The 110,552-nt window shown below is 71.1% G+C and carries 108 protein-coding genes and 1 riboswitch (1 of these 109 running past the window's edge); of the genes, 41 read left to right on the forward strand and 67 right to left on the reverse strand.

Annotation, left to right across the window (positions count from 1 at the left end; translation table 11 throughout):
• The 5 genes from ACFSCV_RS15005 to ACFSCV_RS15025 all read left to right on the forward strand — a co-directional run.
• A partial coding sequence (locus ACFSCV_RS15005) for a PD-(D/E)XK nuclease family protein (RefSeq protein ID WP_378800377.1) occupies positions 1-1,546 on the forward strand: 1,546 nt, incomplete at its 5' end.
• Positions 1,543-4,929 carry a double-strand break repair helicase AddA gene (addA, locus tag ACFSCV_RS15010; RefSeq protein WP_378800378.1) on the forward strand — a complete coding sequence of 1,129 codons (3,387 nt, stop codon included), beginning with the start codon at positions 1,543-1,545 and terminating at the stop codon, positions 4,927-4,929. The genes ACFSCV_RS15005 and addA, both read left to right, overlap by 4 nt.
• A 140-nt stretch (positions 4,930-5,069) precedes the next feature.
• Positions 5,070-5,390: a thioredoxin gene (gene trxA / locus ACFSCV_RS15015; protein ID WP_271199186.1), complete on the forward strand. Its 321-nt coding sequence runs from the start codon at positions 5,070-5,072 to the stop codon at positions 5,388-5,390.
• 182 nt (positions 5,391-5,572) lie between these two features.
• A complete protein-coding gene (locus ACFSCV_RS15020; protein WP_378800379.1) occupies positions 5,573-7,255 on the forward strand; it encodes a methyl-accepting chemotaxis protein in 1,683 nt (560 codons plus the stop codon).
• Positions 7,256-7,471: 216 nt separating this feature from the next.
• Positions 7,472-8,452 carry a Bug family tripartite tricarboxylate transporter substrate binding protein gene (locus ACFSCV_RS15025; protein ID WP_378800380.1) on the forward strand — a complete coding sequence of 327 codons (981 nt, stop codon included), beginning with the start codon at positions 7,472-7,474 and terminating at the stop codon, positions 8,450-8,452.
• Between the two features lie 12 nt (positions 8,453-8,464).
• Here ACFSCV_RS15025 and ACFSCV_RS15030 read toward each other — a convergent pair whose 3' ends face one another.
• The 7 genes from ACFSCV_RS15030 to ACFSCV_RS15060 form a co-directional block, all read right to left on the reverse strand.
• Positions 8,465-9,784, reverse strand: coding sequence for a bifunctional folylpolyglutamate synthase/dihydrofolate synthase (locus tag ACFSCV_RS15030; protein ID WP_378800752.1), 1,320 nt, complete (start codon positions 9,782-9,784; stop codon positions 8,465-8,467).
• Between the two features lie 29 nt (positions 9,785-9,813).
• Positions 9,814-10,734 carry an acetyl-CoA carboxylase, carboxyltransferase subunit beta gene (gene accD, locus ACFSCV_RS15035; protein WP_378800381.1) on the reverse strand — a complete coding sequence of 307 codons (921 nt, stop codon included), beginning with the start codon at positions 10,732-10,734 and terminating at the stop codon, positions 9,814-9,816.
• Positions 10,735-10,763: 29 nt separating this feature from the next.
• Positions 10,764-11,597, reverse strand: a complete 834-nt coding sequence (gene trpA / locus ACFSCV_RS15040) for a tryptophan synthase subunit alpha (protein ID WP_378800382.1) — start codon at positions 11,595-11,597, stop codon at positions 10,764-10,766.
• Between the two features lie 70 nt (positions 11,598-11,667).
• The gene (locus tag ACFSCV_RS15045; protein WP_378800383.1) at positions 11,668-11,949 is read right to left on the reverse strand and encodes a type II toxin-antitoxin system RelE/ParE family toxin; all 282 of its coding nucleotides are present in this window, start codon (positions 11,947-11,949) and stop codon (positions 11,668-11,670) included.
• Positions 11,946-12,173 carry a hypothetical protein gene (locus tag ACFSCV_RS15050; RefSeq protein ID WP_378800384.1) on the reverse strand — a complete coding sequence of 76 codons (228 nt, stop codon included), beginning with the start codon at positions 12,171-12,173 and terminating at the stop codon, positions 11,946-11,948. The genes ACFSCV_RS15045 and ACFSCV_RS15050 overlap by 4 nt, the downstream gene beginning before the upstream one ends.
• Positions 12,174-12,251: 78 nt before the next feature.
• Positions 12,252-13,469 carry a tryptophan synthase subunit beta gene (trpB, locus tag ACFSCV_RS15055; RefSeq protein WP_378800385.1) on the reverse strand — a complete coding sequence of 406 codons (1,218 nt, stop codon included), beginning with the start codon at positions 13,467-13,469 and terminating at the stop codon, positions 12,252-12,254.
• Between the two features lie 43 nt (positions 13,470-13,512).
• On the reverse strand, positions 13,513-14,154 hold the full coding sequence (locus ACFSCV_RS15060) for a phosphoribosylanthranilate isomerase (protein WP_378800386.1): 642 nt from the start codon (positions 14,152-14,154) through the stop codon (positions 13,513-13,515).
• A 391-nt stretch (positions 14,155-14,545) separates the two neighbouring features.
• Here ACFSCV_RS15060 and ACFSCV_RS15065 point away from each other — a divergent pair, with 391 nt between their 5' ends.
• The 3 genes from ACFSCV_RS15065 (at position 14,546) to cysW (ending at position 17,380) form a co-directional block, all read left to right on the forward strand.
• Positions 14,546-15,559: a sulfate ABC transporter substrate-binding protein gene (locus ACFSCV_RS15065; protein ID WP_378800387.1), complete on the forward strand. Its 1,014-nt coding sequence runs from the start codon at positions 14,546-14,548 to the stop codon at positions 15,557-15,559.
• Positions 15,560-15,725: 166 nt separating this feature from the next.
• On the forward strand, positions 15,726-16,550 hold the full coding sequence (gene cysT / locus ACFSCV_RS15070; RefSeq protein ID WP_378800388.1) for a sulfate ABC transporter permease subunit CysT: 825 nt from the start codon (positions 15,726-15,728) through the stop codon (positions 16,548-16,550).
• Positions 16,547-17,380, forward strand: coding sequence for a sulfate ABC transporter permease subunit CysW (gene cysW / locus ACFSCV_RS15075; RefSeq protein WP_378800389.1), 834 nt, complete (start codon positions 16,547-16,549; stop codon positions 17,378-17,380). The genes cysT and cysW overlap by 4 nt, the downstream gene beginning before the upstream one ends.
• Before the next feature lie 6 nt (positions 17,381-17,386).
• Here the strand turns inward: cysW and ACFSCV_RS15080 are convergent, their stop codons facing one another.
• From ACFSCV_RS15080 to ACFSCV_RS15185, 22 genes are all read right to left on the reverse strand, one after another.
• A complete protein-coding gene (locus ACFSCV_RS15080) occupies positions 17,387-18,082 on the reverse strand; it encodes an alpha/beta hydrolase (protein WP_378800390.1) in 696 nt (231 codons plus the stop codon).
• Between the two features lie 161 nt (positions 18,083-18,243).
• Positions 18,244-19,494: a formyl-CoA transferase gene (gene frc, locus ACFSCV_RS15085; RefSeq protein WP_378800391.1), complete on the reverse strand. Its 1,251-nt coding sequence runs from the start codon at positions 19,492-19,494 to the stop codon at positions 18,244-18,246.
• An 87-nt stretch (positions 19,495-19,581) separates the two neighbouring features.
• The gene (locus ACFSCV_RS15090) at positions 19,582-20,025 is read right to left on the reverse strand and encodes a PAS domain-containing protein (protein WP_378800392.1); all 444 of its coding nucleotides are present in this window, start codon (positions 20,023-20,025) and stop codon (positions 19,582-19,584) included.
• 356 nt (positions 20,026-20,381) lie between these two features.
• Positions 20,382-21,287, reverse strand: coding sequence for a DUF6925 family protein (locus tag ACFSCV_RS15095; RefSeq protein ID WP_378800393.1), 906 nt, complete (start codon positions 21,285-21,287; stop codon positions 20,382-20,384).
• 11 nt (positions 21,288-21,298) lie between these two features.
• Positions 21,299-22,084 carry an ABC transporter ATP-binding protein gene (locus ACFSCV_RS15100; protein WP_378800394.1) on the reverse strand — a complete coding sequence of 262 codons (786 nt, stop codon included), beginning with the start codon at positions 22,082-22,084 and terminating at the stop codon, positions 21,299-21,301.
• A complete protein-coding gene (locus ACFSCV_RS15105; protein WP_378800395.1) occupies positions 22,084-23,109 on the reverse strand; it encodes a FecCD family ABC transporter permease in 1,026 nt (341 codons plus the stop codon). Before ACFSCV_RS15105 ends, ACFSCV_RS15100 begins: the two co-directional genes overlap by 1 nt.
• Positions 23,106-23,948: an ABC transporter substrate-binding protein gene (locus tag ACFSCV_RS15110; RefSeq protein WP_378800396.1), complete on the reverse strand. Its 843-nt coding sequence runs from the start codon at positions 23,946-23,948 to the stop codon at positions 23,106-23,108. Before ACFSCV_RS15110 ends, ACFSCV_RS15105 begins: the two co-directional genes overlap by 4 nt.
• The gene (locus ACFSCV_RS15115) at positions 23,941-24,540 is read right to left on the reverse strand and encodes a DUF7676 family protein (protein WP_378800397.1); all 600 of its coding nucleotides are present in this window, start codon (positions 24,538-24,540) and stop codon (positions 23,941-23,943) included. Before ACFSCV_RS15115 ends, ACFSCV_RS15110 begins: the two co-directional genes overlap by 8 nt.
• Before the next feature lie 62 nt (positions 24,541-24,602).
• Positions 24,603-26,603, reverse strand: a complete 2,001-nt coding sequence (locus tag ACFSCV_RS15120) for a TonB-dependent receptor plug domain-containing protein (protein WP_378800398.1) — start codon at positions 26,601-26,603, stop codon at positions 24,603-24,605.
• Between the two features lie 122 nt (positions 26,604-26,725).
• Positions 26,726-26,924: riboswitch (cobalamin riboswitch) on the reverse strand.
• A gap of 104 nt (positions 26,925-27,028) precedes the next feature.
• Positions 27,029-29,185, reverse strand: a complete 2,157-nt coding sequence (locus tag ACFSCV_RS15125; RefSeq protein WP_378800399.1) for a TonB-dependent receptor family protein — start codon at positions 29,183-29,185, stop codon at positions 27,029-27,031.
• A gap of 49 nt (positions 29,186-29,234) precedes the next feature.
• Positions 29,235-29,597: a hypothetical protein gene (locus tag ACFSCV_RS15130; RefSeq protein WP_378800400.1), complete on the reverse strand. Its 363-nt coding sequence runs from the start codon at positions 29,595-29,597 to the stop codon at positions 29,235-29,237.
• The gene (locus ACFSCV_RS15135) at positions 29,594-31,180 is read right to left on the reverse strand and encodes a copper resistance CopC/CopD family protein (RefSeq protein ID WP_378800401.1); all 1,587 of its coding nucleotides are present in this window, start codon (positions 31,178-31,180) and stop codon (positions 29,594-29,596) included. The genes ACFSCV_RS15130 and ACFSCV_RS15135 overlap by 4 nt, the downstream gene beginning before the upstream one ends.
• A 52-nt stretch (positions 31,181-31,232) precedes the next feature.
• A complete protein-coding gene (locus ACFSCV_RS15140) occupies positions 31,233-31,751 on the reverse strand; it encodes a YcnI family protein (protein WP_378800402.1) in 519 nt (172 codons plus the stop codon).
• Positions 31,752-31,940: 189 nt separating this feature from the next.
• Positions 31,941-32,342, reverse strand: a complete 402-nt coding sequence (locus tag ACFSCV_RS15145) for a hypothetical protein (protein ID WP_378800403.1) — start codon at positions 32,340-32,342, stop codon at positions 31,941-31,943.
• Positions 32,343-32,422: 80 nt separating this feature from the next.
• Positions 32,423-33,823: an LLM class flavin-dependent oxidoreductase gene (locus ACFSCV_RS15150; RefSeq protein WP_378800404.1), complete on the reverse strand. Its 1,401-nt coding sequence runs from the start codon at positions 33,821-33,823 to the stop codon at positions 32,423-32,425.
• Complete coding sequence (locus ACFSCV_RS15155; RefSeq protein ID WP_378800405.1) at positions 33,820-34,476, reverse strand: methionine ABC transporter permease; 657 nt, start codon at positions 34,474-34,476, stop codon at positions 33,820-33,822. Before ACFSCV_RS15155 ends, ACFSCV_RS15150 begins: the two co-directional genes overlap by 4 nt.
• On the reverse strand, positions 34,457-35,554 hold the full coding sequence (locus ACFSCV_RS15160) for a methionine ABC transporter ATP-binding protein (RefSeq protein WP_378800406.1): 1,098 nt from the start codon (positions 35,552-35,554) through the stop codon (positions 34,457-34,459). The genes ACFSCV_RS15155 and ACFSCV_RS15160 overlap by 20 nt, the downstream gene beginning before the upstream one ends.
• The gene (locus ACFSCV_RS15165; protein ID WP_378800407.1) at positions 35,547-36,353 is read right to left on the reverse strand and encodes a MetQ/NlpA family ABC transporter substrate-binding protein; all 807 of its coding nucleotides are present in this window, start codon (positions 36,351-36,353) and stop codon (positions 35,547-35,549) included. Before ACFSCV_RS15165 ends, ACFSCV_RS15160 begins: the two co-directional genes overlap by 8 nt.
• Before the next feature lie 87 nt (positions 36,354-36,440).
• A complete protein-coding gene (locus tag ACFSCV_RS15170; RefSeq protein ID WP_378800408.1) occupies positions 36,441-37,436 on the reverse strand; it encodes an NrtA/SsuA/CpmA family ABC transporter substrate-binding protein in 996 nt (331 codons plus the stop codon).
• A gap of 9 nt (positions 37,437-37,445) precedes the next feature.
• Positions 37,446-38,204, reverse strand: coding sequence for an ABC transporter ATP-binding protein (locus tag ACFSCV_RS15175; RefSeq protein ID WP_378800409.1), 759 nt, complete (start codon positions 38,202-38,204; stop codon positions 37,446-37,448).
• A complete protein-coding gene (locus ACFSCV_RS15180) occupies positions 38,201-39,076 on the reverse strand; it encodes an ABC transporter permease subunit (RefSeq protein WP_378800410.1) in 876 nt (291 codons plus the stop codon). Before ACFSCV_RS15180 ends, ACFSCV_RS15175 begins: the two co-directional genes overlap by 4 nt.
• Positions 39,073-40,155 carry an LLM class flavin-dependent oxidoreductase gene (locus ACFSCV_RS15185; protein WP_378800411.1) on the reverse strand — a complete coding sequence of 361 codons (1,083 nt, stop codon included), beginning with the start codon at positions 40,153-40,155 and terminating at the stop codon, positions 39,073-39,075. The genes ACFSCV_RS15180 and ACFSCV_RS15185 overlap by 4 nt, the downstream gene beginning before the upstream one ends.
• A 351-nt stretch (positions 40,156-40,506) precedes the next feature.
• On the opposite strand from ACFSCV_RS15185, the gene ACFSCV_RS15190 reads away from it, so the two are divergent.
• The 3 genes from ACFSCV_RS15190 to arfB all read left to right on the forward strand — a co-directional run bounded on the left by ACFSCV_RS15190 (position 40,507) and on the right by arfB (position 43,752).
• Entirely contained in the window at positions 40,507-41,433 is a 927-nt protein-coding gene (locus ACFSCV_RS15190; protein ID WP_378800412.1) for a sulfite exporter TauE/SafE family protein, read from the forward strand.
• Positions 41,434-41,628: 195 nt separating this feature from the next.
• On the forward strand, positions 41,629-43,275 hold the full coding sequence (locus ACFSCV_RS15195; protein WP_378800413.1) for a calcium-binding protein: 1,647 nt from the start codon (positions 41,629-41,631) through the stop codon (positions 43,273-43,275).
• A 57-nt stretch (positions 43,276-43,332) separates the two neighbouring features.
• Entirely contained in the window at positions 43,333-43,752 is a 420-nt protein-coding gene (gene arfB, locus ACFSCV_RS15200) for an alternative ribosome rescue aminoacyl-tRNA hydrolase ArfB (protein WP_378800414.1), read from the forward strand.
• Positions 43,753-43,759: 7 nt separating this feature from the next.
• Here arfB and ACFSCV_RS15205 read toward each other — a convergent pair whose 3' ends face one another.
• The 4 genes from ACFSCV_RS15205 to ACFSCV_RS15220 all read right to left on the reverse strand — a co-directional run bounded on the left by ACFSCV_RS15205 (position 43,760) and on the right by ACFSCV_RS15220 (position 48,186).
• Positions 43,760-45,460: a hypothetical protein gene (locus ACFSCV_RS15205; RefSeq protein WP_378800415.1), complete on the reverse strand. Its 1,701-nt coding sequence runs from the start codon at positions 45,458-45,460 to the stop codon at positions 43,760-43,762.
• Between the two features lie 120 nt (positions 45,461-45,580).
• Positions 45,581-46,918 (reverse strand): ATP-binding protein, encoded by a 1,338-nt coding sequence (locus tag ACFSCV_RS15210; RefSeq protein ID WP_378800416.1) that lies wholly within the window; start codon positions 46,916-46,918, stop codon positions 45,581-45,583.
• Positions 46,915-47,634 carry a response regulator gene (locus ACFSCV_RS15215; RefSeq protein ID WP_378800417.1) on the reverse strand — a complete coding sequence of 240 codons (720 nt, stop codon included), beginning with the start codon at positions 47,632-47,634 and terminating at the stop codon, positions 46,915-46,917. The genes ACFSCV_RS15210 and ACFSCV_RS15215 overlap by 4 nt, the downstream gene beginning before the upstream one ends.
• A gap of 6 nt (positions 47,635-47,640) precedes the next feature.
• On the reverse strand, positions 47,641-48,186 hold the full coding sequence (locus ACFSCV_RS15220) for a MarR family winged helix-turn-helix transcriptional regulator (protein ID WP_378800418.1): 546 nt from the start codon (positions 48,184-48,186) through the stop codon (positions 47,641-47,643).
• A gap of 288 nt (positions 48,187-48,474) precedes the next feature.
• Between ACFSCV_RS15220 and ACFSCV_RS15225 the strand changes: the two genes are divergently transcribed.
• Positions 48,475-49,374 carry a branched-chain amino acid aminotransferase gene (locus ACFSCV_RS15225; protein ID WP_378800419.1) on the forward strand — a complete coding sequence of 300 codons (900 nt, stop codon included), beginning with the start codon at positions 48,475-48,477 and terminating at the stop codon, positions 49,372-49,374.
• A 66-nt stretch (positions 49,375-49,440) separates the two neighbouring features.
• Here ACFSCV_RS15225 and ACFSCV_RS15230 read toward each other — a convergent pair whose 3' ends face one another.
• From ACFSCV_RS15230 to ACFSCV_RS15255, 6 genes are all read right to left on the reverse strand, one after another.
• Entirely contained in the window at positions 49,441-50,040 is a 600-nt protein-coding gene (locus ACFSCV_RS15230) for a glutathione S-transferase family protein (protein ID WP_378800420.1), read from the reverse strand.
• A 172-nt stretch (positions 50,041-50,212) separates the two neighbouring features.
• A complete protein-coding gene (locus ACFSCV_RS15235; protein WP_271199212.1) occupies positions 50,213-50,425 on the reverse strand; it encodes a cold-shock protein in 213 nt (70 codons plus the stop codon).
• 190 nt (positions 50,426-50,615) lie between these two features.
• Entirely contained in the window at positions 50,616-51,464 is an 849-nt protein-coding gene (locus ACFSCV_RS15240) for a 23S rRNA (adenine(2030)-N(6))-methyltransferase RlmJ (protein WP_378800421.1), read from the reverse strand.
• Positions 51,461-51,856 (reverse strand): cupin domain-containing protein, encoded by a 396-nt coding sequence (locus tag ACFSCV_RS15245; protein ID WP_378800422.1) that lies wholly within the window; start codon positions 51,854-51,856, stop codon positions 51,461-51,463. Before ACFSCV_RS15245 ends, ACFSCV_RS15240 begins: the two co-directional genes overlap by 4 nt.
• Complete coding sequence (locus tag ACFSCV_RS15250) at positions 51,853-52,515, reverse strand: ribonuclease T2 family protein (protein ID WP_378800423.1); 663 nt, start codon at positions 52,513-52,515, stop codon at positions 51,853-51,855. Before ACFSCV_RS15250 ends, ACFSCV_RS15245 begins: the two co-directional genes overlap by 4 nt.
• A complete protein-coding gene (locus tag ACFSCV_RS15255) occupies positions 52,512-52,961 on the reverse strand; it encodes a hypothetical protein (RefSeq protein ID WP_378800424.1) in 450 nt (149 codons plus the stop codon). Before ACFSCV_RS15255 ends, ACFSCV_RS15250 begins: the two co-directional genes overlap by 4 nt.
• A gap of 178 nt (positions 52,962-53,139) precedes the next feature.
• Between ACFSCV_RS15255 and ACFSCV_RS15260 the strand changes: the two genes are divergently transcribed.
• The gene (locus tag ACFSCV_RS15260) at positions 53,140-54,366 is read left to right on the forward strand and encodes a type III PLP-dependent enzyme domain-containing protein (protein WP_378800425.1); all 1,227 of its coding nucleotides are present in this window, start codon (positions 53,140-53,142) and stop codon (positions 54,364-54,366) included.
• Positions 54,367-54,375: 9 nt separating this feature from the next.
• Here the strand turns inward: ACFSCV_RS15260 and ACFSCV_RS15265 are convergent, their stop codons facing one another.
• The gene (locus ACFSCV_RS15265; protein WP_378800426.1) at positions 54,376-55,443 is read right to left on the reverse strand and encodes a DUF1176 domain-containing protein; all 1,068 of its coding nucleotides are present in this window, start codon (positions 55,441-55,443) and stop codon (positions 54,376-54,378) included.
• A 187-nt stretch (positions 55,444-55,630) separates the two neighbouring features.
• Between ACFSCV_RS15265 and ACFSCV_RS15270 the strand changes: the two genes are divergently transcribed.
• Complete coding sequence (locus ACFSCV_RS15270; RefSeq protein WP_378800427.1) at positions 55,631-56,149, forward strand: BA14K family protein; 519 nt, start codon at positions 55,631-55,633, stop codon at positions 56,147-56,149.
• A gap of 124 nt (positions 56,150-56,273) precedes the next feature.
• Entirely contained in the window at positions 56,274-56,576 is a 303-nt protein-coding gene (locus ACFSCV_RS15275; RefSeq protein ID WP_378800428.1) for a DUF3072 domain-containing protein, read from the forward strand.
• Between the two features lie 19 nt (positions 56,577-56,595).
• Here ACFSCV_RS15275 and ACFSCV_RS15280 read toward each other — a convergent pair whose 3' ends face one another.
• From ACFSCV_RS15280 to ACFSCV_RS15295, 4 genes are all read right to left on the reverse strand, one after another.
• Positions 56,596-57,171: an outer membrane protein gene (locus ACFSCV_RS15280; protein ID WP_378800429.1), complete on the reverse strand. Its 576-nt coding sequence runs from the start codon at positions 57,169-57,171 to the stop codon at positions 56,596-56,598.
• Positions 57,172-57,405: 234 nt separating this feature from the next.
• Positions 57,406-58,080: an outer membrane protein gene (locus tag ACFSCV_RS15285; protein ID WP_378800430.1), complete on the reverse strand. Its 675-nt coding sequence runs from the start codon at positions 58,078-58,080 to the stop codon at positions 57,406-57,408.
• A gap of 329 nt (positions 58,081-58,409) precedes the next feature.
• The gene (locus ACFSCV_RS15290) at positions 58,410-59,054 is read right to left on the reverse strand and encodes an outer membrane protein (protein ID WP_378800431.1); all 645 of its coding nucleotides are present in this window, start codon (positions 59,052-59,054) and stop codon (positions 58,410-58,412) included.
• 216 nt (positions 59,055-59,270) lie between these two features.
• Positions 59,271-59,984: an outer membrane protein gene (locus ACFSCV_RS15295; RefSeq protein ID WP_378800432.1), complete on the reverse strand. Its 714-nt coding sequence runs from the start codon at positions 59,982-59,984 to the stop codon at positions 59,271-59,273.
• A 264-nt stretch (positions 59,985-60,248) separates the two neighbouring features.
• Here ACFSCV_RS15295 and ACFSCV_RS15300 point away from each other — a divergent pair, with 264 nt between their 5' ends.
• From ACFSCV_RS15300 to ACFSCV_RS15330, 7 genes are all read left to right on the forward strand, one after another.
• Entirely contained in the window at positions 60,249-61,040 is a 792-nt protein-coding gene (locus ACFSCV_RS15300; protein WP_378800433.1) for an SDR family oxidoreductase, read from the forward strand.
• Positions 61,041-61,052: 12 nt separating this feature from the next.
• The gene (gene uvrC / locus ACFSCV_RS15305; protein WP_378800434.1) at positions 61,053-63,029 is read left to right on the forward strand and encodes an excinuclease ABC subunit UvrC; all 1,977 of its coding nucleotides are present in this window, start codon (positions 61,053-61,055) and stop codon (positions 63,027-63,029) included.
• A 115-nt stretch (positions 63,030-63,144) separates the two neighbouring features.
• Complete coding sequence (pgsA, locus tag ACFSCV_RS15310; RefSeq protein ID WP_378800435.1) at positions 63,145-63,786, forward strand: CDP-diacylglycerol--glycerol-3-phosphate 3-phosphatidyltransferase; 642 nt, start codon at positions 63,145-63,147, stop codon at positions 63,784-63,786.
• Positions 63,783-64,031 carry a molybdopterin converting factor subunit 1 gene (gene moaD, locus ACFSCV_RS15315; protein ID WP_378800436.1) on the forward strand — a complete coding sequence of 83 codons (249 nt, stop codon included), beginning with the start codon at positions 63,783-63,785 and terminating at the stop codon, positions 64,029-64,031. The genes pgsA and moaD overlap by 4 nt, the downstream gene beginning before the upstream one ends.
• A gap of 8 nt (positions 64,032-64,039) precedes the next feature.
• Positions 64,040-64,498, forward strand: a complete 459-nt coding sequence (locus ACFSCV_RS15320; RefSeq protein ID WP_378800437.1) for a molybdenum cofactor biosynthesis protein MoaE — start codon at positions 64,040-64,042, stop codon at positions 64,496-64,498.
• A 158-nt stretch (positions 64,499-64,656) separates the two neighbouring features.
• Positions 64,657-65,304, forward strand: a complete 648-nt coding sequence (locus ACFSCV_RS15325) for a hypothetical protein (protein WP_378800438.1) — start codon at positions 64,657-64,659, stop codon at positions 65,302-65,304.
• 270 nt (positions 65,305-65,574) lie between these two features.
• A complete protein-coding gene (locus tag ACFSCV_RS15330) occupies positions 65,575-67,062 on the forward strand; it encodes a hypothetical protein (protein WP_378800439.1) in 1,488 nt (495 codons plus the stop codon).
• 11 nt (positions 67,063-67,073) lie between these two features.
• Here the strand turns inward: ACFSCV_RS15330 and ACFSCV_RS15335 are convergent, their stop codons facing one another.
• The 5 genes from ACFSCV_RS15335 to ACFSCV_RS15355 form a co-directional block, all read right to left on the reverse strand.
• Positions 67,074-67,439 carry a tRNA-binding protein gene (locus ACFSCV_RS15335; RefSeq protein WP_378800440.1) on the reverse strand — a complete coding sequence of 122 codons (366 nt, stop codon included), beginning with the start codon at positions 67,437-67,439 and terminating at the stop codon, positions 67,074-67,076.
• Positions 67,439-68,206, reverse strand: a complete 768-nt coding sequence (locus ACFSCV_RS15340; RefSeq protein WP_378800441.1) for a TetR/AcrR family transcriptional regulator — start codon at positions 68,204-68,206, stop codon at positions 67,439-67,441. Before ACFSCV_RS15340 ends, ACFSCV_RS15335 begins: the two co-directional genes overlap by 1 nt.
• A gap of 126 nt (positions 68,207-68,332) precedes the next feature.
• A complete protein-coding gene (gene mqo / locus ACFSCV_RS15345) occupies positions 68,333-70,042 on the reverse strand; it encodes a malate dehydrogenase (quinone) (RefSeq protein ID WP_378800442.1) in 1,710 nt (569 codons plus the stop codon).
• Between the two features lie 625 nt (positions 70,043-70,667).
• Positions 70,668-71,651, reverse strand: a complete 984-nt coding sequence (locus ACFSCV_RS15350) for a zinc-dependent alcohol dehydrogenase family protein (protein WP_378800443.1) — start codon at positions 71,649-71,651, stop codon at positions 70,668-70,670.
• A 14-nt stretch (positions 71,652-71,665) separates the two neighbouring features.
• A complete protein-coding gene (locus tag ACFSCV_RS15355) occupies positions 71,666-71,932 on the reverse strand; it encodes a hypothetical protein (protein WP_378800444.1) in 267 nt (88 codons plus the stop codon).
• A gap of 171 nt (positions 71,933-72,103) precedes the next feature.
• Between ACFSCV_RS15355 and ACFSCV_RS15360 the strand changes: the two genes are divergently transcribed.
• On the forward strand, positions 72,104-73,042 hold the full coding sequence (locus tag ACFSCV_RS15360; RefSeq protein ID WP_378800445.1) for a LysR family transcriptional regulator: 939 nt from the start codon (positions 72,104-72,106) through the stop codon (positions 73,040-73,042).
• 277 nt (positions 73,043-73,319) lie between these two features.
• Here ACFSCV_RS15360 and ACFSCV_RS15365 read toward each other — a convergent pair whose 3' ends face one another.
• From ACFSCV_RS15365 to ACFSCV_RS15380, 4 genes are all read right to left on the reverse strand, one after another.
• Positions 73,320-75,536: a TonB-dependent receptor family protein gene (locus ACFSCV_RS15365; protein ID WP_378800446.1), complete on the reverse strand. Its 2,217-nt coding sequence runs from the start codon at positions 75,534-75,536 to the stop codon at positions 73,320-73,322.
• Between the two features lie 387 nt (positions 75,537-75,923).
• A complete protein-coding gene (gene proC, locus ACFSCV_RS15370) occupies positions 75,924-76,766 on the reverse strand; it encodes a pyrroline-5-carboxylate reductase (RefSeq protein WP_378800447.1) in 843 nt (280 codons plus the stop codon).
• A 16-nt stretch (positions 76,767-76,782) separates the two neighbouring features.
• A complete protein-coding gene (locus ACFSCV_RS15375) occupies positions 76,783-77,283 on the reverse strand; it encodes a type III secretion system chaperone family protein (RefSeq protein WP_378800448.1) in 501 nt (166 codons plus the stop codon).
• Positions 77,284-77,485: 202 nt separating this feature from the next.
• Entirely contained in the window at positions 77,486-77,785 is a 300-nt protein-coding gene (locus tag ACFSCV_RS15380; RefSeq protein ID WP_378800449.1) for an accessory factor UbiK family protein, read from the reverse strand.
• Between the two features lie 339 nt (positions 77,786-78,124).
• Here ACFSCV_RS15380 and ACFSCV_RS15385 point away from each other — a divergent pair, with 339 nt between their 5' ends.
• From ACFSCV_RS15385 to ACFSCV_RS15395, 3 genes are all read left to right on the forward strand, one after another.
• On the forward strand, positions 78,125-78,712 hold the full coding sequence (locus ACFSCV_RS15385) for a cytochrome b (protein ID WP_378800450.1): 588 nt from the start codon (positions 78,125-78,127) through the stop codon (positions 78,710-78,712).
• Positions 78,713-78,796: 84 nt separating this feature from the next.
• Complete coding sequence (locus ACFSCV_RS15390; protein WP_271199238.1) at positions 78,797-79,009, forward strand: DUF2093 domain-containing protein; 213 nt, start codon at positions 78,797-78,799, stop codon at positions 79,007-79,009.
• Positions 79,010-79,013: 4 nt separating this feature from the next.
• Positions 79,014-79,646 carry a LysE family translocator gene (locus ACFSCV_RS15395; RefSeq protein ID WP_378800451.1) on the forward strand — a complete coding sequence of 211 codons (633 nt, stop codon included), beginning with the start codon at positions 79,014-79,016 and terminating at the stop codon, positions 79,644-79,646.
• Here the strand turns inward: ACFSCV_RS15395 and lpxK are convergent.
• From lpxK to ACFSCV_RS15420, 5 genes are read right to left on the reverse strand one after another with little or no spacing between them, the layout of a single operon-like run.
• A complete protein-coding gene (gene lpxK / locus ACFSCV_RS15400; protein ID WP_378800452.1) occupies positions 79,621-80,643 on the reverse strand; it encodes a tetraacyldisaccharide 4'-kinase in 1,023 nt (340 codons plus the stop codon). The two genes, ACFSCV_RS15395 and lpxK, sit on opposite strands and share 26 nt — an antisense overlap.
• Positions 80,643-81,953, reverse strand: coding sequence for a 3-deoxy-D-manno-octulosonic acid transferase (locus tag ACFSCV_RS15405; RefSeq protein WP_378800453.1), 1,311 nt, complete (start codon positions 81,951-81,953; stop codon positions 80,643-80,645). The genes lpxK and ACFSCV_RS15405 overlap by 1 nt, the downstream gene beginning before the upstream one ends.
• The gene (locus ACFSCV_RS15410) at positions 81,946-82,683 is read right to left on the reverse strand and encodes a lysophospholipid acyltransferase family protein (protein WP_378800454.1); all 738 of its coding nucleotides are present in this window, start codon (positions 82,681-82,683) and stop codon (positions 81,946-81,948) included. Before ACFSCV_RS15410 ends, ACFSCV_RS15405 begins: the two co-directional genes overlap by 8 nt.
• A gap of 20 nt (positions 82,684-82,703) precedes the next feature.
• Positions 82,704-82,946, reverse strand: a complete 243-nt coding sequence (locus tag ACFSCV_RS15415; RefSeq protein ID WP_378800455.1) for a DUF4170 domain-containing protein — start codon at positions 82,944-82,946, stop codon at positions 82,704-82,706.
• Positions 82,943-83,773 (reverse strand): inositol monophosphatase family protein, encoded by an 831-nt coding sequence (locus tag ACFSCV_RS15420; protein WP_378800456.1) that lies wholly within the window; start codon positions 83,771-83,773, stop codon positions 82,943-82,945. The genes ACFSCV_RS15415 and ACFSCV_RS15420 overlap by 4 nt, the downstream gene beginning before the upstream one ends.
• 322 nt (positions 83,774-84,095) lie before the next feature.
• On the opposite strand from ACFSCV_RS15420, the gene ACFSCV_RS15425 reads away from it, so the two are divergent.
• Positions 84,096-84,680: a DUF6101 family protein gene (locus ACFSCV_RS15425; RefSeq protein ID WP_378800457.1), complete on the forward strand. Its 585-nt coding sequence runs from the start codon at positions 84,096-84,098 to the stop codon at positions 84,678-84,680.
• A gap of 87 nt (positions 84,681-84,767) precedes the next feature.
• Here ACFSCV_RS15425 and ACFSCV_RS15430 read toward each other — a convergent pair whose 3' ends face one another.
• The 4 genes from ACFSCV_RS15430 to ubiA form a co-directional block, all read right to left on the reverse strand.
• Entirely contained in the window at positions 84,768-84,944 is a 177-nt protein-coding gene (locus ACFSCV_RS15430) for a hypothetical protein (RefSeq protein ID WP_378800458.1), read from the reverse strand.
• Between the two features lie 76 nt (positions 84,945-85,020).
• Positions 85,021-86,355: an ammonium transporter gene (locus tag ACFSCV_RS15435; RefSeq protein WP_378800459.1), complete on the reverse strand. Its 1,335-nt coding sequence runs from the start codon at positions 86,353-86,355 to the stop codon at positions 85,021-85,023.
• A 132-nt stretch (positions 86,356-86,487) separates the two neighbouring features.
• Complete coding sequence (locus tag ACFSCV_RS15440; RefSeq protein ID WP_378800460.1) at positions 86,488-86,616, reverse strand: hypothetical protein; 129 nt, start codon at positions 86,614-86,616, stop codon at positions 86,488-86,490.
• A gap of 13 nt (positions 86,617-86,629) precedes the next feature.
• Positions 86,630-87,568: a 4-hydroxybenzoate octaprenyltransferase gene (gene ubiA / locus ACFSCV_RS15445; RefSeq protein ID WP_378800461.1), complete on the reverse strand. Its 939-nt coding sequence runs from the start codon at positions 87,566-87,568 to the stop codon at positions 86,630-86,632.
• A 147-nt stretch (positions 87,569-87,715) separates the two neighbouring features.
• Between ubiA and ACFSCV_RS15450 the strand changes: the two genes are divergently transcribed.
• The 6 genes from ACFSCV_RS15450 to ACFSCV_RS15475 all read left to right on the forward strand — a co-directional run bounded on the left by ACFSCV_RS15450 (position 87,716) and on the right by ACFSCV_RS15475 (position 96,552).
• Positions 87,716-88,687, forward strand: coding sequence for a bifunctional riboflavin kinase/FAD synthetase (locus ACFSCV_RS15450; protein WP_378800462.1), 972 nt, complete (start codon positions 87,716-87,718; stop codon positions 88,685-88,687).
• Positions 88,688-89,087: 400 nt separating this feature from the next.
• Positions 89,088-92,123 (forward strand): isoleucine--tRNA ligase, encoded by a 3,036-nt coding sequence (gene ileS, locus ACFSCV_RS15455; RefSeq protein ID WP_378800463.1) that lies wholly within the window; start codon positions 89,088-89,090, stop codon positions 92,121-92,123.
• A 4-nt stretch (positions 92,124-92,127) separates the two neighbouring features.
• Complete coding sequence (gene lspA, locus ACFSCV_RS15460) at positions 92,128-92,625, forward strand: signal peptidase II (RefSeq protein WP_378800464.1); 498 nt, start codon at positions 92,128-92,130, stop codon at positions 92,623-92,625.
• Positions 92,626-92,683: 58 nt separating this feature from the next.
• Entirely contained in the window at positions 92,684-93,436 is a 753-nt protein-coding gene (locus ACFSCV_RS15465) for a hypothetical protein (protein WP_378800465.1), read from the forward strand.
• 303 nt (positions 93,437-93,739) lie between these two features.
• A complete protein-coding gene (locus ACFSCV_RS15470) occupies positions 93,740-95,116 on the forward strand; it encodes a M16 family metallopeptidase (RefSeq protein ID WP_378800466.1) in 1,377 nt (458 codons plus the stop codon).
• Complete coding sequence (locus ACFSCV_RS15475) at positions 95,113-96,552, forward strand: M16 family metallopeptidase (RefSeq protein ID WP_378800467.1); 1,440 nt, start codon at positions 95,113-95,115, stop codon at positions 96,550-96,552. The genes ACFSCV_RS15470 and ACFSCV_RS15475 overlap by 4 nt, the downstream gene beginning before the upstream one ends.
• 234 nt (positions 96,553-96,786) lie before the next feature.
• Here the strand turns inward: ACFSCV_RS15475 and ACFSCV_RS15480 are convergent, their stop codons facing one another.
• Positions 96,787-98,172 (reverse strand): GntP family permease, encoded by a 1,386-nt coding sequence (locus ACFSCV_RS15480; RefSeq protein WP_378800468.1) that lies wholly within the window; start codon positions 98,170-98,172, stop codon positions 96,787-96,789.
• A 22-nt stretch (positions 98,173-98,194) separates the two neighbouring features.
• Positions 98,195-98,752: a gluconokinase gene (locus ACFSCV_RS15485; protein WP_378800469.1), complete on the reverse strand. Its 558-nt coding sequence runs from the start codon at positions 98,750-98,752 to the stop codon at positions 98,195-98,197.
• Positions 98,753-98,980: 228 nt separating this feature from the next.
• Here ACFSCV_RS15485 and mutL point away from each other — a divergent pair, with 228 nt between their 5' ends.
• From mutL to ACFSCV_RS15505, 4 genes are all read left to right on the forward strand, one after another.
• The gene (gene mutL, locus ACFSCV_RS15490) at positions 98,981-100,783 is read left to right on the forward strand and encodes a DNA mismatch repair endonuclease MutL (protein ID WP_378800470.1); all 1,803 of its coding nucleotides are present in this window, start codon (positions 98,981-98,983) and stop codon (positions 100,781-100,783) included.
• Between the two features lie 76 nt (positions 100,784-100,859).
• Positions 100,860-101,465, forward strand: coding sequence for a hypothetical protein (locus ACFSCV_RS15495; protein ID WP_378800471.1), 606 nt, complete (start codon positions 100,860-100,862; stop codon positions 101,463-101,465).
• Between the two features lie 28 nt (positions 101,466-101,493).
• Positions 101,494-102,738, forward strand: coding sequence for a sensor domain-containing diguanylate cyclase (locus ACFSCV_RS15500; RefSeq protein ID WP_378800472.1), 1,245 nt, complete (start codon positions 101,494-101,496; stop codon positions 102,736-102,738).
• A 119-nt stretch (positions 102,739-102,857) separates the two neighbouring features.
• Positions 102,858-103,505 (forward strand): hypothetical protein, encoded by a 648-nt coding sequence (locus ACFSCV_RS15505; RefSeq protein WP_378800473.1) that lies wholly within the window; start codon positions 102,858-102,860, stop codon positions 103,503-103,505.
• Between the two features lie 16 nt (positions 103,506-103,521).
• On the opposite strand, the gene ACFSCV_RS15510 is transcribed toward ACFSCV_RS15505, so the two are convergent.
• The 3 genes from ACFSCV_RS15510 to ACFSCV_RS15520 are packed head-to-tail and all read right to left on the reverse strand — an operon-like array spanning position 103,522 to position 108,388.
• Positions 103,522-105,750, reverse strand: coding sequence for a hypothetical protein (locus ACFSCV_RS15510; RefSeq protein ID WP_378800474.1), 2,229 nt, complete (start codon positions 105,748-105,750; stop codon positions 103,522-103,524).
• Between the two features lie 57 nt (positions 105,751-105,807).
• Positions 105,808-106,377, reverse strand: a complete 570-nt coding sequence (gene rsmD / locus ACFSCV_RS15515) for a 16S rRNA (guanine(966)-N(2))-methyltransferase RsmD (protein ID WP_378800475.1) — start codon at positions 106,375-106,377, stop codon at positions 105,808-105,810.
• Positions 106,358-108,388 carry a pseudouridine synthase gene (locus ACFSCV_RS15520; RefSeq protein ID WP_378800476.1) on the reverse strand — a complete coding sequence of 677 codons (2,031 nt, stop codon included), beginning with the start codon at positions 108,386-108,388 and terminating at the stop codon, positions 106,358-106,360. Before ACFSCV_RS15520 ends, rsmD begins: the two co-directional genes overlap by 20 nt.
• Positions 108,389-108,449: 61 nt before the next feature.
• Here ACFSCV_RS15520 and ACFSCV_RS15525 point away from each other — a divergent pair, with 61 nt between their 5' ends.
• The 4 genes from ACFSCV_RS15525 to ACFSCV_RS15540 all read left to right on the forward strand — a co-directional run.
• Positions 108,450-108,896 carry a nucleoside deaminase gene (locus ACFSCV_RS15525; protein ID WP_378800753.1) on the forward strand — a complete coding sequence of 149 codons (447 nt, stop codon included), beginning with the start codon at positions 108,450-108,452 and terminating at the stop codon, positions 108,894-108,896.
• 53 nt (positions 108,897-108,949) lie between these two features.
• Positions 108,950-109,108 (forward strand): YqaE/Pmp3 family membrane protein, encoded by a 159-nt coding sequence (locus ACFSCV_RS15530; RefSeq protein ID WP_271199264.1) that lies wholly within the window; start codon positions 108,950-108,952, stop codon positions 109,106-109,108.
• The gene (locus tag ACFSCV_RS15535; RefSeq protein ID WP_378800477.1) at positions 109,105-109,491 is read left to right on the forward strand and encodes a DUF4112 domain-containing protein; all 387 of its coding nucleotides are present in this window, start codon (positions 109,105-109,107) and stop codon (positions 109,489-109,491) included. Before ACFSCV_RS15530 ends, ACFSCV_RS15535 begins: the two co-directional genes overlap by 4 nt.
• Positions 109,492-109,738: 247 nt before the next feature.
• On the forward strand, positions 109,739-110,552 hold the 5' portion of the coding sequence (locus tag ACFSCV_RS15540) for a hypothetical protein (RefSeq protein ID WP_378800478.1). 56 nt of this gene lie beyond the right edge of the window; only the first 814 of its 870 coding nucleotides appear in the window; it begins with the start codon at positions 109,739-109,741; its stop codon lies off the right edge, out of view.

Here is a 110,552-nt window from a genome sequence, read left to right on the forward strand (position 1 = left end):
CGTGCCGCCGCCCGAGATGGTCGCCAACCTGCGCGCCGACAACATCGACGGCTTCCTCGCGCCCGACCCCGTGAACCAGCGCGCGGTCTATGACGGCGTCGGCTTGCCGCCCGCAGGCGCCGACGCCGAGGAGCTCGGCCGCTTCCTCGACGAGCTTGCCGACGCGGCGGCGAGCGCCGATCCGATCGCGCCGCGCAGTTTTCCGGGCGTGGTCGAGGCGCTGATGGCGGGCCGCACGGTCCGCCCCCGGCGCGACCGGCATCCGCGGCTCCGCATCCTCGGGCCGCTGGAGGCGCGCCTGATCAGCGTCGACCGCATCGTGCTCGGCGGGCTGAACGACGGCGTCTGGCCGCCAGCGCCGCAGAGCGACGCCTGGATCAACCGCCCCTTGCGCGCCGAACTCGGCCTCGCCCAGCCGGAGCGCCGGATCGGGCTGTCCGCGCACGACTTCTGCCAGCTTCTCGGCGCGCGCGAGGCGGTGCTGACGCGCGCGGCCAAGGCCGGCGGCGCGCCGACCATCCCCTCGCGCTGGCTGCAGCGGACCGCCGACGTCGCGCCGGCGGACTACGCCGCGGCCGAGGCCCGCGGCGCCCGCTACGCCGTGCTCGGCGAGCGCCTCGACGACGCCGGGCGCGACCCGCCCGCCCGGCCGCCGGAGCCGCGCCCCGCGCGGGAGCTCAGGCCGACGCGGCTCAGCGTCACCGCGGTCGAGACCTGGCTGCGCGATCCCTATTCGATCTACGCCCGCCACGTGCTGCGCCTCGAGGAACTCGGCTCGGTCGGCCCCGCGCCGGGCCCGGCCGAACTCGGCGATGTGGTGCACGCGGCGCTGGAGGCGTTTCTCGCGTCCGGCGTCGCGATGGATGACACCGCCGCGCGCGAAGCCCTGCTGCGGCTCGGGCGCGAGGCCTTCGGCGACCTCGCCGAGCGCGACGAGGTGCGGCTGATGTGGCTGCCGCGGTTCGAGCGCATCGCCGACTGGACGCTCGCCTTCGAGCGCGGGCGGAACGCGCAGGTGACGACCCGCCACGCCGAGCGGACCGGCGCCTTCGCTTTCCCCACCGTCGCGGGACGCGAGTTCACGCTCAACGTCCGCGCCGACCGCATCGACCTGCTCGCCGACGGCTCGGCCGTGCTGATCGACTACAAGACCGGGCGGGCGGCGACCGCGCGGCAGGCGCTCGCGGGCTTCGCGCCGCAGCTTCCGCTCGAAGGCGCGATCTTGCGCGAAGGCGGGTTCGAAGGGATCGCGCCCAAGGCCGGCGCGCTCGGCGGCATGATGCTGCTGAGGCTCACCGGCCGCGACCCCGCCGGCGAGATCATAGATATCCGCCACAAGACCGAGCCGCTGGAGGCCGTCGCCGACGAGGCGCTGAAGCGCTTCCGGCAGGTGGTCGACCGGTTCGAGAACCCGGACGAGCCCTACCGCTCGCTGTCGCATCCGCAGTTCCTGTCGCGCCCCGAGGGGCCTTACGCCCATCTCGCCCGCGTCAAGGAATGGTCGGCGACCGGCGGCGCGGCCGAGGGCGACGGGGGCGAGGCATGAGCGGCCCGAGCGAAAGGACCGTCGCGGATCAGGCGCGCGCCTCCGATCCCGCGAGCTCCGCCTGGGTGTCGGCCAACGCCGGCTCCGGCAAGACCTACGTGCTGGTGCAGCGGGTGGTGCGCCTGCTGCTCTCGGGCGCGGAGCCCTCGCGCATCCTGTGCCTGACCTTCACCAAGGCCGCCGCCGCCAACATGCAGAACCGGGTGGTGGAGCGGCTGCGCGGCTGGGCCACGCTGCCGGACGCTGAGCTCAGTCGCGAGATCGCGGGGCTCGACGGCGCGCCGCCCTCCCCGGCCCGGCTCGCCGGCGCCCGCCGCCTGTTCGCCCGCGCGCTGGAGACGCCGGGCGGGCTGAAAATCTATACGATCCACGCCTTCTGCGGCCGCCTGCTGCGGCAGTTCCCGTTCGAGGCCAACGTGCCCGCGGGCTTCGCCGAGCTCGACCCGCGCGACCAGGCCGAGATGCTGGCGCGCGCCCGCGCCGCCGTGCTGGCGCAGGCCGCGCGCGACCCCGGCGGCGCCGTCGGCCGCGCGCTGGCGCGCCTCGTGCCGACGGTCGCGGCCCAGACCATCGACGACGCGGTGACGGAGGCGCTTCAGGGCCGCGCGGAGCTGAAGGCGCTGTTCGAGGACCCGGCGATCGGCGGACCCGACGGCGCCGCCACGGCGCTGGCGCGGACCTTCGGTCTCGGCCCCGACGACGCCCGCGAGGCGCTGGAGGCGCAGGTGCTCGGCGCCGGCGTGCCCTCTGCCGAATGGCCCGCGATCGCGGCCTCGCTCGTCGAGGGCTCGGTCACGGACCAGAAGCTCGCCGGACATCTGCTGCGCGCCACGGCGGCGCGCGACCCCGGCGAGCGCCGGGACGCCTATCTCAGCGTGTTCCTGACCGACGCAGGCAAGCCGCGCGCGCCGAAGACCTTCCTCACCAAGGCGACGCGCGCGGCTTATCCCGCCATCGCCGCGCTGCTCGACGGCGAGATGGCGCGGCTCTCCGACCTGCTGCCGCGCCTCGCCGCGGCCGGAATCGTCGAGCGCACCCACGCGCTGCTGACGCTCGCGGAGGCGACCATCGCGGCCTACGCCCGCGCCAAGTCGGCGGAGGCGCTGCTCGACTACGACGACCTGATCGACAAGGCCCGCGCGCTGCTCGGCCGGGTCAGCTCGACCTGGGTGCGCTACAAGCTCGACGGCGGGCTCGATCACGTGCTGGTCGACGAGGCGCAGGACACCTCGCCCCAGCAGTGGGAGATCGTGCGCCGGCTCACCGAGGAGTTCTCCGCCGGCGAAGGCGCCCGCGGCCCCGATCGCCGCACCGTGTTCGCGGTCGGCGACGAGAAGCAATCGATCTTCTCGTTTCAGGGCGCCGAGCCCGCCGCCTTCGGCGCCACGCGCCAGACCTACGGCCGCGAGCACGAGGCCGCCGGGCGGCCGTTCCAGGACGTGCGGCTGCAGGAAAGCTTCCGCTCCGCATCCGTGGTGCTGCGGGCGGTGGATTTCGTGTTCGCGCGCGAGGAGGCCCATGCGGGCCTGAGCTCGGACGCCGCCGGCACCCACCACACCACGACGCGCCGCGACGCGCCCGGTTCGGTCGAGGTCTGGCCGATCGTGCCGGCGATCGAGGCCAAGGGCGCCGAGGAGGCCTGGGACGCCCCGTTCGACGAGGTGAAGCCGCAGAGCGCCGTGGTGCGGCTCGCGGAGGCGATCGCGCGCGAGATCGACCGCGCGATCGCCGCCCGCGAGGTTCCGGCCGGCGAGGTGCTGGTGCTGGTGCGGCAGCGCAAGGCGCTGTTCGAGGCGATCCTGCGCGCGCTCAAAAGCCGGGGCGTGCCGGTGGCGGGCGCCGACCGGCTGATCGTCGGCGAACACATCGCGGTCATGGACCTCGTCGCGCTCGGCCATGCGCTGACGACGCCGGACGACGATCTCGCGCTCGCCTGCGCGCTCAAGAGCCCGCTGTTCGGGCTCGACGACGACGACCTGATGGCGGTCGCGGCCCCGCGCTCCGGACGGCTCGCGGACGCGCTCGCAGGCGGCCCGCCGCGGGCGCGGGCCGCGGCGGACAAGCTCGCGCGGCTCGCGCGCGAGGCCGCCCAGCGCACGCCGTTCGCCTTCTACGCCGGGCTGCTGGCGGAAGGCGGTGCGCGCCGCGCCTTCCGGGCGAGGCTCGGCCACGAGGCGGACGACCCGCTCGACGCCTTTTTGGACCTCGCGCAGGATTTTTCCGCGACCCATGCGCCGACGCTCGCGGGCTTTCTCGGGTGGCTCGCCGCAGCCCCCGCCGAGATCAAGCGCGACCTCGACGTCTCCTCCGGCGAGGTGCGGGTGATGACCGTGCACGGCGCCAAGGGGCTGGAGGCCGGATTCGTTGTGCTCGCCGACACCTGCGGCGGCGCGGCCTCCGGCCGGGGCTCCGCGCTGCTCGACGTGGCCCGGCCGGATGCCGGCCACGGCGCCGCGCCGATCCCGGTCTGGGCCGGCCGGAAGGACGACGACCCGCCGGCCCTGGCCGCCGCCCGCGCCGAGGCGCGCGCCCGCGCGGCGGCCTATGACCGCCGCCTGCTCTACGTCGCCATGACCCGCGCCCGCGACCGGCTGCTGGTCTGCGGCCACGAGGGCGGCCGCCCCCGCCCCGAGGGCGCGTGGTACGACCTGATCCGCGACGGGCTCGCGGGCGCGGAGGGCGTCGAGAGCGTCGACATCGGCATGGAGCAGCCGGCGCTCCGGCTGCGCGCCGGCGCCCTGTTCTCCGACGGCGAGCCCGAGCTGCCGCTCCCGGCCCCCGACGCGCCGGCGCCGGACTGGCTCGGCCGCGCCGCCGCTCCGGAAGCCGCGCCCGGCCCGCCGCTGTCGCCTTCCGCGCTCGCGGTCGAAGACCCGGACGCGCCGGCGCCGATCCCCGGGCCCGGCGCGGACGCGGCGCGGGCGCGCGGCGCGCTGCTGCACCGGCTGCTGAAGGCGCTGCCGGAGCTCGCGCCCGAGCGGCGGGCGGAAGCGGCGGCGCGGCTCGCCGCGGGCGCGGCGGAGGTTCTGCCGCCCGACGTGCTGGCGGCGGCGACGTCCGCCGCGCTCGCGATCGTGGCCGATCCCGCCTTCGCCGCGGTGTTCGCGCCCGGCGGGCGCGGCGAGGTCCCGATCGTCGGAACGCTCGCGGACGGACGCCCCGTCTCCGGCCGCATCGATCGGCTCGCGGTGACGGAGCGCGAGGTGCTGGTGGTCGACTACAAGACCGACCGCCGGCCGCCGCCCGAAGGCGCGCCGGTCCCTCCGGGCTACGCGGCGCAGCTTTCGGCCTACGCCGAGCTGCTCGCCGCGATCTGGCCCGACCGCCCGGTGCGCGCCGCGATCCTGTGGACCGCCGGGCCGCGGCTCGACCGGCTGCCGTGACCGCCGACCCATGCGCGGCCAAAGGCCCTGATCCGCTTCGCTTGACGCTCCCCCGGGCGGTTCATACGTTCGCTCCGAACGAAGAGCAGGATCGCCCGCGCCCGCGGGCCGTCCGCCGGACCAACACAAGGATGCTACCCATGGCGACCGCCAAGGTTTCCGACGCCACCTTCGACGACGACGTGCTCCGCTCGACGGAGCCGGTGGTGGTGGACTTCTGGGCCGAATGGTGCGGCCCCTGCCGCGCCATCGCGCCGGCGCTGGAGGAGATCTCCAACGAGATGGCCGGCAAGGTGAAGATCCTGAAGCTGAACGTCGACGAGAACCCCGAGGTCGCGACCCGCTTCGGCATCAGCGCGATCCCGATGCTGATGATGTTCAAGGGCGGCCAGCACGTCGCCACCCAGCGCGGCGCGGCTCCGAAGTCCAAGCTCGTCAACTGGATCGAGAGCGCGGTCTAGACGCCTCCCAATCCCGGTCTTTCCGGCGACGGCGTGTGAACCGCCCAAATCCTCCGGCTTCAACGGCCGGGGGATTTTTTGTTTCAAACGCCCGCCCGCAGTTACGGAACGCTAAAGCATACCCCACAAATCTTAGGGTCGGACGCGTCCGACAGAGCCGCGCTCCAATGCGGGAGGGGCGCGTGACGATCCTTTTTGGAAGCCTGCGGCGAAGCTTCGTCGTCAGCGGAGCGACGACGACCCTGCTGCTGGCGATCGTGGCCGCGATCGGAATCTGGGCGACGACGTCGCTCGGCGCCTCGATCCGCCGCGCGCAGATCGCATCCGACGCCCTGCGCAGCCACATGACCGCCGACATGATGCACGACGCGCTTCGCGCCGACGTGCTGGCGGCCATCGAAGCGGGCTCCCGGAATCTGGATCAAAGCTCCCTGCTCGCCGATCTCGATACGCATGTCGCGAGCCTGCGACAGAGCCTTACGGAGATCCGCGCCCTGCCGCTTCCCGCGGAATTGAAAGAGGCGTCCGACGCCGTCGGCGGCCCGCTCGAGGCCTATGTGGCGATGGCCGAGAAGCTCGTCCCGCTCGCCGTCGAGAACGTCGGGCTCGCGCGGCGGGAGGTTCCCCGGTTCATGTCCGCCTTCCGCGCACTCGAAGAGAGAATGGTGACGGCCGGCGACCTGATCGAAAAGCACGGAGCCGAAAGCGCCGCGGCCAATGTCGCGCTCGCCGACACCGCCGCCTCGGCGATGATCCTCGCGCTGGTCGCAGGCGTCGCCGCGACGCTCGTGGCGACCGTCCTGATAGGCCGCGCGATCGCGCCTCCGATCGTCGCGTTGACCGACGTGATGGCCCGCCTCGCAGAGGGCGACACGACCGTCGAACCGCCCGCGACCGCGCGTCGCGACGAAATCGGCGCGATGGCGCGGGCCGTCGACGTGTTCAAGCGTAACGCGATCGAGATGGGCCGGCTCGAGGCCGAACAGGCTCGCCTAAAGGCCACGACCGAGGAGAGCCGCAAGGCCGAGATGCGCCGCCTCGCCGACCGGTTCGAGGCCGAGGTGATGGGCGTCGTGGCGGTGGTCTCGGCCTCCGCCGGCGAGCTGCGGCGAAACGCCGAGGCGATGCGCGCGGCCGCCGACCAGACGAGCGGCAGTTCGACCGCGGTGGCCGCTGCCGCCGAACAGGCCACTGTCAACGTGCGGTCGGTGGCGGAGGCGGCTTCGCAGCTGTCGTCCTCGATCCGCGAGATCGCGCAACAGGTCGGCTCGGCGTCTGGCGCGACCGCGACCGCGAGCGACCAGGCGGCGGGCGCCGTCGACCTCGCTGACCGCCTCGCCGGCGCCGTCATCCGAATCGGAGAGGCGGTGACGCTGATCGGCGATGTGTCCGCCCAGACCAACCTCCTCGCGCTCAACGCGACGATCGAAGCCGCGCGCGCCGGCGAATCCGGCCGCGGCTTCGCGGTCGTGGCGAACGAGGTCAAGCTGCTCGCCGCGCAGACCGCCAAGGCCACTCAGGAGATCAACGGCCACCTTGACGACGTCCGCAACGCCACGGGCGAAATGGTCAAGGCGATCGGCTTGATCGACAGCTCGATCCGCGACGTCGACGCCATCTCCTCGACGATCGCGGCGGCGGTCGAAGAGCAGGGAGCCGCGACCGAGGACATCGCGCGCAACATGGACGAGGCCTCGGGCGGCACGCGCGACGTCACGGAGAACATTTTCAGCGTCGGTCGCGCGGCGGAGCGCACCGGCAGGACCTCGGACGAGATCGTCGGCGCCTCGGGCGAGCTGGCGCGTCAGGCCGAGAGCCTGAAGACCCAGATGGCGAGCTTCATCGCGCATATCCGCGCGGCCTGAGCGCGTCCGGACAAAGCTTCGGCGCGGCTCCGAAGTCCAAGCTCGTCAACGGGATCGAGAGCGCGGTCTGAGCTTCGCTAGAGCTGGACTCTGAACGACGAAAGCCCTCCGGCGGACCGCGCCGGGGGGCTTTTTTGTTGGCGACGGCGGGCCGGGCTTTCGACTTTGGTCGCGGATGCGATAGCCTTCGCGTGACAGTCACAGCGGAGCTGATCGATGACCGAAGGCGTCACCCGCCGACAGGCGCTCGCCGCGACCGCGGGCCTTGCGCTCGCGGTCGGCGCGGGACCCGCCCGCGCCGCGTTCCCGGAGCGGCAGATCACGGTCGTGGTTCCGTTTCCGCCCGGCGGGCCGAACGACATCATCGGCCGTCTCGTCGGCCTCGCCTTCGAACGGGCGTTCAAGGCGCCGTCGATCATCGAGAACCGGCCGGGCGCAGGCGGCGCGTTGGCGCTCGGCGTGAGCGCGCGGGCGACCCCGGACGGTTACACGGTGGTGCTGCCCTCCGGCGTCAGCTACGTCACGCAGCCCGCGCTTCTTCCCGACGCGCCCTTCAAGCTCGACGGCTTCCGCGCCATCGCCATCGCGGCGAGCGGGCCTTCCGTCCTCGCGGTCCGCAGCGGCTTCGAGGCGACGTCGGTCGAAAAGCTCGTGGCGCTCGCCAAGGCTCGGCCCGGCGAACTCACCTATGGGTCGTCGGGCGTCGGCACGACCCTCCATCTCGGCGGCGAACTGTTCAAGCGGCTGGCGGCGGTCGACATCATGCACGTGCCCTACAAGGGCACCAGCGAGGTGGTGCTCGACCTTGCGGGCGGCCGCATCGACATGGCCTTCATCAGCCCGATGAACGCCCGCAAGCTCGCCGACGACGGCAAGATCCTGGCGCTCGCGACCACCGGCGCGACCCGGTCCAAGGGCTGGGAGCAGACGCCGACCGTGGCCGAGGCGGGCGTCGCGGGCTATGCGCTCGACAGCTGGTATCCCCTGCTCGCCCCAGCCGCCACGCCCGACGAGGCGGTGCGCGCGCTGAACGCCGCGCTCGCCGAGGGGCTCAAGGCGCCCGAGGCGCAGTCGCGCCTCGCCGATCTGGGCTTCACGCCGCGCGCCGATTCCGTCGAGGCCTCGGCGGCGTTCATCGCCGCCGAAAGCCGCAAGTGGACCGACCTGATCGCGCAGGCGAAGATCTCGGCCGAGTAGCGCGCGGGCGCGCTACTGCGGCGGCGTGCCGTTGGCGGCGAGCGCCTCGCCGGCGAGGTAGAGCGAGCCGATGATCAGCACGCGCGGCGGCGTGGGGCCGGCGGCGCGGGCGGCGTGGCCGAGCGCCTCCTCGATCGAGGCGCAGCCTTCAGCCGACAGCCCGGCCCGCACGGCGGCCGCGACCACCTCGTCGGGCGTGCGGGCCGCGGTCGAGGAGCCGATCGGCACGCAGTAGACGCGGCCGGCGAGCCCGGCGAAGGCCTCGAGAAAGCCGTCGGAATCCTTGGTGTTGAGCATGCCGACGATCATGACGATCGGCTTCGGCGAGCGCTCGTCGAGTTCGGCCAGCGTCGAGGCGACGGCGCGGCCGCCGTCCGGGTTGTGGCCGCCGTCGAGCCAGAGTTCGGAGCCTTCCGGCAGCAGCGCCGGCAGCCGACCGCCCGAAAGCCGCTGCATGCGCGCGGGCCAGTTGACCGAGCCGAGCCCAGCCTCGATCGCCTCCGTCCCGACGCCCAGCGCCGGCAGACCACGCAGGCAAGCGATGGCGGCGCCGGCGTTCTCGATCTGGTGGCGGCCGACGAGCCGCGGCAGCGGCAGGTCGAGCAGCCCGTCGCCGTCCTCGAACACCAGCCGGCCGCGCTCCTCGCGCGCCTGCCAGTCCTGCCCGGCGATGACGAGCGGCGCGCCGACGCGGGCCGCCTCGCGCTCGATCGCGGCGAGCGCGGCGTCGTCCTGCCGGGCGATCACGGCGGGGGTCAGGCTGCGCAGGATGCCGGCCTTCTCGTGCGCGATCGCCTCGATGCTGTCGCCGAGGAATTTCTGGTGGTCGAGGCTCACCGGCGTGATCACGCTCGCGATCGCCGACGGCACGACGTTGGTGGCGTCGTAGCGCCCGCCGAGCCCGACCTCCAGCAGCAGCACGTCGGCCGGCTCGCGCGCGAACAGCAGCAGGGCCGCGGCGGTGGTGATCTCGAACAGCGTGATCGGCTGATCCGCGTTCGCCGCCTCGACCTCGCGGAAAATCTCGGTCAGCCGGCCTTCGTCCACATAGGCGCCGCCGCCGGGCGCGCCCAGCCGGATGCGCTCGTGGAAGCGCACGAGATGGGGCGAGGTGTAGACGTGCACGCGCTTGCCCGCCGCCTCCAGCATCGCGCGCAGGAAGGCGGTGGTCGATCCCTTGCCGTTGGTGCCGGCGATCTGGATCGTCGGCGGCAGCGCCCGTTCGGGATGCCCGATGTCGCCCAGAAGCCGCTCCACCCGCCCGAGCGAGAGGTCGATCTCCTTGGGATGCAGCGCCAGAAAGCGCGCAAGGATGGTCTCGCTCTGGTCCACGAGCGGCTCGTTCCGGGCGGGCGACGCGCTCACGCGTGAGCGACCTCGGCCGCGGCCTCGTCCGAGGTCGGCTCCACCACGACGGCGGGTGCGGTCGGCTTGGCCGCGCCCGTCAGCAGACGGCACAGGCGCGCGAGCGTCGCGCGGAGATCCTTGCGGTGCACGACCATGTCCACCATGCCGTGCTCCTTGAGATATTCGGAGCGCTGGAAACCGTCCGGCAGCTTCTCGCGGATGGTCTGCTCGATCACGCGCGGGCCGGCGAAGCCGATCAGCGCGCCCGGCTCGGCGATGTGGACGTCGCCGAGCATGGCGTAGGAGGCGGTGACGCCGCCGGTGGTCGGGTTGGTCAGCACCACGATGTAGGGCTTCCGCGCCTCGCGCAGCATCTGCACCGCGACGGTGGTGCGCGGCATCTGCATCAGCGACAGGATGCCCTCCTGCATGCGCGCCCCGCCCGAGGCCGCGAACAGGACGCAAGGCGTGCCGCGCTCCACCGCGGTCTCGAGTCCGCGGACGATCGCCTCGCCGGCCGCCATGCCGAGCGAGCCGCCCATGAACTCGAAGTCCTGCACCACGACGGTGACGGGCGTTCCCTCGATGGTCCCGACCGCGACCTTCACGGCGTCGTTCATGCCGGTCTTGGTGCGGGCGTCCTTGAGGCGGTCGGCGTATTTCTTCTCGTCGCGGAACTTCAGCGGATCGATCGCGACCTCGGGAAGCGCGATCTCCTCGAAGCCGGCGTCGAGCGTCGCGGCCAGGCGCTGCTTGGCGCCCATGCGCATGTGGTAGCCGGAGCCGGGGATGACCCAGTCGTTGGCCTCCACGTCCTTGTGGAACACGAGCTGCCCGGTCTCCGGGCACTTGATCCACAGGTTCTCGGGCGTCGACTCGCGACGGGTCCAGAGGCTGTTGATCTTCGGGCGAACGACGTTGACGAGCCAGTTCATCGGGGCCTTCGAGCCTCCAGCTTAAGCGTTCAGGCCGCGGCGCGGCCGGAGCGGGCGCCGGCCGCGAGCGCCGACACGAGGTCGGTGACCGCCGAAACCGTCTTTTCCGTGGCGCGGCCGTCGCCGTCGAGGCTGGTCCGCACCGCGTCGACCAGCGCCGAGCCGACCACCACGCCGTCCGCGCCCCGCGCGATCGCCGCCGCGTGCTCCGGCGTCTTCACGCCGAAGCCGACCACGACCGGCAGCGCCGTGTGGCGCTTGATGCGCGCGACCGCGGACGCCACCACGCCGAAATCGGGCGTCGCCGCCCCGGTGATCCCGGCGATCGACACGTAATAGACGAAACCGGAGGTGTTTTGGAGCACGGCGGGAAGCCGCACGTCGTTCGTCGTAGGGGTCGCGAGCCGGACGAAGGCGAGGCCCGCCTTCAGCGCCGGCAGGCAGAGCTCCTCGTCCTCCTCCGGCGGAAGGTCGACCACGATCAGGCCGTCGACGCCGGCTTCGCGCGCGTCGGCGAGGAAGCGGTCGACGCCGTAGACATAGATCGGGTTGTAGTAGCCCATCAGCACGATCGGCGTGGCGTCGTCGCCGGCCCGGAAGGCGCGCACCAGGTCGAGCGTGGTCGTGACGGACTCGCCGTGCCTGAGCGCCCGCAGGCCCGCCTGCTGGATCGCCGGGCCGTCCGCCATCGGATCGGTGAACGGCATGCCGAGCTCGATCACGTCCGCGCCCGCGCCCGGCAGCGCCTTCAGGATGGCGAGCGAGGTCTCATGGTCGGGATCGCCGGCCGTGATGAAGGTCACGAGCGCCGCGCGGTTTTCACCACGCGCGAGCGCGAAACGGGCTTCGATGCGGGCGGTCATGTCAAACGCGATTCCATGGAGATGTTCTAAGGACCAGAGGCCGCGACGCACAAGCTTCCGGTTTACGGGTTCAATCGCCCGACGGCCTCCGGGCCGCATGGCGGAAACGCTGCACGACGACCTCGTCGGAGCCTACGAAGTAATCGAAATGATAGGGGAAAGGGGTCAACACCATGCGACGGACGCCGGTGATGGGCGTCGGCCTGCCCAGAAAGGGATAGCGCTGGACCTGCAGGAACGCGGCGACGATACGCGCCTCCACATTGGCCGCGCCCTGCGGCGACTCCGCGGCGATGTAGGTCAGGGCGTCTTCGATCTGTCGCAGGGCTCGCTTCTGAACGCGGAGCTTCAAAGGCGAAATCTGGAAAGGACCGCTTCCACCTCGTCGTCAGTGGCGAAATCGCCGCGTTTCATCTCGGCCTGCGCCTCGATCAGGTCGGCCTCTTCTTCCGGCGTCAGGTCGATCACCTGCGCGTCGCGACCGGCGTAGGTCAGCATCAGGCGCGCGAGTTCGTCCTGCATTTCGGCAGGCAGCTTCCGGGCAGTCTGAACCGCTTGTTCCAGCAATTCGGTCATGACGTCACTGTACACGGGAACAGGCGACGCGGCACCGCCGGCGCGGCGTCGCCCTTCCCGAAGAAAACATCACGTCTTTCACAGGCTCGTCCCCAGCAGCTCCGCCACCTGCGGCACGTCCTTGTCGCCGCGGCCGGAGAGGTTGACGACCATCAGGTGATCCTTCGGCAGCGCCGGCGCGCGCTCGATCACCTTGGCGATGGCGTGGGCGCTTTCGAGCGCGGGAATGATGCCCTCGAGCCGCGACAGGACCTGGAACGCCTCGACCGCCTCGTCGTCGGTGGCGGAGAGATAGGTCACGCGGCCGATGTCGTTCAGCCAGGAATGCTCGGGGCCGATGCCGGGATAGTCGAGGCCGGCGGAGATGGAGTGGCCTTCCTCGATCTGGCCGTCCTTGTCCATCAGCAGGTAGGTGCGGTTGCCGTGGAGCACGCCGGGGCGGCCGCCGGCGATCGAGGCGGCGTTGAGCTTGTCCAGGCCGTGGCCCGCGGCCTCCACCCCATAGATCTCGACGCAGGGGTCGTCGAGGAACGGGTGGAACAGGCCGATGGCGTTGGAGCCGCCGCCGACGCAGGCGTAGAGGCTGTCCGGCAGGCGGCCCTCGAGCTCCTGCATCTGCTCCCTGGTCTCGTCGCCGATGATGGACTGGAAGTCGCGCACCATGCCGGGATAGGGGTGCGGCCCGGCGACGGTGCCGATGCAGTAGAAGGTGTCGGCGACGTTGGTCACCCAGTCGCGCAGCGCCTCGTTCATGGCGTCCTTGAGCGTCTTCGCGCCCGACTGCACCGGCACCACCGTCGCGCCCAGCATCTTCATGCGGAACACGTTCGGCGCCTGCCGCGCGACGTCGACCGCGCCCATGAACACCACGCATTCGAGCCCGAAGCGCGCGCAGAGCGTGGCGGTCGCGACGCCGTGCTGGCCGGCGCCGGTCTCCGCGATGACGCGCTTCTTGCCCATGCGCTTCGCGAGCAGGATCTGCCCGAGGACGTTGTTCACCTTGTGGGAGCCGGTGTGGTTCAGCTCCTCGCGCTTCAGATAGACCTTGGCGCCGCCGAGATGCTCCGTCAGGCGTTCGGCGAAATAGAGCGGGCTCGGCCGGCCGATGTAATGCGTGCGGTAGGACGCCATCTCGGCGTGGAAGGCCGGGTCCTTCTTCGCCGCCTCGTACTCCTTCTCGAGGTCGAGGATCAGCGGCATCAGCGTCTCGGCGACGAAGCGGCCGCCGTAGATCCCGAACCGGCCGCGGTCGTCGGGTCCGGTGCGGAACGAGTTCGGCTTCGGCTGCTCGGTCACGGGCGATGAACCTTCGTCAGGACGGCGTTGGGGCGCTTGCGCTTCAGCCATTGCGTACGGCGTGGACGAAAGCCCGGATGCGCTCCGGGTCCTTCGCCCCCGGCGCGCGTTCGACGCCTGACGAGACGTCGACGGCGGGCGCGCGCGTGATCGCGAGCGCCTCCGCGACGTTCTCAGGGTCGAGGCCCCCGGAAAGCACGAAGGCGCGACGGGGGTCAAGGCTCGCGAGCAGGCTCCAGTCGAAAGCGACACCGTTGCCGCCGGGAAGCGCGGATCCCTTGGGCGGACGGGCGTCGAACAGCACGCGATCGGCGACGCCGGCCCAGGCGTCCGCGGACGCGACGTCCGCGGCGGTCGCGACCGGGACCGCCTTCCAGATCTCGGCCCCATAGCGGCGCTTCAGCTCGGCTGCGCGCTCCGGCGTCTCCGCGCCGTGCAGCTGAAGAATGTCGGGGCGCACGGCCGCGACGAGCTCGGCGAGCAGCGCGTCAGGAGCGTCGACCGTCAGCAGCGCGATCTTCGCCCGCCCGCTGGCGAGCGCCGCGAGTTCGCCGGCGCGCGCAGGGTTCACATGACGCGGGCTCTTCGGGAACGAGACTAGCCCGACCACGTCCGCGCCGGCGTCGAGCGCCGCAAGCAGCGTCGCCGGCTCAGACAGACCGCAGATCTTGATCTCGACCGACATCGCGCCTCGCCCGCCGGCGCGAAAAGGCGTCGGCGCCGACGCCTTCGCATGTCGGGGTCCGTTTGCAAACCGTCAATGCTGCACGCGGGGCGCTCAGGCGTGCGCGAGGCGGATGGCGGCTCACGCTCTGGTCAGGACGCACGCTTGCACCTGCCGGACTAGGCCACAGCCAGACCGACGCCGCTGTGCTGCCGCGTGGGCGGCGAGCGCGCTCGCCAGCGGCCTTCGATGTCCCTGACTTGATCACGAGGAGGAATCAACATCCAGAATACGTACTAATGTTTATATTCGACAGACGTAGTGTTAATTGCTATGCAAGGCGTACGAGAGCGGTCCGCTTTCGACCACGTCCCACACCGGCGCGACGGACAGCGCCGCATCGGAGCCTTCCATGGCCGCCTTCACCCGCCGCGCCGCGCTCGCCGTCGGCATCGCCTTCGCGGCCCTCGCCGCGCCCGCCTCGGCCGCCGAGCCGGACACCATCCTCAACGCCACCTACGACATCGGCCGCGAGCTCTACGCCGAGCTGAACAAGGCGTTCGTCGCGGAGTGGAAGGCGAAGACCGGCAAGGACGTCACCGTCAACCAGAGCCACGCCGGCACCTCCAAGCAGGCGCGCTCGATCGTCGAGGGCCTCGACGCCGACGTCGTGACCTTCAACCAGGAGCTCGACGTGCAGTTCCTGGCGGACAAGGGCTTCGTCGCGGCGGACTGGAAGACGAAGCTCCCGAACGACGCCTCGCCCTACTACTCCCTGCCCTCCTTCGTGGTGCGCGCCGGCAACCCGAAGAACGTCAAGAACTGGGACGACCTCGTCCGCGACGACGTCAAGGTGGTGTTCCCGAACCCGAAGACCTCCGGCAACGCCCGCTACACCTATCTCGCGGCCTACGCCTTCGCGCTGAAAACCTATGACGGCGACGAGGCCAAGGCCGACGCCTTCGTGAAGAAGCTGCTCGCCAACGTGCCCGTGTTCGACACCGGCGGCCGCGGCGCGACCACGACCTTCATCGAGCGCGGCATCGGCGACGTGCTGGTGACCTTCGAGGCCGAGACCGCGGCGGTGAAGAAGGAGTACGGCTCCGACAAGGTCGACCTCGTCACGCCGGCGGTGAGCCTGCTCGCGGACTTCCCCGTCGCCGTGGTCGACAAGGTGGCGGCGAAGCGCGGCAGCGAGGCGATCGCCAAGGGCTATCTCGAGTGGCTGTACTCGCCGAAGGCGCAGGAGATCATCGCCGCCTTCAACAACCGCCCACGCGACCCCAAGGTGCTGGAGGCGACCGCCGCCCAGTTCCCGAAGGTGGAGCTGCTGACGGTCGACGCCGCCTTCGGCGGCTGGAAGAAGGCGAACGAGGTGCACTTCGCCTCGGGCGGCAAGCTCGACCAGCTTTTCGTCGCGCGCTGACGCGTTTTTAGCGAAGCTGCGTCGCCCTCCGGCTTGACCGGAGGGCCCATCTCGGCCGTAAAGCTCGACGCCAAGCGTGGATCCTCCGGTCAAGCCGGAGGATGACGCGTTTCATTCTGCGCCCCGTCGGCCGCCGCGGCCTCGGGGATGCGTTCAGCGAGCCCGCATGCACCGCTCCGTCCTTCCCGGTTTCCGGCTCGCGATGGGCTGCACGCTGCTCTATGTCGGCGTGATCGTGCTGCTGCCGCTGGCCGCGCTGCTGTGGCAGGCGGCGGATCTCGGCTGGGCGCGGTTCGTCGCCGTGGTGACGGGCGAGCGCGCGCTCGCGGCCTTCCGCGTCACCGTGCTGAGCGCGCTGGGCGCCACCGCCTTCAACGCCGTGTTCGGCCTCGCGCTGGCATGGGGGCTCGCGCGCTACGCCTTCCCCGGCAAGCGGCTACTCGACGCGCTCGTCGACGTGCCGTTCGCGCTGCCGACGGCGGTCGCGGGCATCGCGCTGACCGCGCTTTTCGCGGCCAACGGCTGGTACGGCCAGGTCCTCGCCCCGCTCGGGATCACGGTAGCCTACGCTCCGCTCGGCATCATGGCGGCGATGGCCTTCACCTCCATCCCCTTCGTGGTGCGGTCGGTGCAGCCGGTGCTGGAGGACCTGACCTCCGAGGTGGAGGAGGCCGCGGAGACGCTCGGCGCCGGCCAGTGGCGCACCTTCGCGAGCGTCGTGTTCCCGGCGATCTTCCCCGCCTTCCTCGCCGGCTGCAGCCTGTCCTTCGCCCGCTCGCTCGGCGAATTCGGCGCGGTGATCTTCATCGCCGGCAACCAGCCGTTCCGCACCGAGATCGTGGCGCTGCTCGTGTTCATCCGGCTCGAGGAATACGACTACGCCGCAGCCGCCGCGATCGCGACGGTGCTGCTCGCGGCCGCCTTCGTGATGCTGCTGGTGGTGAACGCCATCCAGCTCTGGCACCTGCGCTACCTCAGGGGCGCGTCGTGAGCGCGGCCCGCCGCCCCCGCATCGGCGACGGCCCGCTGTTCCGCGCGGGCCTGCTGACCGCCGTTCTGGTCGTGACCGCGCTCGTCATCGGCGGGCCGCTCGTCGTCATCTTCGTGGAGGCGCTGAAGCTCGGCTGGGGCGCCTACTTCGCCAATCTCACGACGCCCGACACGCGGCACGCGATCTGGCTCACCGTCGCGACCGCGCTGATCGCGGTGCCGGTCAACGTCGCCTTCGGCATAGCCGCGGCCTGGGCGATCGCGAAGTTCGAGTTCCGCGGCAAGGGCTTCCTGACCGCGCTGGTGGAGCTGCCGTTCTCGATCTCGCCGATCGTCGCGGGCGTCGCCTATCTGTTCGTCTATGGCGCGCAGGGCTGGTTCGGGCCGACGCTGGACGCGCTCGGGATCAAGGTCATGTTCGCCTATCCCGCGATCGTGCTGGCGAGCCTGTTCGTCACCGCGCCGTTCGTGGCCCGCGAGATCCTGCCGCTGATGCAGGCGCAGGGGTCGGGCGAGGAGGAGGCTGCGCTGTCGCTCGGGGCCTCGGGCTGGCGCACGCTCTGGAGCGTGACGCTGCCGAACATCCGCTGGGCGCTGCTCTACGGCGCGGTGCTGACCAACGCGCGCGTCATGGGCGAGTTCGGCGCGGTGTCGGTGGTGTCGGGCTCGATCCGCGGCGTGACCAACACGCTGCCGCTGCAGATCGAGCTCTTGTACCAGGACTACAACGCCGCCGGCGCCTTCGCCGCGGCGACGGTGCTGGCCGGCATCGCCTTGCTCACCATCCTCGCCAAGCTGGTCGTCGAACGCTTCAGCCCACGCGACGAGTGACGGCGCTCAGCTCGCCGCCGACCGCGGGGCGAGGAAGAAGTCGACCGAGCGCGCCGCCACCTCCGGCCGCCAAGCGTGCGGGCCGTCGTACTCCACATAGGTGACGTCGTAGCCCGCCTCCCTCAGCCGGGCGGAATGGGCGCGGCCGGCGCGGTCGATCGGAATCTGCTCGTCGCGCAGCCCGTGCGACAGGAACACGCGCGGCGCGCCGATCTGCAGGTGCACCGACATGAAGCCGGCGGAGGACACGATCATGTGGCTGACGATGTCGCCGTTGGTCGGCCCGAGCGAGAGCACGTAGCTGCCGCCGTCGGAATGGCCGGCGAAGGCGAAGCGCGTCGGATTGAGCAGGAACCGCGACGCCACTTCGCCTAACGCGACGTCGAGCCGCTCGCGGTCCGGGCCGTTGCCGGCGATGACGATGTCCCAGGTCGGATAGAGCGACTGCGGAGCCAGCAGCAGGAAACCGCGCTCCAGCGCATGGCGCTCCATCATGGGCAGGATCTTCTCCGCGCTGCCGCCGCCGCCGTGAAACAGCGTCATCAGCGGCGCGGGCCGGCGCGGATCGAGGCCGTCCGGCACGACCAGCAGCGCGTCGCGGGTCTCGAACAGGCCGAGCGCATGGCGGCCCGGCGGCAGCGGCGGCCGGTCCGGCGGACGGTGGACGAAGTCCAGCCGCCCCAGAAGATGGGGATCGAGCATTGTGGACAGCCTCGGAGTCTGGAGCGCGGCGGCGCTATGGCCGCGCCGTCATGCCCGGCGAAGCCGGGCGTCCACGACATGGCGACATCCCTCGCCGCGGCCGAAACGGAAACGGCGCGCATCGCTGCGCGCCGCCCCGGTTCGTCACGAGGAGCGCGGGATCAGACCGCGCGCGCCTGGTGCAGCATCTCGATCTGCTGCTCGGTGTAGCCGAGGTCCTTGAGCACCTCGTCGGTGTGCTCGCCGAGCAGCGGGGAGGCCTTCACGTCGACCTTCATGTTCGAGAACTTGATCGGGCTTCCGACCGTCAGGTACTTGCCGAGCTTCGGATGGTCGACCTCGACCACCGTGCCGCTGGCGCGCAGGCTGGGATCCTCGGCGATCTCCTTCATCGACAGCACCGGCGAGCACGGGATGTCGTACTTGCGCAGGATGTCGACCGCCTCGAACTTGGTCTTGTCGGCGAGCCATTCCTCGATCGTGGCGAAGATGTCCATGATCTTGTCCTGACGCGCGCGGGCGGTGTTGTAGGCCGGATCGTCGATCCACTCCTCCTTGCCGAGCGCCTTGCAGATCGGAGCCCAGGCGTGGCCCTGGATGGTGAAGTAGATGTAGGCGTTGGGATCGGTCTCCCAGCCCTTGCACTTCAGCACCCAGCCCGGCTGGCCGCCGCCGCCGGCGTTGCCGCCGCGCGGCACCACGTCCGAGAACTCGCCATGCGGGTACTGCGGGTACTCTTCGAGATAGCCCAGCGCGTCGAGGCGCTGCTGGTCGCGCAGCTTGACGCGGCAGAGGTTCAGCACCGAGTCCTGCATGGACACGGCGACCTTCTGGCCCTGACCGGTCTTGTTCTTGTGGTGCAGCGCCGTGAGGATGCCGATCGCGAGGTGCATGCCGGTGTTCGAGTCGCCGAGAGCGGCGGCCGACACGGTGGGGGGGCCGTCCCAGAAGCCGGTGGTGGAGGCCGCGCCGCCGGCGCACTGCGCCACGTTCTCGTAGACCTTCAGGTCCTCGTAGTGGTGGCCATCCGAGAAGCCCTTCACCGAGGCGAGGATCATGCCCGGGTTGAGCTCCTGGATGCGCGCCCAGGAGAAGCCCATGCGGTCGAGCGCGCCGGGGCCGAAGTTCTCGACCATGACGTCGGATTCCTTGATCAGCTTCTCAAGGACTTCCTTGCCTTCCGGCGTCTTGGTGTCGAGCGTCAGCGAGCGCTTGTTGGAGTTCAGCATCGTGAAGTACAGCGCGTCGGCGTCTTCGATGTGCCGGAGCTGGGAGCGGGTGACGTCGCCGGCGCCGGGGCGCTCGACCTTGATGACGTCGGCGCCGAACCACGCGAGCAGCTGCGTGCAGGCGGGACCGGCCTGGACGTGCGTGAAGTCGATGATCTTGATGCCTTCCAGCGGCTGGGTCATCTCAGTCTCACTCCCTCTTTACGTCGCATCCGGCCCTCTTGGCCGAGATGGCGCGTTGATTGGACGCCGGGGCGCGAACCCCGGCCGTCATCCGATCGGCGCAGAGCGCGCGTCCGCCTCGAGCTCCGCCAGCCGGCGGCGCATCTCGCGTTCGTCGTTCCATCGCCGTGTGTCGTCGCGGACGATCGCCGTGACCCCGCTGACCGCGCCCGCACCGTCGAACAGGAGGCCGACGGAGAACGCGATCGACAGCGGCCGACCGTCCTTGTGCAGCGCCGGGACCCGCAGGATCTCGGTCCCGTAGCGGGTCTGTCCCGACGCCATGGTCCTGGCGTAGCCGTCCCAGTGGCGACGGCGGTGGCGCTCGGGCGTGATCAGGTCGAGCGACTGGCCGAGCGCCTCCTCGGCGGTGAAGCCGAAAATCCTCTCCGCGGCCGCGTTCCACACCACGATCAGCCCGAGCGCGTCGCTGACGACGACGGCGTCGCCCGCAGTCTCCACCAGTTGCGCGTAATCGACCGGATCTGGCATGGCGCAATCCTGGGCCGGCGCCCGCTCGCTGAACTCCAGTAAAAACAAGTCGCCGCCAAGACGAGACACGCCATGGCGAACGCAACGTCCGGCGGAAGCCGGAGCTTTCACGTGGATGCGCAGAGAACGCAGGGACGCCTTGGCCCGTCTTCTCCTTCGTTTCCTCCACCAAAGACGGACTCATTGGCCCGACCCGGCGCGTCTGATCGCGCTCTATTTGGTATGTGGAATTTGGTATGCCAAAAACAGGAGGGCGTCAAGCGCGAACAGGACAAGACGCCGCAGGGGCGCCGGCCCTCCGCGTCGAATGTCAGGGCGTCTCGCCGTGTGTCCGGGTGCGCGGCGCCCGCGGCCCGTCAGGCCGTCCGCGCCAGCGCCTGAAGCGCGCCAACCCGCGCCGCGGCGCGCTCGTGACGGGTCGCGGGGGCCAGGGCGGGATCGGCGTCGCCGTCGCGGGCCGCGCGCTTCACCGCAACGAGCCGGGGATCGCCGAACTGGTCGAGCAGGTCCTGGAACGCCGCATGCCGCTCGGCGTCGAAGGCGTGGGGAACGCCGTCGGGCTTCCGGGCCGGATGGGGCGGCGCGAAGCCGCCGCAGGGGACCAGTCCCTTCGGCGCCGGCACGTTGGCGCCGTGGGTGCGCCCGGTCTTCATCAGCTTCGGCAGCAGATGGGTGTGCGGCCCGGGCGGGCTGAACGTCCCGTCCATGGGAATCGGCTGGAACACCTCGACGCGCCCGAAGCGCGTGACGAACACCCGGTGCGGCTGGGCGCGGAAGATCGCGCCCATGACCGCGCTCCCCTCCCCGAACAGCGACTTGCCCTCCGCCGCCCGCAGCGCGTCGATCAGGGCTTTGTCCGTGGTGCGGATCAGGGCGTCCATCTGCAGGCGCGCGAGGCCGAGGTCGAACAGCACGCCGTCGCGGTCGTCGGCGCGCACGGCCTCGCGGTCCGGCCCGAGCTCCGTCAACACGGCGCGGCGGTTGAGGGCGCAGGCCTTGCGCGGCAGGCACAGCGCCACATGCTGGCTCCAGCTTCTGGCGCGGCTCATGGCGCCCTCATAGGCGAAGAGCGTCAGATCCTCGCTCGGCTCCAGCCGGATAGCGCCGCGGGCGGTGAAGGCCGCAAGGCCGCGGCCGTCGGGAAAGGCCGCCGGCTCGTCCGGATCGCGCGAGAATTCGGCGACGACGCCGAAGGTTCCCATGTGCCAGTGGGTGTCGGCGCAGGCGAGGCGCGCTTCCAGCAGCGAGGCGACGTCGGTCACGGGCTTCTCCTTCAGGCGTCGTCGGGGGCGAGGCGCCGCCATGGCGCGATCAGCGGTTCGCCGCCGGCCTCCGCGCGCGCCAGCGTGACCCCATAGGCCTCGGCCGCGGCGGCGTCGGTCAGCACCTCGGACGGCCGGCCGTCGCCGAGGATGCGGCCGCCCGCCATCAGGATCAGGCGGTCGCAAAACCGGCTCGCCAGCGTCAGATCATGCAGCACCACCACCACGCCCATGCCCCGGCGGGCGGCGGCGCGAAGCCGCTCCATCAGGCCGAGCTGGTGGGCGGGGTCGAGCGCCGCGGCGGGCTCGTCGGCCAGCAGCCACTCGCCTTCCACCGCGAAGGCGCGGGCGAGCAGCACCCGGGCGCGCTCGCCGCCGGACAGCTCTCGCATCAGCCGGCCGCGAAAGGCCTCGGCGTCGGCCGCGCGCAGCGCCCGGTCCACCGCCGCGGCGTCGCTTGCGAGCGCGGCGCGGCCGAAACCGCGATGGGGCAGCCGGCCCAGCGCGACCACGTGCTCGGCCCTGAGCGGCCAATGCGCCTCCGCGGTCTGCTCGAGATAGGCGAGCCTCTTCGCGAAGGCCCGGCGGCCAATCTGCGCAAGCGTCCGGCCGTCGTAGAGCGTCTCGCCCCCGTCCGGCGTCCGGAGCCCCGCAAGCGCCCGGAACAGCGTGGTCTTGCCGGCGCCGTTCGGCCCGATCAGGCCGACGAACGCGCCGGGCTTCAGGTTCAGCGACACCCGGTCGACCCGCGCCATGCCGCCGAGCCGCACCGTGAGGTCGCGCGCGGCGATCTCCATCACGCCTCCCGCCTGAGGCGCCACAGCAGCGACAGGAAGAACGGCGCGCCGATCAGCGCCGTGACCACGCCGAGCTTCAGCTCCGGCCGCACGCCGATGGCGCGCACGGCGATGTCGGCGCCCAGCACCAGAACCGCGCCGCCGAGCCCGCTCGCGAGCAGCAGCCGGCCGGGACGCCCGCCCACCAGCGGGCGCAGGATGTGGGGAACCACCAGCCCGACGAAGCCGACCGCCCCGGTCACCGCCACCGTCGCGCCGACGCTGAGCGCCGTGCCGATCACCAGCATGGCCCTGACGCGGCCCATGTGGAAACCGAGGCTGGTCGCGGTGTCCTCGCCCAGCGTCAGCGCGTCGAGCGCCGGGCCGCAGGCGAGGATCAGCCCCCAGCCGACGACGAGCAGCGGCAGGATGAGGGTGACATGGGCCATGCTGCGGTCCGCCAGCGAACCCATCAGCCAGAACATCACCTCCAGCGCGGCGTAGGGGTTCGGCGACAGGTTGAGCGCGAGCGAGGTCAGCGCGCCGGCGAGGCTGTTGATGGCGACGCCGGCGAGGATCAGCGTCATGGTGGCGGAGCCGCGGCCGGCGAGGCCGTAGAGCGCGGCGACGGCGAGCGCGGCGCCGAGCACGCCGCCGACGGGCAGCGCCAGCGCGAAGGCCGAGGACAGGCCGGAATAGAAGGCCAGCACCGCGCCGAGCGCCGCCGCGCCAGAGACGCCGATGACGCCGGCGTCGGCGAGCGGATTGCGCAGCAGCCCCTGCATGGCGGCGCCCGCCAGGCCGAGGCTGAAGCCGGCGAGGGCGCCCATCAGCGCCCGCGGCAGGCGCAGCTCCGTGAACACCAAAGCCTCGAGCGAGGCGTGGCCCGCGAGGGCGTCGGCCATCGCCCGGCCGAGATCGAGCGGCGCGTAGCCGATGGCGAGCGAGGCGGCGAAGGCCGCGAGCCCGACCGCCGCGAGCCCGGCCAGCAGCAGGCCGTGGCGGGAAATCCGCGCGGCGCGTCCTTCGGCGGGGACCGCGCTCATCGCGGCGCCTCCGCCGCGTCCGCCAGGATGTCGAAGGCGTCGGCGAGGCTGGGGCCGGCGCAGGTCCAGAGCTTCGGCGGCACGCGGGCGACCTTCACCCGGTCGCCGAGGCGCAGCAGCGCCGGATGCCGCAGCATCTCGGTCGCCATGGCCGGCGGCCCGGCGCGGTCGCCGTCCACGATCAGAAGGTCGATCCCCTTGGCGATCACCAGCTCCAGCGGCAGCTGGCCGTAATGGTCGAGCTCGAGCTCCGCCACCACGTTGACGAGCCCCGCCCGGCGCATCAGCTCGTCGGTCAGCGAGCCCGGCCCAGCGCTGAAGCCGTTCGGCCGCAGCACCGCCGCCCTCAGCTTCGGCTCCCGCGCCGCCACGGCGCGCGAAAGACGGCGGTCGAGCTCCGCGATCATGGCCTCGCCGCGGTCCACATGGCCGATCGCCTGCGCCACGCGGCGGATCTCCTCGCGCACGCCGTCGAGCGTGCGGGGCGCGTCCGCGTCCACCACGGGCACGCCGATGCGCCGGAGCACGGCGACCGACTGCCGGGAGGTGTAGCGGCCGGCGAGCACCAGGTCGGGCCTCAGCCCGATCACCTGCTCGGCGAAGCCGTGGGTCGCCGGAATGCCCCGCACCTCGTCCGCGACGTTGGAGCCGGCGGACAGGGTGGACAGCCACGTCACCCCCGCCGCCTGCGACCGGTCGCCGAGCCGGATCAGAAGCTCGTCGGTGCAGAGGTTGATGGAGACGACGCGCGCGGGGGCCGGCGCGGCCGCGGCCGGCGCGGCGGCGAAGAGGCCAAGCGCCGACAGCGCCCCCGCCAGCGCGCGCAGGCGCTCAGCCATGGCGAAAGCCCCTGCCCTGTTCGTCGATCGCCTCCGCCGGCCGGCCGAGCCAGCGCTTCGCGATCGCGCGCCATGTGGCGAGGCGCGAGAAGTCCGGCGTCCCGGCGAGGCTGTCGTCGTCCTCGATGAAGGGATTGGGAAAGAAGATCGAGATCATCGGCTCGCCGGCGCCGTTCCACATCTCGAAGCCCCAGGTCACCGGCTTGCCGTCCGCGCCGTAGCCGCGGAAGAGCTGCGCCTTCGACGGCTTGCGCCGCTTCGTCAGCTCGGCCGAGACCGGAAACCGCTCGGAGCCCCGGTTCTCGCCGATGCAGAGGTGGAAGTGGCCGCCTGAGCCGAACATGACGGTGAGATAGCCGTCCGTAAGCCCGATCTTCTCGGGCGCGGCGGGACACTTCCACTCATAGGCCGCGCCCTCGATCAGCGGGCCGAAGCGGATGCCCCGCCAATGGTTCTCGAACACGTCGCGCAGGAAGGCCTCCAGCGTCGGCTCCTCCGCCGGCAGCGACCAGATCTCGCGCTTCGGCGCTCCGTCGTCGCCGCGGACGGTTTCGGTGGGGGCGCGGGGCGTCAGGGGTTCGAGAACGATCATGCCGATGCCTCACCGGAGAATGGGGGGAGATCGCCCGGCGCGCCGGGCGATCCGGTCGTAGGTCAGAACGAGACCTTGAGGCCGCCATAGGCGGCGCGGCCCGGCGTGTTGTAGGTGAAGACCTCCTCGTACTTCTTGTCGAAGAGGTTCTCGATGCGGCCGTAGACTTCCGTGTTCGCGTGGATCTTGTACGACCCCGCCACGTTGACGAGCGTGTAGGCTTTCAGGCCGATGGTCTCGCGCCACGGCGCGGCGTTGAGGAAACGGTAGTCCTTCTGCCTGCCGTTGTAGACGAGGCCGGCGTTCACGTTGGCCTTGCCGTCGAGGAAGACGTAGTTGGCGTTCAGGCTGCCGATATGGCGCGGGCGCCGCACGAGCTGGTCGCCGTTCGGGTCGTCGCCGTCCGAATAGGTGTAGGCGGCGCGGATCGACAGGCCCTCGACCGGGCGAACGGTCAGGCCGAGCTCGACGCCCTTGATGCGCGACGTGCCGGGGAGATTGACCGGCGTGCTCCTGCCGCTCGCCGCGTCATAGGCGCTGGAGATCAGATCGCTGACGCGCTGCTGGAAGTAGGTCGCGTCGGCGACGATCTGGTCGCCCCACAGCGGCTGGTCGAAGCCGACGTCCCAGCCGCGGGTCTTCTCCGGCGTCAGATCGGAGTTGCCGCGGAAGTCGCCATAGAAACCGTAAAGCTCGAGCAGCGTCGGGTTCTTGACGCCGGTTCCGAACGAGGCGCGCAGCTTCGTGCCGGTCCGGGCGAAGGTGTAGGCGCTCGCGAGACGGTAGGTGGTCTCGTCCTTGAACCGCTCGTTGAAGTCGTGGCGCAGGCTTCCGGTTACGAACAGGCTGTCGAACAATCCGATCTGGTGCTGCGCCACAAGCCCGGAATTGACGATCGACTTCCGCACCGGCCCGCTCGTCCCGAAGGGCGGCTCCTGATAGATGCTCCTGCTGACGATGTGGTCGCGCTGGCTGTCCGCGCCGAAGGTCAGCACATGGGTCGCCGGCAGGCCGCCTTCGGTCGAGAAGCGGTAGTTCGTCTGGTAGTCGATCTTCGCCATCTCGCCGAGGGTCGACGACGTCCGGACGTCGTCGACGTCGTAGTTGCGGCGGTCCTGGTTGGTGTAGGACAATCCGAGCACATGGTCCCACGCGCCCTCCAGCAGCGTGGCCTTGCCCTGCACGCGCCCGAAGAACTGCTGGCCTCGCTCGCGATCGCCGCTCTCGACCGACGCGCTGTAGGACGGGTCCGCCAGCGGGCTTCCAAACCCGTCGCGGTCGGCCCGGAAACCGGTGTAACGGGCCACGCCGGTGACCTCGAACATGTCGCTCGGCCGCACCGAGACCTTCGCCAGCGCCGTGCCGCTCTCGTAGCCGTCGCGGTCGCGGAACCCGGCGTTCCAGGCGTCCCGGCTCTTGGCGATGGAGATCCCATCGGCGTGGAACATCTGGGTGGCGAACAGATAGTCGTAGGCCTCGTCTCCGCCGGAGACGGCGGCCGAACCGTTGAGCGTCCCGAACGAGCCGCCTTCGACCTGTCCGCGGAAGGACGGCTTGCCGTCGCCCTTGCGGGTGACGATGTTCACCACGCCGCCCGCGGCGTCGGAGCCGTAGAGCGCGCTCTGGGGGCCGCGCAGCACGTCGACGCGGTCGACCTCCAGCGCCAGCAGATTGGCGAAATCGAACTCGCCGCTCATGCCCGGATCATTCATTTCGATCCCGTCGATCAGCACAAGCGTTTGGTTGCCTTCGGAGCCGCGGATGCGGATCTGGGTCAGCGCGCCCACCGGGCCGGTGCGGTTGACGGCGACGCCCGGCATCTCGCGCAACACATCGGAGACGACGCGGATCTGGCGCTTCTCCAGCTCCTCGCCCGAGATCGAGGAGACCGCGCTGCCGATCGCGGCCTGCGGGCCCTCGACGCGGTTGGCGGTGACGGAGACTTCTTCGAGCGCGGTCGCCTCGTCCGCGGCGGGCGCCTGGGCGAAAACGGGCGTCGTCAGGGCGACGGAAACGGCGGCGAGCGCGGCGGCGCCCCTGAGAGAGGAAGGCAGGTCAGACATCGGGACCCCAAGCGGGACGAGTGGCACGTCACCGCGAACCCGAAGCCTCCCCGATCATGCGCGCATGACGCCCGCCCGACGGTTCGCCCACCATCGAGACACCCCGCCCGACGCGTTCGCGTGTGACCACACGGCTGACGGCAGGTCTCCTGGCTCACGGGTCCCTGCGGCTCCGTCGCCTTCCCAGATCCGGAGATCCAGTGGCCGATGACGAAGTCGCTCGCCGTTCACAGTAGCGGGGGCTGCCGCGGCCTGAGGTCGAGCGACCCGCACCGCGTTCCCTTTTGATCCCCGAGGGGAACCGTCGCGCGGACGCTAGGGCGGGACCGTGGCGAGGGTCAATATGGCGAAAGGCGCGGGCGCCCCGCAGACGACGCGCCCGCGCCTTTCATGTCACACCGCTCCGCGCCCTGGAGCGGGGGCCCTCACCAGCGGTACTTCACGCCGGCGTAGACCGCGCGGCCGGTCCCCGGCTCGTAGAGCGGCATGTTGGAAGTGGCGCGATCGATGATGCTGGCGCTCGAGATGTATTTCTTGTCCAGCAGATTCCGCCCTTCCACATAGGCCGAAAGGGCGCCGCCGGCGTCGTAGCCCGCCTTGGCGCCCAGCAACGCGTAGGCCTTGGTCTTCTGCGTGTTGGCGCTGTCGACGTAATAGGCTTCAGGTACCCATTCGAGGTTCGGTCCGGTGTAGAAGCCCTTCGGGTGCTTGTAGAGCAGCTCGGCGCGCACATAATGCCGCGGCGCTCCCGGCAGCTCGTTGTCGCCGAACTGGCTGTCGCCGTCGAAGCGGAAGTCGTTGAACGTGTAGGCGAGGTTGAGCCACAGCTTGTCGACCTCCGCCGGGGAACGAGCGTCACCCTTGGTGACGAGGCCACTGTCGCCGCCCTTCACGAATAGCCCTTTCCAGATGGCGGCGCCGAAGCCTATCTCGACGCCCTGATGCACGGTCTTGTCGGCGTTCACGACCCGGCAATTGCCGAAATCCGAATAGAGGCACTGGAACTCGTCCTTGATCTCCATCCGGTAGACCGCGACGTCCCAGGTGACGTCCTCGCGCGCGCCGCGCGTGCCGATCTCGTAGGTCCAGGCCTTCTGCGGCTTCGCCAGCGCCGCCCCGGCGAAGCTGTTCTCGCCGTAGCTCGGAACCTCGACCGAGCGCGAGATGTTGGCGAAGGCCTGCCATGTGGGGTCGATGTTCCAGAGCACGCCGAACTTGGGGCTGAACTCGGAGAAGCTCTTGGAGCCGGAGTCATCCTTCTGCGTGTCGGACGGGTTGTAGAGCGCGTCGTCGAAGAAGCGGTCCTTCTGGGCGCGCTTGGCGTGGAGAAACTGGAGGCCGGTCACCACGCCAACGGTCGGGGCCACGAAGAAGGTGTTCTCGGCGTAGGCCGAGACGTTCTTCGAGGTCTGTTCGGCGTCGAAGCGCTTGCCGCCCTTGTCGCCGCCGAGATTCTGATACTGGCGGGCGTCGTTCTCGCCGTTGTGGAGGTTGACGCCCGCCACCAGCCGATTGGCGTGGCCGGCGATCTCGCGCTCGTCGGTCGCGCGGGCGAAGCCGCCATAGTCGAAATACTTGTAGTCGAGCCACTGGAAGATCGGGTGCCGCAGGTGGCGGTCGACAACGAAGGCTCCGACGTCGAGCGTCGTGGTGTCGGCGATGCGGAAGGTCGTCTTGTTGGCGAAGCGTAGCGTGTCGAGGTTGCGCTCGTAATCCTGAGCGAGATTGCCGGCGTTGGCCCGCTTCGGGTTCTTCAGCGCCTGTTCGCGGGTGACCGCGCCCGGAATGTTCTGATCCACCGTGTTGGCGTTGAGGTAGAACCGCGTCTCCACGCCCTCGGACAACCGGTAGCCGATATTGGCGCTCACGCGGGCGGCGTCGCCGCTGCTGTGATCCCGGAACCCGTCCGCGCGCTGCCAGGAGCCGGTGATGAAATAGTCCGCGTTTCCGTGGACGCCGCCCGAGCTCGCCTGCGTGCGGACATGGCCGAAGGAGCCCAGGTCGATCCCGACCTGAGCGACGCTCGCGAGCGGATCGCGCCCCGTCGCGGTGACGAAGTTTACGGCGCCGCCGATGGCGTTCGCGCCGAACCGCAGCGCGTTCGCGCCCTTGTAGACCTCGATCATGCGGTAGGCGGACGGGTCGATCTCCTGGAAATCGCCGTAGCCGTCGGCCGTGTTGATCGGGATTCCGTCCATGTAGAGCTGGACGCCGCGCAGGTGGAAGTTGCGCGACAGGCCGGAGCCGCGGATCGAGAGCCGGGTGTCGTCGCCCCATTTGGGCTGGGCGAACACGCCGGGCGTGTAGTCGAGCGCGTCCTTGATCGTGAGGGCGGGCGTCGTGCGCTTGTAGGTTTCGGCGTCGATCACCTCGACGGCGCCGGGCGTGCGCTCGATTTCCGCGCGGCGCAGGTCGAGCGAGGGCGAGGTGAGGCTGCCGCCGGCGTCGCCGCGGCCTTCGACGTCGATGCCGGGCAGCGCGATGGCGGCCTCGGCGTCGGCCTTCGGGGACTGGGCGTGGGCCGGGGTGAGGAAAGCGGCGCAGGACAGCGCGACGCCCGCAAGGCGTGCGGACCGGGACATGGGAAACTCCGAGAACGGGAAGGCGTGAGGACGATCGGGGCCGGAACGGTCAGCCGAACCGCGGCGGCGCCCTCGGCGTCCTCAGCCTCCTGTCCCGCGCCGGCCTCGGAGGCGGCGCGGCCGCCCGCGCGCCGGCGCCGGCGAACCGCTCGACGTCGAGCGCGAGCGTGAGGACGGTCGCGTCGGGCGGGCCGAAGGCCACGCCGGTCCAGCACCCGACCGCGCAGCAGCCGGCGGGCTTGCCGGGCGCGTCGCCGCGGTCGGCCAGACCGCCGTCCACCGACGCTCCGGAGCACAGCACATGGCCGCCGGCGTCTGGCGCCGACACGCGCATGTCGGCCGCGAACACCGCCTGCAGGATGAGCGCGTAGGCGAGCGCGACCGCCGCGATGAGGCGGGGCGGCCGGGTCATCGCCTGATGTCCACGTCGGCCGAGAGGCGCACCATCTCGAAGTCCGAGACGAGGATGTCGAGCCGCGCCTGCCAGCGCCCCGGCGCGGGGATCACGAGCCCGTCGACGCGCCACGTGCCGTCGCCGGGCTTCACCGCCGCGCGCCGGATCGGCTCGATCCCCGCCGCGGGGTTCGACAGCGCGACGGTGAGTTCCTTCGCGTCGAGCGGGCCGAAGTCGCCGGTCATGATCACGATCGAGACCGTCACCGGACCCGCGCGGCCCGGCGCGATCGTGACGTCGGCCATGGCCTTGTCGGTGTGGATGTGGAACGCCGCCGGCTCGGCCGCGGCGACCGCCAGCACGCGCGGCGGCGGCGTGAAGCGCCAGAGCGCCGCGACGCCGAGGATCGCGGCGACGAGCCCGATCTCGACGGCGATCGCCCGCGCGAGGTTCCGCCGGGCCTGCCGGGAGCCGCTCTCGGCCGCTCCGGTCAGCCGCCAGCGGTTCAGCGCGGCGAGCGCGAACAGACCCGCGAGCAGCGCGGCCTTGGCGAGCAGCACCCGCCCATACGCGGTCTCGACCAGCGCGGCCGCGCTTTCGAGCTGGATCGCGGCGAGGGTCAGTCCGCTGAGCACGAGCGGAAGCAGCGCGAACGGGACGACGCGCGAGAAGCGCCGCAGCGCGTCGAGCGCGCCAGCGCCCTCGCGAGCGAGCGCCAGCCCGAGCGGGGCCAGCGCGCCGGCCCAGAACGCGACGCCGGCGCCGTGGAGGAAGACCATCGGCCGCGTCAGCGCCTGCGGCGACGCGGCGGCGGCGTGGCCGCTCGCCGCGAGCGCGAGGCCGACGCCTAAGAGCGCCGCGGCCGACAGCGCGCGGGCCGGGAGGCCGCGAGCCCGGAGCGACGCCAGCCCCAGCCCCAGCGCCGCCATGGCGAGCGTCGCCGTGCGGGCGTAGCTGGTGGCCCAGCCCGTGGTCCAGGCGAGCGGGTTCCCGAGCGCGTCGAGCGAGGCCCCGAGCGCGTCGAGGCCCTGCAGGCCAAGCGACAGCGGCGCGGCGACCACGCCCGCCGCCATCGCCGCGGCCGCGACGCGCGCGCCGGACCGCGAAGGGCCGCCGATCCAGGCGACCGCGAAGGCTCCGCCGACGCCGAAGAACAGCGCCGCATAGAGCGCGACCTTCGCGGCCCAGATCGCGGCGCGGAGCGCCTCGTCCACGGCCTCCGCCTCCGGCGCGCCGGAGGCGCTCGGCGCGCCGATGGAGAAGGCGACGGTTCCGCCGACCGGGTGCCCGTCCTCGGACACCACCCGCCAGCTCAGCGCGTAGGTGCCGGAGGTAAGCCCCGCCGGAGGCTCGATCTCGAGCGTCGTCCCTTTCACGGCGAAGCGCTTCAGCGTCTCGGCTCCGCCGTCCGGCGCGATCAGCCGGAGCGCGATCGGCGACACCGGCTCGCTGAAGACGAGCGCGAGGCGCGACGGCGCCGCGGCCGAGACGGAGCCGTCGGCGGGCTCGGCGCGGACGAGGCTCGCATGGGCGAAGGCGGCGGACGCCGAGACGAGCAGGAGCACGGCGGCGACAGCGTAAGCCGCCGCGCGATCCCGCATGCGCGCGAGAACTCCCGCGCCTGTCCCGGCGATGCGCCGCATCCGCCCCGCCTCAGCGCGCCGGCAGCAGCTTCAGCGCCGGGGCCGGCGCCTCAAGCTCGCTCGCGGGCGCGCCCGCGGCCGGGATCTCGATCCACCGCGCGGCGGCGCCGCCCGGGCATTCCTGCACCACGGGAAAATAGAGCGGCGCCTCCGTGTTCAGGTCCTTGGTCAGGAAGCCCTGCAACACGAACTCGTCGTAGAACGCGTCCGGCAGCTCGCCCCCGCTCCACACCACCTCGGTCACGCCCTCGGTCAGGGTGACGCCGTGGTAATAGGGATAGGCCCTGGCGTATTTGCCGGTCACGGTCTCCAGCTTCCAGCCGGGCTTCGGCATCGGCTTCACGCCGATGACGCCCTCCGGAATCTTCACGCGCACCACGTTGGTCGGCGCGCCCTTGCAGCCGTGCGGCACCTTGAACACGGCCTTGTAGGACGCGCCGACCGGCGCCTCGCGGGTTTCGAGCGTGACATGGGCGGAGGCCGCGGTGGCGAAGGCGGCGAGCGCGGCGCCGATGACGATGGTCTTCATGGATCTCGTTTTCCTGTTCGGTCGCGCGACGGCGCGGACCGCGCCGCTTGAGCGACGACAGCGTCGGAGCGGGCGCGACGCAGGCGGTCGCGGCCGGACGGGGCGTAAAGGCTCGGGGATGCGCCGGCGCGCGCGGACGATCGCGTTAAGCCAGGCGTCAGGGGCGCAGGAACGGCCTGCCGGGCCGGGTCAGGCCGCGGCGGGAGGCGCTCGCGCGGCGCCGGGCGAGCGCTCCGGCGCGCCTGAGGCCGCCGCAAAAAACGCGGCCGGCCGGGCGGCCTCGGAGAACGCGGGCTGCGGCCGGACGTAGGCCACGTCGGGCGCGGGCGCGGCGCCGCCGCCGAACATGGCGCAGCCGTTGACGCAGCAATCGGGGAGCGCGTGACGCCCGGCCGGATCGGCCGGTCCGTCGTCGGCGGCGCCCGAGGGCGCGCAGAGCACGTGCGGCAGGCCGCCGGCGGTCCACGGCGAGGCCGAGGCTCCGAGCGTGAGGCCGATCAGCGCCGCCTGGACGACGAGCAGGTAGGCGGCCAGAACCGCCCCCCATGTCCGCCGTCGGCCGCGCCTGCCCGCCACGATCTTTCCCCGCATTCGCCCCGTTCCGGACCCATATCAGGCCGCGGCGCCGGTGGAAACGGCGGAAGCCCGCGACCTGACGCCTATGTCCGGCCTCACTCCACCGCTTCGACGGGGAGCGTGCGGAAGCCCGCGGCGGGATGGCGGGCCGGAAGCCGCGGGCCGCCGCCGGTGAGCTTCTCCCTGAGCGTGCCGGGGGCGTAGGCGCGCTTGTAGCGGCCGCGGCGCTGCAGTTCCGGCACCACATGCTCCGCGACGTCCTCGAAGCTCTCCGGCGCGACCGCCGCGGCGAGGTTGAAGCCGTCGACGCCCGTGGCCGCGATCCAGCTCTCCATCAGGTCGGCGACGGTCGACGGCGCGCCGACGAAGACCGGGCCGACGCCGCCGACGCCCACGTGCTCGGCGACCTCGCGCACGGTCCAGACCCGCGAGGGGTCGGCGCGGGTGATGTTCTCCATGGCCGAGCGTCCGGCCTCGGTCCGCACATGCGTCACCGTCTGGTCCAGCCCGTAGGACGAGAAGTCGACCCCGGTCCAGCCGGACATGAGCGTGAGCGCCCCTTCGTGGCTGACGTAGCGGCGGTAGTCCGCGAGCTTGGCCTCGGCGGCGGCGTCGGTCGGCCCGGTGACGACGGTCGCGAGCGCGAAGATGGTGATCGCCGCGGGGTCGCGGCCCGCCTCCGCCGCGAGCCGGCGGATGTCGGCCACGCGCGGCGCGATCGCCCGCGCGCTCGGGCCCGACACGAAGACGCATTCCGCGTGGCGCGCCGCGAACACGCGGCCGGCGGGCGAGCTGCCGGCCTGATACAGCACCGGCGTCCGCTGCGGCGAGGGCTGGGACAGATGCACGGCGTCGACCGAGACATGCGCGCCGCGGTAGCGCGCGGGCCGCACCCGAGAGGGCTCGGTGAACACGCCGCGCGCCCGGTCGCGCACCACGGCGTCGTCGTCCCAGCTCCCTTCCCAGAGGCTGTAGACGACGTCCATGTACTCCTCGGCGACCGCGTAGCGCTCGTCGTGGCCACGCTGCCGCGCGAGGCCCGCCGCCCGCGCGGCGCTGTCGAGATAGCCCGTCACCACGTTCCAGCCGACCCGCCCGTCGGTAAGGTGATCGAGCGTGGACATCCGGCGCGCGAACGGAAACGCCGGCTCGTAGCTGAGGTTGGAGGTGACGCCGAAGCCGAGATGCGTGGTCGCCGCGGCCATGGCGGGAACCAGCAGCGAGGGGTCGTTCGAGGGGATCTGCGTGCCGTGGCGCAGCGCGGCGTCGGGCGAGCCGCCATAGACATCGTAGGCTCCGAGCACGTCGGCGAGGAACAGGCCGTCGAACAGCCCCGCCTCGAGCGTCTTCGCAAGCTCCATCCAGTAGCCGAGCCGGTTGAACTCGGCCGACCGGTCGCGCGGGTGCCTCCACAGGCCGGGCGACTGGTGGCCGACCGCGTTCATGCTGAACGCGTTGAGCCGGATCTCGCGCTTCGGCTTCGGACGTCCGGTCATCGGCGGGCCCTCACGCGGCGCACGGCGAGATCGCCGGCGAACTGCACGGCGCAGACGAGCGCGATCAGCACCGCGATCACGGCGGCCATGACGGTGGTGTCGAAGCGCTGGTAGCCGTAGCGCATGGCGACGTCGCCGAGCCCGCCCGCGCCGACCGCGCCCGCCATGGCCGAGGCGCCGATCATGGTGACGACGGTCACCGTGAAGCCGCCGATGAGGCCCGGCAGCGCCTCCGGGATCAGCACGTGGCGGACGATGTCGCGCCGGCGGCAGCCCATCGCCTGAGCGGCTTCGATCAGCCCGCGGTCGACCTCGCGCAGCGACACCTCCGCGATGCGGGCGAAGAACGGGGTCGCCGAGACCGACAGCGGCACGATCGCGGCCCAGACGCCGATCGTGGTGCCGGTGATCAGCCTCGTGAACGGGATCAGCGCGACCAGCAGCACGATGAAGGGGGTCGCGCGGAAGCCGTTGACGACCGCGCCCAGGACGCGGTGCAGCCGCGGCGCCGCCACGAGCCCGCCCGGCTGCGACAGCACCAGCAGCACCGCCAGCGGCACGCCGAGCGCCGCCGCGATCAGCGCCGAGACGCCGACCATCTGCACCGTGTCGAGCAGGGCCCGCCAGAGGCGGTCAATCATCTGAGGCGACATAGCCGAGCACCCGGGCGTTCGAAGGCAGGTCGAGGCGGCTGGACAGCGGCGACGCGGCGAGCAGCCGCCCCTGCGTGTGGCCGCCGATGCGGTCGAGCTCCGCGGACAGGACGCGCGCGCCGGGCCCGAGGCCCGCGGCGGCCGCGGCGAGGTCGACCTCGCGCTCGCCCGTGAAGCGGAGCTCCACCAGCGCCTCGCCGCGTGAGGGACGCTCGCTCGTCACGCGGGCCGCGACGTCCTCCGGCAGGCCGTGCGAGAGCGGGCGCAGCAGCGCGAGCGTCGCCGGATGCCGCGGATCGCCGAACACGCGCCAGACCGGGCCGCGCTCGGCGACCTCGCCCTTCTCCAGCACCAGCACCTCGTCGCAAATCTCGCGGATCACGCTCATCTCGTGGGTGATCAGCATGATGGTGATGCCGAGGCGGCGGTTGATGTCCCTGAGCAGGTCGAGGATCGAGCGCGTCGTCTCCGGATCGAGCGCGGAGGTGGCCTCGTCGCAGAGCAGGATCTTGGGCCTCGGACCGAGCGCGCGCGCGATGCCGACGCGCTGCTTCTGCCCGCCGGACAGTTTTCCGGGATAGGCGTCGCGCTTGTCCTCGAGGCCGACGAGCGCCAGAACCTCGGCCACGCGCGCATCGATGTCCCGGCGTGGCCATCCCGCGACCTTCAGCGGCAGCGCGATGTTCTCGGCGACGGTCTTCGCCGACAGCAGGTTGAAGTGCTGGAAGATCATGCCGACACGGCGGCGGAGCGCGATCAGGCCCTCGCCCTCCAGCGCGCCGACGTCCTCGCCGTCGACGATCACCTGCCCCGTGGTCGGCGCCTCGAGTCGGTTGACGAGGCGCAGGAGGGTCGACTTGCCGGCGCCCGAACGGCCGATGACGCCGAAGATGCGCCCCTCCGGCGCCTCGACGTCGACGCCCCTGAGCGCCCCGACCTCGCCCTTCGGCGAGACGTAGGTCTTGCCGACGCCCCGGAACGAGATCGCCGGGCGCGGGGGCGCCGACGGGCTCGCGTCGATCGGCGCGGCGTGGCGCGGGACGGCCGGCGGCCGGGCGAGGGCCAGCGCCTCAGTCATCGAGCCAGGCGAGCGCGTAGAGCTTGGGATCGTCGGCGAAGGCCTTCGCGAGGATCGCCTTCACCTTGGGCGAGTTCTGATAGACCTTCACGAACCTGGCGAGGTCCGGATCGGCGACACGGTCCTTCTTCGCCACGAACAGGATCGCGAACTGCTTGTCCTCGATGCCGGAATAGATCAGCCCGCTGCGCGCGTCGAAGCTCTTCGACGCCACGATGAAGTGCGGGTAGCCGAGCGCGAGGTCGACGTCGCCGGTGACCCGCACGAGTTGCGGGCCCTCGACCTCGGTGAAGCGCAGGTTCTTGCGGTTCTCCACGATGTCGTCGAGCGAGCCGAGATAGCCGACGCCCTCCTTCAGCTTCACGAGCCCGGCCTTCTGCAGCAGCAGCAGGCCCCTGCCCTGGTTCACCGGGTCGTTGGCGATCGCGACCGTCCCGTCCTCAGGGATGTCGGCGAAGCTCTTATGCTTCAGCGAGTAGAGCCCGACGTTCGCGAGCGCGCCGACGCCGACGTCGGCGAAGTCGTAGCCGCGCTGCTCGATCGCCTTGTTCAGGAAGGGGCGGTGCTGGAAGTAGTTGAGGTCGATGTCGCCGGACTGAAGCGCGACGTTCGGCGTCGTCCAGTCCGTGAACTCGACCACCTCGACCTCAAGCCCCTGCGCCTTGGCCTCTTCGGCCGCCGCCGCGATCGAGTCGCCGTAGCCGCCCGGCACGGTGCCGACCTTGATCTTGCCGGCCGCGGCGGGAAGCGCCGTCAGCGCGGCGAGCGCCGCGACGGCCACGAAAAGAAGCTTCTTCATCGTCGTGTCCCGATTGGAGTTCGACATTGCGGCGACCCTCCGCGTCATGCCCGCGCCCTTTGCGCGGGCATGACGGCCGGCGTCGGGTCAGACCTGCGCCAGCAGCTCGGTGATCTTCACCTTCTCCGGCAGCACCTTGCGCTCGGTGAGCCAGTCGGCCGCCTCCTGCAGGCGCGAGACGAAGCCCTCGTCGGTGACGGGGTAGATCTCGTAGCGGCGCTTGAGCTTGAGGAAGTTCTCGCGCACGGCGTCGCCGTAGCGGGGCGGCGTGCCCTGCGCGATCTTCTCGGCGTCCTCCGAATTGGCGCTCGCCCAGTCGGCCTCGGCCTTGAAGGCGGCGTTGACCGCGCGGACGAGGTCGGCGTTCTCGGTCGCGAACTGCCGCCGGGTCAGCCAGGTCGTGAAGTCGATCTGGAAGTCGAGGTCGCGCTCCTCGAGAAAGATGTCGTGCGCCTTGTACTCGACGCGGGCGATGTCGACGCCCGGGCTCCACATCGACCAGGCGTCGACCTTGCCGGAGGCGAGCGCAGGCGCCGCGTCCGGCGGGTTGAGGTAGACGAAATTGACCTTGGAGCGGTCGATCCCGTTCTTCTCGAGCGCGGCCACCAGCAGGAACTCGCCGAGCCCGGAGCGGTTGACCGCGACCGACTTGCCGACGAGGTCCTTCACGCTGTCGATGCCGGAGCCGTCCTTGGCGATGATCGCGGTGGTGCGCGGCCGGTAGATCAGGAACTGGGTGAAGACGAGCGGCGAGCCCGCGATGATCGCGGCGAGCGCCGGCGTGGTGGAGCCGCCGAAGGAGAAGTCGGCGCTGTTGCCGGTGACCGCCTGCAGCGTCGGCGCGTGGTTCGGGAACGGACCGACCCACTCGACCTTGATGCCCTGGTCCTTGAGCGACTTCTCGAGCGCGCCGCGCTCCTTGGCGATGAGCGTCAGGCCGCCGGAGGGACCGAAGGTGAGCCGCACGGTGTCGGTGTTGCGGGACAGCGCCTCGCCGGACGTGAGCCCGAGCGCGAGCGCGCCGGCGCCGGCCGCGGAGGCGCCGAGGAAGGTGCGGCGCGAGAGATCGGAGAAGGACGACATTTCGAGGCCTCAGAGCGACGGGGAAGACTGGGAAAGCGGTTGGGACTGGACGGCTAGGTCCCGGCCGCGCGGGGACGCGTGGACGCCGAGCTGGGCGAGCAGCGTCTCGCGGACGCCGTGGCGCGAGGCGGCCGGGCCGAGGCGGACTTCATGCGCGATGGCACCGTCGCGCATCAGCAGGATGCGGTCGGCGAGCGCGATCGCCTCGTCGACGTCGTGGGTCACGAGCAGCACGCCGGGGCGGTGCAGCGCGATCAGGTCCTTGACGAGGTCGTGCATCTTCAGCCGCGTCAGCGCGTCGAGCGCCGCGAACGGCTCGTCGAGCAGCAGCAGCTCGGGCTCCTGCACCAGCGCGCGGGCGAGCGCGACGCGCTGCGCCTGCCCGCCGGAGAGGTTGCGCGGCCAGTCGTCGAGCCGGTCGCCGAGGCCGACCTCGGCGAGCGCCGCCGCGGCGCGCTCGCGCGCGCCCTGCTCGGGCTGGCCGAGCGACACGTTGCGCCACAGGCTGTCCCACGGCAGCAGCCGGTGCTCCTGGAACACCACCGCCGGCCGGCGGGGCGCGTCCACCTCGCCGCCGTCGATCGGGTCGAGGCCGGCGAGCGCGCGCAGCAGCGTGGTCTTGCCGCAGCCGCTCTCGCCGAGCAGCGCCACGAACTCGCCGCGGGCGATGACGAGGTCGAGCCCGTCGATGACGGTGCGCTCGCCATAGCGGCGCACCAGCTTGCGGACGACGACGGCGGGCTTAGCGCCCACGACGGCGAGGGTCATCGGCGGCCTCCCGCATAGTTCGGGTGCCAGGCGAGCAGCCGCTTCTCCAGCAGCCGCGCGATCGAATCCGACCCCGCGCCGATGAAGGCGTAGATCACGATCGTCAGGATGATCACGTCGGTGCGCAGGAACTCGCGAGCATCCATGGCGAGGAAGCCAAGTCCGGCCTGCGCGCCGACCGTCTCCGCCACCACCAGCGCGAGCCACGCGACCGCGAGCGCGTAGCGCACGCCGGTCAGGATCGAGGGCAGCGCGCCCGGCAGGATGATGCGCCGGATGGTCGCCCAGCCGGACAGGCCCTGCACGCGGGCGAGCTCCAGCAGCTTCGGATCGACCTGCCGGATGCCGAGGATGGTGTTGATGTAGATCGGGAAGGCGACGCCGAGCGAGACCAGGAAGATCTTCTGCGCCTCGCCGACGCCGAACCAGATGATGGTGAGCGGCAGCGCGGCGAGGAACGGCACCGCGCGGATCATCTGCACGCTGCGGTCGATGGCGGCCTCGGCGATCCGCGAGAAGCCGACCGCGACGCCGAGCGAGAACCCGATCGAGCCGCCGATGGCGAAGCCGGTCGCCGCCCGAGCCAAGCTGACGCCGAGATCGTGGAACAGGCTGCCCGACGCCGCGAGCTTCCAGGCGGTCTGCGCCACCTTGCTCGGCGCAGGCAGGATCTGCGGCGCGACGTAGCCCGAGCGGCAGAGCGCCTCCCAGGCGACGAGCAGGATCAGCGGCGCCGCCCAGGACAGGGCGAGCAGCGCGGGCGAGGCGGCGCGCTTCGCAGAGACCGGCGCGCGTCCGGCCGCGGCGGCCGCGGGCTGACCCGGGGATCGCGCGGGAGCGGCGCCGAAGGCGGCGGGATCGGCGAGGCTCATCGGGCCTCCGACAGGCGTTGGGACGGGGCCGCGGCGGGCGTCTTGCCGAGGCGCGGGAAGATCTCTTCGGCGAACCGGCGCTGCTCGGCGCGCAGCGGCTGGAACTGCAGCATGAACAGGCCGACGCCGGCGCGGTGGAACGCCGAGATGCGCTCGGCGATCTGGTCGTAGGAGCCGACGAGGCCCGCCGCGGTGCCGCCGTTGGTGCCGACGAAAGCCTGCTGCCGCGCCATGGTCTGGAACATGACGACCTTGGGATCGGTGTTGGCCTTCTGGACGGCCTTGGCCGGCTTGTCCTTCTCGGCGAGCGCGATCAGCCGGCGATGCTCGGCTTGCGCCTCGGCCTCGGTCTCGCGCGCGATGACGAAGGCCGAGAGCCCGAAGCGCAGCGGCGCGCCGGCGCGCGGCCGGGCCCGAAGATCGGCGATCAGAGCCTCGACCGAAGCCAGCGGCTGGCCGTTGATGAACCAGACGTCGCTGTGTTCGGCCGCGAGCGCGCGCGCCGGCTCCGACTCGCCGCCGAGATAGATGCGCGGCCGCGCCCGGAAGCGGCCCGCGGGCGACAGCTTGTAGTCCTCGATCGTGAAATGCTCGCCCCGGTGCGAGACGGTCTCGCCGCGGGTCAGCCGCTCCACGATCGACAGCCACTCGCGGCCATAGGCGTAGCGGTCGTCATGGTCGAGGAACGGGATGCCGGCCTTCTCGAATTCGGCGCGGTTCCAGGCGTTGATCAGGTTGATGGCGAAGCGCCCGCCGCTGATCTCCTCGATCTGCAGCGCCATCTTGGCGAGGACGACCGGGTGATAGAGCGCGGGTTTGATCGCCGTGATGATCTCGATCCGCCGCGTCAGGCCGGCGAGCGCCGCGGACGCCGTCCAGGCCTCGATCTGGTCGCGATCGGAGAAATGCGGGTTCACCGTGTGCTGCGCGACCAGCGTCGCGTCGTAGCCGAGCGCGTCCGCCTCGACGATCGCGTCGCGGTTATGGACCCACGAGGCGTCGTAGGGCTCCTGCGGATCATGGGCCGCGGCGCGCGGCCCGTGCACGGGCGCCCAGACGCCAAACTCGATTTCGGACATGAACGACGATCCCCTTGCGGTCGGCGCTCAGCTTATAAACTCTATGGATTAAGTAGCAATATTGTTCTGGCGTCCCAGATGCGGAAATTTGCGGCGGCGGCACGGTCCCCTTCCGGCGGGGCGGGGACGGACCGAGCATGGCCGCCATGAGTATAGTAATTTTATAGATTTAGTTTGACATAATCGTGAAGGCCTCGCAACGATCGCTCACCTGGTCGTCATCAGGACGCGCGAAACCGCGCCGCGACGCCGAGACCGGCTCCGGCCCCTTTCCCGGACGCGGGTCCGGGGCTTCGCCGCCGATGGTCGCCCGTCCTCGCCGCCGACCGCGCTCGAACAACGGGGCTCGTCATGTCGTCGTCTGACGTTACGTCTGGAACAACCGCTTCTTCCGCCAGCCTCGAGAGGCAGGAACGCTTGACGCGCATCGGAATCCTGGCGGCCCTCGCCGTCGTTGCGACGGCGGTCGCGGTCGGCCTCTGGCTCGCGCCGATCGACTGGGACGCGGCGCCCGCCGAGATCAGCGCGGGCCTCGCCTCGCGCGGCTTCTGGACCGCGGTCGCGGTCGGCTTGGTGGCGCAGATCGTCGACGGCGCGCTCGGCATGGCCTACGGCGTGACCTCCACCACCTTCCTGCTCTCCACGGGCGTGCCGCCGGCCGCGGCCTCCGCCTCGGTCCACATCGCCGAGATCTTCACCACCGGCTTCTCCGGCCTGTCGCACTGGAAGCTCGGCAACGTGAACGGCAGGCTGTTCCGCCGGCTGCTCATCCCGGGCGTCATCGGCGCGGTCGCCGGCGCCTATCTCGTCACGACGCTGGACGGCGACCTGCTGAAGCCGTGGATCTCGGCCTACCTGCTGCTGATCGGCCTCTACATCATCAGCAAGGCGTTCCGGGCCATCCGCATCCGCACCGAGCCGCCGACCTACGTCGCGCCGCTCGCCGTCACCGGCGGCTTCGTGGACGCGGTCGGCGGCGGCGGCTGGGGCCCGGTCGTCACCACCTCGCTGCTCGGCTCCGGCCAGGACCCGCGCACCACGATCGGCTCCGTCAACGCCGCGGAGTTCTTCCTCGCGATCGCGAGCGGCGCGTCCTTCGCGCTGCTCGGCGGCTTCACGCACTGGACCACCATCGCGGGCCTCGTGGTCGGCGGCCTGTTCGCGGCCCCCTTTGCGGCCCTGCTCGTGCGCAAGCTGCCGGCGCGCGTTCTGCTGATCATCGTCGGCGTGCTCATCACCTCGCTCAGCCTCTGGAACCTCTGGAAGGCCTTCGCCTGAGGCCAAAAGTCGGCCCGGCGTCCGGAACGCGGCGTTTGACACCCGTTCCGGACGCAATAGTGTCGAAGCGCACGTCGCCGGACCTTAGGCTCGCCAGACGCGAGACGTATGCGAGCGGTGCGCCCGAAGCCGTGGTCCGGGTGAAGGACCAACGGCCTCGATCCCAACTGTCGCCATACGCGGAGAGCGGACGCCATGGCCTCCGTCTCAAACCCCGCCGACCATGAAGCCGCCGAGTTCCAGCCCGTCCAGCGCGGGACCGCGGCGAGAATAGCCGCCGAAGCGGCGCCGGAGGCGCAGGGCGAAATCTCGGCCGAATACGTTCTGGCGACGATCCGGGACCACGTCGGCGGCGACATCGTCGCGACGATCTACACGCAGGAGGAGCTCGTCGCCGCGACCGCGGCGCTCGCCGACGGCCAGTTCGTCAATCTCGTGCGCGCGACCACCCTGCTGCAACCGCTCACCATCGGCGGCGACAGCGTGACGTTCCAGAGCCCGTACGGCGCGAACGGCCTGCTGGTTCTGGCCGACCACGTCCGCTCCTTCGCCCTGTCGGGCCCCTCCGGCCTCTCAGTCATGGGAAACGGGCTGAACAACGTCATCAACGGCGGCAACGGGAGCAACACGCTCAGCGGCCTTGGGGGAGACGACATCCTGCGGGGGTTGAACGGCTCCGACACGTTGCTTGGCGGCGAGAGGGCCGACAGGCTCGATGGGGGCGCCGGCGCAGACCGCATGGAAGGCGGCGCAGGCGACGACACTTATGTTGTCCAGGAACCCGGCGATCGGGTGATCGAGGCCGACGGCGAAGGGTTCGACACCGTCTACAGCTCCGTCAGCTTCTCGCTCGTCGGGCAGTCCATCGAACGTCTGATCCTGACCGCGACCGGAGCCAACCGGGATGACGGCACCGGCAACGACCTGGACAACATCATCATCGGCCATGTCGGAACGAACGTCATCGACGGCGGCGCCGGCGCCGACCGGATGGAGGGACGCGGCGGAAACGACACCTATTACGTCGACAATGCCGGCGACGTGGTGATCGAGGCGGACGGAGGCGGCGTCGACTCGGTTTACAGCTCGGTCAGCTTCTCGCTCGCAGGCCAGTTCATCGAGCGCCTGATCCTCACGGGCTCCGAGTCCATCAATGCGTTCGGCAACAGCCAGGCGAACGCCATCGCCGGCAACTCGGCGGCAAACGTCATCGACGGCCGCGGAGGCGCGGACCGGATGCAGGGCGGCGCCGGCGACGACACCTATTTCGTCGACGACGCCGGCGACGTCGTGATCGAGACGCAGGGCGCCGGCTTCGACACCGTCAACAGCTCGGTCAGCTTCTCGCTCGCGGGCCAGTTCATCGAGAAGCTCGCGCTGACCGGGAACGCCGCGATCAACGGAACCGGCAACAGCCAGGCCAACACGCTCGTCGGCAACGCCGCCGCCAACACGCTGAACGGCCTCGGCGGCGCCGACCGGCTCGACGGCGGCCGCGGCGTGGACATCCTCACCGGCGGCGACGGCGCCGACACCTTCGTCTTCTCGAGCGTGCTCGGGAGCGGCAACGTCGACCGCATCACCGACTTCGTCGTCGCCGACGACACGATCGAACTCGATCGCCGGGTATTCTCGCAGATCGAGCTCGGAACGCTGGCGGCCGGCGCGTTCACCACCGGAACCGCGGCGACCGAGGCCGACGACCGCATCATCTACCACGCCGCCACCGGGCAGCTGTTCTTTGACAAAGACGGCTCGGGCGACGCGGGCGCGATCCATTTCGCGACGCTCTCGCCCAACCTCGCCACGCTGTCGCATCTCGACTTCGTCGTGGTGGGCTGACACACCGGGCGCGACGTCGCCTCCGCTCGGGGCGGCTCCGCTTCGTCGAGGCCCGCCATGCTCCAGATCACGCCGAACCTCGCGGTCGACGAGGACGAGATCGAACTCGCCTTCGTGCGGGCCTCGGGGCCCGGCGGGCAGAACGTCAACAAGGTCGCGACCGCGGTGCAGTTGCGGTTCGACATCCGCCGCTCGCGCTCGCTCCCCAACGACGTGGCGATCCGGGCGATGAAGCTCGCCGGCGCGCGGCTGACCAATGACGGCGTGCTGGTGCTGACGGCGCAGTCGCACCGCACGCAAGGCGACAATCGCACGGAGGCGATCGAGCGGCTGACCGCCCTGCTGCGCGAGGCGGCGGAGAAGCCCAAGCCGCGCCGCGCCACCCGCCCGACGCTCGCCTCGAAGGAGCGCCGGCTCACGGGCAAGTCCAAACGCTCCGGCGTCAAGGCGATGCGCGGGCGCCCGGCGGCGGACTGACGGCCGGCTACTGCACGGCGCTTTCGGGTTCGGCGGCCACCGCCGCCGTGGCGCGGCTGTCGAGGGCGCGCAGCAGGACGTCGACGTAAGGCCGCGGCGCGAGCGTCACGTCGAGCAGGCCGCCGGTGTTGACCGTCGTGCGCTCCTTCGGAACGGACAGCGCGGTCTCCCAACCCCAGGTGTCGATCAGCGGGTACATGACGTGGCCGAGCATGGGCACGCCCTGCGCCATCGCCTGGGCCTGCTCCAGCAGCATCTGCGCGTGCCAGCGCGCGCCGTAGGCGTAGAACGGCGTGCCGGTCTCGCCGATGACGATCGGAAGCCGGTAGCGGTCGTAATAGGCCACGATCGCGCGGTAGAGCCCGGCGCGCTCGCCGGCCGCGACCTGCGCGGCGTAGAGCTGGGGCTCGGGCGAGAGCCGGTCGCCGCTCGTCCCGCGGTCCTCGTTGTGGGCGTAGTAGTCGACGCCGAACAGCGTGTCCGCGCGCATGGACTTGCCCGTGACGCGCTTCAGCTCCGCATGCGCATGCTGGAGCGTGGCGATCATCTCGGCCAGCCGGTCGCGGCGCCGGGCGCGTTCGCCCTCGCCGCCCGCGGCGCCGACATAGCGCGCGACCGCCCAGTCGAGCGAGGTGCGCTCGGCGGGCGGCGTCAGCGCCCAGCGCTTCGCCAGCGCCTCCGGCGGCGTGTTCGCGAGCGCGGCCGGATCGGCGTCGAACAGCCACGCCTTGCCGAGGATCAGGTCGCTCGGGAAGAAGCGCAGGAAGCGGTTGAACTCCGGGCGGCCGGGTTTGAACACCGCCGCCTCGGTGTGCATGTAGAGCGGCCGCCTGCCCTGCTCGGCCGCCTCGATCTCGATCGCGAGCCGGGCCTTCACCGCCGCGGTCGCGATGGCGAAGGCGCGCTCCACATAGACCACGTGATGGCGCGGATCGCCCCAGCCGGGATAGCCGCCGTGCCACATCTCGCTGTTGAAGCCGACCGTGGTCTCCGGCTCGTTGATCAGCGTCACCGCCTTCACGTCGCCGGCGTAGCGCCGGTAGGCCTCGCGCGCGAAGCGGGCGAAGTAGCCCGGCCATTCCGGATGCAGGTAGTAGCTGCGGGCGTGGTCGGTCCGCCCGTCGGCGGTCAGCGTGCGGAAGCGGTCCTCGACGCCGAAATGATGCAGGTCGAGGCTGAGGTTTACCCCGGCGCCGGCGAAATCCCGGATCAGCCCGTCATGCTCCGCCCAGCTCGCGGCGTCGTCGAGGTTGATGCGGTGGCCGGAGAGGCCGATCCGCAGGTTGAACACGCCCATCGCCTGCAGCTCGGCGATGGTCTTCGCGCGCCGGCCGGCGTCGAACAGGCCGGCGTCGTCGAGCGAATCCCAGCGGTAGCTTTCGTCGCGGGTCAGCGGATTGCCGGTCTCGATCCCGGCCCAGAGGTAGCTCGCCGCCGTGTTCGCGCCGATGGTGGCGTCGTAGAGCGCGATGGTCTCGTCGCTGACGCGCTTCTCCTCCGCGCTCGGAGTCCGCACGGGAAGCGGCTCGATCGCGAGCTTCACGGGCGCGTCGAACGGCTCGGCAGCGGGGTCGGCCGCGTCGAGGGCGATCTGGGCGCGCGACGCCCAGTCCTCGAGCCACGCGTTCCGCGCGGAGGCCGACGACGGCAGGACGAGCGCCGCCGCAAGGCCGCATGTCGCAAGGGCGACGGCTCCGGATCTGGCCATCGGCCCCCGTCGGTTTCTGGTTGATTCCCGCACGCCCGACTGTGGCCGCCGCCGATGCTGCGCCGCAACCCATAGGCGGCGCGGCTGGCGGTGATGTGATCGTCGGCTCATTCCCGTCGCTCAGACCGGGACGCGCACGACGGCCCTGAGGCCGCCGAGCGGGCTCGACTCCAGCGTGACGTCGCCGCCGTGGCTCCGGGCGATGTCGCGGGTGATGGCGAGGCCGAGGCCGGTGCCGCCATGGTCCTGATTGCGGGCCTGATCGAGCCGCAGGAACGGGCGGAACACCTCCTCGCGCTGCTCCAGCGGAATGCCCGGGCCGTCGTCGTCGACCCGGATCTCGAGCATGCGGCCGTCGTGGATCGCCTGGATCGCGATGCGCCGGGCGAAGCGCGTCGCGTTGGAGACCAGGTTGCCGACGCAGCGGCGGAACGCGTCCGGCCGCAGCACCGCGATCGGCTCGCCGTGGCTCTCGACCGTGACGGAGGCGCCCGCGGTCTCGCCGGCGCGGCGGAGATCGTCGAGCAGCGCCGGCACGTCGGTCGGCGCCGGCGCCTCGCCGGCGTCGCCGCGCACGAAGGCGAGATAGGCCTCCAGCATGCGCGACATCTCATCGACGTCGCGCGCCAGATCCTCGACCTCCGGCCCCTCGTCGAGCAGCGCGAGCTGCAGCCGGAACCGCGTTAGCATGGTGCGCAGGTCGTGGCTGACGCCCGCGAGCATGGTGGTGCGCTGCTCGATCTGGCGCTCGATGCGGTCGCGCATGTCGAGGAAGGCGCGGCCCGCCTCGCGCACCTCGCGGGCGCCGCGCACCTTGAAGTCCGGGCTCGCGCGGCCCTTGCCGAAGCTCTCCGCCGCCTCGGCCAGCGCCAGGATCGGCTTGATCTGGTTGCGCAGGAACAGGATCGCGACGCCGATCAGCACCAGCGAGGCCCCGACCATCCAGACCAGGAAGATGTGGCTGTTCGAGGCGTAGGTCTGGCTGCGGCGTGCGAGCACCTTCATCACGCCGTCGTCGAGCGCGACGCGGATCTCGACATAGTTCGAGCGCCCGACCGTATCGATCCAGAACGGCCGCTTGAGATCGTCCGCGAGCTCGTTCGACAGCTCCTCGTCGATGATCGAGAAGAACGGCCGCGGCCGCGGCGGCGGCAGGGCGCGGTCCGGCAGGAACTCCACCTGCAGCGACAGGTGCTCGCGCGCGATGCGGGCGACGACGGCGTCGTTCTCGGGCGTCGGGTTCGCCGCGTGCAGCGCGACCAGCGCGGCGACGTCGGCGCTCACCGCCGAGGACAGGCGCTGGGTCACCAGCTCGTAGTGCCGCTCCATGAACACGAACACCAGCACGCCCTGCAGCAGCACCATCGGCGCCACGATGATCAGCAGCGAGCGGGTGTAGAGGCCCTTCGGCAGCAGCCGACGCAGCCAGTGCTCCGTGGGCGCGGCCGGTTCGGTCATTCGTCCGTCAGCAGACGGTAGCCTAGGCCGCGCACCGTCTGGAGCAGGATGGGCGCCGTCGGGTCGACCTCGATCTTGCGCCGCAGCCGGGTGACGACGACGTCGACCGCCCGGTCGCCGGGAGCGGCGTCGTCGCCGGCGAGCGCGGAGCGCGGCACGGTCTGACCGGGGCGCTCGGCGAGGGCCGCGAGCAGGTCGCGCTCGCGGTCGGTCAGGCGGATCACCTCGTCGCCGCGCTTCAGCTCGCCGCGGCCGCGGTGGAAGGCGTAGCCGCCGAACCGCACCTCGGGCGCGGAGGCGGAGGCCCCCGACGCGCCCGCGCGGCGCAGGATGCCGCCGACACGCAGCAGCAGCTCGCGCGGGTCGAACGGCTTCGGCAGGTAGTCGTCGGCCCCGGTCTCGAGCCCGGCGATGCGGTCCTCGGCGTCGGAGCGCGCGGTCAGCATCAGGATCGGCACGCTGGAGCGGGCGCGGATGGCGCGGGCGAGATCGAGCCCGCTCTCGCCCGGCATCATCACGTCGAGCACCAGCAGGTCGAAGGCGAGCGCGTCGAGCTTCTGGCGCGCCTCGGCGGCGTCGGAGGCGACCGTGACGCGATAGCCCTTGCCCGACAGGAACTTGTGCAGCAGCGTGCGGATGCGCGCGTCGTCGTCGACCACGAGCAGATGGGCGGCGTCGTCGCTCAGCGCTTTCGCCGTCCCCTGGTCAAGCGGCACGCGCTGTCAGCCCAGCCCGCCGCGCGGCCGCCCGAGAGCGACGAGCTGGCGAACCTGCTCACGCTCCGCGGGATCGACCATCGCGAACAGGAACCGCCGGGCCGCGTCGCCGGCCTCCGGGCCGCTGAGTTCGATCGCGCGGCCGATGCGCTCGCTCTGGATGTGGGCGAGCCTGAGCGCGAGAGCGTCGCCGCGCTCGGTCACGAACAGCAGCCGCTGGCGACGGTCGGACGCGCCCTCGCGCTGGACCACGAAGCCCTGGTCGACCAGCTCCCGCAGCACGCGCCCGAGGCTCTGCTTGGTGATCTTGAGGATGTCGAGCAGGTCGGCGACGCGCAACCCTGGATTGCGGTCCACGAAATGCAGCACGCGATGGTGCGCGCGGCCGAAGCCGAAGCCCGCGAGCTCCTCGTCGACGTCGCGCACGAAGTCGCGATAGGCGAAGAACAGCAGCTCCATCAGGTCGTAAGGCGGCGCGTCGGGGTCCGGCTGGATGGGCGGGGCCTCGGAGCGGCCCCGCGAGGCGGGGCGCCCGGCGATTACGTCAGCCATGTTGACTTATCCGTGCCGTTTCATTACACGAAGGCCGCTGCAGGCGACACGAACTTGCCGAGAGGCCCCGCCTGCCGCACAGATCATTGCGCGACCGCGCCTGAAGGTCGATCGCGCACGAAGATTACCCACTCCGGGCGGCGGACGCAAAACGCCGATGGAGCGGAGAAGCGCTTGACCCCGGGCCTGTTTCAGGCGCACGCACGGGCGACGCGCGAGCGAGATCAGGACGCCAAGGCGACGCGGCCGCATCCGCCGGCCCGCCGCCGACCTTCGAGGAGCATCATCATGGCCGACGCCCAACCCTTCGACCAACGCGAAGGCGTCATCTGGTTCGACGGCGCCTTCGTGCCGTGGGCCGACGCCAAGGTGCACGTGCTGACCCACGCGCTGCATTACGCGAGCGCCGTGTTCGAGGGCGAGCGCGCCTATGGCGGCCGCATCTTCAAGATGCGCGAGCACAACCAGCGGCTGATCGACAGCGCGCGGCTGCTCGACTTCGAGATCCCCTACTCCGTCGAGGAGATCGACCGGGCCTGCGAGGAGACGCTGGCGCGCCAGGGCTTCGTCGACGCCTATGTCCGCCCGATCGCGTGGCGCGGCAGCGAGATGATGGGCGTCGCCGCCCAGAACAACACCATCCATCTCGCGATCGCCGTGTGGCAGTGGCCGAGCTATTTCGACCCGGCGCAGCGGCTCAAGGGCATCCGGCTCGACATGGCGCAGTGGCGCCGTCCCGACCCGAAGACCGCGCCTTCCAAGGCGAAGGCCACCGGCCTCTACATGATCTGCACCATGTCGAAACACGCGGCGGAGCGGCGGGGCTACGCCGACGCGCTGATGCTCGACTGGCGCGGCCAGGTCGCGGAATGCACCGGCGCCAACATCTTCTTCGTGAAGGACGGCAAGCTGCACACGCCGACGCCGGACTGCTTCCTCGACGGCATCACCCGTCGCACCGTCATCGACCTTGCGCGCAAGCGCGGCGTCGAGGTGGTCGAGCGCGCGATCCTGCCGGAGGAACTGGCGGGCTTCGAGCAGTGCTTCATCTGCGGCACGGCGGCCGAGGTCACCCCGGTCTCCGAGATCGCCGAGCACCGCTTCGTCGTCGGCGAGCTGACGCAGGCGCTGATGAACGACTATCAGGCGGTGGTGCAGCCCGCCGAGGCCGCCGTCGCAGCGGCCTGAGGAGGTAGCGGTAGTTTCGCCGTCCGGCGCCATGAGGCCCGGACGGCGACGGACGCGAAGCGGCGCTCAGTGGGCGCGGGTGGCGTCGTAGGACGGAGTCTGGGCGCGGAAGGCGTCGAGCCACTCCACCAGCCGCGGATGGTCGGCGCGCCAGCGCCCCTCGAAGCGCAGGTCGAGATAGCCGAGCGCGCAGGCGACGGCGATCGAGCCCACGTCGACGCGGGCCGGCGGCGGTGCCTGTTCGAGCGCCGCCAGCGCGCGGGCGACCTTGCCCGCCTGATTGTCCAGCCACTTCTGGGAGCGCTCGCCCTCGGCGCGCAGGCGCGTCTCGTAGATCTGCAGAAGCGCGGCGTCCATCAGCCCGTCGGCTAGCGCCTGCAGGCGCAGCGCCGCGAAGCGCTCCGACGGATCGGCGGGGATGATCCTGCCGCCGCCCGCGAGATGATCGAGATATTCGAGGATGACGGGGCTGTCGAACAGCGTGGCGCCGCTGTCGAACTCGAGCGTCGGAATCTTGCCGAGCGGGTTGATCTGGCGGATCGGATCGGCCGGGTCGGAGGTGTCGGTCATCACGATCGTCAGGCGATCGGACAGGCCGAGCACGGCGGCGGCGATCTTGACCTTACGGCCGAACGGCGACGGCGGCGAGGAACGGAGTGTCAGCATGGCGGCTCCCGATGGCGCGCCGCGGCCCGCGACCGCGGCGGCGGCCGGACGCGCGACGCCGACAGCCGCTGCTTAGCGTGGCCTTCGCCATCCGCCAACCGGCCGGCGGCCTCGCGCCGCCACGGCCGGCGGCCGTCCGCGCCCCGCCGCGTGCAGGGCGCGGGAGACGCGGTCAGCCCGGAATGAGGTTGACCGCTTTCGGACCCTTGCCCTTGCGGTCCGGCTCGACGTCGAACGACACGCGCTGGCCCTCGGCCAGGTTCGACAGGCCCGACCGCGTCACGGCCGACACATGCACGAAGATGTCATTGCCGCCGTCGTCCGGCTTGATGAAGCCGTAGCCCTTCTCCGCGTTGAAGAATTTGACCGTCCCGCTTTGCGCCATGTGGGCGCCCCCTTGCCATTCCCGTTGCACCCGACGCCCAGCCCACGTGGCGCCCCCCGCACGTTCTCCGGCCGCTGTTCCGGCGATCGCGCATCGTGTCTGATTTGGTAACTTTTGGGTCGTGTCGATGGCAAGGCGAAAAGATGGCGCGTCCCGCGGCCGCCCCGCGCCCAAGCGTCTCATGGGATTTCTACGGAGCGAGCGTCTCGACCGCGGCCCGCGCGCCCGCGCTTTGAGCGAGCGCCGCCGCGAGATCAGGCAGCCCGGAACGCAGTTCGTCGGCGAGCGTCCAGGGCGGGTTCGCGATCACGAGGCCCGAGCCGGACAGAAGGCGGGGATCGGACGGCTCGCGCACCATGAGCTCGACGCGCAGGAGCTTGCCGACGCCCGCGGCGATCAGCGGCCCGGTCAGCTCCCGGATCGCGGCCGGGTCCTTGACCGGATACCACAGCGCGTAGACGCCGGTCGGCCAGACCCGATGGGCGGCGAGAAAGCGCTCGGCCATGCGGGCGAGCTCGCCCGGCTGCTCGAAGGGCGGGTCGACCAGCACCAGCCCGCGCCGCTCCCGCGGCGGCAGCCATGCGCCGAGCGCGGTCCAGCCGTCGATCTCGACCACCTTGGCCCGCTCGTCGCGGCCGAGCGCGGCGGCGAGCGACTGCCGATCCTTCGGGTGAAGCTCGCAGAGCCGCAGCCGGTCGTCCTGCCGCGCCAGCCGGCGGACGATCTCCGGCGAGCCGGGATAGCGCGTCAGCGCGCCGTCCGGCGTCTGGAACTCCGCGAGCACGGCCCGCCAGGGCGCGAGCAGCGTCTCGGCCGCCGCCCCGAGCCGGCGGCCGACGAGGCGGCCGACGCCGTTGCGCCACTCGCCGGTCCGCTCCGCCTCGCCGCCGGCGAGGTCGTAGACGCCGACGCCGGCGTGGGTGTCGAGATAGCTCCAGGGCGCGGACTTCGCGTTGAGATAGTCGACGATCCGCGCCAGCACGACGTGCTTGAGCACGTCGGCGAAATTGCCGGCGTGGAACGCGTGCCGGTAGTTCACGCCTCGCCGTCGCCGGCGGGGGGCAACATCACGACGAAGTCCTTCTCGCAGGGCTCAAGGACGGCCCAGACGCCGGTGAAGCCGGGCTCGATCACGATCGCGGCGCCGGGGCCGTACTCCTGCGCCTCGCCGCCGTCCGGCGTCAGCACGCAGCGGCCGCTGCGCAGCCGGCACCACTCCCATTCGTCATAGGCCACGCGCCACGCGCCCGGCGTCGCCGCCCAGACGCCCGCGAACAGCCGCCCGTCCGGCGCCTCGTAATGCACCGTAGTGCGGAAGCGCGGCTCGCCCTCCACCACGAGCTCCGGCGGCGGCGCGCTGTCCTCGAACGGCGCGGTCGGCCCGCCGAGCCGGTGCAGACGCATGGCGGGTTCGACGTCGGGCTCGGTCATTCGCGGGTCTCTCTCATGGGCGGCAGCACAAGCTCGCTCGCGCGGCAGGCGCGGCGATCGACTTCGGCGCAGGGGCGGAACGACAGGTCGCGCTTCATGCAGACGCGGACCTCGCGCAGGTTGCGTCGGTTGCAGTCGACCGCGATCATGCTAGGGGCGAGGCCGGGATTGGCGGCGATGAATGCGCGCTCGACCTCGGCCGGCGACGTGACGAGCGGCCGGTCGAGCCCGCGGTAGATCTCCGGCACGACCACGCGCTCATAGGCGCGGCGGGTGAGCGCGAAGAACGCCTCCGGCCCGAGCCCGGAGCAGGTCCCATGCTTGCGCCACTGGTGCCGCACCAGGCCGGGGCTCGGCATGACGTCGAGCATGGAATCCACCACGGCCCGGCTCGGGAAGCCGCCGGCGCGGCAGTCCGACGGGAAGCCGCGCTCGTATTGCGGCCACAGCCCGTGCGCCACGAAGCCGAACGGGCGCGGTCCGGCGCACTGCGGGCCCTCCGCGCGCCGGCCGGCGGAGGCGCAGTAGGTCGGCGACCAGGACAGCGACAGCACGTAGAAATCGAAGTCGCCAGGGCGGTCCTGGGCGAGCGACGGCGACGGCGCGAAAGCGGCGAGCAGCAGCATCCACGCCAGGACGGCGCGAAGGCCAGACCTCACGGGCGGGCCATCTTGCAGTCCGGCGCGTAGGCGAGATTGCGGTCGAGGCCGGTGACGCACCAGTTCACGCCCCACCCCACGCCCGCGAAGGCGAAGCCCTCGCCGATCTCGTAATAGACCGACCGCCTGCGGCCGTCGGTGGTGACGACGCGCGCGGCGCAGAAGCGGCGCGGGATGAACTCCGGCCCCCAGCTCCGATAACCGATTTCGCGCGTTTGGCCGAACCCTGCGAACTCGAGCGACGAGCCCCAGTAGCTCCGCTCACGCGAGGCGAAACGGCCCGCTATATGACCGAGCACGCGCTCGTCGCCGCAGGCCGGCAGCGCGCCGGTGTAGCCGCGGAACACCGTCTGGCGCGACTCGTAGCGAGCATAGTCTGCCGCCGAGGCGGCGGAGCCGGCCGCAACCACGGCCACGAAAGCAAGAACGAACTGCAGCGCGCGCATGCGCACGATCTCCGGACGCGACGACAGCAGGACCATCGAGCGGCGGGGGCGTCAAATCAAGTGCTTGAGCGCCATATGGTTACGCGGACGCCCTCCGCGGCGGACCGCCGTCGCAAGACCGTCGCGACGCCGCGCCACCCTCGGCGCGGCGCGCCCGCTACAGGAGACCACGCACCGAATGCAGCGCTTTCCTTCCGCGCGGGACGCGGCCCTCGCGCTCCGACCGGACCGTCCGGTCTACGCCTTCGACCGCCGCGCGCTCGTCGAGGACGCCCGCGCCTTCCTCGACGCCTTCCGGGGAACCACGGCCTATGCGGTGAAGACCAACGGCGAGCCCTTCGTGCTGGAGGCGCTGGCCGAGGCGGGCGTGTCGGCCTTCGACGTGGCGAGCCCGGCCGAGTTCGCGGCGGCGCGCGCGGCCGCGCCGGAGGCCGCGCTCTACTACATGCACCCGGTCAAGGCCCAGTCGGACATCCGGCTCGCGCTCGAAGGCTACGGCGTGCGGGCGATCGCGCTCGACCACGACGACGAGGTCGCCAAGATTCTGCGCGTGGTGCGCGCGCTCGACCTCGCGCCCGAGGACTTCACATTGTTCGTGCGGCTCGCCACCAAGGGCCACGCCGCCTACGAGCTGTCGAAGAAGTTCGGCGCGGCGCCCGCCCATGCGGTCGAGCTCGTCCGCCGCATCGACCGGATCGGCTTCCGCGTCGGGCTGACCTTCCACGTGGGCAGCCAGGTCGAGGACCTGGAATCCTACGAGCGCGCGATCGCGACCGCGGCCTGGGTGAAGGGACGCGCCGGCGTCCCGATCGCGGCGCTCGACGTCGGCGGCGGCTTCCCGGCCCGCTACGGCCACGACCGCAAGCGCCCGGCGGCCCCGGCCCCCGCGGTCGGCGCGCTGATCGCGCGGGTGCAGGACGAGGTCGACGAGTGGGGGCTCGGCGACCTGCCGCTGATCGCCGAACCCGGCCGGGTGATCGTGGCGCGCTGCCTGACGGTGGTGGTGCGGGTGCTGCTCAAGAAGGGCCAGCGGCTCTACATCAACGACGGCATATGGAGCTCGCTGTCCGACAGCTGGACCGGCAAGATCACCCTGCCCGCGCGGCTGATCCCCGACCCGGCCCGCCGCCGGGCGCGCCGCGCCGCCGCGCCGAAGCTCGCGCCGTTCCGGGTCTGCGGCGCGACCTGCGACTCGGTCGACATCCTGTCGCGGCCGTTCTGGCTGCCCGACGACGTCGACACCGGCGACTGGATCGAGATCGGCCACATCGGCGCCTACAGCCTCGCGCTGCGCACCCGCTTCAACGGCTTCTACCCGGACGACTTCGTCGCGGTCGACGCCGCCTTCGAGGAGGGCGAAGGCCCGGAGGGCTACGCCACGCTGGAATCGCGCGCCAGCGGCTGACGCCCGGCGTCACCGCTCGCCGCGGAACACGATCGGGAACCGTCCGGGCTCGCCGACGCCGTCGCACTCCTCCTTGGCGCGGTACTCGACCATGCGGAACGCGGCGCCGCCCCACTCCCATGCGCCGACCGTGCCGCAGTCGCCCGCGGCCCGGCCCTTCTCGAAGGCGGTGAGCTGCTTCTTCGCCGGGTCGTAGGCGACGTTCGACAGACTGTCGACGCCGGTCCAGCCGAGCGACTCGACGAAGGCCGCGAACAGCAGCGGCTCGAACCGGTCCGCCGCCTGCGACGGGTCCTCCAGGAACAGCACGAACTCGACATTGTAGGCGCCCGAGGCGCAGACGATCGCCCACAGCGTACGCCCGGAGCCGAGATCGGCGGCGAAGCTCTCGTCGGCGAGGAAGGACGGATCGTTCTCCGTGCGGTCCCACACCGGGCAATCGCGCTCGACCATGATCGTGCGCAGCCGCGCCGGGATCGCCTCGCGGGTGACGTCGCGCACCTGGCCGGACAGCGCCGCGGGCGTCGAGCCCCCGATCAGGGCGCTCAGCGCCTCCGGCTTGTCGGCGCGCGCCTGCGCGCGGTCGACCTCGGCGAAGGCGCCCTGCAGGCCCGGCAGCGGGACCTCGACCGCGATCTTGTCGTCAGCCTCGCCGGTCACCTCGACCGACAGCACCCGTCCGCGCCGCATGAAGGGAAGCAGCCGCCGCGTCGCGCCTTCGGACAGGCGGATCTCCACATTCGCGGCGTCCGGGCCGGGCGTGACGGCGAGATCGGCGCCCGGCGCGAGCCGGACGGGGGTGCCGCCGTCGACCGCGAGCGCCAGCCGCGGACGCGGCAGCGGCGTGGCCGGCCCCTCGAGCACGATCCGCAGCCGCGGCTGCGCCTCCTTCGCGCCGGCCCGCGTCACGATCAGGCTCACATGCTTCGCGCCGGCCGCCGGCAGCGCCGCCGAACCCACACTGCATTCGGGCGCCGCCCCCTCCCCGCAGGTCACCGTCCAGGCTTCGAACCGCACCGCGGCGACGCCGGCCGCCGCGGTCGCGACGACGCAGAGGACGGCGAGGACAAGACGCATGGGCGGGTTCTCCTGAGACGGCCAGAGCGGGCGGCGGGACGTGGCGATCACGGACGCGTCACGCGGAATTGAGCGTCCCTCGCCGCGGCGAGGCAACGACCAGCCTCCCCAAGCGTTGTGCGTGGGGAGATGGGCGAACGCAACGCCACAGACGCGCCTTGTCGCGCGCGACAGCAAGGACATTAGCATGAGAAAGACGCTCACCCTGGCCGTGGCGGCCGTGATCGGCCTCACCGGCGTGCTGACGGGACCGGAAACCGCCTCCGCGCAGGCCGGAACGACGAAAAGCGCGCCGCCGCCGGCCTCGCTCGACCAGGTCCGGGGTCAGGCCCTCGCCGCGCTCGCGTCCGGCGACGTCGAGAACGTCCGCGACCGCCGCTGGCGGGGCGACCGGCGCTGGCGCGGCGACCGAGGCTGGCGCGGCGGCCGGCATTACCGTGACCGCCGCTATTACGGCGGGCGGCGCTACTACAGGGACCGGCGCTATTACGGCGCCCGCCGCTATTACCGGGACCGGCGCGATCGCGGCGGGTACCTGGCGGCCGGAGCGCTCGGCCTCGCGGCCGGCGCGATCATCGCGGGGTCGGCGGCAAATAACCGCGCCTACGCGCGAGGCGACAGCTATTGCGCGCGTCGGTTCCGCTCGTACAATCCGAACACTGGCACGTACACGGCCTATGATGGACGCCAGGTGGCTTGTCCGTAACTTAGGCTGCTTCGTTCTTCGCCCCGCCCCCGGCGCGCGCCCCGCGCCGGGGGCTTTTTTCATGCGCGGAACCAGCGCGCGGCCCGGACGTTTCCGTCACAGACAGAAACGGAACGGGAACGCCATGACCGAACGCAGCACGCCGCAGGACCGCACCGACGAACGCCGCGCCGCCGACCCGGACGCGCCGACGCCCGGCGGGCCCGTCCACGCGACCGACGCCAATCCGAAGACCGCGCCGGTGGGCAACGCCGAGAAGGACCCCGCTGACTGGGTGTCCGGCGACGAGCCCATGACAGGGGCGCAGGCCTCCTACCTCAAGACGCTGTCGGAGGAGACCGGGGTCGCGTACAAGCCCGACCTCACCAAGGCCGAGGCGTCGACGCTGATCGACGAGCTCAAGAACGCGCGGAACGCCAAGCGGTGATCTGAAGGGCGCAATCCGGTCAGAACCGGTAGTTCAGCCCGAGCCTGACCTGGCCGCCGTCGGGATTGAAGCCGACCGCTTGGCCGACGTCGAACGAGCGGCGATCGAGATCCACGTAGATGAACTCGGCCCGCGCGGTCAGCGCGCCGAACAGATGGGTCTCCACGCCGGCGCCGATGGTCCAGCCGGTGTGGAGTTCGCTGTCGCGCGCGCCGTCGCGGGCGTAGTCGGCGGAGGCGAAGGCGGCGCCGGCGGCGCCATAGACGACGAAACGGTCGAAGGCGTAGCCGACGCGGGCGCGGATGGTGCCGAACAGGTCGATGCCGTACCGGCCGCCCTCGCGCCGTCCGTCGACGCCGCCGCCGGAGAGGTCGCCCTCGACCCCGACGATGACGTCGTCGAAGCGCCAGTCGTAGCCGACCGACGCGCCGATCAGCGGTCCCGCCTCGCCGATGCGGCCGTAGCCGCCGATGGCGCCGACGCGAAAGCCCGTCCAGTCGAAGGCCTCGTCCGCTCCGGTCACGTCGACCGCTTGCGCCGGCGAGGCCAGCGCCGCGCCGAGGGAAAACAGAAGCGTGCCGAGGAGACGATGCATGCGGGGCGTCGATCCGGGGAGCGCGAAACGGGCGCGGGCCTCAGGCCTGCGAGACTGGAAAACTAACGCAGGACACGGCTCGATCAGGTTAACGGAACGTAGCCGCGATCAGAAAAATCCCGCGCAGTAAACAAATCCTTAATGCCGGATTCGCGCGCGACGAAAAACCCCGCGGCTCGCGCCGCGGGGTTTTGACGAGGTTCTGGGTCGGGCCCGAAGGCGCCCGACATGGGATCACCAGGCCGAGCCGAACTTGTAGGCGACGCCGCCCATCACGCGGTTCTCGGTGACGTCGGTCTTCTCGCGCGAACCGCCGATCCGGTACTTGTCCGTGCCGTAGTCGGTGTAGCGGTACTCGAGGCGGGCGGTGACGTTGTCGGTCACGGCGCTTTCGACGCCGGCGCCGACGGTGTAGCCGACGGCGGTCTTGTCGTCGCTGCCGCGGTCCGCGCCGATCCGGCCGGTGACCTTCTGGCCGCTGTAGGCCACGCCGGCCGCGCCATAGGCGAGGTAGCGATCATAGGCGTAGCCGACCTTGGCGCGGGTCGCGCCCGACCACTGCTGCTCGTTGCGAATGCGCGTGGCGGCGGTCACCTTGCGGTCGGAACCGTCGTTGTAGTTGATGTCGGTCTCGACGCCGACGACGACCGGCGAGCCGTCAAACTGGTGGTTGTAGCCGGCGTAGCCGCCGACGATCGCGCCGCTCGGCTTGGTGTCGCGGCCCTGGCGGTTGTCGGCCTTGGCCCAGCCGTAGCCGGCCTGGGCGCCGACATAGGCGCCGGACCAGGTGAACCCGGTCGCGGGGGCGGCGTATTCGCCGACCGGGGTTTCGTAGGGAAGGTCGGCGGCGAGCGCGGGCGCGGCGCCGAGCGCTGCGACGGACGCGGCGATGACGATGGAACGGATCATGGGGCAGCCTCGATACTCGACATACGACCGGGCGAGGGAATCCGGCCGAAACGCGACAGGGAACACATGGTGGTGCGGACGCCGTTTCGTCGCCGGGAGGCGAGAGGGCGTTGGGCCGAAACTAGCCGCCAATCCTTAGCGAGTCGTGAAGGTTATCGGGACATGAAGCGAACGGACGAAACGCCGCGGATTTTTTTGTCAAAGCTTTGATCGGACAGGGCTTCCCGCCGTCCACCCGCAGCGTGGCGGCGAGACGAAAAAAGCCCCGCGGCGAGGCCGCGGGGCTTATCTCCAGACCTGTCCGGCGGGCGAAGGCCCGCCGTCCGGGATCAGAACGGCGAGTTGAACTTGTAGGCGACGCCGCCCATGACGCGGTGCTCGGTGTAGTCGGAACGGATGCCGCGGCCGATGTCGAACCGATCCTTGCCGTAGTCGTTGTAGCGGTACTCGGCGCGGACCGAGATGTTGTCCGCCGCGGCGTACTCGACGCCGCCGCCGACCGTCCAGCCGACCGCGGTCTTGGTGTCGCGGCCGAGGCCACGGACGCGGAGCTCACGATCCGCATAGGCCACGCCGGCCGCGCCGTAGACCAGGAAGCGGTCGAAGGCGTAGCCGAGGCGGGCGCGGGTCGCGCCGTTCCACTCGCTCTCGGTGCGGGCGCGGCGGCGGCTGCCGTCGGCGTCGCTGTAGTTGAAGTCCGTCTCGATGCCGATCACGACCGGCGAGTTGTCGAACTGGTAGTTGTAACCGGCGTAGCCGCCGATCGTGAAGCCGTCCTTGTTGGTGCGGGCGGCCGAACCCCAGCCGTAGCCGGCCTGAACGCCGATGTACGGGCCGGTCCAGGTGAACGAAGGCACCGGCGCGATCGCCGGAGCCGGCTCTTCATACGCCGGCAGATCAGCCGCCATCGCGGCGGGAACCATGGCGGCGAAAGCTGCCGCGGAGGCGGCGCCGAGAAGGATACGACGGATCATGATGGTAACCTCAACTTACTGTGTTCGCTCCGGATCAATTCGGAGCATCTGCCCTCTATATAACGCAGGCCCGACTCAAATTGTGTAGCAACAATGCAACGCAACCGAGTCATTCAGCGCCCACGCACGCAGTCCAGCCCGAAAACATTTCTGCGTTTACACCCCCTTAGACGGTAAAATACCTTCCAAGAGGTTACTCACCAGCGGCGATCTCAATCACCAGCCGCTGGAGAATTTGTATCCGACGCCCAGCATCACGCGATTTTCAGTCAGATCAGACCTGACCCGACTGCCTGCGACGCTGAAGCTGTCCGTCCCGAAATCCGAATAGCGGTACTCGACCCGCGCCGTGACGTTGTCGCTGAGCGCCGCCTCGACGCCGCCGCCGATCGTCCAGCCGACCGCGACGGTGTCGTCCGAGCCGCTCGCGCCGCCGGGCGCTGTCGCCCGCGCCTTCACCTCGTGATCGGCGAAGGCGAGGCCGCCCGCGCCGTAGACCAAGAAGCGGTCGAAAGCGTAGCCGACCCGGGCGCGCACGGCGCCGGTGAAGCCCACGTCGTTGCCGATCCGGGTGTCGGGAGCGCCGGTGAACCCGCGCGTGCCGCGCCGGGCGTCGCCGTCGGTGTAGTTGATGTCGGCCTCGACGCCGAGCACCAGCGGGGAATTGTCGAGCTGGTGATTGTACCCGGCGTAGGCGCCGACGGTGAACCCGTCCGGCGACGAGCCCGGCTTGAAGCCGTTCACGCGGTTGTCAGCGTCGAACCAGCCATAGCCGGCCTGCAGGCCGAGATAGGGACCGGACCATGTGAAGGAGGGAACGGGCGCCGCGACGGCGGGCGCCGCCTCATAGGCGGGAATGTCGGCGGCGAAAGCTGCGCCGCCCCAGAGGGCAAGCGCGGCAGCCCCCCCGAAGAGCGTCGCTCGCTTCATTTCGTTCGACTCCTACGCGTCTCACCGCCCATTGGCGCTGAAGGACCCCCGCGTCGATAGCGCTGAAACGCGCCATTCGCCATTTGGTTCCATCCACGTTCCCGAGTAGCGCCGAATACCGGTATGATCGGGCTTTGGGGCCGTTTGCGTACGCGAATGTGGCGGGCCACTGACCGAAATAAGGTCAGCGACTGCGTTGCAGTTGGGCAACTCTCGGCTCTCGTACCATGAAAATCATCGATCGAACAACTCAGGTGACGCCGCATGCCGGCTGAGGTTCGGCGGCCGGGCGCCGCGCTTGTGACAGGAGGCGGCCGCAGAATTGGCGCCGAAATCGCGCGCGCCGTCGCGCGCCGGGGCCAAGCGGTCGCGGTGCACCATCTCCGCTCCTCCGCCGAGGCCGAAGGAGTGGCTGATGAGATCCGGCGGGCGGGCGGCGCGGCGAGCGCCGTCGCGGCGGATCTCGCGACGGCGGACGGTCCCGCCGCGCTGGTCGCCCACGCCGCCGCCACGGTCGGCCCGCTCACCACGCTCGTGAACAACGCGTCGATCTTCGAGCATGACGGGATCGGCGCGCTCGACGCCGACCTCTGGGGCCGGCAGATGGCCGTGAACCTGCGCGCGCCCGTCTTCCTGATCGAGGCGTTCGCAGCGCAACTACCGCCGGGGGCGCAGGCCTGCGTCGTCAACATCATCGACCAGCGCGCGCTGCGCCCGACGGCCGACTTCCTGTCCTACACGCTCGCGAAATGCGCGCTGCTGACCGCGACGGAGACGCTGGCGAAGGCGCTCGCGCCGCGCATCCGGGTGGTCGCCGTCGGCCCCGGCCCGACCTTGCCGAACGGCTGGCAGGACGCCGACGCCTTCGCGCGCCAGCAGGCGTCGACCCCGCTCGCGCGCGGCCCCTCCCCCGCCGAGATCGCCGAGGCCGTGGTCTATCTGCTCGGCGCCGAAAACGTGACCGGCGTCATGATCCCGGTCGACGGCGGCCAGCATCTCGTCGGCCCGGCGGACGACGGCGGACCCTCCCTCGCGGAATCGGCCCGCGGCGCTTAAGTTGCGGGTCTCATGACCGACACGGACATCCCCCCGCGCGAGGACGACGGCCTCGCGGACGCAGGCGTCGAGGAGCGCGCGACGATCGAGGCCGAACTCGACGCCGCCCCCGAAAGCCTGCGCCGGGGCGTGGAGGTGATCCGCGAGCAGGTGAAGCGCCTGCCGAATGGGCCCGGCGTCTACCGCATGTTCGACGCCCGCGGCGACGTGCTCTACGTCGGCAAGGCGCGCTCGCTGAAGAAGCGGGTGGCGAACTACGCCCGCGGCGTCGGCCACAACACCCGCATCGCCCGCATGATCGCCGAGACGGCGGCGATGGAGTTCGTCTCGACCGAGACGGAGACCGAGGCGCTCCTGCTCGAGGCGAACCTCATCAAGCGCCTGCGCCCGCGCTTCAACGTGCTGATGCGGGACGACAAGTCGTTCCCCTACATCCTGATCGCGACCGACCATCCCGCGCCGCAGATCGCCAAGCACCGCGGGGCGCGGACGCGCAAGGGCGACTATTACGGCCCCTTCGCCTCCGCCGGCGCGGTCGGCCGCACCATCGACGCGCTGGAGCGCGCCTTCCTGCTGCGCTCCTGCGCCGACAGCTACTACGAGCGTCGCACCCGTCCCTGCCTGCTGCATCAGATCAAGCGCTGCTCCGGCCCCTGCACCGGCGAGATCGCGCTCGACGACTACGCCGTGCTGGTGGAGGAAGCCCGCGATTTCCTCTCCGGCAAGAGCGACCGGGTAAAGACCGACCTCGCCCGCGCCATGGACGAGGCGTCGGAGGCGCTCGATTTCGAGCGCGCCGCGGTCTATCGCGACCGGCTCGCGGCGCTCGCGGCGATCCAGGCCAACCAGGGCGTCAATCCGCGCACGGTCGAGGAGGCCGACGTCTTCGCGATCCACGCCGAGGGCGGCCAGACCTGCGTCGAGGCGTTCTTCTTCCGCGCCTACCAGAACTGGGGCGCGCGCGCCTATTTCCCGAAGGCCGACCGATCGCTCGAGACCGGCGAGGTGCTGGGCTCGTTCCTGTCGCAGTTCTACGACGCCGAGGAGCCGCCGCGGCTGGTGCTGCTGAGCGAGGAGATCGAGGACCGGGCGCTGCTGGGCGAGGCGCTCACGATCCGCTCCGGCCGCAAGGTCGAGGTGGCGGTCCCCGCCCGCGGCGAGAAGAAGGAGCTGGTCGACCGCGCGCTGTCGAACGCGAAGGAGGCGCTCGGCCGCAGGCTGGCCGAAACCGCGACGCAAGGAAAGCTGCTCGCCGGCGTCCAGCAGGCGTTCGGCCTCGCCGCGCAGCCGCAGCGCATCGAGGTCTACGACAACAGCCACATCATGGGGACGGCGGCGGTCGGCGGCATGATCGTCGCGGGCCCGGAAGGCTTCCAGAAGAACCAGTACCGCAAGTTCAACATCCGACCCGAGGACCTCACCCCCGGCGACGACACCGGCATGATGCGCCAGGTGCTGCGCCGCCGCTTCGCGCGGCTGCAGAAGGAATCGCCGCGCGACGCGGAGGGCCGGACGGCCGAGGACGCCCCGCCCTGGCCGGACCTCGTGCTGATCGACGGCGGCCAAGGCCAGCTCGCCGCCGCCCGCGAGACCCTGACGGAGCTCGGCCTCTCCGACGTGCCGCTGGTCGGCATCGCCAAGGGCGTCGACCGCGAGGCGGGCCGCGAGACCTTCTTCCTCGAGGGCCGGCAGCCGTTCCGCATGCCGCCGCGCGACCCCGTGCTCTATTACGTCCAGCGCCTGCGCGACGAGGCCCACCGCTTCGCGATCGGCACGCACCGGGCCCGGCGCTCCAAGGAGTTCGTGGCCAATCCGCTCGACGAGGTGCCGGGCGTCGGCCCCACCCGCAAGCGCGCGCTGCTGCGCCACTTCGGCACCGCCAAGGCGGTCGCCCGCGCCGGCCTCGCCGACCTCGAGAAAGCCCCCGGCGTCAGCCGTTCGATGGCGAAGGCGATCTACGACTTCTTCCACGAGAAGGGCGAGCGGTAAGCCGCCGGCCGTCGCCCGGATCGCGCCTGCGATGTGGAATGACGCGTTGACGGCCGTCCGCCTCCCGTGGTCGTGTCGCGCCGGTCAGACATCGCATTCTCCGGCGGCGCGCTCCATGAGTCCCGAAAGCCAGCTCGACCCGGTCAGTTCAGCAGCGGTCCGCCAGGGGCGGAACGCCTCGCGGCTGCACGTGACGAGCCTTCCGAACCTCCTCACCTATGGCCGCATCGCCGCGGTGCCGGTGGTCGTCGGCTGCCTTTACGCCGAGGCCGACATCTACCGCTGGTGCGCGGTCGGCCTGTTCATGGTGGCCGCCATCACCGACTTCCTCGACGGCTACCTCGCCCGCGCCTGGGCGCAGCAGTCGCCGCTCGGCCGCATGCTGGATCCGATCGCCGACAAGCTGCTGGTCTCCGCCTGCCTGCTGATGCTCTGCGCCATCAACACGATCGAGGGCTGGTCGCTCTGGGCCGCGGTCGTCATCCTGTGCCGCGAGGTGCTGGTCTCCGGCCTGCGCGAGTTCCTGGCGGAACTGCGCGTCAGCGTGCCGGTGACGCGGCTCGCGAAGTACAAGACCACGGCGCAACTGATCGCGGTCGGCTTCCTGCTGGCGGGGCCCGCCGGCGACAAGATCCTGCCCGGCGTGACCGCGGTCGGCCTCGGGCTGCTGTGGTTCTCGGCGATCCTTACGCTTTACACCGGCTATGACTATTTCAGGGCTGGCCTGCGCCACGTCCTGGAGGAGCCGGTGGAATGAAGCTGCTCTACTTCGCCTGGGTGCGCGAACGCGTCGGACGCGCCGAGGAGGTGGCCGAGGCCCCCGCCGGCGTCTCCACGATCGGCGAGTTGATCGCCTGGCTGCGCTCGCGCGGGCCGGAATACGCGCACGCCTTCGAGTCGGACGCCATCCGCGCCGCCATCGACCGCCGCCACGCCAAGCCGGACGCCAAGATCGCCGGGGCGCGCGAGATCGCCTTCTTCCCGCCCATGACCGGCGGCTGAGCGCCGCCATGGCCGTGCGCGTGCAGACCGACCTATTCGACGCCGCGCGCGAGACCGCCGACCTCGGCGCAGGGCACGTCAACGTGGGCGCCGTTGTGACCTTCACCGGGCTCTGCCGTCCCAACGCCGACTCCGGCGCGCCGCTCGAGGCGCTGACGCTCGAGTGCTACCCCGAGATGGCCGAGGAGGAGCTTTCCCGCATCGAGGCGGAGGCCCGCGCGCGCTGGCCGCTGATCGACGCGCTGATCGTCCACCGCCACGGCCGCATCCGTCCGGGCGAGCCGATCGTGCTTGTGGCGACGCTGTCGCCGCACCGCGCCGCGGCCTTCGCGGCGGCCGAGTTCGTGATGGACTATCTCAAGACCTCCGCGCCGTTCTGGAAGCGTGAGGAGACCGCCGACGGCGCCTCCTGGGTCGCGGCGAAAACCGCCGACGACGACGCGCTGGAGCGCTGGTCGCGCGGCTGACCCGCGCTCGTCGAGCGATCACCTGAGATTCGCCTCAAGCCCTCGCGCTGCTTGGCTTTTCGGCCTGCGCGCGGCGCCGCATGCTTGCGTTAACTATCCTTAACTTTAATAAAATATGACCATCGCCGCCGGTCCGGCGCGGCTTTAGGATTCAGGCCATGTCGGGTCGCCTCTCCTTCCGCGTCAGCACAGCCATGATCGTCGGCGCCTACGCCATCATCGCGGGCGTTCTGGTGCTGGCGCTCGGCGGAAACCTGCTTCAGGCGGCCTCGACTTACACGCCGCAGATGTCGTGGCTGATGCCCGAGGCGACCGGCGCGCGCATCGCGGCGCTGAAGGCCGCAGGACGCGCCGACGTGGCGTCGCTCTACGCGCTCGTGGCGGCGCTGTCCTGGGGGCTGATCGGCGCGCTCGCCGCGGGCGGCTTCGCCTGGGGCGCGCTGAACAAGGGCGAGACGGTGATCGGCGTCGACAAGGCCTTCACCTATGTCGCCGTGCTCTCGGGCCTCTACGCGCTGTCGACCGGCATGACGATGGCGGTCCACGCCCTGCACGTGACGTTGCCGCCGGGAGGCCTGAGCGCCGTGCCGGCGCTGTGGTTCGCGACTATGATCCCGAGCGCGGCGATCCTCGCCCGCATCGGCGGCATGGTGATGCACGATCTCGGCGCGCTGATCGCGATCGCGATCGACGCCGAGCCCAAGCGGCTCTCCGAACTCGTCGCGACCGTCGAGGCCCGGCGGGGAGCGGAAAGCCTCGAGGCGCGCGTCGCCCGCCTCATCGCCCGGCGCGCGCCCCGCGCCTGAGCGCAGGCTGACGGGCCCCGCGGCGCCAGCGCGTCCGCTCCCCACCCACGCCCTGCGACCCCGGCCGGCTCCGCGTGAGCCGGAATCCCGCCATGGCGCAGCCGTGGCCATACACAACCATAGATTGATATCAGCATTAGACCGTATATTTACGGTCGCTGCGATTTGGCAGTCTGGAGGAACGGTCGCCGCTCCAGCGCGGCGGACACGGTGGTTCACGACGTCGCGTAAGCAGCGAAAGATCCGCAACCCCTTTCCCGGCGCTTCCCCATGAAACTGTTCACGATCGGCGACAGCATCTCGCAGGGCTTCATGTCGCTCGCCGCGGCGCGCACCGAACTGTCCTACTCGACGCTGCTGGCGAAATGCCTCGGCCTCGCCGCCAGCACGGACGAGTACCCCATACCCTTCTGGGGCGAAGGCGGGCTGCCGATCAACATCGAGAAGCTGCTGCGCAGCCTGCAGCGCAAATACGGCAGCGACATCCGCGGCCCGATCGAGTGGCCGCTCGCCGTGGCCACGGTCAACGGCATCCTGGACGACGTCGAGGACTATTATGAGCGCGGTCTCGGCAACATCGCCCTGCCCCAGGCCGGCCGGCGCCAGTTCTTCCCCAACGTTTCGGTGGCCGGCTTCACGGTCGCCGACGCCTGGACGATCACGCCGCGCCTGTGCCTCGAACGCATCGCCGCGGACGAGGCGAAGAACGGCGGCGACGGCTTCTTCGACCTTCCGAACGCGGCCTTCGAGCGCACCGCCCATGCGGTGCTCAACCCGTCCCGCGACCCGCGCTTCAACGACTACAGCCAGTTGCGCTGGCTCAAGCATCACCATCACTCGGAGGGCGTCGAGAACGTCGTCGTCTGGCTCGGCGCCAACAACGCGCTCGGCACTGTCGTACGCATGGGCGTGAAGAGCACCGCCAGCGCGCGCAAATCGCCGCTGAAAATGAGCCTCGACGAACGCAACGAATACAATCTCTGGACCGTCGAGCATTTCACGGAAGAGTACGAAGTCCTGATGGACAAGCTCCACGCGACGCTCTCGACCGGCAAGCGGGACTGCAAGGTATTCATCGCCACCGTTCCCGCCGTCACCATCGCGCCGCTCGCGCGCGGCGTCGGCGCCTCGCACGAGATGAACGACCCGTTCGGGACGCTGCCGAGCGCGAAGTACTTCGACCGCTACACCTACTTCCTGTTCGACCACGACTACGCCCGGCGGTCCGGCAACTCGCTGACGCGCGACGAGGCGCACAGGATCGACACGACGATCGCCGGCTACAACGCCGCCATCGCGAGACTGGTCGCCGACTACAACGCCAAGGCCCCGTCGGCGGGCGGGCGCAAGGTCGAATACGTGCTGGTCGACATCTGCGCCCAGCTCCTGCGCCTCGCCTTCAAGCGCAACGACGGCCACCCGCCCTACGTGCTCCCGCCGGAGCTCGTCGCGCTGAACGAGAAGCTCGGACGCACCGTCGACACGGTCTATTACACCGTCGACCGCAAGGCGAAGATGAGCGCCGGCGGCGTGTTCAGCCTGGACGGCGTGCATCCGACCGCCATCGGCCACGGCCTGATCGCGCGCGAGTTTCTGGAGGCCTTCGCGGCGGCCGGCGTCGCCGCGCCGCGCAAGCTCGACTGGAATGCGATCGTCGCGAGCGACTCGCTCTATTCAAACCCGATCGCGCTGATGCCCGAGCTCTACGACAACACCCGCCTCGCCGGGCTGCTGCTCGACCTGCTGCGGCTGCCCTGACGGCCGGGCCGTCAGAACATCCGGCCGCCGTTCGGCGTGGGGAGCGTGGGCGCGAGCAGCACGACCTCGCCCTCGGAGTCGGGCACGCCGAGAGTCAGCACCTCGGACATGAACTTCCCGATCTGCCGCGGCGGGAAGTTCACCACCGCGACCACCTGCCGGCCGACGAGCTCGGACGGCGCGTAATGGCGCGTGATCTGGGCCGAGGATCGCTTGACCCCGATCTCCGGCCCGAAGTCGATCCGGAGCTTGAGCGCGGGCTTGCGCGCCTCCGGATAGGGTTCCGCCTCAACGATCGTGCCGACGCGGATGTCGACCTTCAGAAAGTCGTCGAACGCGATCGCGGGCGTCGCGGCGGATCCTGTTCCGTCGGCCATCAGGCGGCGGTCGCCACGTCGTCGGCCGCCTCGTCGCGGCGGCGCTCCGACGCGCGGCCGAGAATGCGGCCGCAGACGCCGCGGAAGGGCGCCGTCAGCCGGCCGACGTCGTCGGCCCGGCGCGCCCAGCGCTCGGCCTTCCGGAGCTGCTCGTCGAGCGCCTTCATCGTGCGGGCGAGGCCGGGATCGTCGTCGTCGAGGAAGACGTCGAACACCCGCGCGTTCGCCAGCACCAACGCCTGCGCGCGCGCGGCGCCGAGCGGACCGGATTCCTGCACGCCCGCCGCCGCCAGCATCCACTGCATGGACGACACCGCGACCTGGTTCATCGCGCCGGCGCCGAGCGGATCGACGCTGAGCCCGCGCCGCACCGCCCTGAGCGCGGCGCGGTGGGGCGCCAGCGCCTCGAACCGCCGCATCAGCACGTCGAACAGGCGCTCGCGCGCCGGCTCGTCCACGAGGTCGTCGGCGCGGCCCGCGAGCACCTCGAGATCGATCCGCCGCACGAAGCCGGCGAGGATCGCGCCCTTGGAGGGGAACAGCGCCCGCAGCTCGGCCAGCGAGACGCCGGCCTTCTCCGCGATGTCGAAGAGCCCGATCTCGCCCCAGCGCCGCTCGGCCAGCAGGGCCAGCAGCGCGTCGACGACCTTCTCGCGCGGATCGCCGCCCTTGGGCTCAGGAATGGCCCTCTCAGGAGAGGCCGCGGCGGCCTCCGGCGTCGGGGCGTTCGGATCGGGCTTGGCGTCGTTCGACGGTTTGCGGGCCATGGCGGATCTCCTCCCTGGCGTTCGATCGGGTCGGACGCTGAACATAGGATGGCTGTGGCGGCGCTTCCATGACGAAGCGCCCGCCCCTCGCAACCTGAAGACCCGCGACGCCCGGCCGGCGGGACCTTAGAGCTTGATCTCGTTGTCCGCGGGCATCGTCGCGCCGGGCGCCGCGGCGGCGCCTGCGGCCGCGCCCGTGATGTCCGGCGAAGGGATCGCGAGCTGCAGCGCGTCGGCGGTCTCCTTCCAGACCGACGCCAGCAGGACGGGATCGCCGTTCAGCTTCCGCCCATAGCTCGGGATGATCGCGCGCAGCTTGTCGCCCCACGCGCCCTTGACCTGATCGGGGAAGGCCCGCTCCAGCAGGCCGAGCATGACCGCAGGCGAGGTGGAGCCGCCGGGCGAGGCGCCGAGCAGCGCCGCGATCGAGCGGTCCTTGGCCATCACCACCTCGGTGCCGAGCTTCAGCACGCCGCCCTTCTTGGGGTCGTTGTAGATGATCTGCACGCGCTGGCCGGCCTGCCACAGGCGCCAGTCCTCGTCCTTCGCCTCGGGATAGTACCGGCGGAGCTCGGCGAGCTGGGCCTCATGGGACTGCACCAGTTGCCCGGCCAGATAGTTGACGAGAGCGATCTCGTTCCAGCTCACCTGAAGCATCGGCGCGACGTTGCTGAGCGTCACCGAGTCCGGCAGGTCGAAGTAGGAGCCGTGCTTGAGGAACTTGCTCGACCAGGTCGCGAACGGCCCGAACAGCAGGACGCGCTTGCCGTCGAGGACGCGGGTGTCGAGATGCGGCACCGACATCGGCGGCGAGCCGACGTCGGCCTTGCCGTAGACCTTGGCGAGATGCTGGGCCGCGACCTGCTCGTTCTCGGTCACGAGGAACGAGCCGCCCACGGGGAAGCCGGCGTAGGACTTCGCCTCCTCGATGCCGGAAAGCTGCAGCAACGGCAGCGCGGCGCCGCCGGCGCCGATGAAGACGAAGCGCGCGTCCACCGTCTGGATCTTGGCGTCGTCGTTCATGTCGAAGGCGGAGATGCGCCACGTCCCGCTCGGGTTGCGCGTGATCGACCGCACCTCGACGCCGGTGGTGAGCTTGAAGGTGGGCTTCGCGGTCAGATGTCCGAAGAACTGCCGCGTGATCTCGCCGAGATTGACGTCCGTGCCGAGCGGCGAGCGCGTCGCCACGAGGTTCGCGGTGTCCTTGCGGCCGGCCATGGACAGCGGAATCCATTCCGCGATCTTCGCGGGGTCGGTGGTGATCTCCATGCCGGCGAACAGCGGACTCGCCTTCAGCGCCTCGACCCGCTTGGTGATGAAGGCCACGTTGTCCGCGCCCCAGCACAGGTTCATGTGCGGCGTGGAGTTGATGAAGGCGCGGGGATTTTCGAGGATGCCGGTCCGGACCTGGTGCGCCCAGAACTGGCGCGAGATCTGAAACTGCTCGTTGATGTCGATCGCGCGGGCGATCTGGACGTTCCCCTTGTCGTCCTCAGGCGTGTAGTTCAGCTCGCACAGCGCCGAATGGCCGGTGCCGGCGTTGTTCCAGCCGTTCGAGCTCTCCTCGGCGACGGCGTCCAGCCGCTCGAAGGTCTCGATCCGCCACTCCGGCTCAAGCTCCGAAAGCATCACGCCGAGGGTCGCGCTCATGACGCCGCCGCCGATGAGCAGGACGTCGACGCTGCGGTCGGCTGTCTCGGCGCGGTACTGCCCGGCGGTCGCCCATTTGTAGGCGAAGAACGCGGCGCCGGCGCCGAGGGCGGTCCCTAGAAGGCGGCGGCGCGTGATAGCGAGCGGCTTCGACGCGGCCCTGGGCGTGGTCTCTCTTTCGGTCATGAATGTGCTCCGCGGAGGCTGCTGATGGCCGACGCATATGCGCAAACGCTGTCGGCGCTCAGTTTTTTGTAATTATTACAACCACCTATCCGGCGGCATAGACGAAAGTCTGTATACCCGCGGGCGACGGGTGTCCAGCAGCGGCGGGAACCGCGCGACGGCGTGGGGAAAACCTCCGGCGGCCAGCCCGCTGCAGGCTGGTCGCGCACTCGCCGCACACGCGACGAGACGGCTCCGCGGCGGAGACCGCCGCAGAGGCGCGAAGATGTCCGGGTCTGAAACCAACGGAAAGGACGCTCCGGCGGCGGACGCGGGGAACTCCGAAAAGCTCCGAAGCGTCCGTCCGCCTTACGGCGCCTCTGTCTAGGCGCGGCCCCGTCATAATGCAGGGCGGGCGGCTTTTCGCAGGCCCCGGACGACGCGCGGGCTAAAAGCCCGCGAAGCGTCCGCAAACCTGCGCTGCGACCGACGTCCCGGGACGCAGGCCGCCGGAAAGGCCCACGGCGCCGATTTGCGGCCATCCCGTTGTTTGGCAAATAGCAGACGTCTGCGGCGACCTCAGGGAAGGCCAGCCGCCAGAAATGACGTGAAGGCCCGGAGGCGCAGGTCACCCGAAACGCTAAGCCTACGCGCCGCCCGCCACATCGATCGCGACCTTGCCGCGGAGCGCCCTTGCGGACCCGTTCTCTGCGAGTTCGTGCGCCTCATTCATCCGTGCCAGAGGAAATGTCGCGCCGATCACAGGCTTCACCAATCCGCGCTCGATGAGCCCGGTCAGCGCGTCAAGCTTGCCGCGATTCTGACGCGTGAACACGAAGTGATACGCCGCGTTCTTGCTCCACGCGTCGATGAGGTTCTGCGGCTGACTGATGTCGACGATGCTGACCACCCGGCCGAACGCCGCAAGCGTTAAGGGGCTTCTGGTGAGCGTAACCCCGCCTACCGTGTCGAAGACGACGTCGACGCCATGTCCGTCGGTCAGGCGAGAAACCTGCGTCACGTAGTCGTCGGCGATGTAGTCGATCACGTCATCGGCGCCCAGAGAGCGCACGAAGTCATGATTTTGGGCGCGAGCTGTCGCAATCACCCGAGCGCCGATCGCCTTGGCGACCTGGACGGCGATGGCGCCGACGCCGCCTGCGCCGCCATGAACGAGGATCGTCTCTCCAACGCTCAGTCGCGCCCGCTGGACCAACGCTTCCCAGACCGTGCCGCCCACGAGGGTCAGGCTTGCCGCTTCGATATGACTGAGATTCCTCGGTTTTCGTCCAACGATGTCCACGTTAGCGACGTGCTGCTCGGCGTAAGAGCCGTCGCCGCCGAAAATCTCCGGCGTGTAATAAACCTCATCGCCGATCGAGAATTCGTCGACCCCCGGGCCGACTTCCTCCACGACCCCCGAGATGTCGTGGCCGATGATCGCGGGCAGCGGCACGTGGTCTTTGTAGTCGCCGCGGCGGATCTGGTAATCGAGCGGATTGACGGCGGTCGCGTGCACGCGCACGCGCACCTGGCGCGGCCCCACAACGGGCGCCGCCACCTCGCGCAGCTCGAACGTGTCGGCTCCCCCGAAGCGGGGGAGCACGACGGCCTGCATGGTCTTGGTCATGACCAACCTTCCGATCAGTTCTTGACGAAGCGGCTTGGGCGATTTGCGGAAGGCTGCTTGCGGCTTTCAACCGCCGAAGGGCGCGCTTGGGTCTGACGAATGACCCACGTTCCGTGCGCCTTGGGACCTCGGGTCTCAAACTCCCGACGAATCTCGGCGCGCGAATTCGTGGTCGACGGACCCTCGGCCTGAACGGGAGCCGAGGCGGCCCCTATGAGCGCCGCGGCGGCCATGGCGCCCAGACGCCACGTCGCGCGGAAGAAGTGATGATCGCTGTTCATAGCTAGACTTCCCTTTCAAAAGGCTCAGCCGGACCAGGCGGCCTCGGACGCCTATTGCGCTTTCGCGCCCATCGGAGGCGCGCTGTGTGAGCGAGAAGTGAGAACCCTGGATTGCCTTCAGTAGGCAGGCCGATCTAGCTTCAGCTTCAATCGATTTTTGAAAGCGAATCGATGCAGGTCGACGATCTGAACCTCTTCGTCCGCATCGCGCGGCTGGGCAGCATCAGTTCCGCCGCTCGCGACCTGGGCCTCAGCCCGGCGAGCGCGAGCGCCCGGCTGGCGGCGCTTGAAAAGCGTCTTGGCGCTCGGCTGATCCATCGGACGACCCGGCAGGCGACCCCGACCGAGGACGGGCTCGCGTTGTTGCCGCATGCGGAGCACGTCGTGCTGGCTATGGAGGCTGCACGAGCCGCGATCGGACGCGGGCAGGCCGCGCCACGCGGCACATTGCGGATAGCGGCTCCGGCCTCATTCGCCCGGATGCACATCGTGCCGGGGCTGCCCGAATTCTGCGGTCGTTATCCAGATCTGGCGATCGACCTCAGGATCTCGGACAACGTGGTCGATCTGGTCGAAGGCGCCTTCGACCTTGCGGTTCGATACGCCGACATCAGCGACTCATCGTTCATCGCGCGGCGGCTCGCTCCGGATCGGCGCGTGCTTGTCGCTTCGCCCACGTACATCGACCGTCGCGGTCGGCCGAACACGCCCGACGAACTGGCGGAGCACGCCTGTCTGGTAGTCGGCACGCTCGATCTCTGGACGTTTCAGGCGAAGGGTGGGGAACGCATCGAACGGCGCGTCACGCCCGGGCTTCGGATCAACGACGGCGGCGCGGTGCGTGACGCGGCGTGCGCCGGGCTTGGCGTCGCTCTCATGGCGACCTGGTGCGCCTCGGACGAACTTCGGTCCGGCGCCCTCGTGCCCATCCTTCCGGATTATCCGCTCGTCTCAACGCAGTCGCTTTGGGCGCTCTACCCAAGTTCGCGTGAGCTCGCGCCCAAGGTCCGGGTCATGATCGACTGGCTTGTCCAAAGATTTGGCCGGCATCCGTATTGGGACCAAGGTCTGGAGAACGTCCTTGGGCCGACCATCTTCGACGCCCGCTGAGGCTCTTAGGCGCGCGACTTCCTCCGAGATCCTTCAAGCAGCCGCACTTGGAAGATGGGTCCAAGCCAGCCCCTGCCGACCATTCGGTCTCAGGCGTCATGCCCGGAGAAGCTGGGCATCCACGATTTGACAGGAACGTGGCGCTCCACGCCGAAGTCGCGGACGCCCGGCCTTCGCCGGGCATGACGATGGCGGCTGTGCGGGGAGACGCCCAGACGCTCAAGCGCCGGAAACGCCGGACGCCCGAAACGGCGCCCGGCGATCTCCGATCAAGTTCTCACTGGAACTTGTAGGTGACGCCCGCCATCATGGTGCGGCCGATCCCGAGTTTGGCGCCGTCGCTGCGGTCCGTGATGTAGAACTTGTCCGTCAGGTTCTGGCCCGACACCCAGGCCGTCAGCTCCTGCGTGACCTTGTAGCTGGCGCGCGCCGAGAGCAGCCAGACGCCCTTGACCCGGCCTTCTTCCACGTCCAGCGGATTCATCGGCAGGTTGAGGGCGTCGGTGTAGAAGCCGCCCCTGTAGGTCCAGCTCATGCTGGCGTCGAGGCCGCTGTCATGCTGCACCCCGAGCGTCAGATTGGCCGTGTGCCGCATGGATTCAGGCACCTCGTTGCCCGAGACGTCCGCGCCGCCTTCTTCGGTCCCCTTCACGATCTTGCTGTGGACGTAGGTGTAGACGCCCTCGCCGTAGAGGTTCCAGGGGCTGGTGATGAAGGCGCGGCTGTCGAGGCGCGCCGAAAGCTCCACGCCGTCGAAGCGGACCTTGTCGAGCGAGCTGAACACCCGGTCGCCGAGGTCGGACTGGAAGGCCTCGCCAAACTGGTAGTTCCGGATGTCGCTGTGGAAGTAGGCGACGTCGAAGGTCAGGCCCTGCACGGCCTTGGTGCGGACGCCGATCTGGAAGTTGTCGCCGACTTCCTTCCGCGGGGCGATGTAGCCGTCGTCGGCTTCGAGCACGTCGCGCACGATGTGGGGCGACAGGCCTCGATGATAGCCGCCATAGACCGTCGTGTCCGGCATGGCCTCCCACGCGAAGGAGAGCATCGGCATGACCTGCAGATAGGACGAGTTTCCGTTGTTGGCGGAATCGTCGAGATCGCGGAATCCGATCTTGTAGCGCTCCAGACGCACGCCGGGGACGAGCGTGAAGGTCGGCGTCGCCTTAATGGCCGTCTGGGCGAAGGCGGCGAAGGATTTGGCGGTGAGCTTCTGCGCGCCGTCGTCATCGCCGCGGTTGCTGAAGTCCAGACGCTCGTTCGTGTCGCCGATGCGGTTCTGGTTGTCGAAGAAGTGCTCCTCGTACCGCACGCCCGCCTGAACCGTGTGCGTCATCCCGCCGAACAGCGGCAGATCGGCGCGTTCGATGCGGGAGTCCGCCCCCACGTTCCGGTAGAGGCGGTCGCGGCCCTCCATCACGAAGTCGGACGGCGGATCGTTCGACTCGTCGCTGACGTAGAAGCGGGCGCGATCGTGATGATTGCCGTAGATCCGCGTGGTCAGAGTGGTCTTGCTGTCGATGTAGTAATTGTGAGCGATCTGGCCGCGGAAATAGTCGGCGTTGTAGGTGTTCCAGTCGTAGCAGCTGCCGCATGCGACCGGAAAATTGCCGTTGTCGGCCCCGCGCTTCTTGTTGCGCTTGAACCTCCTCAGCTCCGAGAGCGTGCCTGAGAAGTTGTCTTCGTCGTAATGATCGCGTTGACGGTGGAAACCGCCCGAGAACGTGAGGTCCTGGTTTTCGCCGCGAATGCCGATCGCGGCGTAAAAATCATTGTAGCCCAGTTTTTCGACGTCCCATGCGCCGCCGGCGTCGAGCCCCGAATAGGACAGAACGACGCCGATATTGTCGACGGACTGGCGCGTATGGACATGGCGCATGTTGTTCAGGCTCTTGTCGGCGCCTTTCGTGTCGCCGATCGCCGCGCTGAACACCGTCTCCTTAGGCCCGAATGGCGAGAGGTTGCGGAAATTGATGACGCCGTGATTGTTCAGCGGCCCGTAGTTCACAAGCGGTCCCTTGAGAACTTCGATGCTTTCGATGCGCTCCGGCGGCGGCGTGTAATGGGTGCCGGCGTCGAGATAGGGCGAGAAGTTGATAGGAACGCCGTCCTCCATGACGAGGACCTTGCGCGACCGGCGGAACGGCGAACCACGCAGGCTGATGCCGGAGTGCCGTCCGAAGCCGTCGTCCGAGACGGTGGCGACGCCGGGCACGTTCCTGAGCGCGTCATGAGTCGTGAGCGGACGCTGGCTTTCGAGATCCTGCAAGGAGACGCGATTGGCCGCGCCCGCGAAATCCTGAAGATCGGCCGGCAGCATCTGGCGCGCGTCGACCGGACCGACGGGGCCAGCCTCGGCTGAGGCGCCCGCGGTCGGCGTCTGTGACGGGGCGCCGATGACGTCGATCTGTTCAAGCCGGGTCGCGCCGCCCTCCTGGGCGCGAAGCTCCGTGGAGGCGAGCGCAGCCGCCACGCTGGTGGCCGCAAGCAGCGCCACGCGTTGTTGTTTTTTCTTCATTGGCCCCCCAATAGGGGAAACACTCCCCTGGGGCGGAGGGAAACATTTCCTCCCAGAGCGGGGCTAGTCCTGCCTTGATCACGAAATGATCATCCACCTCACATTATTGTAATAATCTAAGTCTAAGGCGCCACTAAGTATTATTATTATGATATGTTTCTCAACCTAGTGGTATCAGCGTCTTCCGCTTGACTGATCGGAGCGGTCTGGTCCTGTCCGGGCGAGCTGGTCGTAAGCGACGGTGCCGGCGACGTCGCAGATATAGATGGCGTGCAGGGGCGTAAGCCGTCTTGCACCGCACGACCTGCCGGAATCAGCCCGACCCGGCCTTACGCGAGCGCCCCCATACGCTCCCCGGCCAACTGCCTAGCCCGCGAGTTCCCGTGCCCGGGTCACGGCGGCGCGGACGGCGCGCTCCATCAGGGGGTCGAGCCCGTCGTCGGCCATCAGCACGGCGAGCGCCGCGGCGGTGGTGCCGTTGGGCGAGGTGACGTTCTTGCGCAGCGTCTCCGGCGCGTCCGGCGACAGGCGCAGGAGCTCGCCGGAGCCCTCCACGGTGGCGCGCGCGAGGCGGGCGGCGAGATCGGCGGGCAGGCCCGCGGCGACGCCGGCCTTCGCGAGCGTCTCGACCAGCAGGAAGACATAGGCCGGGCCGGAGCCGGAGACGCCGGTGACGGCGTCGATCAGCGCCTCGTCCCCGACCCACTCGACCGCGCCGGCCGCGCTCAGCAACGCGTCGGCCAGCGCCTTCTGGCCGGCGGAGACATGGGCGTTGGGAACGCAGGCGGTGATCCCGCGGCCGACGGCGGCGGGCGTGTTCGGCATGGCGCGCACGATGGCGGTCTCCGGCGGCAGGCCTGCGCCGAGCGTCGCGAGCGTGGTGCCGGCGAGGATGGAGACGACCACCGTGCGAGGGCCCGCAAAGGCCGCGGCGGTCGGCAGCGCGGCGGCCGCGACCTGCGGCTTCACCGCGAACAGGATGGCGGAGGGTTGTTCGATCGCGCCGGGCTCTGGCGCGACCGTCGCGCCCTTCGCGGCGAGCGCCGCGGCGGCGCCCTCGGGAAGTCCGGGATCGACGACGGCGACGAGGCGGGGGTCGAGGCCACGCGCCAGCCATCCGTCGAGCAGGGCGCCGCCCATCTTGCCGGCGCCCACGAGAAGAACCGGGCCGCCCGGATCGAGCGGCCCGGCGGAATTCGACGCCGTCACGAGGGCATGTGCGTGCTCACGCCTCCCCCGCCGTCTCGAAGGCCACCACCTCCATGGCCTCCTTTGCGCTCCTGCCGGCCCAGACCACGAACTGGAACGCCTGGTAGTGGCGTTCGCAGGCCTCGATGGCGGCCTGAAGCAGGGCCTCGCATTGCGGAATGCTCGCCTCCGCTCCGCCCGAGAGCAACAGGGAATGCCGGTACATGACGACGCCCTCCTTGCTCCACAGGTCGAAATGTCCAAGCCACATCTGCTCGTTGACGAGCGTCAGAAGCTGGTGCACCTCCGCCTTCCGGCGATCGGGGACCTTGAGGTCGAAGGCGCAGGCGAGGTGAAGGGACTCCAGATCGTCCATCCACGTGAAGGACACGTGGTAGTCGGTCCATGAGCCGTCGACGGAGATCGTGATCTCGTCGTCGTCCGACCGGTCGAAGGACCAGTCGTTCGCCGTCGCGATGCGTTCGATCATGTCGACAGGATGGGCCTGGCGATCGGCGTCCACGTCGATGAGAGCCATGAGCTCCTCCCGGGGTGGGGCCCTTGAAGGGCGTGGGAACGACGTCACGCGTGACCGGCGGACCGGCTGATCCGACCGCCGACCGCGACCCTGAGGCGCCCCGCCCGGAGGCGGCGGCGATTCGAGCCGCCACGATCAGTATATGGCGTCGTTTTGCGCGCTGCACACAACTAATGCATCGCGGCGCGGCGATATCCTGGGGTTAGGGGGCGACCGTGTCGTCGGCGCCGCTGCCGGCGGACGCCGCAGGCGCGCCTGACAGCTTCGCCTCGAGCGCATCGAGGCGCGCGGCCAGCCGCTCGTTCTCCTCGCGCGCCTTCTGCGCCATCGCGCGCACGGCCTCGAACTCGTCGCGGCGGACGAGGTCGAGTTCGGACAGCACGCGGTTCGCCTGCGCGCGCACGACGGTCTCGATCTCGCGCCGCACGCCGGACGCGGCGCCGGCGGCGTCGGTCATCAGACGGCCGATCTCTTCGAACACGCGGCCCCTGGGTTCGGTCATTGCTGGGGAAAACCTTTCGAGATGAAGCTCCGGCCCATCATGTGGCCCGCGCGCCGTCCGGGATCAAGCCGCCGTGGGCCCTGCGTCGCCAGGCGTGGCCTGGCGCGCCACGCGAAACATCTCCGATTACATCGCTTCTAATATACACTCGCAATCTCAGGAGCACGTATTGGTGATCCCTGGAACAGACGTCATTGAAAAGCGGCGATCTGATCCTTACTCAACCCGTCGACTTTGTCCTCCACACGCCTCGGCGCGAACACGTCACGGGTCCATCATGCCGTCGCTCTCCGCATCACGCGCAAGACTTGTCCGACCGGGCGCGCGTAGGGACCGCGGATGACCGGGAGCGCTCTCGCCGACAGCTCCGCCGGCTACGGCGCGGTCACGCGCGCGTTCCACGGCGCGATCGCCGCGCTCGTGCTGTGGCAGTTCGCGATGGTCCTCGCCTACCGGCTGCTGGGAGAGCACAACGCCACGCTCAACGCGATCTACGGCGTGGCGCCGCACGGCCCCGTCGGGCTGCTGGTGCTGCTGCTTGTCATCCCCCGCGCGGTCTGGGCGTTCGCGAACCGCAAGCGCCGCCCGTCCTACGGCGCCGGGCCTGCGGGCCGGCTGGCGCGGACGGCGCACACGCTGATCTACGCGCTGCTCTTCCTGGTCCCCGCGGTCGCCGTCGTCCGGCAGTACGGCAAGGGCAAGGGCTGGGACGTGTTCGGGATCCGGCTGTTCGAGCCGACCGGCGTGACGAACGACACGCTCGTCGCGATCGCCGACGCGACGCATTCCCCGATGTCCTGGACGCTGCTGGCGCTGATCGGCGGGCACGCCGCGGCGGCGGCGCTTCACGGCCTCGTCTGGAAGGACCGCGTGGTCGGCCGCATGTTCGGCCGGCGGGCGCAGGCTCTCGACGCGGCCGCGCAGTAGCCGCCCCCTCCCCTCTACGCCCCGCATTTGCGGGCGCCGGCGCGCTCGCCTATATGCTCAGGCATTACGGAGCCAGACGCCGCCATGAACCGCTACGAACGTCCGCCGTCGTCCGGGGAGGCCGAAGTGCGCTACCTCGACGCCGACTTCCGGGTCATGCGGCCCGGCGCCTTCGTGCGCTGCGCTGTGACCGGCCAGCCGATCGCGATTGAGGAGCTGCGCTACTGGAGCGTCGAGCGGCAGGAGCCTTACGCCGGCCCCGAAGAGGCGCTGGCGCGGGCGCTCGGCAAGGCCTGATTCCGTGTCGGGGGCGGAGCTCGACGGGCTTCTCGCGGTCTACGGCCTCTACCTCGTCGCGACCGCGAGCCCCGGCCCCAGCAACATGACCATCATGGCGACCGCCATGACGCTCGGCCGCCGCGCCGCCTTCGCGGTCGCGGCCGGCGTGCTGACGGGCTCGCTCTGTTGGGCGACGCTCGCGGCGCTTGGCGTCTCAAGCCTGCTCGCGGCCTACGCCGAGGCGCTGTTCGCGCTGAAGATCGCGGGCGGTCTCTATCTGCTGTGGCTCGCCGCGAAGTCGGCGCGGGCGGCCCTGCGGTCGGAGCCCCCTCCGCCTCAGCCCTCGGACCGCCGCGCCACCCTCACCGGGCTCTACCGCCGCGGCCTCGCGCTGCACCTGACAAACCCTAAGTCGATCCTCGCCTGGATCTCGATCATGTCGCTCGGCCTCGGCGCCCACGCCTCGCCTGCGACGCCGTTCGTGATCGTGGCCGGCTGCTTCGCTCTCGGCGTGCTCGTCTTCGGCGGCTACGCCGCGCTGTTCTCCACGGCGCCGATGGCGGCGGGCTACCGGCGCGCCCGGCGGGCGATCGAGGCCGGGCTCGCCGCCTTCTTCGCTTTCGCGGGATTCAGGCTTCTGACAAGCCGCCTCTGACGCCCGCGCCGGCGAGCGCGGCGCGGACGAGAGCGAGCAGACGTTCGGCGTCCTCCACCTCGAGCGCGACCGGCACGACCACTGCGGCCTCGGCGAGCGGCGCCAGTTGGCCGGTCCACTTCACGGCGTCCTTGGCCGTGGTCGCGATCACCGCGCCCGCCGCTCGCGCCTCCGCAAGGATGGCCTCCGCCTCACGCGGCGACGGCGCCGCGTGGTCGGCGAGCGCATGGAGCCTCACCACCTCCGCGCCGAGGCTTTCGAGCGTCTCCACGAACTTCGCCGGCCGGCCGAGCCCCGCGACCGCTATGACCCGCCGGCCTGCGAGCGCGGCGGCCGCTTCCGGCGCCGGCCGCAACGCGCCGCGGAACACGGGAAGGCCCGCTTGCGTGATCTTGCCCGCGACCGCGTCGCCGGGCGCGCCTGCGCCGATGATAAGCGCGGCATGCGCGTGCGCGAGCTGGGCCTCAAACGGCGCCCGCAGCGGCCCGGCCGGGAGGCAGCGCCCGTTGCCGACGCCCTGTCCGCCGTCGACCACCACCAGCGAGAACGTCTTCGCCAGCGCCGGGTTCTGGAAGCCGTCGTCGAGCACCACAACGTCGGCGCCACGCGCGACCGCCAGCCGCGCCCCGGCCACGCGGTCGCGGGCCACGAAGGTCGGCGCCGCCCGGGCCAGCAGCAGGGGTTCGTCACCGACCTCCGCGGCGGTGTGGTCGCCGGGATCGACCGCGACCGGCCCTTCGAGCCCGCCGCCATAGCCGCGCGAGACGATGGCGGGCCGCCCGCCCTCGGCGGCGAGACGGCCTGCGAGCCAGATCGTGGTCGGCGTCTTGCCGGCCCCGCCCGCGACCAGATTGCCGACGCAGAGCACGGGCGCGCCGACGGTCGCTCCCGGCTCGGCCATCCGCGCCGCGGTGATGGCCCCGACGCGGCGCCCTATCGGCCCGAGCAGCACGGCGGCGAGGCTCCGCTCCCGCCGCCAGAACGCGGGGGCGCGCATCAGGCGACGCCGAGCCGGACCTGCATCAGATAGGGCTCGATCGCGCTGAGCGTGCGGTCCACGGCGCCGCCGAGCCGCTGGCACGCGCACGCCGCGGCCGCGACCATCGCGCCGCGCGCCCCGCCGTCGAGCACGATGCGCGCCGCGGCCGCCCCGAGCGCGTCCGGATCGACCACGCGGACGGCGCCGCCGCTGCGGTCGAGCATGTCGTAAACCTCGGCGAAGTTCGCCACGTGCGGCCCGTGCACGACCGGCGCGCCGAGCTTCGCGGGCTCGATCGGGTTCTGGCCGCCGTGACGGACCAGCGAGCCGCCGACGAACACCACGTCGGCGAGGCGGTAGAACAGGCCGAGCTCCCCGATCGTGTCGGCGACGTAGAACTCGACGTCGCGGCCGGGCTCGGCGCCCTCGGAACGGCGGACGGCCGCGAGGCCGTGCAGGCTCGCCGCCTCGGCCGCGGCGGCGCCGGCGCTCGGGTGGCGCGGCGCGATGATGGTGATGAGGTCCGGCGCATGCGCGCGCGCCACCACATGAGCGCGGGCGACGGCGGCGTCCTCGCCGGGATGGGTGCTGGCGGCCACGAACACCGGGCGCCCCCGCGTCATCGCGCGCAGCGCCGCGAGCGCGGAGGCGTCCGCGCCGGGGGGGGCCGCGTCGAACTTGAGGTTGCCGACGTTCTCCACCCGGCGCGCGCCGAGATCGACGAAGCGCGAGGCGTCGCCCTGCGACTGCACGAGGCAGAGGTCGAAATGGTCGATCAGCGCGCCGATCGTGCGGCGGGCCCGCCGCCAGCGCACGAAGGAGCGCTCCGACATGCGGCCGTTGACCAGCACCAGCGGCGCCCCGAGCGTCCGCGCGCGCCGCAGCAGGTTGGGCCAGATCTCGCTTTCGGCGATGAGCGCGAGGTCCGGGCGCCAGTGGGCGAGGAAGCGCTCCACGTAAGCCGGAACGTCGAGCGGCACGAACTGGTGGATGGCGCCCTCCGGCAGGCGCTGCGCGGCGACCGCCGCCGAGGTGACGGTGCCGGTCGTCACAAGCGCCCAGAAGCCGCGCGCCACGAGGCTCTCAACTAGGGGCGCCAGCGCGTTGAACTCGCCGACGCTCGCCCCGTGCAGCCACACGAGCGGACCGTCCGGACGCGCCATGCCGGCGATGCCGCGGCGTTCGGCGATGCGCTCCAGGTTCTCCTTGCCGCGGCCTGCCCGCCGGCGCAGCAGCGCCCCCGCGAACGGGCGAAAGGCGGCGAGCCCCTGGCGGTAGAGCGCCAGAGGCGCGGTCGCGCGCGCCGCGCGGCGGAAGTCGTCAGGCATCTGGAGACGTCTCGGCTGCGGCGCGGCTCGCGCCGCGTCTTGTCCACTGCATCCCCACCGCAAGGTAGGCGCGCTCATGCGCCGCGTCGAGCCCCGCCTCGATGGCCCGGCGCGCTTGTTCGAGCGCCTCCGGACCCGCGTCGCGCTCGACCCTCACCGGGTCGCCCAGCACGGCCGCGCCGCGGCCGAACGGCAAGTTGATCGCGGCGTGATCCCAGGTGTCCAGCATCTTCGCCCGGCTGGTGGCGACCGCGAACGGGAACACCGGCCGTCCCGACAGCTTCGCGAGCAGCGCGACGCCCTCGCCGGCCCGGCCGGAGACCTTCGGCACGTCGGCGGTGAACACCATGCTCTCGCCGTTCGCCAGCACGTCGAGCATGGCGCGGAGCGCCTGCGCGCCGCCGCGGCGGGCCGACTTCCGCGCCGAACCGCCGGACCCGCGCACCGCGCCTATGCCGAAACGGGCGCAGGCGATCGCATTGACGCCGCCGTCCGCGTGGCGGGAGGCGAGCGTGCGCGCCGGCATGTCGCCGCGCTTCATGGCGGGCACCATCAGGTGCTGGCCGTGCCAGAGCGCGACGATGACGGGCAGTTCGGGAACGAGGCGGTCGTGCAGGTCCGGCGGATCGAACGTCCAGCGGTTGGTCGCGCGCACCAGCCGGATGTATCCGGCGAGCAGGCTCCCGGCGGCCTCCTGGACCGCCGCGGACCGGCCGAGTCGCTTGAGCATGGCGGCAGGCCGGACGCCCGTCAGCGCGCGGCCGAGGCGTCCGGCTCCAGCAACCTGTGCAGATGCACGACGAAATAACGCATATGGGCGTTGTCGACGGTCGCCTGCGCCTTAGCCTTCCAGGCCGCGCGCGCGCTCTCGTAGTCGGGGAAGACGCCGACGATGTCGAGCTCCGCCAGGTCGCGGAACGAGACGCCCGAAACGTCCTCCAGTTCGCCGCCGAAAACGAGGTGCAGGAGCTGCTTGGGCTTCACGTCGGTCATTTGATCCTGTCCTTCGCGGCGGCGACCAGTTCGGGTTCGGCGGAAATGGCGTCGAGCAGCGCCGCATGACGGCGCGGCGCGGCGGCGACCAGCGCGCCCTGCCGCGTGCTCTTCCGGTTGTAGGCGGGGGCCGCGCCGTCGAAATCGGTCAGGACGGCGCCAGCCTCCTCAAGGATGAGATGGGCGGCGGCGATGTCCCAGTCATGCGCGTCGGGCCGCGCGAGCGCGGCCTCGAGCGTGCCGTCCGCCACCTTAACGAGCCGGTTCGCGAGCGCGTAGATCCAGGCGCCCTCGACCACGCCGCGCGTCTTCAGCGGCGAGATCAGCGAGCGCGTGCCGCCGACGCGGGCGCCTTCGAGGTCGTGGGAGTCGCTCACCGTCAGCGGGCGGCCGTTGAGGGTCGCCCCGCCGCCGCGCACCGCGGCGTGGGTCACGCCGCGCACGGGGTTGTGGACGATGCCGGCGATCGGACGCCCGTCCTCGATCAGCGCGACCGAGACCACCCATTCCGGCACGCCGTCGACGAAGGCGCGGGTGCCGTCGATCGGATCGACGATCCAGACCCGGCGCCGGTCGAGCCGCTCGGGCGTGTCCGCGGTCTCCTCCGACAGCCAGCCGGAGCCCGGCGCGAGCGGCGGCAGGCGCTCGGCGAGGTAGCGGTCGACGGCGATGTCGGCCTCGGTCACGGGGCTGTCGTCGGCCTTGCTCCAGCGCTCGGCCCCGCCGCCCTTGAACAGACGCGCGGCGATCGCCCCGGCTTCGCCGACGACCTCGGCGAGGCGACCCGCGAGGGGAACGAGGTCGAGCTCAGCGTCGATCGAGGTCACGGGCGCGGGACATCCTGTGTGCTGGGAGAGACGGTGCGGCGCGGGCGACAACCGCACCCGCAAAGTGTCGGGAACAAGGCCGATCCGCAAGCGCGCCACGGCGCCGGCGTTGTCGCACGGGCCCGCGCGCGGGTGAAGCGGTTCATTCAAAGCTTACCCTGCGTCGAAAGCACCTCTTCAGCATAGCGGCAGACAAACCGAGCAGAACGCCCGGACAAGAAAAGATTCACCAGCCTCGTTAAGCCGACGCGGCGAATGCGTGAGGCATCGTCCGGCCTACAGCGAAGAGCCCGAACGACGGGGCCTTCAGGGAGACTGGACAGTGGGACGTCAAACCGAAGCCGGCGCGCAGGCGTGCGCCGGAACGGGGTCGGCCGGCCGGCTCGATCCCTTCGCGTTGCCGATCCGCTTCGCGGCGCCCGACGCCGCGGCGGACGGCGGCGAGCGGCGCGTGACGCTCGATGCGGAGCGCGTGGTGGTGGACAGGAAGGTGCGTAGCATGTCGATGCGGATCGCGGTGCCTCTCAACGCCTTCTCCGGCGTCGCCGTCAGGGTGGCGCCCGGCGAGAAGCCGGAATGCGACCGGGTCGAGGTAGTGCTGGCCCATCGCGACAGGGCGCTCGACGTGCCGCTGCACGAAAGCACGCCGGACGGCGACGGCCTCGCCGAATGGAAGAGCTGGGGCCGCGCGCTGAAGCTGCCGCTGCTGGTGGAGGAGCTCGACGGCCGCCGCTCGACGCCGTCCGCCATGCTCGGGCTGGTCGAGGTCCGCCGCCCACGGCCGCGCCGTCGCCACAGCCTGCTGGCCGGCCGGCGGCCGCGCTTCCTCGCGAAGCGGCGCACCGGCAAGCTCTCGGGCGAGGCCAAGGTCAACCGCGGCGAGCGCGAGATCATCGCGCGGAACTGACGGCGTGCGCCGCCTCGCAGGCGCCTAGGCACGACTACGGCGGAGCGCCTGGGCGCTCCGCCGTTTCGCATGGGACGCGCGGCGCCGTCAGGCGCCGCCGTTCATCTTCCGCACGCAGGCGTTCTCGTGCCGGATCATCGAGGCGATGGTCCAGACGCAGGTCGCGAGCGCAAGCACGCTGAGGACCATCAGCACGCCCGGCTGGTCGGCGAAGGTGAAGTAGGCCTTGGCCCCTTCCCAGGTGGTGATCGGAGCGGAGTTCATCACAGTCTCCTGAGCGACATGGCGTTTGAGGGAGCCCGCGCGGGCGCGAAAGGCCCGCGCGGGAGAGATCGGGGCGTCACTCGGCGGGGCTCAGCGCCTCGCCGGTGAAGGCCGGGATGGTGGAGGCTTCCGGATAGGCCTTGACCGGCACTTCCGCGATGTCGAGGCCCGCGAGCTCGACCTTGGGGTCGGTGCGGAGCAGGCCCAGCATCTTCAGCACGTAGGAGGCCGCGAAGCCGGGGACGAAGCCGAGCGTCGCGAACACCAGCATGCTCATGAACTGGCCGCCGAAGGAGATCGCCGGGCCGCTCACGTTGGGGTAGCCAGCGGCGAAGACGCCCACAGCAAGCAGGCCCCAGACGCCGCCGAAGCCGTGCACCGCGACCGCCCCGACCGCGTCGTCGATCTTGAAGCGGACGAGCAGGATGTCCGCGAGCTTCGGGATGACGCAGCCGCCGATGAAGCTGATCAGGAAGGCGAGCGGCGGGTAGTAGACGTCGAGGCCCGGAGCCGACGAGATCACGCCGATCAGCGCGCCGGACATCATCCAGAACGGGTCGCGGGTGACGAGGTAGGAGCCGATCATGCCGCCGGCGACGCCCATCAGGGTGTTGAAGGCGAAGGCGGAGAGCGTGGTCGGCGTGTTGTAGATCGTCATCCACGTGCCGCCGTTGTAGATGATGCAGCCGCCGAGGAAGCCGAAGAAGCCCATCACGATCAGCATCAGGCCGATGAGCGACATCGGCATGTTGTGGCCGGAGATGTGGTTGACCGTGCCGTCGGCGTTGAAGCGGCCGAGGCGCGGCCCGAGGTTGATCAGCACGCCGAGGGTGAAGAAGCCCGCGATCATGTGGACGCAACCGGCGGCGCCGATGTCATGCAGACCGAAGGTCGAGGTCAGCCAGCCTTCCGGGTGCCATCCCCACGAGGCGCCCAAAATCCAGACGAAGCCGCCCAGCAGAATGGCGAGGATCGTGAAGGCCGACATGCGGATGCGCTCGATGACGGCGCCCGACATGATCGAGGCGGTCGTCGCGGCGAACAGCGTGAAGGCCGCCCAGAAGATGCCCGAGGCGTTGTCGCCGAGGTTGGGGCCCATGGACTCGCTCCAGGGCAGGCCCGCCGCCGCGGCGTCGGATACGGTGAGACCGGTCGGGAAGGCGAGATAGATCCACCAGCCGAAGAAGTAGAAGGTCGGCACCAGGAACGCGAAGGCGAGCAGGTTCTTGAGGCCGGAGGCCAGCGCGTTCTTGGCGCGCGAGGCGCCCATCTCGTAGGCGAGGAATCCGGCGTGAATGGCGATCATCAGCGCCGTGCACCACCAGTAGAACACTTCCGCGTTCACAGTTTTCGTCAGCGCGACCGCGGCCTCCAAGGCCTCGATCTTCGCAAGCAGCGCCGCGTTATCCATACGAACCCCCTTGTCCGACTTCGTCCCGGCGGGGCGGCAGGCCGCACCGGTTGCGTGCCGGAGAAAGCAGCCGCCGTGCCATGCCGGGACAAAACGACCTTCAGGGGAATGACAGTTTCGTGATGGGAAACGTCAGCCGTAGATCAGCAGCAGGATCGCCGCGACGACGACGCCGACGGCCAGCCACAACCGGAGCCCGGCCTGACGCAGCATGAAACGCCGGTGCGGCGGGCTGACAGGGTCCTTCGGGGCGTCGCTCATGGGGGCGGCTTCCTCACATCCTCAGCAGGGCGTCGAGCGCGAAGCCGGCGAAGACGAGCGCGCCGGCCTCGCGGTTCGACTTGAACAGGCGGAGGCAGAGCGCGGGGTCGGCGATGTCGAGCCGCGCGACCTGCCATGCGCCATGCGCCGCGAAGGCCGCGACCCCGGCGTAGGCCGCCGCGCCGCCGCCCGCGGCGAGGACCGCGAGCGCCAGCAGCGCGGCCGCGCCGGCGTAGAGGCCCGCCACGATCGGCCGGGTGCGCTCGCCGAACAGCAGAGCCGTGGAGCCGACGCCGACGAGGGCGTCGTCCTCCTTGTCCTGATGGGCGTAGATCGTGTCGTAGCCGATGATCCACAGGAACGCCGCGGCGTGCAGCAGGAGCGGAGCGGCGTCGAGCCGCCCGAAGGCGACCGCCCAGCCCATCAGCGCGCCCCAGCCGAAGCAGACGCCGAGCATGGCCTGCGGCCACCAGGTGACCCGCTTCATGAAGGGATAGAGCGCGACCGGCAGCACGGAGCAGGCGCCGACGAGCACGGCGAACCACGGCAGCGCCAGCAGCACCGCGAGGCCGACCAGAAGCTGCGCCGCCAGAAACACAGCGGCTCCCTTCGCCGTGACTTGGCCTGACGGCAGCGGCCGCGAGCGGGTGCGCGCCACCTTGGCGTCGATGTCGCGGTCGACGAGGTCGTTGTAGGTGCAGCCGGCTCCGCGCATGGCGACGGCGCCGACCGCGAACAGGGCGAGCGTCCACAGGTCCGGCGCGGCGCCGCCTGCGACCGCCGCGAGGCCGACCGACCAGGCGCAGGGCCAGAACAGCAGCCAGGCCCCGATCGGGCGGTCGGCGCGGGCGAGCCTCAGGAACGGGCGCCACGACGCCGGCGCGTGTTTGTCCACCCAGTTTCGGGGCTGCGCGTCGGCGACGGCGCCGGAGGGCGATGCGGTGTCGGTCATGGTCGCGACCGACGACGCGGCATGGCGCGCGAAACGTCAAGCCCGCGCCGCGCTTCCGGCGCCTTGACGCCCGCGCCGCCGCGCGCCATCCCTCCCCGGCCCGCGAAACCTCCTTCCCCGCGCGGCCGAAGAGCATCCCCGAGGGCGATGTCCGCTCAGCCCGAACATGCGCCGCTGATCGATCCCGCCACGCTGCCCGAGCGATTCCGCGACGGCCATGTGGTCGTCGGCAATTTCGACGGCGTGCACCGCGGCCACGCCGCCGTCATCGCGCAGGCTGCGGAGAACGCCCGCGCCGCGCGCCGCCCCGTGGTGGCGCTGACCTTCGAGCCCCATCCGCGCACCTTCTTCCAGCCGGACCGGCCGCTGTTCCGCCTGACCGACGCGCGGGAGAAGGCGCGGATTCTGGCGCGCGCGGGCGCCGACGCCACCGTCGTGTTGACCTTCGACGAGCGCCTGTCGCAGATCGAGGCGGAAGATTTCGTCGCCGACGTGCTGGCGCGTAGGCTCGGCGCACACACCGTCGTCGTCGGATGGGATTTCCACTTCGGCCGCGGCCGGCTGGGCTCGCCCGCCTTTCTCGCGGAAGCCGGGCCCCGGCACGGCATGTTCGTGGAGGTGGTGCCGCCCCATGGCGGCGCGACGCCGGTCTCCTCCAGCGCGATCCGCGACCTGCTGGCGGCCGGAGATCTCGTCGCCGCGAACCGCCTGCTCGGACGCCGCTGGACCGTCGAAACCGAAGTCGTCCACGGCGACAAGCGCGGCCGCGAACTGGGCTTCCCGACCGCGAACCTGATACTGCCGCCGGAGACGCGGCTCGCCCACGGCATCTACGCCGTGCGGGCGCTGGTCGACGGCGCGGTCGTCAACGGCGTCGCGAGCTTCGGCAGCCGCCCGCAGTTCGACGACGGCGCGCCGCGGCTGGAGGTGTTCCTGCTCGACTTCGCCGGCGACCTCTACGGCAAGCGGCTGCGCGTCGAGCTCGTCGCCTGGCAGCGCGCGGAGGCGAAGTTCGAGAGCGTGGAAGCGCTCGTCGCCCAGATGGAGCGCGACAAAGCCGAGGCGCGGCGCCTGCTCGCGCTGCCCGAAGACCCGCTCGCCCCGAGCGCGCTGGTGTGATGCGCGGCGGTTTTGGCCGTCATGCCCGGCGAAGCCGGGTATCCACGACTTGGACATAGAGTTCGACGCCTAAGTCGTGGATACCCGCGCGAAGGCGCGGGCATGACGGCGAGATCGCCCCGACCGATTGCGCTTCAGGCCCGCCAAGCTCGGCGTTCGGCGTGAATGCGGGCTGGCGCCTTCCGCCCACCCTTCACTTGTCAGCAAGCCCGACCCTGCTACAAGGCGCGCAACCTCTTTAACCGCCAAGGCTTCGGCCCATGCGCCTGCGTCCGTCTCCGACGTTCCGAATTACCGGCCCGGCCTCCGCCTGAGCCGCGCGGTTCGCGCGCCCAGGCGACAGGCCGGGAGACGACACGCCGCCTGACCGACGCCTCACGAGACACCCGGACGCGCCCCAATGCCCTCCGACGCCAAACCTTCCGACGCCACGCCTTCCGCCGCCCGCGACTACTCCGAAACCCTGTTCCTGCCGCAGACCGACTTCCCCATGCGCGCCGGCCTCCCCCAGAAGGAGCCGGAGCTGCTGAAGCGCTGGGAGCGGATCGGGCTCTACGAAAAGCTGCGCTCGTCCAGCGCTGGGCGGAAGAAGTACGTCCTCCACGACGGCCCGCCCTACGCCAACGGCCACCTGCACATCGGCCACGCGCTCAACAAGATCCTGAAGGACGTCGTGGTGCGCACCCGCCAGATGGCGGGCTTCGACTCGAACTACGTGCCGGGCTGGGATTGCCACGGCCTGCCGATCGAGTGGAAGGTCGAGGAGGGCTACCGCGCCAAGGGCCTGAACAAGGACGAGGTGCCGGTCATCGAGTTCCGCAAGGAGTGCCGGGAGTACGCGCAGAACTGGATCGGGATCCAGTCCGCGGAGTTCCAGCGCCTGGGCGTCACCGGCGACTGGAACGACCCCTACACCACCATGAAATTCTCGGCCGAGGCGCAGATCGCCCGCGAGATCATGACCTTCGCGAAGACCGGCCAGCTCTACCGCGGCTCGAAGCCGGTGATGTGGTCGGTGGTGGAGAGGACCGCGCTCGCCGAGGCCGAGATCGAGTATCAGGAGTTCACGAGCGACACGGTGTTCGTGGCGTTTCCTCTTTCGCCATCGCCCGCCAGTCCTGCCGGTTCACACACCTCCCCCACGGTGACAGCCGGCGCTAACACGCCGGCACAATCTCATGCCGTAGCTGGAGATCTCGCGGACGCCTCCGTCGTCATCTGGACCACCACGCCGTGGACGCTGCCGGGCAACCGCGCCGTCGCCTACTCCCCGAAGATCACCTACGGCCTCTATGAGGTGACCGAGGCCCCCGAGGACAACTGGGCGAAGGTCGGCGCACGCTATCTGCTGGCGGACGCGCTCGCGGAAGGCGTGTTCAAGGCCGCCAAGGTCACCCGTTTCAAAAAGGTCCGGGACGTCACGGCCTCCGATCTCGAAGGCCTCGTCGCCGCGCATCCGCTGAAAGAGCACGGCTACGACTTCGCCGTTCCCTTGCTGCCCGGCGACCACGTCACCGACGACGCGGGCACGGGCTTCGTGCACACGGCGCCCGGCCACGGCCGCGAGGACTTCGAGCTCTGGATGGAGCATCGCTTCGACCTGGAGAAGCGCGGGATCAGCTCGAAGATCCCCTACACGGTCGACGCCGAGGGTTTTCTCACCAAAGACGCGCCGGGCTTCACCGGCCGCTCGGTCATCACCCACAAGGGCGACAAGGGCGACGCCAACCAGGCGGTCATCGACGCGCTGGTCGCGGCCGGCCGGCTGGTCGCGCGCGGAAAGCTGCGGCACCAGTACCCGCACTCCTGGCGCTCCAAGAAGCCGGTGATCTTCCGCAACACGCCGCAGTGGTTCATCCACATGGACCGCGACATCGCCGGCCCCGCGGACACGCTGCGCTCGCGCGCGCTCGCGGCGATCGAGGCCACCGCCTTCTACCCGCCGCAGGGCAAGAACCGGCTGCGCGGCATGATCGAGGGCCGGCCGGACTGGGTGGTCTCGCGCCAGCGCGCCTGGGGCGTGCCGATCACCGTGTTCACGCACAAGGAGACCGGCGAGATCCTGCAGGACCCGCGCGTCGACGCGCGCATCGCCGAGGCGTTCGAGGCGGAAGGCGCCGACGCCTGGTTCGCCGACGACGGCTCGCGCTTCCTCGGCAACGACCACGCGCTTTCCGACTACGAAAAGGTGCCGGACATTCTCGACGTCTGGTTCGATTCCGGCTCGACCCACGCCTATGTGCTGGATCGCCGCCCCGACCTCGCGCCGAAGCGCCTCGTCGACGGCGGCGAGGACCAAGTGCTCTACCTCGAAGGCTCCGACCAGCACCGCGGCTGGTTCCACTCCTCGCTGCTGGAGAGCTGCGGCACGCGCGGCCGCGCGCCCTACGACGCGCTGCTGACCCACGGCTTCGTGCTCGACGAGCAGGGCCGCAAGATGTCCAAATCGCTCGGCAACATCGTCGCGCCGCAGAAGGTCATCGAGCAGTCCGGCGCCGACATCCTGCGCCTCTGGGTCGTGCAGTCGGACTACGCCGACGACCTGCGCATCGGCCAGGAGATCCTGAAGACCGCGACCGACGCCTACCGCAAGCTGCGCAACACGCTGCGCTGGATGCTCGGGGCGCTGGCGCATTTCCACGACGGCGACGTCGTCGAGCACGCCGCCATGCCGGAGCTGGAGGGCTACGTGCTGCACCGGCTGGCGGAGGTCGATCTGGAGGTCGAGGCGGCCTATGAGGCCTTCGACTTCAGGCGCGGCTTCGCGAGCCTGTTCACCTTCCTGACGAACGACCTCTCTGCGTTCTACTTCGACGTCCGCAAGGACGCGCTCTACTGCGATCCGGCGTCGTCGGTGACGCGCCGCGCCTGCCTCACCGTGATCGACCGGGTGTTCCGCACGCTGGTGACGCGCCTCGCGCCGCTGCTGCCGTTTACGGCGGAGGAGACCTGGCTGTCGCGCTTCCCCTCCGAGGACGGCTCGGTCCATCTGGAGCTCTACGCCCTCGCCGATCCCGACTGGCGCGACGAGGCGCTGGCGGAGAAGTGGGAGAAGGTGCGCCGGGTCCGCCGCGTCGTCACCGGCGCGCTGGAGATCGAACGCGCCGCGAAGCGCATCGGCTCGTCGCTGGAAGCCGCGCCGATCGTGCATGTGACCGATCCGGAGCTGGCGCAGGCGCTCAGGGGCGTCGACCTCGCCGAGGTCGCGATCACCAGCGCGATCACGGTCGCCGCCGACGAAGGGCCGGCCGACGCCTTCCGCCTGCCCGACGTCGCCGGCGTGGCGGTGGTGTTCGCGCGCGCCGAGGGCCGGAAATGCGCCCGCTCGTGGAAGGTGACGCCCGACGTCGGCGCCGATCCGGACTATCCCGACGTCACCCCGCGCGACGCCCAGGCGCTGCGCGAATGGGACGCCGCGCGGGAGAAGGCGGCGTGAGGCGATGACGCTCGCGTCGCCCGTCCGCCGCGCCTATGCGCTGGCGCTCGTTGTGCTCGCGCTCGACCAGGCGCTGAAGCTCTGGGCGCTGTTCGTGTTCGACCTCGCGGAAAAGGGCCGGGTCGCGGTCGCGCCGATGTTCGACCTCGTGCTGGTCTGGAACACCGGCGTCTCCTACGGCCTGCTGCAGCAGGACAGCGAGTTCGGCCGCTGGGCGCTTGTCGCGCTCCATGTGGTCGCCTCGATCGCGATCACGATTTGGATCGCGCGCGAGAAGGACGCCCTTTCCGCGCTCGGCCTCGCGCTCATCCTTGGCGGCGCGATCGGCAACGGAATCGACCGGATCGCCTACGGCGCCGTAGTCGATTACGCCCTGCTGCACTGGGGAGACGCGACTTGGTACGTGTTCAACCTGGCCGACGCCGCCATCGTTGCGGGGGTCGGGCTGCTTCTGTATGGTGCGCTCCGCGGCCCGAAGAGCGCCGCAGGGGTATCTTCGTAGAGCGTCGGGCCGTAACAGGCTGGCGCTTCAAGGCCATCGCCTGAAGGACCAGTCGACCATGCGCCACGTCACCGTCCGCCTCGCCGCCGCGGCCCTCGCCGCCGCCGGACTGGCCGTCGCCCACCCCGCGCATGCGCAGGACATGGGCTCGAACCCGATCACCGATCTGTTCGACGCCTTCGGCATGGGCGACAAGGAAAAGCCCGAGATCGAGTACCGCGAGCGGCCGGCGCTGGTGCCGCCGTCGTCGGTGAACCAGCTTCCGCCCCCGCAGGCGAAGGGCGCCGTCGGCCAGGCGACCGGCCAGTGGCCGTCGGATCCGGACGTCGAGCGCCGGGCGCGCCAGCGCGCCGAAGCCGACCTGCCCCGCACCGAGCAGCGCAGCTACCGCATGGGCGACCGCGAATCCCGCCTCGACCCGAGCGAGCTCAAGAGCCGGCGCGTGCCGAGCGAGGCCGGCGTCGGCGGCTATACCCCGACGCAGGGCGACAACGAGATCTCGCGGCTGTCGCCGAGCGAGCTCAAGAGCCGGCGGGCCGTGACCCGTCGCGACGCCGGCGGCTACGCCCCGACGCAGGCCGACAACGATATTTCGCGGCTGTCGCCGAGCGAAGTGAGCGGGCGCCGGGCCGTCTCCTCGTCGGCCGAAGCCGCCCCTGCCCCGGTCGCCCCGGTCGGCGAGCGCAAGCGTCTGACCGACCCGCCGACCGGCTACCTCCAGCCGGCCCAGACCGCGCCCTATTCCGGCCCGCAGACCGCCGCGGCGCAGGACAAGGCCTGGTACCAGAAGCTCAACCCGTTCTCGAACTGAGCGGCCATCGCCGCCGCTCAGGGTTGGTCGACGCCGCGCCTCCGGCGCGGCGGGACGGTCGCGCGCGCCCCGGCCGGGACGCGGTCCGCGCCGGATGACGCAAACTTAATCCGCGGCGAGCCCATGTGAGGCGCGACGCCGCTCGCGCGCCGGGACGCCCGCGCCTATATGTTGGGCGCTGCGCCGGGCGTCCGCCCGGCCGCCCTGCGGTCTCAGCTATGTCCGCGGGCTTCGCTCGACAACGTCAACGCGATGGCTGCAGGATCGATGCTCAAACGTCTCACCGGAGGTTTCGCCAGAACCATGGCCGCCGTCACGCTCGCAGGCTCCCTCGCCGGCCTCTCGCCGTCCGCGACCGAGGCCGAGCCCGCCCGAGCGGCGGGCCCCCAGGTCTCGACCTTCACGCTGGACAACGGGCTCGAGGTGGTGGTGATCCCCGACCGGCGCGCCCCGGTCGTGACGCACATGGTCTGGTACAAGGTCGGCTCGGCCGACGAGCCGCGCGGCGTCTCCGGCATCGCCCACTTCCTCGAGCATCTGATGTTCAAGGGCACCGCCAAGAACCCGGCCGGCGCGTTCTCGAAGCAGGTCGCCGAGCTCGGCGGGCAGGAGAACGCCTTCACCTCCTTCGACTACACGTCCTATTTCCAGCGGGTCGCCAAGGAGCACCTCGCGACGGTGATGGCCTTCGAGGCCGACCGCATGACCGGCCTTGTGCTGACCGACGAGGTGGTGAATCCCGAGCGCGACGTGGTGCTGGAGGAGCGCCGCTCGCGCGTCGACGGCGATCCGTCCTCGCAGCTTTCCGAGGCGGTGGCGGCGACCCTGTTCGTGAACCACCCCTACGGCACGCCGATCATCGGCTGGGAGCACGAGATCGAGAAGCTGTCGCGCGAGGACGCCCTCGCCTTCTACAAGCGCTTCTACACCCCGAACAACGCCATCCTGGTGATCGCCGGCGACGTCGACGCCGACGAGGTCAGGACGCTCGCCGCCGAGACCTACGGCAAGGTGGAGCGTCGCGCCGATCCCGGCCCGCGCCTGCGCCCGACCGAGCCGGAGCCGCGCGCCGCGCGCCGCGTCTCGCTGTCCGACCCCCGGGTGACGCAGCCGTCGATCTCCAAGCAGTTCCTCGCCCCGTCCTACGAGACCGCGGCCGGCGACGAGGCCTATGCGCTCGATCTCGCGGCGCAGATTCTTGGCGGCGGCACCACGAGCCGCGTGTACCGCTCGCTCGTGGTCGAGAAGGGGGTCGCCGCCAGCGCCGGCGCCTGGTACCAGGGCGACGCGCTCGACGACGGCCGCTTCGCGATCTACGGCAGCCCCCGCGGCGCGGCGACGCTGCGCGAGGTCGAGGCCGCGCTCGACGAGACCATCGCGCGCTTCCTCGACGAAGGCCCGACGGCCGAGGAGCTGGAGCGCGCCAAGACCCGGCTCGTCGCCGACACAATCTACGCGCAGGACAGCCAGGCGACGCTCGCCCGCATCTACGGCGCCTCGCTCGCCACCGGCGGCACGGTCGCCGACGTGCAGAACTGGCCCGCCAAGATCCGCGCCGTGACCGCCGACGAGGTGCGCGCGGCCGTGCGCGCCGTGCTCGACCCGCGCCGCGCCGTCACCGGCGAGCTGATCGGCGCCAAGGCGCCGGCCGCCCGTCCGGCCGCCGAGGCGCGCCCGTGACGGCGCGCGCCGCGTCGCCCATGGTCTCCCGCGCTCTGAAAGGACTGTTCGCCGCCATCATGATCACCGCCGCCAGCCTCGCCGCCACCGCCGCCGCCCGCGCCACCGACATCCAGCGGGTGAAGACCCCCGGCGGGACCGAGGCCTGGCTGGTCGAGGAGACCGCCGTGCCGGTGATCGCGGTCGAGATCGCCTTCCGCAGCGGCGCCGCGCAGGACCCGGACGGCAAGGAAGGCCTCGCCGGCCTGATGGCGACGCTGTTCGACGAGGGCGCCGGCGACATGTCGGCCGAGGCGTTCCAGCAAACGCTCGAGGACAAGGCGATCGAGCTGTCGTTCTCGTCCAGCCGCGACGGCGTGACCGCGAGCCTGCGCGCGCTGCCGGAGACGGTCGACGAGGCGTTCCGCCTGCTCGGCCTCGCGCTGTCGAAGCCGCGCTTCGACCAGGACGCGCTCGACCGCATGCGGGGCCAAGTCTCCGCCCAGATCCGCCGCAACGCGCTCGATCCTGACGATCTCGCCGGCCGCACCTTCTTCGCCACGGCGTTTCCGGGCCATCCCTACAGCCGGCCGTCCCGCGGCACGCTGGCGAGCCTCGCGAGCCTGACCCGCGACGACCTCGTGGCGTTCCACAAGCGCCAGATCGCTCGCAACAACGTGGTGATCGGCGTCGTCGGCGCGATCGACGCCGAGCGGTTGAAGGGCCTTGTCGACGGCGCGCTGAGCGGCCTGCCGGCCAAGGCCGAGCTCACCCCCGTGCCGACCGTGACGCCGCAGGGCGCCGGCCGCACCGAGGTGGTCGAGCTCGACGTGCCGCAGAGCTCGATCATCTTCGGCCGCCCCGGCCCGCTCCGGAACGACGACGATTTCATCCCGGCCTACGTGGCGAACCACATCCTCGGCGGCGGCACCTTCTCGTCGCGCCTGTTCACCGAGGTGCGGGAGAAGCGCGGCCTCGCCTACTCCGTCTACAGCTACCTGCAGCCGTTCGACCACGGCGGCCTGCTGCTCGGCGGCGTCGCGACCCGCAACGACCGCGCCGGCCAGTCGGTCGACCTGATCCGCGCCGAGATCGCGCGCATGGCGAAGGACGGCCCGACGGCGGAGGAGCTCGCCAGCGCCAAGCGCTACCTGATCGGCTCCTACGCGCTGCGCTTCGACACCTCGGCGAAGATCGCGAACCAGCTCGTGCAGCTCCAGCTCGACGACCTCGGCATCGACTACATCGACCGCCGCAACGCGATGATCGAGGCGGTGACGCCGGAGCAGGTGAAGGCCGCGGCCGCCAAGCTGTTCGACGGCGGCAAGCTGCTGGTGGTCGCGGTCGGCAAGCCCGCCGGCCTCGCTGACGCCAACGTCCGCAAGCCGCCGGCGCCCGACGCGGCCGGCGACGCCCCCGGCGCGCCTGCGCCCGCCCCCGGCGGCGCGCCGCGCTGAGGCCCGTCGTATCGAAACCCGACGTCATGGTCCGGCTTGACCGGACCATCCATCCCCGGCGTCGATAGTCGATAACGGCCAACAAGATGGGTCGTCCGGGAACTCGAATGTTTTCGAGTTTCCTCCTGAAGGTGGTTCAGATCGGCAACGCCGATCTGAACGCAAGCCGGAGGACGACAGGCGATGACCGCAGCGCTCGATCGCTCGTGCGGTTCTGCGTAACCGCCCGGCCCCTTACGCCAGCACGAAGATCAGCCCGGCGATTGCGAAGCCCATCACGCTGATCAGGGTCTCCAGCACCGTCCAGGTCTTGAGCGTGGTCTTCAGGTCCATCTCGAAGAACCGGCCGACCAGCCAGAACCCGCTGTCGTTGACGTGGCTTGCGATCACCGAGCCCGCGGCGAGCGCGAGCACCAGCGAGGCGGTCTCGACAGAGTTGTAGCCGGCCGCGGCCACCGCCGGCTGCACCAGACCGGCCGCGGTGATGAGAGCGACCGTCGCCGAGCCCTGCGCGATCCGGAGCGCGGCGGCGATGACGTAGCCCGCCACGAAGATGTGCATGCCGAGCCCGTCGAGCGCGCCGGCGAGCGCGGACCCTATGCCGCTTTCCCGCAGCACGCCGCCGAACATGCCGCCGGCGCCGGTGATCAAGGTGATGGCGCAGATCGGGCCGAGCGCGCTGTCGACCAGCTTCTCGAGCTCGCCGAGGCCCTTTCCGCGGCGGACGCCCAGCACGTAGGTCGCGACCAGCACCGCGACGAGCAGCGCGATCGGAGTCTGGCCGAGGCCGCGCGCGACGATGAACCATTGCGCCTTGCGGTCGAAGACGCCGGCGGCGGCGAGGAAGTCGAGGCCGGTGTTGACGAAGATGATCGCGAGCGGCAGCAGCAGCAGCCAGATCACGGTCGAGGACTTGGGCGGGTTCGGATCGTGCGCCGCCTGCGGGCCGCCGGACAGGAGCTCCGGCACCTTCACCTCGATGCGCTTGCCGATCCAGAGGCCGAACAGGTAGCTCGTGACGTACCAGGTCGGCACCGCGACCACGAGGCCGAGCAGCGTGACGAGGCCGATGTCGGACTTCAGCAGTTCGGTCGCGGCCACAGGCCCCGGATGCGGCGGCACGAACACGTGCATGACCGAGAACGCGCCCGCCGCCGGGATGCCGTAGCGCAGCAGGCCGCCGCCGAGCCGCTTCGCCACCGAGAAGATGATCGGCAGCATCACCACGAGGCCGGCGTCGAAGAAGATCGGGAAGCCGAAGATCAGCGACGCGACGCCGAGCGCGAACGGCGCCCGCTTCTCGCCGAACAGCCGGATCAGGTCGTCGGCGAGCGCCTGCGCGCCGCCTGAGACCTCCACCAGCCGGCCGAGCATCGCGCCGAGGCCGACGAGCAGCGCCACGGTGCCGAGCGTCGTGCCGAAGCCCGAGATCAGGGTCGGCACCACCTTCTCCGGCGCGATGCCGGCCGCGAAGGCGGTGACGAGGCTGACCAGGATCAGCGCCAGGAAGGCGTGCATCCGGAAGCGCATGATCAGCACGAGCAGCGCCACGATGGCGGCGGCGGCGATCAGCAGCAAGGGTCCGGCGCCCATGGCGGGCGCGGCTGCGGCAGGGGTCATCGGGTCTCTCCCTCGGGGAAGGTCAGGCGCGCGCGGCGACGGCGCGGGGCGCCGGATCGCCCAGCCCGAGCGCCTCGAGCGCCCGCGCGACGACCGTGTCCGGGTCCGCGTCGACGTCGACGAGAACGCCGTCCGTCTCGTCCGGCGCGAGCTTCTCCAGCGCCTCGAACTGGGAGTCGAGCAGGGAGACCGGCATGTAATGCCCGGTCCGCTTCGCCATCCGCTCCTTGACGAGCGAGAGCTCGCCGACGAGCTCGACGAAGCTGAGCTCGACGGTCGCGCCGCGCAGGACCTCGCGGTAACGCCGCTTCAGCGCCGAACAGGTGACGACGCTGGACGATCCGGCCGAGGCGTGGTCCGAGATCCAGTCGCGGATGCTCGCGAGCCAAGGGGCGCGATCGTCGTCATTGAGCGGGACGCCGGCCGACATCTTCTCGATGTTCGCCGGCGGGTGGAACTCGTCGGCCTCCGCGAACAGCCAGCCGAGCCGGCCCGCCAGCGCCTTGGCGACGGTGGTTTTGCCAACCCCGGACGGCCCCATCACCACGATGCATCGCGCGCTTGGCTGCGTTTCCGGCAACTGAGCCTCCCTCGGCCTGATCTTGTTGGGCCGACCTTCGCGCCGCCCGAGGGATGCGTCAAATAGCGCGGGCGCGCCGGTTCCCAGCCCCTGCGCCGACGCAAAGCTCTCCGGGCGCGAAAGCAAGCGAGCCCCGGCCCGGAGCCGCGGCTCCGGGCCATGTCCATGCCCCGCGACAGCCTCTAGACTGGCCCCCGACTCGCCAGCCCAGAGACACCACGCTCGCCGATGCCCGTCCGCCTGCTCTCCGACGTCGTCGCGAACCGCATCGCCGCGGGCGAGGTGGTGGAGCGCCCGGCGTCCGTCGTGAAGGAGCTGGCCGAGAACGCGCTTGACGCCGGCGCGCGCCGGATCGAGGTGGCGCTGCAGGGCGGCGGCGCGCGGCTGATCCGCGTCGCCGACGACGGCTGCGGCATGGAGCGCGACGACCTGACGCTCGCGGTGGAGCGGTTCGCGACCTCGAAGATCGCCTCCGACGCCGATCTCGTCGGGATCGCGACCATGGGCTTCCGCGGCGAGGCGCTGCCCTCGATCGGCGCGGTGGCGCGGCTCGGGATCGAGACCCGAACCGCCGGTTCAGCCCACGGCTGGCGGCTGTCGGTCGAAGGCGGCGTCAAGTCCGAGCCCGAGCCCGCGGCGCTTCCCCACGGCACGCGCATCACCGTGCGCGACCTGTTCTTCGCGACCCCTGCGCGCGCCAAGTTCCTGAAGACCGACCGCGCCGAGGGCCAGGCCGCGGCCGAAGTGGTGCGCCGGCTCGCGCTCGCCGCGCCGCAGGTGGACTGGACGCTCACGCTCGAAGACCGGACGCTGCGCTTTCCCGCCGTCTCCGACGACGACGCCGGCCGCGCCGAGCGCATGGCGCAGGTCCTAGGCGCGGAGGTCGCCGAGGCGGTCGTCGCGATCGCGGGGACGCGCGAGGGCGCCGGGATCGCCGGCCATGTGGGGCTCAGCCACCTGCACCGCGCGACGGCCGCGGCGATCCACCTCTCCGTCAACGGGCGCCCGGTGCGCGACCGCCTGCTCGTCGGCGCGCTCAAGGCGGCCTATCAGGACGTGACGCCGCGCGACCGCTGGCCGGTCGCGGCGCTCGACATCCGCGTCGGCGCCGGCGAGGTCGACGTTAACGTGCACCCGGCCAAGGCCGAGGTGCGGTTCCGCGATCCCGGCCTGATCCGGGCGTTGCTGATCTCCACCGTGCGGGCGGCGCTCGCCGAGCGCGGCCCGGCGCCCTACGCCGCCGGCGGGGCGGAGCTGGCGCGCTTCGCCGCCGCGCCCTTCGGCCACCGGCCCGCCGCGCGGCCGGCGGCGCCGACGCGCTGGCCGCAGCCCGCCCCGCGGCGCGGCTTCGGCGAAGCGGCGCAGGCGGGGTTCTCGGTCGATCTGGTTGACCTACCCCCCGCCGCCGACCCACAGGTCGCCGCGGCCGCCCCCGACGCCGCGCTCGACCGCCCGCTCGGCGCCGCCAAGGCCCATCTGCACGACACCTATGTGCTGGCCGAAACCCGCGACGGCGTCGTGCTGGTCGACGCCCATGCGGCGCATGAGCGCCTGAAGTACGAGGAGCTGAAGCGCCTGCGCGCCGCCTCCGGCGTGCCGCGCCAGGAGCTGCTGGTCCCGGACGTGGTCGACCTCGACCCCGCCGACGCCGAGCGGGTGCTGGCCGCGGCCGACCTGCTTGCCGGGCTCGGCCTCGCGGTCGAAGGCTTCGGGCCCGGCGCGGTGCTGGTGCGCGCGACGCCCGCGCCGCTCGGCCCCTGCGACGGCGCCGCGCTGCTGCGCGACGTGGCGGAGGCGCTCGCCGAGGGCGACGCCGAAGCGGCGCCGGTGGCGCGCCGGCTCGACCACATCCTCGCGACGGTCGCCTGCCACGGCTCGGTGCGCGCCGGCCGCAAGCTCAAGCCCGACGAGATGAACGCGCTGCTGCGCGCGATCGAGGCCGAGCCCGCCGCCTCGACCTGCAACCACGGCCGCCCCACCTTCGTGCGGCTCGCCGTCGCCGACCTCGAAAAGCTGTTCGGCCGCAGGTGACGTCGGATGGGTTGATCGCGCCGTCCTCCTCCCGCACACAGGATCGACGTTCGTCGAATCGCCGGGGAAGGCCGCCATGCTGGAACAGACCGCCGCCGATCTGCTGATCCGCCTCGCCGCCGTCTATGCGCTGCTCGGCCTGTTCGTCGCGCTGACGGTGATCGTCGCGCTCACCGCGGTGCGGCTCATCGCCGTGCCGAAGCTGCTGCGCACCGCGCTCTACGGCGTCTACGCGCTCGCCGGCGTCGGGCTGATCGCGGGCTGGCTCGCGGGCGCGCTGCAGCCGCCGGACGCGGCCGCCACGCAGGTCGCCGCCGCCGCCGAGAGCGCCAAGGCGTTCCAGGCCCGCAACAGCGCGATCGTGGCCTCGGACTCGGGCCAGGTTCCGGTCGGGCAGGTCGGCACCGTCTACATCCAGGTCCCCGACATGGACGCCCGCTTCGCCGCGGAGAACCTGTGGCGGACGCTGAGGGCGGCCGGCTTCCAGTCGCCGGGCATCGAGGTCATCTCCGGCCGCTCTCCGGCGGAGCCCGAAGTGCGCTACTTCAACGACGCCGACAGGCCGCTCGCCGACCAGGTCGCGGCACTCGCGGCCCAGCACGGGCTGAAGGGCTCGGTGGTGAAGACGATCGCGAACTACACCGCGCCGCCCGGCCAGATGGAGTTCTGGTACCCCCGGTGACGGCGGCGGCGAGCGGGCGGCCCTGCGCATGGCGACGGACCCGACGCTCTCCGCGCGCGAACGGCGGCTGATCGAGGCGATAGCGAGCCCGGTGATCGTGATCGCGGCGGGGAACGACGCCGTGATCCTCGCCGCCAACCCCGCCGCGCGGCGGCTGCTCGGCGAGCGGACGGCGGCGCGACGCCGGCTCGCGGCGGCGCTGGGGCCGGACGCCGCGGCCGCGCTCGCGCGGACGATCGGAGCGATGGCGCTGAACGGAGCCGGCGCAGGCGTGACGCTCGACTGCGGGGCGGCGGGCGCGGTCCGGTTCGAGCTCGCACGCGATCCGAAGGACCCCGGCCTCGTGGTCGCGACGCTCCGCCCCGAGGCAGCGGCCGCCGGCGCGGCCGACGAACGGGCGGAGATGCGCGCCGTGCTGGAGTCGCTCCCCGTCGGCGTCGAGCTCTATGATCGCGACTTCAACGCCCTGTTCTACAACAGCGCCTCGGACGCGCTGTTCGATTACGCTGGCGTCGCGATCGCCCATCACGACCACTGGTGGCGGCTGGCCTTTCCCGACGCCGAGGCGCGCCGGAGCGCGCGCGGGGAATGGCGGCGCACGGTCGCCGCGGCGCGCGCCGACCCGTCCCGCGCCCACATGGCCGAATGGACCGTGCGCACGCGCGACGGCGGCGACCGCGTCATCCAGTTCTTCTACCGCTTCCTCGGCGAACGCTACGCCCTCGTCCTGTGGGACGTGACAGAACAGCGCCGGCTGGAGGCGGAGCTCCGCTCGGCGGCGCGGACGGATGCGCTGACCGGCGCGGCGAACCGCCGGCGCTTCGTCGAACGGCTCGCCCATGACGTCGCGGCGGCGCGCGCCGGCGGCGGTCCTCTCGCGCTGATCGTGCTCGACATCGACCACTTCAAGGCCATCAACGACCGCTTCGGCCACGCCGCGGGAGACGACGCGCTGCGGGCGGTGGCCGAGCGCGCCGCCCGCGCGCTGCGGCGCGACGACATGCTCGCGCGGGTCGGCGGGGAAGAGTTCGCCGCGCTGCTGCCGCGGGCCGGCCGCGCGGAGGCCCAGGCCGTCGCGGAGCGCCTGCACGCGGCGGTCGCGGGCGCCCCGATCGTCGCCGGCGCCGTCACGCTCGGGGTGACCGTCAGCCTCGGCGTCGCGCTGCTGCGCGACGACGACCGCGCGCCGGACGATCTCTTCGCCCGCGCGGACGCGGCGCTCTACGCCGCCAAGGCGTCCGGGCGGAACAGGGTCGTGTTCGAGGAGCCCTGAGGACAGGCGCAGATCGACGTTGACTCCGGTAGGAGCCTGATACCAAAAAGAGACCTAAGCGAAGCGCCGCCGTCGCGAGCCCCGGCCGCCGGTTGGGTCCGGTCAGGAGACCATCCGCCATGGGAATCGAGCGGCTCATCCTGACGCAGGTGATCGTCTATTCGGTCGCCGTGCTGATCGTCGCGCTCACCCTCGCGATCGTACTGGACCTGTTCGGCCTGCGGCGCCTGCCCGCCGAGATCCGCAAATATATCTACCGCACCTTTCTGGTCGGCATCCTTGGGCTCGTGCTCGCCTTCGTCACCGGCGTGCTGAAGACGCCGGGCGAGATCGAGAACGCGGTCGGCCAGGTGGTGGCGCGCTCCACCGAGAACAACATCCGCCTCTCGAACGCCCGCTCCTCCGCCATCCTGCCGGAAGCGCTCGCGGGAGCCGCGCCGCGGCCGGCCGATCCGCAGTCCGCCGCAACCGTCTACGTGCAGGCCTCGACGCTGGCGCAGAAGAACGGCGCCGGCCCCTTCCTCGCCGCGCTGAAGCAGGCGGGGGTGAAGACGCCGGGGGTCGAGATCGTCGGGGTGCGCGCGCCGCCCAAGGCGGAGCTGCGCTACTTCAACGACGGCGACAAGGATTTCGCCGAGAGGATCGCCGGCGTCGCCCGCGCGAACGGTTTCGACGACGTCGTGGTCAAGACCATCACCAGCTACAAGGCGCCGCCGGGCCAGCTCGAATTCTGGTACCCCCGCGCCGTGGCCGATCCGGCCCTGTGAGGCGCGGAACGCCTCCTCAGCGGGCGAAGGCCTCGAGGATGTTGCTGAAGTCGTCGGTCCAGGGCCGGCGCGCCATGTCCGGCGCGACGCGCGTCCAGCCCGTTCCGGTCGCGATCGGTCCGACGTCGGCGTCGTTCGCCGCCAGCATCACCGCCGTGACGCTGGTGCGCATCCGCGCGGAGATCGGCTCGTCGAGGTCGCCCTCGCGCCGGAGCCATGTGGCGAGCCCGAGATCGGCGCCCACCCGGGCGAGGATCGGCGCGAGCTCGAGGTGCCGGTTCGAGACGTGCATCAGGATCGCGCCGCCGGGCGCGAGCTTCGAGCGGTAGAGCGCCAGCGCCTCGCGGGTCATCAGATGGGCCGGGATGGCATCGGACGAGAAGGCGTCGACCACCACGAGGCCGAAGCCTCCCGGCTGGTCGGCCATGGTGAGGCGGGCGTCGCCCAGCACGAGCGGCGCGTCGGGCGCGCAGGCGCCCACGAACGGGAAACGGCCGCCCGGCCGGGCCAGCCGGATCACGGTGTCGTCGATCTCGAGGAAGCGCCAGGTCTCGCCCGCGAGACGATGGCAGGCGAGGCTGCCGCTGCCGAGCCCGATGACGGCGACCTCCCCGAGCGAGCCGCCGCGGGCCGCGCGGATCGCCGCGACGCCCTGCCCGAGCGCGCCTTCGCGGGTGTAGTAGGTGGTCGGCTCCGGCGCGCCCTCGTAAGGTGAGCCGTCGTCGTTCGCGACGCGCATGGCGCCGTGGATGGTGTTGCCGTGCACGAGCGTCACGAAACGGCCGTCGGCGGTCGGCGAGACGCGGTGCACGCCGAAGAACGAGCGCAGGCTCTCGCCGCGCTGCGCGCCGGGCGTCACCCCGCAGGCGACCAGGGCGGCGCCGAGCGCAAGCGGGACCACGCGCGCGGGCCGGCCCCAGAGCACGACCATCCCGCCGGCGAAGGCGAGCGTCAGCGCCACATGCACGCCGACGCCGGCGGACGGTTCGATCGCGGCGTAGAGCGCGCCGAGGGCGACGGCCCCGAAAGCGATCACGCCAATCGCGACCAGGTCGCGGCGGTCCTCCCCCTTGAGCGCGAGGCCCGGCAGGCAGAGCGCGGCGGCCGCGAGCAACAGCGGGTATTCGGCGACGGTCGAGAACAGGCGCGGGGCCACGAGCGCGGCGAAGGAGCCGCCGAGCACGCCGCCGAGCGACATGAACAGATAGAAGCGCGTGAGGTCGCCGGCGGCCGGCCTCAGCGCGTAGAGCCGGCCGTGCGCGGTGAGGGCGACGGCGGTCAGCAGCGCGAGATGGAGCGGCAGCGCCACCGCGATCGGCCAGTCCGACATCAGCGAGACGAAGGCGGCGGCGGTGAGCGCGACCTGCACGAAGGCGAGCGGCTTCGGCGCGATCAGCGGCTTCGCGCGGAACGCCGCGACGAAGGTGAGCAGGAACAGCGCGAGCGGCGCGACCCACAGCAGCGGCGCCGCCGCGACGTCCGTGGTGATGTGCGCGGTGACGGCGACCAGCAGCGCCGAAGGCACGAAGGCGAGCCCGACCCAGGCCGGCCAGCGGCCGGACGACGCCGCGTCGCGCGCGGCCGGGGCCGCCGCCGCCCCCCCGCCGCGCAGCGCGGCGAAGCCTGCGAGCGCGATCAGCCCGATCAGCACGGCGTAGCCGGCGGTCCACAGCCGGCTCTGCCCGGCGAGCGCCATCAGCGGTTCGGCGACGAGCGGATAGGCGACGAGCGCGCCGACCGAGCCGAGGTTCGAGGCGGCGTAGAGGAAGTAGGGATCGGACGCGCCTTCGCGACGCGAGGCCGCGAACCACGCCTGCAGCAGCGGTCCGTTGGCCGAGAGCGCGAAGAACGGCAGGCCGACCGACGCCCCGAACAGGCCGAGCAGCCAGATCGCCTCGCCGTCGGCGGGCGGACGCCCCCAGCCCGCGGCGACCGCGATCGGCAGGACGGCGAAGCCGACCCCGAGCACGGCCAGATGCGCGATCACGGCGTTCCTGAGCGTCAGCGTGCGGGTGATGAGATGCGCATAGGCGTAGCCGCCGAGCAGCAGCGCCTGGAAGAACACCATGGCGACCGACCACACGCCCGGCGCGCCGCCGAGCGTCGGCAGCACCATCTTGGCGAACATCGGCTGCACGGCGAACAGCAGGAAGGCGGAGAGTCCGATCGCCGCGGTGAACACCGTCGCCGCGCCCACGACCGCGCGCCGGCCCGCCGCCACGCCCTCGATATCCGCCGCCGTCATGCCGCCCGTCTCCCGCATCCCCGGGAGACGCTAGGCTGGGACCGCTTAACGCCGCCCTTATGCGGGCGGAGACGCCCTCAGAATCATCACCTTGGTGTCGCCATAGGCGCGGGTTTCGAGCTCCTCGAAGCCGGCGGGCGTCGCGGCGTCGGCGTTGGCCGCCTCCTCCCAGACGACGAGGGCGCCGGGCTTCAGCCAGCCGCCGTCGCGGGCGGAGGCGAGCGCGCGTTCACCGAGGCCGCGGCCGTAGGGCGGATCGGCGAAGACGAGGTCGAAGGGCGCGACCGCGCCGATGGGCCCGAGATGCGTCGCGTCGCGGCGGGCGATGCGGCTCACGCCGCCGAGGCCGAAAGCCTCGACATTGGCGCGCAGGCAGGCGCGCGCCTCCGCGCCCTCGTCCACGAACAGCGCGTAGCGCGCCCCGCGCGACAGCGCCTCGATGCCGAGCGCGCCGGTGCCGGCGAACAGGTCGAGCGCGCGCGCGCCATCGGCCGGATCACCATAGGCGTGGGCCAGCACGTTGAACACCGCCTCACGCAGCCGGTCGGTCGTGGGACGGATCGCGCGCGAGTCCGCCGCCGGACCTTTGAGCGCGCGGCCCTTGAACTTACCGCCGACGATCCGCACCGCCCGGCCGTCCCTTGCCGCCGCCGGGCTTGCCCCCGGCAGGTCTACCCGCAGCAGGCCTGCCCCCGCCGCCGGGCTTTCCGCCCGGGCCGCGCGGCTTGAAGCCTCCGGGCTTGCCGCCCGGCTTTCCGCCGCCGCCGGGCTTCGCCCCGCGCGGACGGCCGTCGCCACGCGGCGCGTCGCCGTCGCTGCGCGGACGGCCCGCGAATTTCGGACGGTCGCCGGCGGGGCGGTCGCCCGCGGGACGATCGGCGCGCGGGCGGTCGCTGCGCGGAGGACCCGAGCGGCGTTCCCCCTGCGGCCGTTCCGGCCGCTCGCCGTCGGTCCGGCGCGGCGCGCGCGCGCCCTCGGGGCGCTCACGGCGTTCCGACGTCGCGGCGTCGTCGCGCCAGCGCGGCGCTGAGGTCCGCGGCGCCGCGGGACGACGTTCGCCGCCGGGAGCCTCCCGACGATCGGGGCGCGGGGCGCGCGGGGGACGCTCGCCGCCCGCCCCGGACCGGGCCGGACGCTCGGAACGTTCGCCGCGCTCGACACGCTCCGGACGGGCGCGGGGCTGCTCGCCGCCCTCGCTCCGATCGAACGGGCGCGGGGAGCGCGCGGGACGGTCGCCGCCAGCCTCGCGGCGGGGGCCGCGAGCCGCGCGTTCGCCGCGCTCGGGCCGGTCTCCGCGATCCGGACGGCCGAGCGGACGCTCGCCGCCCTCGTTCCGCGCGAACGGACGGGGGCCGCGCGCCGGGCGCTCGCCTCGGTCGTCGCGACGCGGACCGCGATCGGGACCATCGGAACGACCGCCGGCCTTTGCTCCGGGCTTGGCTCCGGCCTTGGCGTCGGCGCGCGGCGGGCGCGGGGCGCGGCCTGCGGCGCCGAAACGCTCGGCGGCCGCCGGATCGCTGCGGCGCACGCGCTTCGGCGCGGGATCGGCCTCGCCGCGCTCGACTCGCTCCACCTTGACGGCGCGGCCCTTGCGGTCGGCGACGGAGCCCGCGCGCTTCTTCACCGGCGCGCGCTCCTCGCTCGGGCCGGCGGCGGCGGGCGCCGCCATGTCGCGGGGCCGGGCGACCGGGGCGCGCCGGCCGACGCGCTGCGACGGATCCTTGAGCCGGTCGCGCTCGGCGGTCGCGCGCGCCTCCGGGCCGGACTTGCGGCCTGCGCCGCGGCCGCCGGTCGCGAGCGGCGCGTCCTCGCCATGGTCGAACGCCGACGCCTCGAAGTCGCAGCCGGCCTCTTCGGCGAGCCGCTTGCCGAGCTGGTCGGCGAGCGTGCGGGTGCGCACCTCCTCGACCGCGCCCTCGCCGAGGTCGCCGAGCTGGAACGGCCCGAAGGAGATGCGGATCAGGCGGCTGACGGCGAGGCCAAGATGCTCGGCGACGCGCTTGACCTCGCGGTTCTTGCCCTCGCGCAGCCCGATCTGCAGCCAGCAATTGTCGTTGAGCTGGCGCTCCAGCGTCGCTTCGATGCCGCCGTAGTGGAAGCCGTCGATGGTCACGCCGTCCTTGAGCGCGTCGAGCTTGTCCTGGGTCACCCGGCCGAAGCAGCGCACGCGGTAGCGGCGCAGCCAGCCGGTTTCGGGCAGCTCCAGCACGCGCGACAGGCCGCCGTCGTTGGTGAGCAGCAGCAGGCCTTCGGTGTTGATGTCGAGCCGGCCGACCGTCACCACCCGCGGCATCGCGGGCGGAAGGATCTCGAACACCGTCTCGCGGCCTTCGGGATCGTGCGTGGTGGTCACATAGCCGCGCGGCTTGTGGTAGAGCCAGAGCCGCGTGCGTTCGCGGGCGGGCAAGGCGCGGCCGTCGACCGTCACGCGGTCCGCGGGCGTGACGTTGCGGGCGGCGGCGTCGATCACCGCGCCGTTGACCGCGACGCGGCCGGCGGCGATCCAGGCCTCGGCCTCGCGGCGCGAGCCAAGGCCGGCGCGGGCGATCACCTTGGCGACGCGCTCGCCGGGCGGCGAGGCGGTCCTGTCCTCGGCGCCCGGATGCGGGGCGTCGGTGCGGTCGGTTTCATCTGTCATGACGAGCGGGCGATAGCACGTGAGCGACGGGTTTACGAGGGCGAAGACGGCCGTGACGCCGATGGCGCGGGCGCTCGACGAGGCGCGGGCCGCCGCGGCGCGCGGCGAGACGCCGGTGGGCGCCGTGGTGACCCGCGACGGCGCCGTCATCGCAGCCGCCGGAAACCGCACCCGCGAGCTCAACGACCCGACCGCGCACGCCGAGATCCTGGCGATCCGCGCCGCCTGCGTCGCGGTCGGCAGCGAGCGGCTCGTCGGCTGCGACCTGCACGTGACGCTGGAGCCCTGCCCAATGTGCGCCGGGGCGATCTCCTTCGCCCGCATCCGGCGGCTCTATTTCGGCGCGGAGGACCCGAAGGGCGGCGCCGTCACCTCGGGCGTGAGGCTCTACGGGCAGCCGACCTGCCACCACGCTCCCGAGGTCTATCCCGGCATCGGCGAAACCGAATCCGCCGAACTCCTCAGGGCCTTCTTCCGCGCGCGAAGAGACCCCATGTCGGGCGTGTGAACCGGAACGCGTCTGGCGCGTTGTCGGGCTGGGCATTCTTGAGAGGAAGTTTCATGGACGTCGTCCGCATCCTGATCGCCATTCTGCTGCCGCCTCTCGGCGTGTTCCTGCAGGTGGGCATCGGCCTGCACTTCTGGCTCAACATCCTGCTGACCATCCTCGGGTACATCCCGGGCATCATCCACGCCATCTGGGTCATCATCCGCAAATGAACGCGCGCGCCGCGACCGGCTTCGCCGGACGCATGCCCCGCGAGCCCGGCCACGCCGAGACACTCGACGAGCTCGATCGGCTCGCGCATCTGCTGGACTCGCGCTGGCGGATTCCCGGCACCAACTGGCGCTTCGGCGTCGACGCCCTCGTCGGCCTCGTGCCGGTCGCGGGCGATCTCTCGGCGGCGCTTGTCTCAGGCTACATGATCAAGCGCGCGCATGAGCTCGGCGCGCCCGGCCACGTGCTCGCCCGCATGGTCGGCAACGTGGCGCTCGACACCGTGGTCGGCAGCGTGCCGATCCTGGGCTCGGTGTTCGACGTCGCCTTCAAGGCCAACCGCCGCAACATGGCGCTGCTGCGCCGGCATTTCCAAGACCGCTGACTTTTTAGACCAGGACGACGCCTTCGCGGCGCGTTACGCGATCTTTCGCAGCCCCCAAATCGTCTTGGTTGTAGTGGGATTTTCTGTTCTACTATAATCAGGATCACACAGCCTTTGCGGGGACGGCATGGGTGCGCGCTTTTTATTGATTTTTTTCTTCGCAATCGCGGCATCGCCTGATGCATGGTCCGCACCCGAATGTAGAGAGGGATTTCAACCTCGAGCGTCATACTGCGTATCGCAGAAAATGAGCGACTACCTCGCCTGCTTGGAGGCGTCGGGAGGAAACAAATCCGAGATCACCTCCGAATTTTCTACTGCCGTGAAGGAAAAGCTGAGCGGAAAAGTATCCGGCTCCGGCCAAGGAGTGATTGTACGAGCCGACGGTTCGATCGAAGTCGACAGCAGCTCCGAGAATATTATTCTCGGAAAAATGTCGTCGAAATTTTATGAAGGAGCCATGAAAGAATGCAGGAACGTACTCGACATAAAAGAGGACGCCCCCCATAAATCTTCATGGGTAATGGAAAATGGAATCCTCAATCTTATAAGCAACACCGATAATGTAGAAAATATAGAAATAAAACTGTATATTATGATAGAAACATTTCTGAAATGGAATGGCAATTATCAGCTGCACGGTCGGTATGCGAGCACCACGCCCGGAGTTGTCTACGCGGCGCACGGGGGCGACAAGCTGATCTTCTCGTTTCCGCTGGAAGATCAAGCCGACTCGTTTCGAGAGAAAATCGACGAAATTTTACGCAATTTGCACGCACATAACGTGGAACAAAAGTTAACATATCTACAGAATTGCATGCAGATCGAGTATGACTTTGCCGGAAGACATTATAGATATTTCCGACAGGAGATAGTCCCCTATGATAAGATGGCCACGGGAAAAATAAATCTTGATAAAATGACTTTTGACCGAGAGTGCACTGAAAACTTTTCCACAATCAGCAAGCACCCCGACGCCTATAAAACGGGAGGACAGATAGGGATGTTCGAATTTTGGTCCGGAAACGACAGACAAGAACTCTCAAACGTGATCGCTACAG

This window comes from Methylopila henanensis (assembly GCF_042681025.1).
Lineage (GTDB): Bacteria > Pseudomonadota > Alphaproteobacteria > Rhizobiales > Methylopilaceae > Methylopila > Methylopila henanensis.

Bases quoted from the DNA above. Each gene is read 5' to 3' on its own strand.
- ACFSCV_RS15525 (WP_378800753.1), top strand. From the start codon at position 108,450: ATGGCGCGGGCGCTCGACGAGGCGCGGGCCGCCGCGGCGCGCGGCGAG.
- ACFSCV_RS15185 (WP_378800411.1), bottom strand. From the start codon at position 40,155: ATGTCCGAAATCGAGTTTGGCGTCTGGGCGCCCGTGCACGGGCCGCGC.
- ACFSCV_RS15505 (WP_378800473.1), top strand. From the start codon at position 102,858: ATGGGAATCGAGCGGCTCATCCTGACGCAGGTGATCGTCTATTCGGTC.
- ACFSCV_RS15405 (WP_378800453.1), bottom strand. From the start codon at position 81,953: ATGCCTGACGACTTCCGCCGCGCGGCGCGCGCGACCGCGCCTCTGGCG.
- ACFSCV_RS15360 (WP_378800445.1), top strand. From the start codon at position 72,104: ATGCAGGTCGACGATCTGAACCTCTTCGTCCGCATCGCGCGGCTGGGC.
- ACFSCV_RS15210 (WP_378800416.1), bottom strand. From the start codon at position 46,918: ATGACCGAACCGGCCGCGCCCACGGAGCACTGGCTGCGTCGGCTGCTG.
- ACFSCV_RS15225 (WP_378800419.1), top strand. From the start codon at position 48,475: ATGGCCGACGCCCAACCCTTCGACCAACGCGAAGGCGTCATCTGGTTC.
- ACFSCV_RS15265 (WP_378800426.1), bottom strand. From the start codon at position 55,443: ATGCGTCTTGTCCTCGCCGTCCTCTGCGTCGTCGCGACCGCGGCGGCC.
- ACFSCV_RS15410 (WP_378800454.1), bottom strand. From the start codon at position 82,683: ATGCTCAAGCGACTCGGCCGGTCCGCGGCGGTCCAGGAGGCCGCCGGG.
- addA (WP_378800378.1), top strand. From the start codon at position 1,543: ATGAGCGGCCCGAGCGAAAGGACCGTCGCGGATCAGGCGCGCGCCTCC.
- ACFSCV_RS15530 (WP_271199264.1), top strand. From the start codon at position 108,950: ATGGACGTCGTCCGCATCCTGATCGCCATTCTGCTGCCGCCTCTCGGC.
- ACFSCV_RS15135 (WP_378800401.1), bottom strand. From the start codon at position 31,180: ATGCGGGATCGCGCGGCGGCTTACGCTGTCGCCGCCGTGCTCCTGCTC.
- uvrC (WP_378800434.1), top strand. From the start codon at position 61,053: ATGACCGACACGGACATCCCCCCGCGCGAGGACGACGGCCTCGCGGAC.
- ACFSCV_RS15335 (WP_378800440.1), bottom strand. From the start codon at position 67,439: ATGGCCGACGGAACAGGATCCGCCGCGACGCCCGCGATCGCGTTCGAC.
- ACFSCV_RS15230 (WP_378800420.1), bottom strand. From the start codon at position 50,040: ATGCTGACACTCCGTTCCTCGCCGCCGTCGCCGTTCGGCCGTAAGGTC.
- ACFSCV_RS15155 (WP_378800405.1), bottom strand. From the start codon at position 34,476: ATGTCGCCTCAGATGATTGACCGCCTCTGGCGGGCCCTGCTCGACACG.
- ACFSCV_RS15110 (WP_378800396.1), bottom strand. From the start codon at position 23,948: ATGGCTGAGCGCCTGCGCGCGCTGGCGGGGGCGCTGTCGGCGCTTGGC.
- ACFSCV_RS15235 (WP_271199212.1), bottom strand. From the start codon at position 50,425: ATGGCGCAAAGCGGGACGGTCAAATTCTTCAACGCGGAGAAGGGCTAC.
- ACFSCV_RS15330 (WP_378800439.1), top strand. From the start codon at position 65,575: ATGAAACTGTTCACGATCGGCGACAGCATCTCGCAGGGCTTCATGTCG.
- frc (WP_378800391.1), bottom strand. From the start codon at position 19,494: ATGACCCAGCCGCTGGAAGGCATCAAGATCATCGACTTCACGCACGTC.
- ACFSCV_RS15260 (WP_378800425.1), top strand. From the start codon at position 53,140: ATGCAGCGCTTTCCTTCCGCGCGGGACGCGGCCCTCGCGCTCCGACCG.
- ACFSCV_RS15415 (WP_378800455.1), bottom strand. From the start codon at position 82,946: ATGACCGACGTGAAGCCCAAGCAGCTCCTGCACCTCGTTTTCGGCGGC.
- mutL (WP_378800470.1), top strand. From the start codon at position 98,981: ATGCCCGTCCGCCTGCTCTCCGACGTCGTCGCGAACCGCATCGCCGCG.
- ACFSCV_RS15270 (WP_378800427.1), top strand. From the start codon at position 55,631: ATGAGAAAGACGCTCACCCTGGCCGTGGCGGCCGTGATCGGCCTCACC.
- ACFSCV_RS15320 (WP_378800437.1), top strand. From the start codon at position 64,040: ATGGCCGTGCGCGTGCAGACCGACCTATTCGACGCCGCGCGCGAGACC.
- ACFSCV_RS15195 (WP_378800413.1), top strand. From the start codon at position 41,629: ATGGCCTCCGTCTCAAACCCCGCCGACCATGAAGCCGCCGAGTTCCAG.
- ACFSCV_RS15470 (WP_378800466.1), top strand. From the start codon at position 93,740: ATGGCCGCCGTCACGCTCGCAGGCTCCCTCGCCGGCCTCTCGCCGTCC.
- ACFSCV_RS15150 (WP_378800404.1), bottom strand. From the start codon at position 33,823: ATGACCGGACGTCCGAAGCCGAAGCGCGAGATCCGGCTCAACGCGTTC.
- cysT (WP_378800388.1), top strand. From the start codon at position 15,726: ATGCACCGCTCCGTCCTTCCCGGTTTCCGGCTCGCGATGGGCTGCACG.
- ACFSCV_RS15480 (WP_378800468.1), bottom strand. From the start codon at position 98,172: ATGACCCCTGCCGCAGCCGCGCCCGCCATGGGCGCCGGACCCTTGCTG.
- ACFSCV_RS15120 (WP_378800398.1), bottom strand. From the start codon at position 26,603: ATGTCTGACCTGCCTTCCTCTCTCAGGGGCGCCGCCGCGCTCGCCGCC.
- ACFSCV_RS15160 (WP_378800406.1), bottom strand. From the start codon at position 35,554: ATGACTGAGGCGCTGGCCCTCGCCCGGCCGCCGGCCGTCCCGCGCCAC.
- ileS (WP_378800463.1), top strand. From the start codon at position 89,088: ATGCCCTCCGACGCCAAACCTTCCGACGCCACGCCTTCCGCCGCCCGC.
- moaD (WP_378800436.1), top strand. From the start codon at position 63,783: ATGAAGCTGCTCTACTTCGCCTGGGTGCGCGAACGCGTCGGACGCGCC.
- ACFSCV_RS15100 (WP_378800394.1), bottom strand. From the start codon at position 22,084: ATGGAGATCGCCGCGCGCGACCTCACGGTGCGGCTCGGCGGCATGGCG.
- ACFSCV_RS15495 (WP_378800471.1), top strand. From the start codon at position 100,860: ATGCTGGAACAGACCGCCGCCGATCTGCTGATCCGCCTCGCCGCCGTC.
- ACFSCV_RS15255 (WP_378800424.1), bottom strand. From the start codon at position 52,961: ATGCGCGCGCTGCAGTTCGTTCTTGCTTTCGTGGCCGTGGTTGCGGCC.
- ACFSCV_RS15175 (WP_378800409.1), bottom strand. From the start codon at position 38,204: ATGACCCTCGCCGTCGTGGGCGCTAAGCCCGCCGTCGTCGTCCGCAAG.
- ACFSCV_RS15510 (WP_378800474.1), bottom strand. From the start codon at position 105,750: ATGACGGCGGCGGATATCGAGGGCGTGGCGGCGGGCCGGCGCGCGGTC.
- ACFSCV_RS15080 (WP_378800390.1), bottom strand. From the start codon at position 18,082: ATGCTCGATCCCCATCTTCTGGGGCGGCTGGACTTCGTCCACCGTCCG.
- accD (WP_378800381.1), bottom strand. From the start codon at position 10,734: ATGAACTGGCTCGTCAACGTCGTTCGCCCGAAGATCAACAGCCTCTGG.
- ACFSCV_RS15385 (WP_378800450.1), top strand. From the start codon at position 78,125: ATGACCGGGAGCGCTCTCGCCGACAGCTCCGCCGGCTACGGCGCGGTC.
- ACFSCV_RS15050 (WP_378800384.1), bottom strand. From the start codon at position 12,173: ATGACCGAATTGCTGGAACAAGCGGTTCAGACTGCCCGGAAGCTGCCT.
- trxA (WP_271199186.1), top strand. From the start codon at position 5,070: ATGGCGACCGCCAAGGTTTCCGACGCCACCTTCGACGACGACGTGCTC.
- ACFSCV_RS15275 (WP_378800428.1), top strand. From the start codon at position 56,274: ATGACCGAACGCAGCACGCCGCAGGACCGCACCGACGAACGCCGCGCC.
- ACFSCV_RS15165 (WP_378800407.1), bottom strand. From the start codon at position 36,353: ATGAAGAAGCTTCTTTTCGTGGCCGTCGCGGCGCTCGCCGCGCTGACG.
- arfB (WP_378800414.1), top strand. From the start codon at position 43,333: ATGCTCCAGATCACGCCGAACCTCGCGGTCGACGAGGACGAGATCGAA.
- ACFSCV_RS15140 (WP_378800402.1), bottom strand. From the start codon at position 31,751: ATGAAGACCATCGTCATCGGCGCCGCGCTCGCCGCCTTCGCCACCGCG.
- ACFSCV_RS15435 (WP_378800459.1), bottom strand. From the start codon at position 86,355: ATGGATAACGCGGCGCTGCTTGCGAAGATCGAGGCCTTGGAGGCCGCG.
- ACFSCV_RS15350 (WP_378800443.1), bottom strand. From the start codon at position 71,651: ATGACCAAGACCATGCAGGCCGTCGTGCTCCCCCGCTTCGGGGGAGCC.
- ACFSCV_RS15430 (WP_378800458.1), bottom strand. From the start codon at position 84,944: ATGAACTCCGCTCCGATCACCACCTGGGAAGGGGCCAAGGCCTACTTC.
- ACFSCV_RS15285 (WP_378800430.1), bottom strand. From the start codon at position 58,080: ATGATCCGTTCCATCGTCATCGCCGCGTCCGTCGCAGCGCTCGGCGCC.
- ACFSCV_RS15375 (WP_378800448.1), bottom strand. From the start codon at position 77,283: ATGGCTCTCATCGACGTGGACGCCGATCGCCAGGCCCATCCTGTCGAC.
- lpxK (WP_378800452.1), bottom strand. From the start codon at position 80,643: ATGCGCGCCCCCGCGTTCTGGCGGCGGGAGCGGAGCCTCGCCGCCGTG.
- ACFSCV_RS15245 (WP_378800422.1), bottom strand. From the start codon at position 51,856: ATGACCGAGCCCGACGTCGAACCCGCCATGCGTCTGCACCGGCTCGGC.
- pgsA (WP_378800435.1), top strand. From the start codon at position 63,145: ATGAGTCCCGAAAGCCAGCTCGACCCGGTCAGTTCAGCAGCGGTCCGC.
- ACFSCV_RS15380 (WP_378800449.1), bottom strand. From the start codon at position 77,785: ATGACCGAACCCAGGGGCCGCGTGTTCGAAGAGATCGGCCGTCTGATG.
- ACFSCV_RS15520 (WP_378800476.1), bottom strand. From the start codon at position 108,388: ATGACAGATGAAACCGACCGCACCGACGCCCCGCATCCGGGCGCCGAG.
- ACFSCV_RS15465 (WP_378800465.1), top strand. From the start codon at position 92,684: ATGCGCCACGTCACCGTCCGCCTCGCCGCCGCGGCCCTCGCCGCCGCC.
- ACFSCV_RS15220 (WP_378800418.1), bottom strand. From the start codon at position 48,186: ATGGCTGACGTAATCGCCGGGCGCCCCGCCTCGCGGGGCCGCTCCGAG.
- ubiA (WP_378800461.1), bottom strand. From the start codon at position 87,568: ATGACCGACACCGCATCGCCCTCCGGCGCCGTCGCCGACGCGCAGCCC.
- ACFSCV_RS15125 (WP_378800399.1), bottom strand. From the start codon at position 29,185: ATGTCCCGGTCCGCACGCCTTGCGGGCGTCGCGCTGTCCTGCGCCGCT.
- ACFSCV_RS15450 (WP_378800462.1), top strand. From the start codon at position 87,716: ATGTCCGCTCAGCCCGAACATGCGCCGCTGATCGATCCCGCCACGCTG.
- ACFSCV_RS15280 (WP_378800429.1), bottom strand. From the start codon at position 57,171: ATGCATCGTCTCCTCGGCACGCTTCTGTTTTCCCTCGGCGCGGCGCTG.
- ACFSCV_RS15090 (WP_378800392.1), bottom strand. From the start codon at position 20,025: ATGCCAGATCCGGTCGATTACGCGCAACTGGTGGAGACTGCGGGCGAC.
- ACFSCV_RS15500 (WP_378800472.1), top strand. From the start codon at position 101,494: ATGGCGACGGACCCGACGCTCTCCGCGCGCGAACGGCGGCTGATCGAG.
- ACFSCV_RS15190 (WP_378800412.1), top strand. From the start codon at position 40,507: ATGTCGTCGTCTGACGTTACGTCTGGAACAACCGCTTCTTCCGCCAGC.
- lspA (WP_378800464.1), top strand. From the start codon at position 92,128: ATGACGCTCGCGTCGCCCGTCCGCCGCGCCTATGCGCTGGCGCTCGTT.
- ACFSCV_RS15295 (WP_378800432.1), bottom strand. From the start codon at position 59,984: ATGAAGCGAGCGACGCTCTTCGGGGGGGCTGCCGCGCTTGCCCTCTGG.
- ACFSCV_RS15145 (WP_378800403.1), bottom strand. From the start codon at position 32,342: ATGCGGGGAAAGATCGTGGCGGGCAGGCGCGGCCGACGGCGGACATGG.
- ACFSCV_RS15060 (WP_378800386.1), bottom strand. From the start codon at position 14,154: ATGTCGGTCGAGATCAAGATCTGCGGTCTGTCTGAGCCGGCGACGCTG.
- ACFSCV_RS15390 (WP_271199238.1), top strand. From the start codon at position 78,797: ATGAACCGCTACGAACGTCCGCCGTCGTCCGGGGAGGCCGAAGTGCGC.
- ACFSCV_RS15105 (WP_378800395.1), bottom strand. From the start codon at position 23,109: ATGAGCGCGGTCCCCGCCGAAGGACGCGCCGCGCGGATTTCCCGCCAC.
- ACFSCV_RS15300 (WP_378800433.1), top strand. From the start codon at position 60,249: ATGCCGGCTGAGGTTCGGCGGCCGGGCGCCGCGCTTGTGACAGGAGGC.
- mqo (WP_378800442.1), bottom strand. From the start codon at position 70,042: ATGACCGAAAGAGAGACCACGCCCAGGGCCGCGTCGAAGCCGCTCGCT.
- ACFSCV_RS15205 (WP_378800415.1), bottom strand. From the start codon at position 45,460: ATGGCCAGATCCGGAGCCGTCGCCCTTGCGACATGCGGCCTTGCGGCG.
- ACFSCV_RS15130 (WP_378800400.1), bottom strand. From the start codon at position 29,597: ATGACCCGGCCGCCCCGCCTCATCGCGGCGGTCGCGCTCGCCTACGCG.
- trpA (WP_378800382.1), bottom strand. From the start codon at position 11,597: ATGACCGCCCGCATCGAAGCCCGTTTCGCGCTCGCGCGTGGTGAAAAC.
- ACFSCV_RS15535 (WP_378800477.1), top strand. From the start codon at position 109,105: ATGAACGCGCGCGCCGCGACCGGCTTCGCCGGACGCATGCCCCGCGAG.
- ACFSCV_RS15355 (WP_378800444.1), bottom strand. From the start codon at position 71,932: ATGAACAGCGATCATCACTTCTTCCGCGCGACGTGGCGTCTGGGCGCC.
- ACFSCV_RS15025 (WP_378800380.1), top strand. From the start codon at position 7,472: ATGACCGAAGGCGTCACCCGCCGACAGGCGCTCGCCGCGACCGCGGGC.
- ACFSCV_RS15440 (WP_378800460.1), bottom strand. From the start codon at position 86,616: ATGAGCGACGCCCCGAAGGACCCTGTCAGCCCGCCGCACCGGCGTTTC.
- ACFSCV_RS15290 (WP_378800431.1), bottom strand. From the start codon at position 59,054: ATGATCCGTCGTATCCTTCTCGGCGCCGCCTCCGCGGCAGCTTTCGCC.
- ACFSCV_RS15065 (WP_378800387.1), top strand. From the start codon at position 14,546: ATGGCCGCCTTCACCCGCCGCGCCGCGCTCGCCGTCGGCATCGCCTTC.
- ACFSCV_RS15340 (WP_378800441.1), bottom strand. From the start codon at position 68,206: ATGGCCCGCAAACCGTCGAACGACGCCAAGCCCGATCCGAACGCCCCG.
- ACFSCV_RS15325 (WP_378800438.1), top strand. From the start codon at position 64,657: ATGTCGGGTCGCCTCTCCTTCCGCGTCAGCACAGCCATGATCGTCGGC.
- ACFSCV_RS15180 (WP_378800410.1), bottom strand. From the start codon at position 39,076: ATGAGCCTCGCCGATCCCGCCGCCTTCGGCGCCGCTCCCGCGCGATCC.
- ACFSCV_RS15170 (WP_378800408.1), bottom strand. From the start codon at position 37,436: ATGTCGTCCTTCTCCGATCTCTCGCGCCGCACCTTCCTCGGCGCCTCC.
- ACFSCV_RS15115 (WP_378800397.1), bottom strand. From the start codon at position 24,540: ATGATCGTTCTCGAACCCCTGACGCCCCGCGCCCCCACCGAAACCGTC.